General features: G+C 66.8%; 111 protein-coding genes (1 of these 111 cut by a window edge). 50 read left to right on the top strand and 61 right to left on the bottom strand.

The window, feature by feature from the left end:
• Positions 1-107: the beginning of a DUF4287 domain-containing protein gene (locus ABUA28_RS10230; protein ID WP_349904064.1), read on the bottom strand. It extends 454 nt beyond the left edge of the window; 107 of the gene's 561 nt are visible here — the first part of the coding sequence; the start codon lies at positions 105-107; its stop codon lies off the left edge, out of view.
• A gap of 143 nt (positions 108-250) precedes the next feature.
• Positions 251-2,362: an acyl-CoA dehydrogenase family protein gene (locus ABUA28_RS10225; protein ID WP_349904062.1), complete on the bottom strand. Its 2,112-nt coding sequence runs from the start codon at positions 2,360-2,362 to the stop codon at positions 251-253.
• A 164-nt stretch (positions 2,363-2,526) separates the two neighbouring features.
• Between ABUA28_RS10225 and ABUA28_RS10220 the strand changes: the two genes are divergently transcribed.
• Complete coding sequence (locus ABUA28_RS10220; protein ID WP_349904061.1) at positions 2,527-3,456, top strand: EamA family transporter; 930 nt, start codon at positions 2,527-2,529, stop codon at positions 3,454-3,456.
• A gap of 207 nt (positions 3,457-3,663) precedes the next feature.
• Here ABUA28_RS10220 and ABUA28_RS10215 read toward each other — a convergent pair whose 3' ends face one another.
• Positions 3,664-4,404 carry an SDR family oxidoreductase gene (locus ABUA28_RS10215; protein WP_349904059.1) on the bottom strand — a complete coding sequence of 247 codons (741 nt, stop codon included), beginning with the start codon at positions 4,402-4,404 and terminating at the stop codon, positions 3,664-3,666.
• Positions 4,405-4,504: 100 nt separating this feature from the next.
• On the opposite strand from ABUA28_RS10215, the gene ABUA28_RS10210 reads away from it, so the two are divergent.
• Positions 4,505-4,960 (top strand): MarR family winged helix-turn-helix transcriptional regulator, encoded by a 456-nt coding sequence (locus ABUA28_RS10210; protein WP_349904057.1) that lies wholly within the window; start codon positions 4,505-4,507, stop codon positions 4,958-4,960.
• A gap of 18 nt (positions 4,961-4,978) precedes the next feature.
• On the opposite strand, the gene ABUA28_RS10205 is transcribed toward ABUA28_RS10210, so the two are convergent.
• The 10 genes from ABUA28_RS10205 to ABUA28_RS10160 form a co-directional block, all read right to left on the bottom strand.
• Positions 4,979-5,839 carry an aldo/keto reductase gene (locus ABUA28_RS10205; RefSeq protein ID WP_349904055.1) on the bottom strand — a complete coding sequence of 287 codons (861 nt, stop codon included), beginning with the start codon at positions 5,837-5,839 and terminating at the stop codon, positions 4,979-4,981.
• A gap of 209 nt (positions 5,840-6,048) precedes the next feature.
• The gene (locus ABUA28_RS10200) at positions 6,049-6,930 is read right to left on the bottom strand and encodes a PaaX family transcriptional regulator (RefSeq protein WP_349904053.1); all 882 of its coding nucleotides are present in this window, start codon (positions 6,928-6,930) and stop codon (positions 6,049-6,051) included.
• A 4-nt stretch (positions 6,931-6,934) separates the two neighbouring features.
• Positions 6,935-8,167: a kynureninase gene (gene kynU, locus ABUA28_RS10195; protein ID WP_349904051.1), complete on the bottom strand. Its 1,233-nt coding sequence runs from the start codon at positions 8,165-8,167 to the stop codon at positions 6,935-6,937.
• Complete coding sequence (locus ABUA28_RS10190) at positions 8,164-9,171, bottom strand: amidohydrolase family protein (protein ID WP_349904049.1); 1,008 nt, start codon at positions 9,169-9,171, stop codon at positions 8,164-8,166. Before ABUA28_RS10190 ends, kynU begins: the two co-directional genes overlap by 4 nt.
• Positions 9,172-9,238: 67 nt before the next feature.
• The gene (gene kynA / locus ABUA28_RS10185) at positions 9,239-10,093 is read right to left on the bottom strand and encodes a tryptophan 2,3-dioxygenase (protein ID WP_349904047.1); all 855 of its coding nucleotides are present in this window, start codon (positions 10,091-10,093) and stop codon (positions 9,239-9,241) included.
• Between the two features lie 67 nt (positions 10,094-10,160).
• A complete protein-coding gene (locus ABUA28_RS10180) occupies positions 10,161-10,592 on the bottom strand; it encodes an SRPBCC family protein (RefSeq protein WP_349904045.1) in 432 nt (143 codons plus the stop codon).
• Positions 10,589-10,936, bottom strand: a complete 348-nt coding sequence (locus ABUA28_RS10175; RefSeq protein WP_349904043.1) for an ArsR/SmtB family transcription factor — start codon at positions 10,934-10,936, stop codon at positions 10,589-10,591. The genes ABUA28_RS10180 and ABUA28_RS10175 overlap by 4 nt, the downstream gene beginning before the upstream one ends.
• A complete protein-coding gene (locus ABUA28_RS10170; RefSeq protein WP_349904041.1) occupies positions 10,929-11,336 on the bottom strand; it encodes a VOC family protein in 408 nt (135 codons plus the stop codon). Before ABUA28_RS10170 ends, ABUA28_RS10175 begins: the two co-directional genes overlap by 8 nt.
• 48 nt (positions 11,337-11,384) lie before the next feature.
• Positions 11,385-12,623: an acyl-CoA dehydrogenase family protein gene (locus ABUA28_RS10165; protein ID WP_349904039.1), complete on the bottom strand. Its 1,239-nt coding sequence runs from the start codon at positions 12,621-12,623 to the stop codon at positions 11,385-11,387.
• Between the two features lie 65 nt (positions 12,624-12,688).
• Entirely contained in the window at positions 12,689-13,312 is a 624-nt protein-coding gene (locus tag ABUA28_RS10160; RefSeq protein ID WP_349904037.1) for an AmiS/UreI family transporter, read from the bottom strand.
• 332 nt (positions 13,313-13,644) lie between these two features.
• On the opposite strand from ABUA28_RS10160, the gene ABUA28_RS10155 reads away from it, so the two are divergent.
• Positions 13,645-14,562 carry an endonuclease domain-containing protein gene (locus tag ABUA28_RS10155; RefSeq protein WP_349904035.1) on the top strand — a complete coding sequence of 306 codons (918 nt, stop codon included), beginning with the start codon at positions 13,645-13,647 and terminating at the stop codon, positions 14,560-14,562.
• 184 nt (positions 14,563-14,746) lie between these two features.
• Here the strand turns inward: ABUA28_RS10155 and ABUA28_RS10150 are convergent, their stop codons facing one another.
• A complete protein-coding gene (locus ABUA28_RS10150) occupies positions 14,747-16,828 on the bottom strand; it encodes a DEAD/DEAH box helicase (protein ID WP_349904034.1) in 2,082 nt (693 codons plus the stop codon).
• A gap of 393 nt (positions 16,829-17,221) precedes the next feature.
• Between ABUA28_RS10150 and ABUA28_RS10145 the strand changes: the two genes are divergently transcribed.
• Positions 17,222-18,058 carry an alpha/beta hydrolase gene (locus ABUA28_RS10145; protein ID WP_349904032.1) on the top strand — a complete coding sequence of 279 codons (837 nt, stop codon included), beginning with the start codon at positions 17,222-17,224 and terminating at the stop codon, positions 18,056-18,058.
• A 4-nt stretch (positions 18,059-18,062) separates the two neighbouring features.
• Here ABUA28_RS10145 and ABUA28_RS10140 read toward each other — a convergent pair whose 3' ends face one another.
• The 5 genes from ABUA28_RS10140 to yczR form a co-directional block, all read right to left on the bottom strand.
• Positions 18,063-19,616, bottom strand: a complete 1,554-nt coding sequence (locus ABUA28_RS10140; protein WP_349904031.1) for an ABC transporter permease — start codon at positions 19,614-19,616, stop codon at positions 18,063-18,065.
• A 2-nt stretch (positions 19,617-19,618) separates the two neighbouring features.
• Entirely contained in the window at positions 19,619-20,683 is a 1,065-nt protein-coding gene (locus ABUA28_RS10135; RefSeq protein WP_349904029.1) for an extracellular solute-binding protein, read from the bottom strand.
• A gap of 60 nt (positions 20,684-20,743) precedes the next feature.
• Entirely contained in the window at positions 20,744-21,868 is a 1,125-nt protein-coding gene (locus ABUA28_RS10130; protein ID WP_349904028.1) for an ABC transporter ATP-binding protein, read from the bottom strand.
• A gap of 59 nt (positions 21,869-21,927) precedes the next feature.
• Positions 21,928-25,134 (bottom strand): efflux RND transporter permease subunit, encoded by a 3,207-nt coding sequence (locus tag ABUA28_RS10125; RefSeq protein WP_349904027.1) that lies wholly within the window; start codon positions 25,132-25,134, stop codon positions 21,928-21,930.
• A gap of 140 nt (positions 25,135-25,274) precedes the next feature.
• The gene (yczR, locus tag ABUA28_RS10120) at positions 25,275-26,696 is read right to left on the bottom strand and encodes a MocR-like transcription factor YczR (RefSeq protein ID WP_349904025.1); all 1,422 of its coding nucleotides are present in this window, start codon (positions 26,694-26,696) and stop codon (positions 25,275-25,277) included.
• 73 nt (positions 26,697-26,769) lie between these two features.
• Here yczR and yczE point away from each other — a divergent pair, with 73 nt between their 5' ends.
• Complete coding sequence (gene yczE / locus ABUA28_RS10115) at positions 26,770-27,459, top strand: membrane protein YczE (protein ID WP_349904023.1); 690 nt, start codon at positions 26,770-26,772, stop codon at positions 27,457-27,459.
• Positions 27,460-27,593: 134 nt separating this feature from the next.
• On the opposite strand, the gene ABUA28_RS10110 is transcribed toward yczE, so the two are convergent.
• Positions 27,594-28,334: a MerR family transcriptional regulator gene (locus tag ABUA28_RS10110; RefSeq protein WP_349904021.1), complete on the bottom strand. Its 741-nt coding sequence runs from the start codon at positions 28,332-28,334 to the stop codon at positions 27,594-27,596.
• 345 nt (positions 28,335-28,679) lie between these two features.
• Here ABUA28_RS10110 and ABUA28_RS10105 point away from each other — a divergent pair, with 345 nt between their 5' ends.
• The 6 genes from ABUA28_RS10105 to ABUA28_RS10080 all read left to right on the top strand — a co-directional run bounded on the left by ABUA28_RS10105 (position 28,680) and on the right by ABUA28_RS10080 (position 33,914).
• Entirely contained in the window at positions 28,680-29,486 is an 807-nt protein-coding gene (locus tag ABUA28_RS10105) for a DUF4097 family beta strand repeat-containing protein (protein WP_349904020.1), read from the top strand.
• A complete protein-coding gene (locus ABUA28_RS10100) occupies positions 29,483-30,088 on the top strand; it encodes a PadR family transcriptional regulator (RefSeq protein WP_349904018.1) in 606 nt (201 codons plus the stop codon). The genes ABUA28_RS10105 and ABUA28_RS10100 overlap by 4 nt, the downstream gene beginning before the upstream one ends.
• Positions 30,089-30,196: 108 nt before the next feature.
• On the top strand, positions 30,197-32,266 hold the full coding sequence (locus ABUA28_RS10095) for an APC family permease (protein WP_349904016.1): 2,070 nt from the start codon (positions 30,197-30,199) through the stop codon (positions 32,264-32,266).
• On the top strand, positions 32,263-32,673 hold the full coding sequence (locus tag ABUA28_RS10090; protein ID WP_349904014.1) for a fluoride efflux transporter FluC: 411 nt from the start codon (positions 32,263-32,265) through the stop codon (positions 32,671-32,673). Before ABUA28_RS10095 ends, ABUA28_RS10090 begins: the two co-directional genes overlap by 4 nt.
• The gene (locus tag ABUA28_RS10085; protein WP_349904013.1) at positions 32,670-33,074 is read left to right on the top strand and encodes a FluC/FEX family fluoride channel; all 405 of its coding nucleotides are present in this window, start codon (positions 32,670-32,672) and stop codon (positions 33,072-33,074) included. Before ABUA28_RS10090 ends, ABUA28_RS10085 begins: the two co-directional genes overlap by 4 nt.
• A 132-nt stretch (positions 33,075-33,206) precedes the next feature.
• Entirely contained in the window at positions 33,207-33,914 is a 708-nt protein-coding gene (locus ABUA28_RS10080) for an alpha/beta hydrolase (RefSeq protein ID WP_349904011.1), read from the top strand.
• 31 nt (positions 33,915-33,945) lie between these two features.
• Here the strand turns inward: ABUA28_RS10080 and ABUA28_RS10075 are convergent, their stop codons facing one another.
• The gene (locus ABUA28_RS10075) at positions 33,946-35,046 is read right to left on the bottom strand and encodes an NAD(P)-binding domain-containing protein (RefSeq protein WP_349904009.1); all 1,101 of its coding nucleotides are present in this window, start codon (positions 35,044-35,046) and stop codon (positions 33,946-33,948) included.
• 152 nt (positions 35,047-35,198) lie between these two features.
• On the opposite strand from ABUA28_RS10075, the gene ABUA28_RS10070 reads away from it, so the two are divergent.
• Entirely contained in the window at positions 35,199-35,435 is a 237-nt protein-coding gene (locus ABUA28_RS10070) for a DUF3073 domain-containing protein (protein ID WP_349904007.1), read from the top strand.
• Positions 35,436-35,439: 4 nt separating this feature from the next.
• On the opposite strand, the gene purM is transcribed toward ABUA28_RS10070, so the two are convergent.
• Positions 35,440-36,531, bottom strand: coding sequence for a phosphoribosylformylglycinamidine cyclo-ligase (purM, locus tag ABUA28_RS10065; RefSeq protein ID WP_349904006.1), 1,092 nt, complete (start codon positions 36,529-36,531; stop codon positions 35,440-35,442).
• Between the two features lie 87 nt (positions 36,532-36,618).
• On the opposite strand from purM, the gene purF reads away from it, so the two are divergent.
• Positions 36,619-38,076 carry an amidophosphoribosyltransferase gene (gene purF / locus ABUA28_RS10060; RefSeq protein WP_349904004.1) on the top strand — a complete coding sequence of 486 codons (1,458 nt, stop codon included), beginning with the start codon at positions 36,619-36,621 and terminating at the stop codon, positions 38,074-38,076.
• Here purF and ABUA28_RS10055 read toward each other — a convergent pair.
• Both ABUA28_RS10055 and ABUA28_RS10050 read right to left on the bottom strand, forming a co-directional pair.
• The gene (locus tag ABUA28_RS10055; protein ID WP_349904002.1) at positions 38,069-38,542 is read right to left on the bottom strand and encodes a hypothetical protein; all 474 of its coding nucleotides are present in this window, start codon (positions 38,540-38,542) and stop codon (positions 38,069-38,071) included. The genes purF and ABUA28_RS10055 overlap by 8 nt on opposite strands.
• A 148-nt stretch (positions 38,543-38,690) precedes the next feature.
• The gene (locus ABUA28_RS10050) at positions 38,691-39,056 is read right to left on the bottom strand and encodes a sterol carrier family protein (RefSeq protein ID WP_349904001.1); all 366 of its coding nucleotides are present in this window, start codon (positions 39,054-39,056) and stop codon (positions 38,691-38,693) included.
• Positions 39,057-39,265: 209 nt separating this feature from the next.
• On the opposite strand from ABUA28_RS10050, the gene purD reads away from it, so the two are divergent.
• The 4 genes from purD (at position 39,266) to ABUA28_RS10030 (ending at position 43,419) form a co-directional block, all read left to right on the top strand.
• Positions 39,266-40,516, top strand: coding sequence for a phosphoribosylamine--glycine ligase (gene purD / locus ABUA28_RS10045; protein ID WP_349903999.1), 1,251 nt, complete (start codon positions 39,266-39,268; stop codon positions 40,514-40,516).
• A 127-nt stretch (positions 40,517-40,643) separates the two neighbouring features.
• A complete protein-coding gene (locus ABUA28_RS10040; protein WP_349903997.1) occupies positions 40,644-41,630 on the top strand; it encodes a phosphoribosylaminoimidazolesuccinocarboxamide synthase in 987 nt (328 codons plus the stop codon).
• A 173-nt stretch (positions 41,631-41,803) separates the two neighbouring features.
• Complete coding sequence (locus ABUA28_RS10035; protein ID WP_349903995.1) at positions 41,804-42,688, top strand: VOC family protein; 885 nt, start codon at positions 41,804-41,806, stop codon at positions 42,686-42,688.
• Positions 42,689-42,783: 95 nt separating this feature from the next.
• Positions 42,784-43,419, top strand: coding sequence for a nucleoside/nucleotide kinase family protein (locus ABUA28_RS10030; RefSeq protein ID WP_349903993.1), 636 nt, complete (start codon positions 42,784-42,786; stop codon positions 43,417-43,419).
• Between the two features lie 37 nt (positions 43,420-43,456).
• Here the strand turns inward: ABUA28_RS10030 and ABUA28_RS10025 are convergent, their stop codons facing one another.
• Both ABUA28_RS10025 and ABUA28_RS10020 read right to left on the bottom strand, forming a co-directional pair.
• Positions 43,457-45,001, bottom strand: coding sequence for a DHA2 family efflux MFS transporter permease subunit (locus ABUA28_RS10025; RefSeq protein ID WP_349903991.1), 1,545 nt, complete (start codon positions 44,999-45,001; stop codon positions 43,457-43,459).
• A 3-nt stretch (positions 45,002-45,004) separates the two neighbouring features.
• A complete protein-coding gene (locus ABUA28_RS10020; protein ID WP_349903989.1) occupies positions 45,005-45,601 on the bottom strand; it encodes a PadR family transcriptional regulator in 597 nt (198 codons plus the stop codon).
• Between the two features lie 198 nt (positions 45,602-45,799).
• Here ABUA28_RS10020 and purS point away from each other — a divergent pair, with 198 nt between their 5' ends.
• The 3 genes from purS (at position 45,800) to ABUA28_RS10005 (ending at position 47,451) form a co-directional block, all read left to right on the top strand.
• Positions 45,800-46,117: a phosphoribosylformylglycinamidine synthase subunit PurS gene (purS, locus tag ABUA28_RS10015; protein WP_349903987.1), complete on the top strand. Its 318-nt coding sequence runs from the start codon at positions 45,800-45,802 to the stop codon at positions 46,115-46,117.
• Positions 46,117-46,812, top strand: a complete 696-nt coding sequence (gene purQ / locus ABUA28_RS10010) for a phosphoribosylformylglycinamidine synthase subunit PurQ (protein WP_349903986.1) — start codon at positions 46,117-46,119, stop codon at positions 46,810-46,812. Before purS ends, purQ begins: the two co-directional genes overlap by 1 nt.
• Before the next feature lie 156 nt (positions 46,813-46,968).
• Complete coding sequence (locus ABUA28_RS10005; protein ID WP_349903984.1) at positions 46,969-47,451, top strand: DUF3817 domain-containing protein; 483 nt, start codon at positions 46,969-46,971, stop codon at positions 47,449-47,451.
• On the opposite strand, the gene ABUA28_RS10000 is transcribed toward ABUA28_RS10005, so the two are convergent.
• Positions 47,432-48,511: a mechanosensitive ion channel family protein gene (locus ABUA28_RS10000; RefSeq protein ID WP_349903982.1), complete on the bottom strand. Its 1,080-nt coding sequence runs from the start codon at positions 48,509-48,511 to the stop codon at positions 47,432-47,434. The two genes, ABUA28_RS10005 and ABUA28_RS10000, sit on opposite strands and share 20 nt — an antisense overlap.
• A gap of 269 nt (positions 48,512-48,780) precedes the next feature.
• Here ABUA28_RS10000 and purL point away from each other — a divergent pair, with 269 nt between their 5' ends.
• A complete protein-coding gene (purL, locus tag ABUA28_RS09995; protein WP_349904080.1) occupies positions 48,781-51,057 on the top strand; it encodes a phosphoribosylformylglycinamidine synthase subunit PurL in 2,277 nt (758 codons plus the stop codon).
• Positions 51,058-51,062: 5 nt separating this feature from the next.
• Here purL and ABUA28_RS09990 read toward each other — a convergent pair whose 3' ends face one another.
• Both ABUA28_RS09990 and ABUA28_RS09985 read right to left on the bottom strand, forming a co-directional pair.
• Positions 51,063-51,731 carry a hypothetical protein gene (locus ABUA28_RS09990; protein ID WP_349903980.1) on the bottom strand — a complete coding sequence of 223 codons (669 nt, stop codon included), beginning with the start codon at positions 51,729-51,731 and terminating at the stop codon, positions 51,063-51,065.
• A 145-nt stretch (positions 51,732-51,876) separates the two neighbouring features.
• Positions 51,877-52,635, bottom strand: coding sequence for a LysR substrate-binding domain-containing protein (locus tag ABUA28_RS09985; protein WP_349903978.1), 759 nt, complete (start codon positions 52,633-52,635; stop codon positions 51,877-51,879).
• Positions 52,636-52,670: 35 nt separating this feature from the next.
• On the opposite strand from ABUA28_RS09985, the gene ABUA28_RS09980 reads away from it, so the two are divergent.
• Positions 52,671-53,078, top strand: a complete 408-nt coding sequence (locus ABUA28_RS09980; protein WP_349903976.1) for a DUF5997 family protein — start codon at positions 52,671-52,673, stop codon at positions 53,076-53,078.
• A 122-nt stretch (positions 53,079-53,200) separates the two neighbouring features.
• Here ABUA28_RS09980 and ABUA28_RS09975 read toward each other — a convergent pair whose 3' ends face one another.
• Positions 53,201-54,115, bottom strand: a complete 915-nt coding sequence (locus ABUA28_RS09975; RefSeq protein ID WP_349903974.1) for an SDR family NAD(P)-dependent oxidoreductase — start codon at positions 54,113-54,115, stop codon at positions 53,201-53,203.
• Entirely contained in the window at positions 54,112-54,459 is a 348-nt protein-coding gene (locus ABUA28_RS09970; protein WP_349903973.1) for a chorismate mutase, read from the bottom strand. Before ABUA28_RS09970 ends, ABUA28_RS09975 begins: the two co-directional genes overlap by 4 nt.
• Before the next feature lie 160 nt (positions 54,460-54,619).
• Here ABUA28_RS09970 and ABUA28_RS09965 point away from each other — a divergent pair, with 160 nt between their 5' ends.
• Positions 54,620-57,964: an ATP-binding protein gene (locus ABUA28_RS09965; RefSeq protein ID WP_349903971.1), complete on the top strand. Its 3,345-nt coding sequence runs from the start codon at positions 54,620-54,622 to the stop codon at positions 57,962-57,964.
• An 89-nt stretch (positions 57,965-58,053) separates the two neighbouring features.
• Here ABUA28_RS09965 and ABUA28_RS09960 read toward each other — a convergent pair whose 3' ends face one another.
• From ABUA28_RS09960 to ABUA28_RS09935, 6 genes are all read right to left on the bottom strand, one after another.
• Complete coding sequence (locus tag ABUA28_RS09960; protein ID WP_349903969.1) at positions 58,054-58,866, bottom strand: ABC transporter permease; 813 nt, start codon at positions 58,864-58,866, stop codon at positions 58,054-58,056.
• Positions 58,863-59,861, bottom strand: coding sequence for an ATP-binding cassette domain-containing protein (locus ABUA28_RS09955; protein ID WP_349903967.1), 999 nt, complete (start codon positions 59,859-59,861; stop codon positions 58,863-58,865). The genes ABUA28_RS09960 and ABUA28_RS09955 overlap by 4 nt, the downstream gene beginning before the upstream one ends.
• 201 nt (positions 59,862-60,062) lie before the next feature.
• A complete protein-coding gene (locus ABUA28_RS09950; protein ID WP_349903966.1) occupies positions 60,063-60,539 on the bottom strand; it encodes a Clp protease N-terminal domain-containing protein in 477 nt (158 codons plus the stop codon).
• Entirely contained in the window at positions 60,532-60,768 is a 237-nt protein-coding gene (locus ABUA28_RS09945) for a helix-turn-helix domain-containing protein (protein WP_349903964.1), read from the bottom strand. Before ABUA28_RS09945 ends, ABUA28_RS09950 begins: the two co-directional genes overlap by 8 nt.
• A gap of 276 nt (positions 60,769-61,044) precedes the next feature.
• A complete protein-coding gene (locus ABUA28_RS09940) occupies positions 61,045-61,470 on the bottom strand; it encodes a nuclear transport factor 2 family protein (RefSeq protein WP_349903962.1) in 426 nt (141 codons plus the stop codon).
• A gap of 94 nt (positions 61,471-61,564) precedes the next feature.
• Positions 61,565-62,044, bottom strand: coding sequence for a hypothetical protein (locus ABUA28_RS09935; protein WP_349903960.1), 480 nt, complete (start codon positions 62,042-62,044; stop codon positions 61,565-61,567).
• Positions 62,045-62,159: 115 nt separating this feature from the next.
• Between ABUA28_RS09935 and ABUA28_RS09930 the strand changes: the two genes are divergently transcribed.
• Together ABUA28_RS09930 and ABUA28_RS09925 are read left to right on the top strand one after the other, a co-directional pair.
• Positions 62,160-62,738 carry a TetR/AcrR family transcriptional regulator gene (locus ABUA28_RS09930; RefSeq protein WP_349903958.1) on the top strand — a complete coding sequence of 193 codons (579 nt, stop codon included), beginning with the start codon at positions 62,160-62,162 and terminating at the stop codon, positions 62,736-62,738.
• Between the two features lie 29 nt (positions 62,739-62,767).
• Complete coding sequence (locus ABUA28_RS09925) at positions 62,768-63,454, top strand: maleylpyruvate isomerase family mycothiol-dependent enzyme (RefSeq protein ID WP_349903956.1); 687 nt, start codon at positions 62,768-62,770, stop codon at positions 63,452-63,454.
• Positions 63,455-63,521: 67 nt separating this feature from the next.
• Here the strand turns inward: ABUA28_RS09925 and ABUA28_RS09920 are convergent, their stop codons facing one another.
• Entirely contained in the window at positions 63,522-64,412 is an 891-nt protein-coding gene (locus tag ABUA28_RS09920; RefSeq protein WP_349903955.1) for a Rieske (2Fe-2S) protein, read from the bottom strand.
• A 195-nt stretch (positions 64,413-64,607) separates the two neighbouring features.
• Between ABUA28_RS09920 and ABUA28_RS09915 the strand changes: the two genes are divergently transcribed.
• Entirely contained in the window at positions 64,608-64,781 is a 174-nt protein-coding gene (locus tag ABUA28_RS09915) for a CsbD family protein (protein WP_349903953.1), read from the top strand.
• A gap of 21 nt (positions 64,782-64,802) precedes the next feature.
• Here ABUA28_RS09915 and ABUA28_RS09910 read toward each other — a convergent pair whose 3' ends face one another.
• Positions 64,803-65,234, bottom strand: a complete 432-nt coding sequence (locus ABUA28_RS09910) for a low affinity iron permease family protein (RefSeq protein ID WP_349903951.1) — start codon at positions 65,232-65,234, stop codon at positions 64,803-64,805.
• A 98-nt stretch (positions 65,235-65,332) separates the two neighbouring features.
• Positions 65,333-65,908, bottom strand: coding sequence for a TetR family transcriptional regulator (locus tag ABUA28_RS09905; protein ID WP_349903949.1), 576 nt, complete (start codon positions 65,906-65,908; stop codon positions 65,333-65,335).
• A 98-nt stretch (positions 65,909-66,006) separates the two neighbouring features.
• Between ABUA28_RS09905 and ABUA28_RS09900 the strand changes: the two genes are divergently transcribed.
• A complete protein-coding gene (locus ABUA28_RS09900; RefSeq protein ID WP_349903948.1) occupies positions 66,007-66,819 on the top strand; it encodes an alpha/beta fold hydrolase in 813 nt (270 codons plus the stop codon).
• Positions 66,820-66,922: 103 nt separating this feature from the next.
• Here the strand turns inward: ABUA28_RS09900 and ABUA28_RS09895 are convergent, their stop codons facing one another.
• Together ABUA28_RS09895 and ABUA28_RS09890 are read right to left on the bottom strand one after the other, a co-directional pair.
• Positions 66,923-68,251, bottom strand: coding sequence for an FtsX-like permease family protein (locus ABUA28_RS09895; protein ID WP_349903946.1), 1,329 nt, complete (start codon positions 68,249-68,251; stop codon positions 66,923-66,925).
• On the bottom strand, positions 68,248-68,937 hold the full coding sequence (locus tag ABUA28_RS09890) for an ABC transporter ATP-binding protein (protein ID WP_349903944.1): 690 nt from the start codon (positions 68,935-68,937) through the stop codon (positions 68,248-68,250). Before ABUA28_RS09890 ends, ABUA28_RS09895 begins: the two co-directional genes overlap by 4 nt.
• 140 nt (positions 68,938-69,077) lie before the next feature.
• On the opposite strand from ABUA28_RS09890, the gene ABUA28_RS09885 reads away from it, so the two are divergent.
• Entirely contained in the window at positions 69,078-69,806 is a 729-nt protein-coding gene (locus ABUA28_RS09885) for a FadR/GntR family transcriptional regulator (protein WP_349903943.1), read from the top strand.
• 22 nt (positions 69,807-69,828) lie between these two features.
• Positions 69,829-71,061 (top strand): alpha-hydroxy acid oxidase, encoded by a 1,233-nt coding sequence (locus ABUA28_RS09880; protein ID WP_349903941.1) that lies wholly within the window; start codon positions 69,829-69,831, stop codon positions 71,059-71,061.
• 27 nt (positions 71,062-71,088) lie between these two features.
• Here the strand turns inward: ABUA28_RS09880 and ABUA28_RS09875 are convergent, their stop codons facing one another.
• Positions 71,089-71,517, bottom strand: coding sequence for a type II toxin-antitoxin system VapC family toxin (locus ABUA28_RS09875; protein ID WP_349903940.1), 429 nt, complete (start codon positions 71,515-71,517; stop codon positions 71,089-71,091).
• Positions 71,518-71,793 (bottom strand): ribbon-helix-helix protein, CopG family, encoded by a 276-nt coding sequence (locus ABUA28_RS09870; RefSeq protein WP_349903938.1) that lies wholly within the window; start codon positions 71,791-71,793, stop codon positions 71,518-71,520.
• A gap of 158 nt (positions 71,794-71,951) precedes the next feature.
• Here ABUA28_RS09870 and ABUA28_RS09865 point away from each other — a divergent pair, with 158 nt between their 5' ends.
• Together ABUA28_RS09865 and ABUA28_RS09860 are read left to right on the top strand one after the other, a co-directional pair.
• The gene (locus tag ABUA28_RS09865; RefSeq protein ID WP_349903937.1) at positions 71,952-72,674 is read left to right on the top strand and encodes a FadR/GntR family transcriptional regulator; all 723 of its coding nucleotides are present in this window, start codon (positions 71,952-71,954) and stop codon (positions 72,672-72,674) included.
• 76 nt (positions 72,675-72,750) lie between these two features.
• Complete coding sequence (locus ABUA28_RS09860; RefSeq protein ID WP_349903936.1) at positions 72,751-73,236, top strand: GNAT family N-acetyltransferase; 486 nt, start codon at positions 72,751-72,753, stop codon at positions 73,234-73,236.
• Position 73,237: 1 nt separating this feature from the next.
• Here the strand turns inward: ABUA28_RS09860 and ddaH are convergent, their stop codons facing one another.
• Positions 73,238-74,101: a dimethylargininase gene (gene ddaH / locus ABUA28_RS09855; RefSeq protein WP_349903934.1), complete on the bottom strand. Its 864-nt coding sequence runs from the start codon at positions 74,099-74,101 to the stop codon at positions 73,238-73,240.
• Between the two features lie 194 nt (positions 74,102-74,295).
• Here ddaH and ABUA28_RS09850 point away from each other — a divergent pair, with 194 nt between their 5' ends.
• The 3 genes from ABUA28_RS09850 (at position 74,296) to ABUA28_RS09840 (ending at position 76,400) form a co-directional block, all read left to right on the top strand.
• Complete coding sequence (locus tag ABUA28_RS09850) at positions 74,296-74,733, top strand: Lrp/AsnC family transcriptional regulator (protein WP_349903933.1); 438 nt, start codon at positions 74,296-74,298, stop codon at positions 74,731-74,733.
• 234 nt (positions 74,734-74,967) lie between these two features.
• Positions 74,968-76,047, top strand: a complete 1,080-nt coding sequence (locus ABUA28_RS09845) for a hypothetical protein (RefSeq protein WP_349903931.1) — start codon at positions 74,968-74,970, stop codon at positions 76,045-76,047.
• On the top strand, positions 76,047-76,400 hold the full coding sequence (locus ABUA28_RS09840; RefSeq protein WP_349903929.1) for a GntR family transcriptional regulator: 354 nt from the start codon (positions 76,047-76,049) through the stop codon (positions 76,398-76,400). Before ABUA28_RS09845 ends, ABUA28_RS09840 begins: the two co-directional genes overlap by 1 nt.
• Positions 76,401-76,419: 19 nt before the next feature.
• On the opposite strand, the gene ABUA28_RS09835 is transcribed toward ABUA28_RS09840, so the two are convergent.
• Positions 76,420-79,920: a bifunctional proline dehydrogenase/L-glutamate gamma-semialdehyde dehydrogenase gene (locus ABUA28_RS09835; protein ID WP_349903927.1), complete on the bottom strand. Its 3,501-nt coding sequence runs from the start codon at positions 79,918-79,920 to the stop codon at positions 76,420-76,422.
• A 238-nt stretch (positions 79,921-80,158) separates the two neighbouring features.
• On the opposite strand from ABUA28_RS09835, the gene ABUA28_RS09830 reads away from it, so the two are divergent.
• Genes ABUA28_RS09830 through ABUA28_RS09815 form a run of 4 tightly spaced genes read left to right on the top strand, consistent with a single transcriptional unit; the run spans position 80,159 to position 84,159 of the window.
• Complete coding sequence (locus ABUA28_RS09830; protein WP_349903925.1) at positions 80,159-80,785, top strand: TetR family transcriptional regulator; 627 nt, start codon at positions 80,159-80,161, stop codon at positions 80,783-80,785.
• Between the two features lie 22 nt (positions 80,786-80,807).
• Positions 80,808-82,367 carry a phytoene desaturase family protein gene (locus ABUA28_RS09825; protein ID WP_349903923.1) on the top strand — a complete coding sequence of 520 codons (1,560 nt, stop codon included), beginning with the start codon at positions 80,808-80,810 and terminating at the stop codon, positions 82,365-82,367.
• A 43-nt stretch (positions 82,368-82,410) separates the two neighbouring features.
• A complete protein-coding gene (locus ABUA28_RS09820; protein WP_349903922.1) occupies positions 82,411-83,769 on the top strand; it encodes an FAD-binding oxidoreductase in 1,359 nt (452 codons plus the stop codon).
• 33 nt (positions 83,770-83,802) lie between these two features.
• Positions 83,803-84,159 (top strand): hypothetical protein, encoded by a 357-nt coding sequence (locus tag ABUA28_RS09815; protein WP_349903920.1) that lies wholly within the window; start codon positions 83,803-83,805, stop codon positions 84,157-84,159.
• Here ABUA28_RS09815 and ABUA28_RS09810 read toward each other — a convergent pair.
• Positions 84,151-84,927: an SGNH/GDSL hydrolase family protein gene (locus tag ABUA28_RS09810; protein WP_349903918.1), complete on the bottom strand. Its 777-nt coding sequence runs from the start codon at positions 84,925-84,927 to the stop codon at positions 84,151-84,153. The two genes, ABUA28_RS09815 and ABUA28_RS09810, sit on opposite strands and share 9 nt — an antisense overlap.
• Positions 84,928-85,056: 129 nt before the next feature.
• Here ABUA28_RS09810 and trhO point away from each other — a divergent pair, with 129 nt between their 5' ends.
• The 7 genes from trhO to acuI all read left to right on the top strand — a co-directional run bounded on the left by trhO (position 85,057) and on the right by acuI (position 92,863).
• Positions 85,057-85,923: an oxygen-dependent tRNA uridine(34) hydroxylase TrhO gene (trhO, locus tag ABUA28_RS09805; RefSeq protein ID WP_349903916.1), complete on the top strand. Its 867-nt coding sequence runs from the start codon at positions 85,057-85,059 to the stop codon at positions 85,921-85,923.
• A gap of 43 nt (positions 85,924-85,966) precedes the next feature.
• Positions 85,967-87,151 carry an ROK family transcriptional regulator gene (locus ABUA28_RS09800; protein ID WP_349903914.1) on the top strand — a complete coding sequence of 395 codons (1,185 nt, stop codon included), beginning with the start codon at positions 85,967-85,969 and terminating at the stop codon, positions 87,149-87,151.
• Between the two features lie 129 nt (positions 87,152-87,280).
• Positions 87,281-88,399 (top strand): ABC transporter substrate-binding protein, encoded by a 1,119-nt coding sequence (locus ABUA28_RS09795; RefSeq protein WP_349903912.1) that lies wholly within the window; start codon positions 87,281-87,283, stop codon positions 88,397-88,399.
• A 114-nt stretch (positions 88,400-88,513) separates the two neighbouring features.
• Positions 88,514-89,368: an ATP-binding cassette domain-containing protein gene (locus ABUA28_RS09790; protein ID WP_349904079.1), complete on the top strand. Its 855-nt coding sequence runs from the start codon at positions 88,514-88,516 to the stop codon at positions 89,366-89,368.
• On the top strand, positions 89,365-90,618 hold the full coding sequence (locus ABUA28_RS09785; protein ID WP_349903911.1) for a sugar ABC transporter permease: 1,254 nt from the start codon (positions 89,365-89,367) through the stop codon (positions 90,616-90,618). Before ABUA28_RS09790 ends, ABUA28_RS09785 begins: the two co-directional genes overlap by 4 nt.
• Positions 90,619-90,685: 67 nt before the next feature.
• Complete coding sequence (locus ABUA28_RS09780; protein WP_349903909.1) at positions 90,686-91,714, top strand: 6-phosphofructokinase; 1,029 nt, start codon at positions 90,686-90,688, stop codon at positions 91,712-91,714.
• Between the two features lie 162 nt (positions 91,715-91,876).
• Positions 91,877-92,863: an acrylyl-CoA reductase (NADPH) gene (gene acuI, locus ABUA28_RS09775; RefSeq protein ID WP_349903908.1), complete on the top strand. Its 987-nt coding sequence runs from the start codon at positions 91,877-91,879 to the stop codon at positions 92,861-92,863.
• 121 nt (positions 92,864-92,984) lie between these two features.
• Here acuI and ABUA28_RS09770 read toward each other — a convergent pair whose 3' ends face one another.
• A complete protein-coding gene (locus ABUA28_RS09770; RefSeq protein WP_349903907.1) occupies positions 92,985-94,244 on the bottom strand; it encodes an FAD-dependent oxidoreductase in 1,260 nt (419 codons plus the stop codon).
• Between the two features lie 49 nt (positions 94,245-94,293).
• Here ABUA28_RS09770 and ABUA28_RS09765 point away from each other — a divergent pair, with 49 nt between their 5' ends.
• Positions 94,294-94,695, top strand: coding sequence for a DUF1304 domain-containing protein (locus tag ABUA28_RS09765; protein WP_349903905.1), 402 nt, complete (start codon positions 94,294-94,296; stop codon positions 94,693-94,695).
• 152 nt (positions 94,696-94,847) lie between these two features.
• Positions 94,848-95,198, top strand: coding sequence for a YciI family protein (locus ABUA28_RS09760; RefSeq protein WP_349903903.1), 351 nt, complete (start codon positions 94,848-94,850; stop codon positions 95,196-95,198).
• 20 nt (positions 95,199-95,218) lie between these two features.
• Here the strand turns inward: ABUA28_RS09760 and hemL are convergent, their stop codons facing one another.
• The 11 genes from hemL to hemE all read right to left on the bottom strand — a co-directional run bounded on the left by hemL (position 95,219) and on the right by hemE (position 104,839).
• Positions 95,219-96,574, bottom strand: a complete 1,356-nt coding sequence (gene hemL, locus ABUA28_RS09755; RefSeq protein WP_349903902.1) for a glutamate-1-semialdehyde 2,1-aminomutase — start codon at positions 96,572-96,574, stop codon at positions 95,219-95,221.
• 28 nt (positions 96,575-96,602) lie between these two features.
• Positions 96,603-97,589, bottom strand: a complete 987-nt coding sequence (gene hemB, locus ABUA28_RS09750; RefSeq protein WP_349903900.1) for a porphobilinogen synthase — start codon at positions 97,587-97,589, stop codon at positions 96,603-96,605.
• Positions 97,582-98,373, bottom strand: coding sequence for a uroporphyrinogen-III synthase (locus ABUA28_RS09745; protein WP_349903899.1), 792 nt, complete (start codon positions 98,371-98,373; stop codon positions 97,582-97,584). The genes hemB and ABUA28_RS09745 overlap by 8 nt, the downstream gene beginning before the upstream one ends.
• Positions 98,370-99,320, bottom strand: a complete 951-nt coding sequence (gene hemC / locus ABUA28_RS09740) for a hydroxymethylbilane synthase (protein WP_349903897.1) — start codon at positions 99,318-99,320, stop codon at positions 98,370-98,372. Before hemC ends, ABUA28_RS09745 begins: the two co-directional genes overlap by 4 nt.
• Positions 99,317-100,486: a ferrochelatase gene (locus tag ABUA28_RS09735; protein WP_349904078.1), complete on the bottom strand. Its 1,170-nt coding sequence runs from the start codon at positions 100,484-100,486 to the stop codon at positions 99,317-99,319. Before ABUA28_RS09735 ends, hemC begins: the two co-directional genes overlap by 4 nt.
• Before the next feature lie 5 nt (positions 100,487-100,491).
• The gene (gene hemQ, locus ABUA28_RS09730; protein WP_349903895.1) at positions 100,492-101,199 is read right to left on the bottom strand and encodes a hydrogen peroxide-dependent heme synthase; all 708 of its coding nucleotides are present in this window, start codon (positions 101,197-101,199) and stop codon (positions 100,492-100,494) included.
• 165 nt (positions 101,200-101,364) lie between these two features.
• Positions 101,365-101,607 (bottom strand): DUF3618 domain-containing protein, encoded by a 243-nt coding sequence (locus ABUA28_RS09725; RefSeq protein ID WP_349903894.1) that lies wholly within the window; start codon positions 101,605-101,607, stop codon positions 101,365-101,367.
• Positions 101,604-102,029 carry a phage holin family protein gene (locus tag ABUA28_RS09720; protein ID WP_349903892.1) on the bottom strand — a complete coding sequence of 142 codons (426 nt, stop codon included), beginning with the start codon at positions 102,027-102,029 and terminating at the stop codon, positions 101,604-101,606. Before ABUA28_RS09720 ends, ABUA28_RS09725 begins: the two co-directional genes overlap by 4 nt.
• A gap of 9 nt (positions 102,030-102,038) precedes the next feature.
• A complete protein-coding gene (locus tag ABUA28_RS09715) occupies positions 102,039-102,395 on the bottom strand; it encodes a YtxH domain-containing protein (RefSeq protein ID WP_349903890.1) in 357 nt (118 codons plus the stop codon).
• Positions 102,396-102,465: 70 nt separating this feature from the next.
• On the bottom strand, positions 102,466-103,767 hold the full coding sequence (locus ABUA28_RS09710; protein ID WP_349903888.1) for a protoporphyrinogen/coproporphyrinogen oxidase: 1,302 nt from the start codon (positions 103,765-103,767) through the stop codon (positions 102,466-102,468).
• On the bottom strand, positions 103,757-104,839 hold the full coding sequence (gene hemE, locus ABUA28_RS09705; RefSeq protein ID WP_349904077.1) for a uroporphyrinogen decarboxylase: 1,083 nt from the start codon (positions 104,837-104,839) through the stop codon (positions 103,757-103,759). The genes ABUA28_RS09710 and hemE overlap by 11 nt, the downstream gene beginning before the upstream one ends.
• Before the next feature lie 44 nt (positions 104,840-104,883).
• Between hemE and ABUA28_RS09700 the strand changes: the two genes are divergently transcribed.
• A complete protein-coding gene (locus tag ABUA28_RS09700; RefSeq protein ID WP_349903886.1) occupies positions 104,884-106,152 on the top strand; it encodes a glutamyl-tRNA reductase in 1,269 nt (422 codons plus the stop codon).
• A 7-nt stretch (positions 106,153-106,159) separates the two neighbouring features.
• Here ABUA28_RS09700 and ABUA28_RS09695 read toward each other — a convergent pair whose 3' ends face one another.
• Positions 106,160-108,463 (bottom strand): glycoside hydrolase family 3 C-terminal domain-containing protein, encoded by a 2,304-nt coding sequence (locus ABUA28_RS09695; protein WP_349903884.1) that lies wholly within the window; start codon positions 108,461-108,463, stop codon positions 106,160-106,162.
• A 420-nt stretch (positions 108,464-108,883) separates the two neighbouring features.
• Here ABUA28_RS09695 and ABUA28_RS09690 point away from each other — a divergent pair, with 420 nt between their 5' ends.
• Entirely contained in the window at positions 108,884-110,557 is a 1,674-nt protein-coding gene (locus ABUA28_RS09690; protein ID WP_349903882.1) for a cell wall-binding repeat-containing protein, read from the top strand.
• A 285-nt stretch (positions 110,558-110,842) separates the two neighbouring features.
• The gene (locus ABUA28_RS09685) at positions 110,843-111,745 is read left to right on the top strand and encodes a glycoside hydrolase family 16 protein (protein WP_349903880.1); all 903 of its coding nucleotides are present in this window, start codon (positions 110,843-110,845) and stop codon (positions 111,743-111,745) included.
• 376 nt (positions 111,746-112,121) lie between these two features.
• Here ABUA28_RS09685 and ABUA28_RS09680 read toward each other — a convergent pair.
• The coding region (locus ABUA28_RS09680) for a cell wall-binding repeat-containing protein (RefSeq protein ID WP_349903878.1) at positions 112,122-112,563 on the bottom strand (442 nt) is incomplete at its 5' end.

The following is a 112,563-nucleotide window of genomic DNA, read 5'->3' as shown; positions in this document are numbered from 1 at the left end:
TTCATGCCCTCGACGAGGAGTCCCTTCTCCCTCGCGAGCGCGATGAAGTCCTCGGGACCCTTGCCGGTCTTCGCCTTGATCGAGTCCAGGTACGCCTGAAAGGTCATGTCGCTCCCTCTACGTTTCGACCGAGCGTAGCGAAATGACAGGGTGGATGGGGACACCGGTCGTCGGGAATCGCGCCGAAGGCGGGGGCGTGGTGGGCCTCTATGGGCGGAGCCTTCGGCGCGATTTCCGACGACGCCCCGAGCTACCGCTTCTTCTTTTTGGGCTTGAGGGACTTCTCGGCGACGGGGGCGGTGCCGGATGCGCGCTGCGCGGCATAGTACGCCCGCGCCTCGTCCTGCCGCTCGGCCTCGATGCCCGTGGCGATGGTCGCCCGCAGGTGCTCCGGCTCGAAGCCGAACGCATCCACGAGGTCCTGCGCGTGCGGACGCAGCCGCGTCACGAGACGGTCGATGTAGGCGCTCACGGCCTGCGCACGGTGCGCCGAGAGACGCCCGTGGATGAGGTACCAGGAGAGGTGCTTCTCGATGAGGCCGAGTCCGAACACGTCGTGCAGCCACGACAGCACGAGCTTCGTGCCGTCATCTTCTACCTTGTCGAGCGCGCGGGTGAACGACTCCCACTGCAGCAGTTCGGCGTGAGCGCGGGCCGCCTCGATGAGTTCGTTCTGCTGCGAGTTGAACAGGGCTGCGGCATCCGCCTTCGACAGCTTGGATGCCGGCCGCAGCCTGCCGGCGAGCTCCGAGATCATCGTCTCGACACGATCGGTGAGCAGCTCGCGCTGCGCGTTGGTCTCGCGCAGCTCGTGCACCGAGCGGGCGGTGGAGCCGAAGTCCTTCACAGTCTGGGCGAGCGTGCGCAGGCCCGTGCCGTGATAGGCGCGATCCGCCGCCTGCTCGACGACGTAGCGGGCCAGGGCCCCCGCATCCGCGTTCTTGAACTTGGAGCTGAAGTCGGTGAGCAGCCGCTTGGCCACGAGCTGCAGCAGCACGTTGTTGTCGCCCTCGAAGGTGACGTACACGTCGAGGTCGGCGCGCAGGCCCACGATGCGGTTCGACGCCATGAAGCCCGCTCCGCCGCAGGCCTCGCGAGCCTCCTGCAGGATGTCGAGGGCCACCCAGGTAGACAACGGTTTGAGCGCGGCCGCGAGGGTCTCCAGATCCTGGCGGTCGTCATCCGTCGTGTTCTTGTTACTGAAGACGGAGTCGAACTTCACCAGGAAGTCGTCGTGCGCAAAGTTCATCGCGTATGCGGTGGCCAGGCGCGGGATGAGCCTGCGCTGGTGCCGTTGGTAGTCGAGCAGCACCTCCTCGTCGTCGCTGCCCGCCGTGAACTGGCGGCGCTGGTTGCCGTAGGTGACGGCTATCGCGAGGGCCATCGCCGAGACCGTCGTGGCCGCGCCGTCGAGCGAGACGCGACCCTGCACGAGCGTGCCGAGCATGGTGAAGAAACGGCGACCGGGGCTGTCGATGCTCGAGGTGTACGTGCCGTCTTCGGCGACATCCCCGTACTTGTTGAGCAGGTTGGTGCGCGGGACGCGCACGTGATCGAAGTGCAGACGGCCGTTGTCGATGCCGTTGAGCCCGCCCTTCCAGCCGTCGTCCTCGCCGCCGATGCCGGGCAGGAAGTCGCCGTTCTCGTCGCGGATCGGCACGTAGAAGCAGTGCACCCCGTGGTTCACACCCTTGGTGATGAGCTGCGCGAACACCGTGGCGGCGATGCCGTCTCGCGCTGCGTTGCCGAGGAACTCCTTCCACGCCGCACGGAACGGGGTGTGGATGACGAACTCGTGGGTCTGCTCGTCGTAGGTGGCCGTCGTGGCGATGGAGGCGACATCCGACCCGTGCCCGATCTCGGTCATCGCGAAGGCGCCGGGAACGGTGAAGTCCATGATGCCGGGGAGGAACTTCCTGTGGTGTTCCTCGGTGCCGAGGTGGAGCACGGCCGAGCCGAACAGTCCCCACTGCACGCCGGACTTGATCTGCAGCGACGGGCTCGCCGAGACGAGTTCCTCGAACGCCGCGATGTTGCCGCCGTTGTCTTCGAGCCCGCCGAGCGACTTCGGGAAGGCACGATGCACCTGCCCCTTCTCCTGCAGGATGTGCAGCTGGGCCAGGGTGCGCTCGCGCTGCTCCTCGAGGCTGAGACCGAGAACGTCGTGCAGTGCCGGGTTCTTCGCGAACTCTCGGGAGGTGCGCCGGACATCAGCCCAGGTACCGAGAAGCTGCCTGCCGAGGCTCTCGACGTCAACGGATGCCTCGGGCGAGCTCTCGGCCAACTGGGCGTCGACCTGAGCATCGACCTCCCTCGATCGCCGGGTGTCCTTGGCTCGGGTGCGCGGTGTGACGTCGACCATGAAAGCTCCTTCGTTACCTGATGCCACGCTAGGCACGGGCGCCCGGGAGGGAAAATCCCCCGTCACGGAGCTACAAACGACGCGAAGAGGTGCGCGGGCGGGCTGTGGCTATCCGCAATCGCCGCGCTTTTCGCTGTGCGCACAAATACCTCTAGCGTTAGGGGATGCTCCCCGTCATCATCGGCCTCTCCGGCGCGCTTATTTTCGGCGCGGCCGACTTCCTCGGAGGGATGGCGGCCAAGCGCATCAGCGCGGTGCGCGTTACGGCGATCGGGGCGGCATCCGGGCTCGTGCTGCTCGTGGCGTCCATCTCAGTGGTCGGGGGAACGTGGTCGGCATCCGCGGTGCTGCTCGGTGCACTCTCGGGCGTGACCGGGGCGATCGCGATCGTGCTGCTGTATGCCTGCCTCGCGATCGGGCCCATGAGCATCCTGTCGCCGACGACGGCCGTGGTCTCGGCTCTCGTGCCGATGCTCGTCGGGCTCGTGAAAGGCGACCGGCTGAACGCGATCGGATACGTGGCCCTGGCGCTCGCGCTCGTCGCCGTGGTTCTCGTCGGCTTCGTCCCGGAGAAGGGTGCCGTGCGCCCCTCGCTCAAGGCGCTCGGCATGGCGATCGGCTCCGGCACGATGATCGGCGCGTTCATCGTCATCATCGACATGACCCCGTCCGATTCGGGAGTCGTGCCGCTCATCGCCAACCGGGCCACGAACGGGATCATCGTGTTCACGGCGATCGGTGTGATGGCGATGCTGGCTCGGCGGCGAGCGCTGCGGATCGACGCTGCCGCCATGTCGGCGTCGGGGCCGGGTGCGCTCGCGCTCAACGTTGGCGCCCGCGGTACCGACGCTCGCGGATGGCGTCCGGGGCTGATGTTCGCCACGGTCTCCGGCGTGATCGACGCGACCGCGAACATCTTCCTGCTCGTGGGACTGCGCATGGGGGAACTGACGATCCAGTCCGTGCTCACGGCGCTCTACCCGTCCGGGACGATCATCCTCGCGGCGATCGTGTTGAAGGAACGGATCGCGCCGGTTCAGGTCGTGGGCCTCGTACTCGCGATCGCCGCCGCGAGCATGCTCGCCCTGGCCTGAGTCTGCCTGGCCTCACCCAGCCCGCTCGGCCCGGGCACTCGCGCGCACCCACTGACCGCGAGTTACCCACTTCCGCCCCTTTTCGGCCCGAATTCGGACGATTTCGGGGCGAAAGTGGGCAACTCGCGAACTGCGGCTGATCCGGAATGACGGTGAGACGACAAAGTGGTGCATCCGAGGTTCGGCACGCAGCCTTGTCCCACGGGATCAGTTGGCCTCGCCCGCAGTAAGCGCGGAAAGGGCAGCCTGCACCTCGCCTGGGTTGTGCAGCCCGATGGAATCGCTCGGCGCGGTGCCAGCCGAGATCGCGACCGCGACGGAACCCACGTCCCCGGCATCCACGGTGCCCTCGGCGTGACGAGTGGTGACGGGTCCGAGCACCAGGGCGAATACCCGCCGCGACGATCCACTTTCGGCAGCGGCAACGCGCTGCATCATCAGCAGTGCGGCCTGCTCCATGCTCACGAGTCCACTACCCGGTACGGGCCACGACGCCGAGTCGCCGACGACAAGCGTGTATGCGCCCGCGTCGGTCAGGCGCGGCAGTGCCGCACGCAGTACCGCCATGTGGGTGGTCGCGAGGCCGGTGAATGCCGATTGCCAGTCCTGCTCGGTGATCTCGGCGAGAGTCCTGCCCTGCCACCATCCGCCGATCGGAGCGACCACGGAGTCCAGCCCGCCGCGGAAGTGCACGATCTGCTCGACGAGGTCCTGGGCGCCGGCGAAGCTCGTGTAATCGTGCACCACCAGGTGCAGGTGCTCGTTCGCCGCGTGCCCCAGCACCGCCCGGAACTCCGTCGAGCGCTCCTCGGACCGGGTGGGGACGATGACCTCTGCCCCCGCCTCGAGGAATGCGCGCACGACGCCCTCCCCGACCGCGCCGGTGCCGCCCGGCACCAGCACCCGGTGACCGGTCAGATCCGTAGCTGTAGCTTTCTTGTCGTTCATCAGGTCTCCCAACCATGATCGCATTTGTTGGTGTAACCAACGTTGTGTGGACCAACGATAACATCTATTCGTTGGCAAGAACAACGGTTAGGATCGGAACGTGACGGAAAATGAGTCGACAGCGCCGCCAGCTCGATTACGGGCGCTGCTCAGTTGGCAGGCGAACCGCGTGAACGTGCTCGGCTCCCGGCTCACCGGCACGCGGATGCCCGCAACCGGACGCGCGGACTTCGCCGTCCTCGCCGCGCTGGACGAGTACGGCCCCCACAGCCAGGCCGACCTCGGCAGGCAGCTCGGACTGGACCGCAACACCATCAACGGGATCGTGACCAGACTCGACGATGCCGGGCACATCATCCGCGCGACCGACGCCGCAGATCGACGCCGCAACACCGTCGCGATCACCCCGCTCGGCCTGCGATACCTCGACGAACTGCAGGTCGCGACCGACGCGGTGCAGGCAGAACTCGCGGCGCCTCTCTCGAAAGCGGAAGCGGCAGAGTTGCGAACGCTTCTGGGCAAGATACTCGACGCCCACCCGGGCCTCCCCGGCTAGCCCTCGCCACGGCGTTACTCAGGCGGCGTCTAGCGTGGCGAGCTCCTCCGGAGTCAGGGTCACGTCCACGGCCTGGACCGAGTTGCGGATGCTCTCGGGCCGCGATGCACCGGGGATCGGGATGACGTGGGGAGACTTGGCCAGGTGCCAGGCCAGCGCGACGACTTGCGGGGTCAGGCCCCGGGCATCCGCAATCTTCTGGAATGGCGCGAAGCGGCTTCCCAGTTCCGCCGCGTTCGAGATGCCACCGAGCGGGCTCCACGGCAGGAAGGCGATGCCCATCTCGTCGGCGAGCTCGAGCTCGGGCTCGCTCGATCGGAACGCGGGCGAGAACTGGTTCTGCACCGAGACGAGGCGGCCGTCGAGGATCTCCTGGGCGAGCTTCATCTGCTGCGGGTTGGCATTCGAGATGCCGGCCATGCGGATGGTGCCCGCGTCGAGCAGGTCACGGATGGCGCCAACCGAGTCCGCGTAGTCGACCTCTGGGTCTGGGCGGTGGAACTGGTACAAGCCGATCGCGTCACCGCCGAGGCGTCGCAGTGATGCCTCCGCCGCCTTCTTGAGATAGTCCGGATGTCCGTCGACGTACCAGGTTCCGTCGCCCGGACGCAGATGGCCGCCCTTGGTCGCGATCAGGACGTTCGAGGTGTCGCCACCCCACGAGGCGATCGCCTTCGCGAAGAGTGACTCATTGTGGCCGACCTCGTCCGCGTGCAGGTGGTACGCATCCGCGGTGTCGAAGAAGGTGACACCCTCGTCGAGCGCGGCGTGGATGGTGGCGATGGAGCGCGCCTCGTCTGGTCGTCCCTCGATCGACATCGGCATCCCGCCGAGTCCGATGGCGCTGACGGTGACGTCTCCGATGGTACGAGTCTTCATGCTTGCTTCTTCCATTGCGTTGGCAGTCCACCCAGCGTAATGCTGCACGCTGAAGGGCTCGCGAGCGTCTCGCGGTGACTGCGGTGTGACCGGTATGAAGGAGACAGCCGATGTAGGGCCGTAATAATTCCCTCTTCTCGCGCGAGCCGGGGAAACGTTCCTTCGTTGTGGGCGAGGAAGCTTCGGCGCGGCGGTCGTGGGGCTGCGCCTCAGTCGGCGACGAACCTCGCGAACTTGAGGCCGGCATCCGAGAAGCGGGCCATGAGTTCGGTGAAGCGGGCGACGGATGCGAAGCCCGGCCAGTCCGCGGGCAGCGCGCTCGGTGGCAGGCCGGGGTCGAGGTACGGGATGACGCGCCACTCGTCGAGCGTGCGGATCCAGGCCGCGAAGGCAGCGACGCCAGGCTCGGCAACGGCTGTCTCGGGTGCGGCGGATGTCGGCCCCAGCACGTCAGACATGGACGCGCCCACGGGCGTCGGCTCTGACCCCGCAAACCCGCCCGTCGCCTCGAGGAAGCCGCGGTGGAGCGCCTCGAGCGCGGGCAGATCCCACCACTCGGCCACGGCATCCGCCAACGAACCAGCGGGCTGCGGCGTCGCCGTCTCGAACAGGGTCGCGTAGCGGCGCAGCCCGAGCTCGTCGAGAATGCCCTCCACCTCTCCCATGAGGAAGCCGGGGCAGATCCACAGCGCGGACGACACGGTGCCACATCCGATCCAGGTCAGCTGCCGCCGCAACTGGTGCCGCTCGGCGCGCAGTGCCTCCGGAATCGAGAACGAAATGAGACACCACGGGTCGCCGTCGCCCATCTGGCGGAAGGTGAAGATGCGCCGGTCGCCGTTCTTGAGCATCGGCACGGCGCCTGGGTTGAGCACGTAGTCGGCGTTGCCGCCCGACCGCAGCAGCCCCTTGCGACTGACCCTGAGCACAGCCGTTCTGGCGTGCGACTCCGAGACGCCGACGGCGCCGAGCAGACGGATGAGTGCGGCGATCGATGCGCGCCCGCCCAGCTCTCGCAGGCACGCGCCCACAATCGTGCGCAGTAGGGACGTTGCGCTGCCCGGCCGCGAATCGAAGTCGTCGAGGATCATGCGCTCACTGCGCCAGCAGCTCTCGCACGGTGTCGAGCCCCACGAACAACTCGGTGAAACTCGTGCTGAGCGGCGAGAGTCCGATGCGCAGGCCGTTCGGCGCGCGGAAGTCTGGGATCACGCCGCGCTCCCAGAGGGCGGCGGTGACCGCGCGAAAGTCGTCGTGGCGGAGGGTGACGTGACTGCCACGACGCGCGGCGTCGCGGGGGGACGCGACGGTGACTCCGTGCTCGGCGAGCATGGCATCCGTCAGCTCGATCGCGAACTCGGTGAGAGCGATCGATTTGGCGCGGATCGCGTCGATGCCGGCCTCGGCGACGAGCGCGATCATGTCCTGCATCGCGAGCATGCCGACGATGGCCGGCGTGCCGCTGATGAAACGGCGGATGCCCATGGCCGGCACATAGTCCGGCCCCATCTGGAACGGCTCGTCGCTGCCCAGCCACCCCCAGATCGGCTGCTGCACGCTGGCCTGCAGCGCCGCGCGCACGTAGCCGAACGCGGGCGCGCCCGGGCCGCCGTTGAGGTACTTGTACGAGCATCCCGCGGCGAAGTCGACGCCCCAGGCATCGAGCTGCACCTCGACGGCACCGACCGAATGGCACAGGTCCCAGAGCACGAGCGCTCCGGCCTCGTGGGCAATGCGGGTGATCTCGGGCACGTCGGCGAGAAAGCCGGAGCGATAGGCGACGTGACTGAGCACCACGAGCGCGGTCTGCGGTCCGACGACGGCGGTCACCTGCTCGGGAGTGACGCCCGCCGTGGTGTCCGCGTGGATCCAGCGCAGGGTCATGCGGCACTCCTCCGCAATGCCCTGCAGCAGAAACCGGTCGGTCGGAAAGTTGTCGGTGTCCACGACGATCTCGCTGCGGCCGGGCCGCGCAGCGATTGCCGCGCGGATGAGCTTGTAGAGGATGACCGTGGTCGAGTCGCCGACGAACACCTGGCCGGGCGCGGCGCCGAGCGCGGCCTCACCGAGCGTGTCTCCGATGCGCAGCGGCATCGACATCCACTCCTCGTCCCAGCCGCGGATGAGCCGCCCGCCCCAGGATTTCGCGATGAAGCCGCTCACCCGGTCGACGCTCGAGCGCAGTGGGCGGCCGAGCGAGTTGCCGTCGAGGTAGGCGACGACCGACGGATCGTCGCTGCCGACGAAGAGGTCGCGGTAATGGCCGAGGGCATCGGCGGCGTCGAGCGCGGCGGCCCGCTCGCGTAGCGCACTGAGCTGATCGGTCACGAGAGAACGGCCTCCAGGGAGTCGGTGGTGATGACGGATGCGGTGGCAAGCCACGCGGCCGTGTCCGGCGTGCGGGGCTCGGCGATGTAGCTCGCGCGGCGGCCGAGGTAGCCCGCGCCGGATGCGTTGCCCGCAATGGACGCGACGAGCGCGTCTGGCGAAAGCCCGGCATCCGCCAGCGCCCGCAGCTCGCGTTCGTTGATGCCGAGCGGAAGCGGACCGTTGCCGAGGTCGGTGCCGTACAGCACCGTGCCCCCGAGTTCAACGAAGCGGCGCACGTTCTTCTGCGCGATCTCGAACTCGCGGCCGCGCTCGCCCCAGCCGTGGATGTCGAGGGTGCTCACCCAGCTCTGCCGCCGCGCCATCGCCGCGAGCAGCTCGCCTGAAAGCGATTCGCTCCACGGGGCGTGCGCGAGCCGATCGACACCGACCGCGTAGGCCCGAGCTGCCTGACCAGACCCCTGGGCGTGCGCCGCCACGATGACGCCGCGCGCATGGGCGTGGCCGACGATCGCGTGCAGGGCGGCGTCGTCGAGCACCGGGCCGGCGTCGGAATTGAGGGCGATCTTGATGAAGCTCGCGCCCGCGTCGAGCTGTCGGTCGACGGCGACGGCCGCCGCTGCGGATGACGCCACCGGCTCGATCGCACCCTCCGGCGCCCAGCCCGCCTCCGTCGGATACCCGCCCGGTGCGGTCAGCAGGCGACCGGCGTACCGCACCGACGGGAGGGTGTCGTCGTCAGCCCACCCTGCCGCGATGACGGGGTCCCAGCCGAAGTCATCGACTGACGCGATGCCCGCCCCCGCCAGCGCACTTCCGTCCACCAGCCCGAGGTGCACGTGCGCGTCGCGAAAGCCCGGGAGCAGCGTGCCCGCCAGGTGCCCGGATGGCTCTGGGTCGGCATCCGTCGCCAGCCGAAAGCCGCTCTCGTCAGCGACGACCTTGCGCCCCGCCAACCACTCCCCCATCCAGCACTCACGGGTGCTGAACACTCTCGTACTCATGTGAGGTCTGCCAATCTGCTGCTCAGACGGCGCCGGAAGAGCAGGTCGTCAGACCTCACCGCCGCTGTCATCCGATCTCCGTGCGCACGGCGAAGAGCTCGGGGAAGAAGGTGAGGTCGAGCGCCTTCTGCAGGAAGCTCACACCGCTCGAGCCGCCGGTGCCGCGCTTGGTGCCGATGATGCGCATCACGGTCTTCACGTGACGGAAGCGCCAGAGCTGGAAGTTGTCTTCGAGGTCGACGAACTCCTCGCAGGTCTCGTAGGCGAGCCAGTGCTCCTCCGGATGCTCGTAGATCTCGCGGAAGGTGTCGACCAGCTCCTCGTGGAACGCGTATCCCTGGGTGACATCCCGCTCCAGCACGGAGGTTGGGACGTCGAATCCGTGACGCGCGAGGTAGCCCAGGAACTCGTCGTACACGCTCGGCTCCGCGAGCAGGCTCGACAGCAACTCGTGCGCCTCGGGGTTGGATTCGAAGACCTTGAGCATGCCGGCGTTCTTGTTGCCGAGCAAGAACTCGACCGCACGGTATTGGTAAGACTGGAACCCGGATGCGTTGCCCAGGTAGCCGCGGAATTGGGCGTACTCGGTGGGCGTTAGCGTCGCCAGCACGGACCACTGCTCGGTGAGCTGGCGCTGGATGTGCTTGACCCTGGCGATGCGCTTGAGCGCGACCTGCAGCTCGTCGGCTGCGATCAGCGCTCGCGCCGAGAGCAGCTCGTGCCGCATGAGCTTCAGCCACAGCTCGCTGGTCTGGTGCTGGATGATGAACAGCATCTCGTCGTGGTGCACCGGGGTGCTCACTGGAACCTGCGCCGCCAGCAGCTTGTCGAGCTGCAGGTAGGAGCCGTAGCTCATCCGGTCCCTGAAATCCGTGACGATCTCGGACTCGATGGTGCGTTCGTTGCTCGCTGCGTTTGCCATGCGAGCTACCGTATTACACATCCGTGACGCTCGCTAGTAAAATGTCATGCGCGATGTTCGCCCGCGCTCATTCAGGTGTGTCGTTTCCTTGAAGCACCTCACGTAAGCGCCCGATCATATGGCCACGCCATCCTCCGCCGAGCGTCTTCAGCGTTAAAGCCTGGCGCGGGTCAGCCTCATCGAAGCCGTCGTGCCTGAGAAAGAGACGCGTTCCACGACCTTCGGCCTCAAGCCGCCATTCGACGGTGGTATCGAGGTGACCGCTGACCCACGTGATCTTCAGTCTCCGCGGTGGATCCAGCTCAAGCACTTCACAGTCGATCACCCCAGTGAATCCCTGTGCGGGCACGGGCTGGGTGGTGAAGGTGAAGTGATGACCAACGGTCGGCTCGAAGTCATTCGGCATCAGCCACTGCCCCAGCAGCACGGGGTCAGTCAGCGCATGCCACACCAGCTCTGGCGGATGCGGCAGAAAATCAGCGGTGTCGATCGCGGTCACCGTCGCGCCTCTTCTTGATTCTCGTCTACACCCGCTGCGAGTTCCGCCAGAGTGCCACCGAGCTTTCGAAGTCGGTCGCGCCAGAAGTCCTCATAGAACGCGAGCCAACCATCGACTTCGGCCAGGGGCTCCGCCGTGAGCCGATATAGGTTCTCACGACCGACCCTGCGTTCGGCGACCAAGCCCGAGTCAAGGAGAAGGCGCAGGTGTTGCGACGTCGCAGGGCGGCTCACCTGAAAGCGTGCCGCGAGTTCGCGCACGGGCTGCTCCCGCTCTCGAAGCGCGTCGAGCAATTGCCGACGGGCCGGATGTGCGATCGCCTGAAACACGTCGAGTTCAGGCATCGTCCCGCCAGCCGGCGGCATCCGACTGCGGCGCGTTCGGCGCGGACGCCTGCAACACGATTCCGTTGCCATCCGGGTCATCGAAGGTCACGAAACGGCCCCACGGCGCGCTCTGCACGTCACTCACCGTGAGCCCCTTCTCACCCAGTGTCGCCAGATCGCCCTCCAGATCGTCGGTCTCCAGAACCAATCCCTTGAGCGAGCCCGGCGGCATCGTCGGAAACCAGGTGACGAGGGTCAGTCTTGCCCCGCTCGGTGGAGCCACCATCACCCAGCGCATGTCGGGTGCGAGTTGCTGGTCGGCAAGCAGCGTGAGTCCGAGCGTATCGACGTAGAAGTCTTTCGCTCGGCCCTGGTCAGATACGGGGACGGAGACTACTTGAACATGAGAAATAGGCATGCATCCATATTGGTAAGGAATTGCTTACCAGTCAAGCCCTGGGCCGGATCAACTCTTCTTGTCTGGCCCCGCACCGATCGCCCAGACGCGGGGCGGTGTCGCCCCGTTCACAACGTAGTCGCCGATGATGCGCGCCTTGAACACCCACGGGTTGTGATTGGCTGCCGTGCGGGCATTTCGCCAGTGGCGGTCGAAGCCCTTTTTCACGCTCACTCCGGATGCCGCGAGCGCGTCGAAGACATCCGACGTCGCGTGGGTCGCCAGAGCGGTCAACACGACCTGCGCCTGCGCGGTCTCGAGCTCGGCGATGTCGTTGAGGCGCTCATCCTCGATCTCGTCGTCGAGGAATGCGCCCTCGTACGCACCCTGCAACGCGCGGGCGGCACGCTCGACCGTGGCCTCGGCAGCGTATCCGGCCGCGGAGACCTGTCCGATCACCTGAAGGATCTGCGGATCGGTGGCGAAGGAGTCTGAGTTGCCGTGCGAGAAGATGCGGGTGCGCTTGCGCACCTCCTCGGCGATGTCGCGCTCGGCTGCCTTGATCGAACCGGCCAGCACCGACAGCAGCACGCCCTGGTAGAAGGCGGTCTGGTATTTGAAGCGGGTGTCGAAGTCGATCACGTTCTCTACCGCGACCACGGCGTTCACGAAGGTGCTGGTGCCGGAGCCGGTGGTGCGCTGACCAAAACCATCCCAGTCGTCCTCGTGGGTGACGCCGGGCTGGTGAGCATCGACCACGGCGATGACCTTGACGTCGTTGTCGGTGCGCTGAGAGAAGACGTCGATCCAGTCGGCGAAGATGCTGCCGGTGGAGTAGTACTTGGTGCCGTTCACGTGGAACTGGGTGCCGTCGCCGCCCTCGATCGGGCTGACCTTGGTGATCACGTCGCCGATCTTCACGGCACCGATCTCGGTCCAGGCATTGCCCGCGATCTGCCCGGCGGCAAAGCGCTCCAGCCACACCTCGCGCTGCGCTCCCTTCGACACGAGTCGGTCTTCGACGAAAGCGAAGTGTCCGCGCAGGGCCTGCGGGATGTTGGAGTCGGCCGTGGCGAGCTCGGTCAACAGGCGGAACAGCTGAGGCAGTGACGCCCCGAAGCCGCCGTTCGCAACTGGAACGCGCAGGGCGCCGAAGCCGGCATCCGTCAGCTCCTTGATCTCTGCGTAGCCGAGTCGCTGTTCTTTCTCGCGCTCGAGCGCACCGGCTGCGATGCGCTCGAAGATGGGACGGAAGACTGCGGTGAGGCTCGAGTACTCGACCTCGGGGGCGGCGATGGCGGTTGACATGGGTGGACCTTTCGTGATGTGACGCGACAGGGCGAAAACGGATGCTACAGAGAGTAGATGCCGGATCAGGCCGACACGGATTCGGGCGCCTGACGAACCGCGCGCCGTGACGAAGGCCGGGCCAATAGGGCGGCAGCGCCGAACAGCAGCGCCACGATCACCAGCGCCACGAACGCGCTCGCCAGGCCACTCGGCCACTTGCCAGCGAGGCCGAGCAGTGCCGGAATCGTTGTCGTCACCTGGCTGGTGAGGATGAGCGCCCAGCCGGTGAAGACGGTCAGGCCCGATTTGCCGAGGGCCAGCACGACGAAGAACAGTGACCACAGAACGACCCAGCTCAGCCACAACACGCTCAGCACCGGATCGAGCGTAAGGTTCGCCACCACATATGCGAGACCGACCAGCGCAACGAGACCGCAGAACCAGCCGAGGCCAACCGAACCGAGCTGCCGCAGCGCGTCGAGGCCGACGTAGAAATAGGTGAGTCCGAACAGGAAGACCCCGCTGACGCTGAGGAGCGCGGCGGCGTTGCCGTTCGCCTGTACGGCGATCGCGACCGAGAGCAGCAGCTGGGTTCCGCCGATGAGGAGGTTGAAATATCCGCTATCCCTTCCCGGGATGCGACCGAGCAGACCAAGCCCGTTGATGAGGAGTGCAGCTCCCGACAAGATAAGGCAGATGAATGACATGGCTGCGACGGTACGCGCAGCCAATCTTCCCGAGCAATTATCGTGACGCCATGTAACCGTACGTTGCGCTTCGTGACGCCCGCCCCGCGGTTCTGCGCATATGGAACCCGGAAAGGGGGAGGAACCGCGGATTTCCAACGGGAAGCTCCTCCATTTCGTGCTGAACGGCCAAAAACTCCCTCCTCGCGGACGACTCCCTCCTGCCGACGCTGCCGCACGCGAACCATCTCGACCGCGACCATCCCTTCTCCACAGCGCCGCTCCGTCAACGTCATGCCTCACGTCGGCGCGATCGCATCCCCGATGCACGCGAGCTCGGCGACACTGTCGCAATGCACCTCTCCGCCGCAATGACCAGACTCGGATATCTCGCTGCGAGACGCCAGCTGGCCGAACTGGGACTCGCGCGATACCGGGTCGACCGCGCGCTCCGCGAAGGAACGGTGTGCGCCGTCAGACCCGGATGGGTCGCCACACCAGAAGCCAACCAGCTCGCGATCATCGCAGTGCTTCGCGGCGCGCGGCTCACCGGGGCGACAGCGCTGCGTTCATATGACATCTGGGCAGGGGATGACCGGCGGCTGCACCTTCAGGTTCCACCCAACGCGCACCGGGTGCCGCAGAATCCGTTGACGCCGCTCGCGAACTTCTCGCCGCCCAAGTTCACCCCGCGCGGCGTCGTGACCCACTGGGCGCCCGCTGTCGAGACCATCCGCCCCGGGTCATCCGCGCGCGCCATCCCGCCGCAGGAAACCCCGTCGAGCACAGCCCCGGCCTGGCGGGTATCGACGGTGGATGCGATCATCCAGTTCGCACGTACCGAATCGGACGAGCAGATCGCTGCCGCACTCGAAAGCGCGGTGCATAACCAGCGGCTGTCACGTAGCGCGGTGGCTCTGCTGCTCACTCGGTTGCCGCGTCATCAGCGTCGGCTCATGGCTCGGCTCAATTTCCTCGGCGAATCCGGCATGGAGACCATCGTGCGGATGCGGCTGGAATTGCTGGGTCTTCGCCTCCAGCAACAGGTGCGTATCGGCAGTGATCGCGTGGACATCGTGATCGACGGCTGGCTGATCATTGAGCTGGACGGCGATGAATGGCACGACCCGGTGCACGACAGGATCCGCACGAATCGGCTGATCCGCGCTGGTTATCGGATGCTGCGATTCGGCTACGAAGAGGTCTTCAATCGCTGGGACGAGACGGTCGCCACCATCCTCGAGATGCTGAACCGCGCGGCAATCGCCTGAGCCGCCTCTGAGTCAGTTGCTCCAGACAACCGAAAAGGAGGAGAGATCGCGGATCAGTCGCGAAATTCTCCTCCTTTCTGCGCTGACCAACAGAAACCTCCCTCGTTACGGTCGCGGGGTTCGTCCCAGAAACGCAGAACGACGCCCAACCGTGAGGGATGAGCGCCGTTCCGGCGAGAGCGCGTTACAGTGCCGCGAGCTCCCCGAGCACCGCGTCGCCGGGGGCAACCGGAGTCATCGTGGCCTCGATCTCGGCGCGACCGAGCAGCTCGTCCATGCGGCGGCGGCGAGCGCGCGTCACGAGCGTGACGACGGTGCCTACCTTGCCCGCGCGGCCCGTACGGCCGGAGCGGTGCAGGTAGGTCTTGTACTCGTCCGGCGGGTCGGCCTGGATCACGAGCGTGATGTCGTCGACGTGGATGCCGCGGGCCGCAACATCCGTCGCCACCAACACGTTGACCCGACCGCTCGTGAGCAGTGACAGGTTGCGCGTGCGGCGGGACTGGTTGAGGTCACCGTGCAGGCTCGTCGCCGGGATGCCGGCGTCTTCGAGCTGGTCGGCAAGCTGCTCCGCGAAGGCACGGGTGCGGGCGAAGATGAGCGTCCTGTGCTCGCCCCCGGCCAGCTCCTCGATGATGCGGAACTTGTCGCGCTGCTCGAGCAGGAGCACGCGGTGATCGATGGTCGACGACGCCTGGTCTTCACCGGCGACCTCGTGAACAGCGGGCTCCTTGAGGTACCGCTTCACGAGCGTGGCAACGCCCTTGTCGAGAGTTGCGGAGAACAACAGCTTCTGGCCGCCCTCCTTCGTCTCCTCGAGGATGCGCTGCACCGGCTCGAGGAAGCCCAGGTCGCACATGTGGTCGGCCTCGTCGAGCACGGTCACGAAGACCTCGCTCAGGTCGAGGCGGCCCTGCTCGATGAGGTCTTCGACCCGGCCCGGGGTGGCGATGACGATGTCGACTCCGCGCTGCAGGCTCATCACCTGGCGATGCTGCGGAACGCCGCCGACGATGGTCGTGGTGAACAGTCCGACGCTGCGGGCGATCGGCTGAACGGTGCGGTCGATCTGCATGGCGAGCTCGCGAGTCGGAGCCAGGATGAGCGCGCGGGGCTTGCGGCCCGGCTTGCGTCCTGCGCCACCGTGGTTCTCCATCAGGCGCTCGACCAGCGGTGCACCGAAGGCGATCGTCTTGCCGGAGCCGGTCTTGCCGCGCCCGAGGACATCCCTGCCAGAGAGCACGTCCGGAATCGTCGCCGCCTGGATCGGGAACGGCGTTGCCGCGCCCATCGCGATGAGCTGGCGAGTCATGTTGTCGCCGATGCCCAGGTCGCCCCAGGTCGTGCCGTTGACCTCTGCCGCCGTGACGACCTGCGCCTCGAGGTGCTCGAGGACGACGTCTTCGTGCTGGCCGGAGTGGCCAGCGGCGCGCGTCGGGTAGAGATCGCTGTCGCGACGCGGAGGACGCTCGGCGTAGTCGCGGCGGGGACGATCATCGAAGGACCGCTTGGGACGGTCGTCATACGAGCGCTTGGGACGGTCGCCGAAAGAGCGCTGCGGGCGATCGTAGGGGCGACCCTCGGGGCGGTCGCCGTAGGACGGGCGGTCGCCATACGAGGGACGCTCGGTGCGAGGAGCGCGGTCGTGGGTCGAGCGTTCGCCGTAGCTGGGGCGCTCGGTGCGAGCCGGGCGGTCGCCATACGACGGGCGATCCGTGTGCTGCCCGCGGTCGTAGGGGCGATCGTTGCCACGGTCCTTGTACGAGGGACGCTCGGTGCGGGCAGGACGATCGCCAGACGACGGACGCTCGGTGCGATTGGCGCGGTCACCGTAGGCCGGACGCTCCGTGCGAGCAGGGCGATCACCATAAGCGGGACGGTCGTTGTAAGACGGGCGACCAGAACGATCCCCATACGACGGGCGTTCCGTGCGCTGCGGACGATCTCCGTACGACGGACGCTCGGTGCGATTGGCGCGGTCACCGTACGACGGGCGTCCGGTGCGCTGCGGGCGGTCACCATAAGCGGGGCGCGACGGCCGCTCCTCGCCGGGAGCCCAGTTGGGGCGGCGGTCGCCAGTGTTGTCTCCCGAACGCTTCGCGCGGTCATCCGCGTTCCAACGCTGCTTCTTCACCGGCGCATCCGCGCGGAAGCCGCGATGGCCCTCGCTGCGACTGCCGGGCTTGGAGCCCGAGGAGTTGTATTTCTTGGTGGGACGGCCAGAGGTGGCCGGCTTCTTGCCTGCACCGAATTTATTCATGGGCATGGTTCTTTCCGGGTTGTTTAGTTGCATGGCAGCACGCAGCCAACAAGCTGCGCTTCTGCAGGAACCCGGGCGTTCTTTGACCAGGACCGTTCACATACGTGATTTTTCTCCGGCCAGCTCAGGAGTAGTTGAGTGACAGAGAAACCGGCCCGAAAGACTTACAAACCCATTCGCGAGACTTCGCGATGTCTAGAGCCGACTGGACTACGTTACCCGATCGCGCAGCAAAGCGCATTAGATTGTCCGGAACAGTAGATTGGCACGACCCTGAACCACGCACCCCACACAGCCCAGCCCCGCTTCGCCGCGCTCGCTGCCACGCTCGCGATCCTGGCCACGGTGCTCAGCGGATGCGCGCCCAGCGGTACGCAGGCTGTGCCCGCGAAGCCGGCCGTGCAGGCTGTTCCAGCGCAGGTGGAGACGACCCCGAACATCCGCGTCACGAGGGATGTCGTGTACGGGGCCGCGGATGGCGCGCCACTGACACTCGACGTCTGCACTCGCGTCGCGGCCACGACGGGCGAGCAGGCGCCCAAGCCCGCCGTGCTCGTGATCCACGGCGGCAGTTGGCGCTCGGGCGACAAGAGCAACGCAGCCTGGCTTCCCGCCTGCGAATGGCTCGGCGGCGCGGGCTTCGTCGCCTTCTCGATCAACTACCGGCTCGCACCACAGCACGTCTTTCCCGCGGCGATCGACGACACCCGGGCGGCCGTGCGATGGATGCGCGCACCGGAACAGGTGGACCGCTACGGCATCGACCCCGCGCGCATCGGTGTCTTCGGCGGGTCGGCCGGCGGCAATCTGGCGGCCCTTCTCGGCACCACCGGAACAGGCCCTCTCACGATGGGAGACCGTGTGGCCGCGGTCGCCGAACTGAGCGGGCCCACGGATCTCACTGCCGCGGGCCTCAGCCTCGGCACGACGTCGCCGTCGTTCCAGCAGATCGAACTCGACTACCTCGGTTGCACGAGCTTCGACCTCTGCCCGCAGGCGAGGGCGGCATCCCCGCTGTACCAGGTGGACTCGGGTGACCCGCCGTTCTTCATCGGACAGTCACTCGACGAGTTCATCCCGAAGCCACAGGCGGATGCCCTGGTCGCCGCCCTGCACAAGGCGGGCGTTGAGACCACCTACGCCACAGTGCCGGGCACACGCCACTCCCTCGCGATGCTCACCCCGCAGCTGCGCGCCAGGATTGTGGACTTCCTGCACGCCCACCTCGGCAACTGACCGCTCAGGTCACCGCCCGCAGGGTGCGGCGAACGATCAGATATACCGGTATCGAACCGAGAATCACGAGCATCAGGGTGTACGGAGCGGCAGCCGTGAAATCCAGGGACTCACCGTTCGTCGTGCCCCACAACCCCGTGGCCAGCGTTTTCGCGTTGAACGGCAGCAGCATCAGGGTCGTGGTCAGCTCTTTGCTCGCGTCCAGGCCGACGAGTAGTGCGCCCGTCGCAAGGCCCGGAAGTGCCAAGGGCAGGGAGATGCGGGTCAGCCTGCGCCAGGTTCGACTCCCGAGAGATGCTGCGGCCTCATCAAAGCTCACGAACGCCGCCTGCAGGCCCACGCGCTGGTTCGCGACCGCGAGTGGGAGATACAGGATCACGTAGGCCGCGATCAACAGCGCCGAGGTCTTGTAGGCCCCGGGAATAAGCCGCGTGGCTAGAAAAACGAGTGCGAGGGCGAGGATGGCGTTGGGCACCGAGTGGGCCAGCCACACTGAGCGTTCGGTGAGCTGCGCCGGAAGTGACGGATGCCGGCTGATCCACCAGCTCACCGGCAATGCGACGACCGTCGCCACCACCGCCGTCCACGCGGCGAAGGTCAGGGTCGTACCGGTGGCCTGCAGAACCTGCGCCCACGCGCTCGCCGCTCCGGGGCGGGCAATGGCCAAGCCTCGCACGGTCATCAGAACCGTGGGCCCAAGGGCCGCAAGCGGGATGACCAGCAGGGCCACGAACAGAGGCACACGAGCGCGCCCCAGACGCACTCGCGAGGGAGGTCGAACGGCGCCGCGACCCACGCTCAGCACGTGGGAACGACCGGTGAGCGCACGAGTGGACAGCAGCAGGATGACCGCGAGGCCCGCCAGCAGCAGCGAGAGCGAGCGGGCCGAGCCATAGTCGCCGTAGTCCAGCATCTCGCCCATGATCGTCGTCGTCAGGGTGTGCTGCCGCAGCTGCACCATCGCCCCGTATTCAGACAGAACGTGCAGACCCACAATGAGCGCACCACCTGCCAGAGCCGGACGAAGCTGCGGAACGACAACCCTCCACAGCACGGAGAGCGGTCGGGCGTTGAGGCTGCGTGCAGCCTCCTCCTGCGCGGGATCGATGTTGCGCACCGCCACGATGCAGGCGAGAAAGACATACGGATAGAGCGACAGCGCCATCACGACGGTGGCGCCGGTAAAGCTGGTCACCAGGTTGGACTGCGGCGCGTAGACCAGGCTCGCGGAGTAGATGGCGTAGGAGCTCACAAAACCCGGGATCGCCAATGGCATCGCGAACAGCACCGTCAGCACGCGCCGGAACGGCACGTCCGTGCGTACGACCAACAAAGCCGCCCCCACACCGAGCACGATGCAGACCACCGAGATGGCCGCAGTGAGGCCGACCGTGCTGACGATATCGGTGAGCGTGGTCGGGTAACTGAACTGCTTCGCGATGTCCCCAAACGAGATCCCCGCGAGGAACAGGTAGCCGATCGGCAGCAGTGATACGACGGCAACGACAACGGCGAGCGCGGCTACAATCCCGCGCCCGCCCCTGTTGCTGCCGCGCATGGTCAGCTCGAGAGGCCGAGCGTCTTGAGCAGGTTCTGCGCCTCGTTCTGATCCGCGTAAATACCCATGTCGTACTTGGGTGACTTCACCTCGCTGAGGTCGCCGGCAACCTTGCTCACCAGACCGGGCGCGGCAGGGTACTGGGCTTCGGTACTGTCGACACCCCCGTCAGCGATCACCTTCTGACCACCGCTCGGGTCGGCGAGCCAGTGAAGGAAAGAAGCCGCAGCATCCTGATGCTTGCTGCTCTTGAGAACACCAGCACCCGAGGAGAGGATCAGGTTGCCCGGATCCGTCTGCGGGAAGTGGTAGATCTTCGAAACCATCTTGTCTGGCCCACCTACTTCTGCCGCCTTGACCCACCAGTAGTAGTGGTTGGACAGGCCCATCGCGTGTTTGCCCGCCTCCACGGTGTCTCGCACGTTGCCGTTTTTCTGTTCGTTGGTCCCATTGGTCTTGATCGCCTCGAGGAACGTTCGCGTCTTATCCATCCCGATCGTGGAGATCAGATACTGCGTCGTTGCGACGAACGCTCCAGACGGAGCCCAGGCAAACTTTCCCGTGTACTCGGGTTTCACGATGTCGAGCAAGGACTTCGGAAGATCCGCCTCCGCGATAAGGGTCGGGTTGTAGTACAACACCCGGGCGCGAGCAGCATAGGCAACCCACGTTCCGTCGTCGGGGTTCAACGCCGGACGCACCTGGTCAAGAGTGTTCTTGGCGACGGGGACCAGAAGCTTGCTCGCACTCAGTTGAGCGACGGGGCCGGGGTCCTCGGAGAGGAAGACATCGGCGGGCGATGCCGCGCCCTCCGCCTGAATCTGACCAACGGTGGCGCCTTCTTGAATCCGGAACTTCACGCCCGTCTTCTCGGTGTATGCCTTGGTGAGCGCCTCGATCATCTGAGGATGCTGGTCCGTGTAGACCGTGAGCGTGACACTCGAAGTTTCGGGCGCCCTGGGCACGCTGTTCTGCTCGTTCGCTGTGGACGTGCACGCCGCGAGCGGCACCGCCAGTGCCAGAGCCATCGCTCCCGCGATGCCATACCTGAAGGGTCTGATGATCATAGCTGTGCCTTTTCTGCCCGAGGGCGTTCTGCTGCCGGGGTACGGAGTGGTTCGGCGCGGTCAGTGTGCGTAGGTCGACTGCGCATGGGTCGACTGTGCGTACGTCGACACAGGGCGGTTGACGCTCAACCGCACCTGTTCACCGAGGTCGAAGGAGTGATCGCCCATGACGCGCACGCGCACCTGCTCCTCGAGCCCCGGCACCTTCACTTTGAGCACGCCGTCGTGCCCGTAGAACTCTCGGCTGAGCACAACTCCCACGAGGCTGCGGTCGCGATCAGCCTGGCTTGTCGGTGCATCCGCCGCGCAGATGTGGATGTTTTCTGGCCGCACGAGAACGTCACACCTGCCCGAGCCGCCATGCCACGACGACACCGGCAGGGTGCCGAATGCGCAGGACACCGATACTGTGCCCGCCCCTTCATCGACGACGTCGCCATCGAGAACGATCGCGTCGCCGAGGAACCGTGCCAATTCGATGTCGAAGGGCTGAAAGTACGTCTCGTACGGGGCACCGGACTGCACGATGCGGCCATCGCGCATCACGACTACTCGGTCCCCGAGCGCCAACGCTTCTTCCTGGTCGTGGGTGACGAGCAGAACGGTGGCACCGATTGACTTCAAAAGGTCGCGCACTTCGGTGCGCAGCGAGTCGCGCAGGTACGCATCAAGCGACGAGAACGGCTCGTCGAGTAGAACAATTCGCGGGTTCGGTGCAATTGCCCGGGCGAGAGCGACTCGTTGCTGCTGACCGCCCGAGAGTTCGTGCGGCCACCGTTTCTCGAAGCCGCCAAGCCCAACGAGGTCGAGAACCTCCGCGACAGCCGTGCGTCGCGCCCGAGCGCCGTGACCGCTGAGACCAAACGCGACGTTTTGAGCGGTGGTGAGGTGGGGGAACAGTGCACCCTCTTGTGCGACGAGCCCAATGCCACGATCGTGCGCGGGAACAGTGCGCACTCCCGGCGCGAGAACCGCGCGTCCACCAACGTGGATGCTGCCTCTCTCAGGAAATTCGAAGCCGGCGATCGATCTCAGAAGGGTGGTCTTGCCCGATCCGGAGGGGCCGAGCACGGTGACGAATTCACCCTCCGCGACATCGAGATCCACCTGGCTCAGCGCGTAAACGGGCTGCGACTGCCGACGTCCGAGCGCGAAGCTCTTCGAAAGGTCACGTATCCGCAGCACACTCCCACTATAGGGCTAGGTAAGCCTTACCTAAAAGTATTAACAGGATATTGTTGCTGTTATTCAGGAAGCAGCTCAACGCGCGGCCCCGTCCCCGCGGCCCTCGCCGCACGCCGGTCGTGCCTTCGCTCCTTGGCTCCCTCGACGAGGTAGTAGAGCACCGGCAGCACCACGAGCGTCAGCAGCGTGGACGACACGAGTCCGCCGATCACGATGATCGCAAGCGGCTGCGAGATGAATCCGCCGTGGCCGGTGAGCCCGATGCCGAGTGGCAGCAGCGCGAAGATCGTCGCCATCGCGGTCATCAGGATCGGGCGGAGCCTTCGCGACGCACCGTGCACAATCGCCTCACCCACCTTCATTCCGCGCGTTCGATACTGGTTGATCAGGTCGACCAGAACGATCGCGTTGGTGACCACGATCCCGATCAGCATGAGCACACCGATGAGCGATGGAACGCCGAGCGGGATGCCCGAGATGAGCTGCAGGATGATCGCGCCGGTCGCCGCGAACGGCACAGAGATCAGCAGCAGGAGCGGCTGGCGCAGGCTCTTGAAGGTCGCGACCATCACCACGTAGACGATGAGGATGGCGACCAGCAGCGCGAGTCCGAGCTGACCGAACGCGTCGCTCTGCTGAGAGGTGACGCCGCCGAGTGTGGCTGTGGCACCGGCCGGAAGATCGGCCTTGGCTACGGCCTCGGAGACCGCGATGGATGCCGTGCCCACGTCATCCGTCTTCGGCGTCACGCTGACCGTGGCGCTGCGCACACCCTTGATGGTGGTGATGCTCGACGGACCGTTGACCTGTTCGACAGAGGCGAGGTCGCTGAGCGGCACGGGGCCACTGCGGGTGGGGATGGTGAAGTCTCGCAGCCCGGCGACGGTCGTCGGCGCGCTGGAGTTGTCGATATAGATCGATAGGGCCTTCTCGTCGATGGTGACGGACCCCGTGGCGCTGGGATTCATGGCCGTCGTCACCATGCTGCCGACGGCGATCTCGCTGAGTCCGGCCTCCGCGGCCTTCTGCCTGTCCACGACGACCGCGATGTACGGCAACGAGGCGGAGAGGTTGCTCGTGGTCTGGGCCACGACATCGAGCCCCGAGACCGCGGCGGTCACGGCATCCGCTGCATCGCTCAGCTCCGCCTGGCTGTTCGCCTTGATGTCGATCGCGATGTCGGATGATGCGAATCCGCCGGTCGCTGCGGCAAGACTGACGTCTCCCGCGTCTGTGATCTTGGCGACCTCCTTGCGCACGGTCTCCTGCAGCGCGGACTGGTCGACATCCGGGTCCGTCGTGATCGAGTAGCTGATGCCGCCGCCACCGCCGAACGCCGCACGCAGCGAACTGCCGCCGGAGCCGATCGAGGTCTGCACGGTCTCGATGCCCTTGATGCCGCGCAGCACGGACTCGACCTTCTTCGACGCCGCGTCTTCCGCCGCGAGGCTCGTGCCCGCGGGCAGCGTCTGGCTCACCGAGAGCGTGTTCTGGCCGCTGTCCCCGATGAAGTTCGTCTTGAGCCCCGCCGCCATGAACCCGCTGAGAAACAGTACGAGCACCGCGGCGATGATCGTGATGAGCGGGCGTTTGAGGGTCCAGTGGATGACCGGCAGGTACGCGCGCTGCAGCCGGGTCGGGTGGTTCAGCTCGTCCCGCGCGATCGCCACGGCATCCCCCGCAGCCGCGGGCGAGGTGTGCTTGCGCGCCGACTTCGCGCCGAGGAACCAGTACGCGAGCACCGGAACGATTGTGAGCGCGACGAACAGCGACGCGGCGAGCGCGATGGTCACGGTGAGCGCGAACGGGCGGAACAGCTCGCCCGTGATGTCACCGACAAGGGCCAGCGGCAGGAACACCGCAACGGTCGTGATGGTGGATGCAGTGACGGCCCCGGCGACCTCGCGCACGGCCGCGGTGATGGCCTTGACCTTCTCCTCGCCGAGACTGACGTGTCGCTTGATGTTCTCGATCACCACGATGGAGTCGTCGACCACCCGGCCGATCGCGATGGTGAGCGCACCGAGCGTGATGATGTTGAGCGTGTAGCCGGAGGCCTGCATCCCGATGAAGGTGATGAGCACAGACACCGGAATCGAGATCGCAGTGACGAGCGTCGAGCGAATCGAGAGCAGGAACACCAGGATCACGATCACCGCGAAGACGAGGCCGAGCAGGCCCTCTGTTGCGAGACTGTCGATCGACTGCTGGATGAACGGCGCCTGGTCGAAGACGACCGTGAACTTGGTGTCGTGGCCGAGCGATTTCTCGAGGTTTGGAATCGCGTCCTGCACCGCCTTCGACACCGCGACCGTGTTGCCCGCCGGGGTCTTGGAGACCGCGATCGTGATCGACGGTTCGCCATTGACGCGGGAGATTCCGGTGATCGGATCGTCCTCGATCTTCACTGTTGCGACATCCGCGATGGTCTTGGGCGCCGGCGCAACGGTCGCGGCACCGGCAGCAGCTACGGACGCCTGCAAGCGCGGGTCCTTCTGCGTGGTCGAGGTCGACGCGAGAGGCGTGGCCCCGAGCAGCGGCAGCGCGCCGAGCTGCTCGACCGAGGTGATCTTCGATCCGGCCTGCACCGTGAGCGTCTTGCCGTCTTCGGTGATCGAACCGGAGGGCAGCAGAGTTCCGTTCGCGTTCAGCGCGTCACGGATTGCCTGCGTCGTGAGGCCCGCGGCCGCCAGCTTGTCAGTGTCGGGGGTGATGACGACGCGCTGCCCGGTCGTGCCGAGCAGGGTCGCCTGGCTCACACCATCCAGCTGTTGGATGTCCGAGAGGGTCGAGTTCGTCAGCTCCGCGGAGAGGTCCCTGGCGTTCAGATCGCTCGTGACCGCGATCTGCACGACCGGCAGGTCACCGAAGCTGAAGGTGAGCACCTGCGGCTGCACGTCCTGCGGGAGCCGCGACGAGATCCGGTTGATCGCACTCTGCACCTTCTGCTCTGCGGTCGCGAGGTTCGTGCCGTAGCTGAAGGATGCCGTGACGGTCGACGAGTTCGCGCTCGACGTCGCCGTGGTGGTGTCGAGCCCCTCGACGCCCTGGATCGCGTTCTCGATCGGAGTGCTGACATCGGTGTTGACCACCTCTGGCGATGCACCGGGGTAGCTCGTGACCACGAAGAGCTGCGGCAGCGAGAGGGAGGGGATCAGCTCCTGCTTGAGCGAGGTGAGCGAGATGCCGCCGAAGACGCCGATCACGATGGTGACGAGGGCGATCAGCGCGCGGTTGCGCAGGCTGAACACGGAAAGTAGATGCACTGATTCTCCTGAGAACGCTGCGAACCGCTCGTGCGGCCGCAGTCACGGGGCGCGCACGACTCCGTGCCCCATTTGACGGTAGTCCAGCGCGATCCGTGACGCATACTCCGTTCGGAGTAGCTTGTCCCGCAACGGCCGGATCAGACCACTTCCGCGAGAAAGCTGGGGTCGCCGAGCGGGACGCGGGAGAGCGAACGCCAGGCCGTCGAAAGTGCGACGACCGCGCGATCCGTCTCCTCGGCCGGGTACGAGAACGGAAGACGCAGGAAGCGCTCGAACGCGCCGTCGATGCCGAAGCGCGGTCCGGCCGCGAGTAGGAGCCCCGCGTTACGCGCGGCGAGGGTGAGCTGCGAACTGACCGGATGTCCGAGGCCGACCCACAGGGTGAGGCCGCCGTGTACGCGCGGCACGGTCCACTCGGGGAAGTTCTCCCGCAGCGCGGCGACGAGGTGATCCCGCCCCGCCCGCAGCTGCTCCCGCCGGGTCTCGAGCACGGCATCGAAGTCGTCGAGGAGGTTTTTCACGAGGAGCTGTTCGAGCACCGGGGTGCCGAGGTCCCCCGCGCTCCTGGCCCGACCGAGCTTGTGGATGATGCCGCGATCTGCCCGGATCCAGCCCACCCGAACCCCGCCCCACACGGTCTTGCCGACGGATCCGATCAACACGACACCGGATGCCCCCGCACCGAACGGCGGATGCGCGTCCGGCCTGTCGATGGAGAGTTCGGCCATGGTCTCGTCGGCCACGAGCACCGTTCCCTGCCGCTCGGCGAGGGCGACGACCCGTTCGCGCAACTCCTCCGGCATCGTGCGACCGGTCGGGTTGTGGAAGTCGGGCATGAGGTAGCCGAGCGCTGGACTCGTGCGCTGGATGGCCTGCTCGAGGGCCGACTCATCCCATCCGTCATCGGTCGTGACGCTCACGGGAACGAGCCGCGCTCCGGTCATCCGAATCGCGTCGTAGGCGTGCGGGTAGCTCGGCGACTCAACGAGTGCACTGTCGCCGCGGGCGAGCAGGGTGCGGGTGACGAGGGCGATCGCGTGCTGCGCACCGATCGTGATCATGACCTGGTCGGCATCGGTGGGAAGGCCGCGCGCGGTGTAACGCCGGGCGACCGCATCGCGCAGCTCGGGCAGGCCGAGCGGATCGAAACCGCTGCCGCCGAGGTAGGCCGGGAACTCGGATGTCGCCCGCGCCGCCACCTCGGCGAGGCCCGGCAGCGCGGGCATCGCCGCCTTGCTGAAGTCGAGGTAACCGGCATATCCGGTGTCAAGCATCGCGGGCGCACGGGCGGGCAGCCTCGCGACGCTGCCCGACCCGCGCACGCTGCTCAGGCAGCCCGCATCCTTCAGCTCGCCGTAGGCGGCGGTCACGGTCGTGCGGCTGACGCCGAGCTGCGCGGCCAGTTCCCGCTCCGCCGGAATGCGCGTGCCGAGCGGGATGCGCCCGTCGAGGATCAGCAGGCGGACGCGGTCGGCCAGCGCCTCGTAGGCCGGCGCCGTGCCGGAGTCCCGCCATCCGCTCAGCAAAGAGGCCAAAGCACGAGCCGAAAGGGAAGCCATGAGGCCACTCTACGCAAATTGGCCTCTTGCCATAAGGCCACTTTCGGAATTGGATACATATATGGTTTCTGCTGTGCCCCCATCTCGCGTTTCTCGCCGACTTCCCCTGCGTTTCACGACCCTGCTCATCGGGCTGTTCATCTACGGCATCGCGATCGCGATGATGGTGCAGGCGGCGATCGGAATCGCGCCGTGGGACGTGCTCTCGCAGGGCATCTCGATCCACACCGGAATTGCGTTCGGCTGGGTAACGAACCTCGTCGGTCTCGTCGTGCTGCTGCTGTGGTTCCCGATCCGTCAGAAGCCGGGAATCGGCACCGTGCTGAACGCGGCGCTCATCGGGCCGAGCGCGCAGCTGGGGCTCATGATCATTCCGTCGCCCACCATCCTGTGGGAGCAGATCCTGCTCTTCGCCGGCGGGCTGCTGCTGCTTGCCTTCGCCACAGGCCTCTACCTGGGCGCGCGCCTCGGCCCGGGTCCGCGCGACGGGCTGATGACCGGCATCCACAACCGCTGGGGCTGGAAGATCTGGATCGTGCGCGCCTCGATCGAGCTGACGGTGCTCGTGATCGGATGGCTGCTCGGCGGCAACGTCGGCTTCGGCACGCTCGCCTTCGCCCTGCTCGTCGGCCCACTCGTGCACATCGCGATGCCGCTGCTGGTCGTCAAGGAGCGGCCTGCGTCTGATCCCGTGGGATCGGCGGTAACGGCACCGGAGGCTTCCCCGTCGGTCGAGCCTGTCGAGTCCTCACCCACGAACTAACAATCCCCCGAAATCTCGCCCACATCAGCCGACGGGGTAGACGCACTCGGTCGCCGGGGATAAAGCGGGAAGGCGGGGGCGTGGTGGGCCTCTATGGGCGGAGCCTTCCCGCTTTATCCCCGGCGACACCACGGCTACATCCGATCGGCGTACACCGCCATGGCGTCCCGCACGTAGCTCGCCCCCTCGACACCGCCGTAGTTGGCACCGAAGCGCGGGTCGTCGACATACATCTGCCCGAGGCCGCGCATCGCTTCCGCGGAGACTTCGCGCCCCTGCCAGCCCGCCCGGATCCAGTCGTGCTGCCGCCGCGTGATCTCCTGCACAAGCTCGCCGTCCACCGGCTCGCCCGCAGTGAAGGCTGCGGCATAGTCGGCCTGGATCTGCTTCTGCTGCCGCATGAAGCCGGCCTTGTCGGCATCCGTCAGCTTCTTCCACCAGCGATCGCCGGCGGCATACGCCTCGGTGCCCCAGCGCTCTTCGACCTCCTCTTTGTACCGGGTGTGGTCGAAGCCGTCCAACATTTCTTCTGCCATGAGTTGTTCACTCCCTTTCGTCTTTCTGATCGTCGTTTCGACCGCCGCGATCTGACGGTCGAGCCTGTGTTTCTCCTGCTGAAGCCAGTGCAGGTGGGTGAGCAGGGCATCCGCGTCGCGCGCCTGTCCGGAGAGCACCTCTCCGATGGCGGGCAGGCCGAGGCCGAGTTCTCGCAGCAGCAGGATGCGCTGCAGCCTGGCCAGGGCATCCGCGTCGTAGTAGCGGTAGCCGTTGTTGCCGATGCGAGTAGGCGTGAGCAGCCCGAGGTCACCGTAGTGACGCAGGGTTCTGGATGTCGTGCCGGCCAGCCGCGCAATGTCCTGAATCGACCAGTCCACGCTCGCTCCTCGCCTCCCTGTTGCTCCTCGGCTCGCGTCCCTCGCGGCCATGTCACCACGCTAAACCTTGACGCAACGTCAATGTCAAACCTCGCCTTCCCACCCGTCCCGTCCCCCGCCTTATCCCAAATGAAGGCATTCGGACCCAGCACTACCGAAACATGGGCTGCACGCCGCAGACCGCAATGAAATGCCTTCATTTGGGATAGGGCAGATGGCACATCAGGGTTGCGCGCGGAGCATACGCGATATATCGTGAATTGTGCAAGACGCGATATATCGCGATCACCAGCGGATGCCGGCGGCATCCCCCGCAAACGGCAACACCAACACGAAGGCAGAACAATGGCACAGGAAAAGTGGATCGTCGAGGACGAGAAGGTCATCGACATCGCCCTGGTACGCACCCTCAAGGTCGCGCTCATCGCCGGCCAGGTCAATGTTGTCGGCCACGACGAGCCGGGCGCCCGCGTCGAGGTCCACTCGGTGCACGGCAAGCCGCTCAAGGTCTCGCTCGACGGCGACACGCTCGAGATCGACCACCCGCAGCTCAGCTGGGACAACTTCATCGACGTCTTCGCCTCGTTCACGGGCAGCGCGCGAGCGGATGTCAGCATCATGGTTCCGAGGGACGTCGCGCTGAAGTTCGGCGTGGTCTCGGCCACCGCACTCATCAGCGGTCTCACGAACGGCGGCAGGGTCAGCACTGTCAGCGGCGACGTCGTCGTGGACACCATGCGCGGCGGCCTCGAGCTGAACGCCGTCAGCGGCGAGATCGCAGTGCGCGGCCACGAGGGGACCGTGACCTCCAAGACAGTCAGTGGCGATGTCACGGTGAGTGGCGAGGTCGATCGGTTCCGCTCAGACGGCGTCTCGGGCAAGGTCTTCCTCGACCTCGCGGGCACCCCGGACGAAGCGAGAATCAACACGGTCTCCGGCAACGTCACCGTGCGTCTCGAAGCCGGCTTCCCGGCCAGGTACAAGATCAACACCGTCGCGGGAAAACTGCAGCTCGACGACTCGGAGGTCACCGGCATCCGCGGTTCGTACACGGGCAGATACGGCGAACTCGACGGCCACTGGCTCGACTTCACAGCGAGTACCGTGACCGGAAACGTCGCCGTACTGCACGGCGCGACGGTGCAGTCGTGACGCCGCCCGTCTTCGCTCACGGACACCTGCGCCTCTACCTGCTGGGCATCCTCGCCGACGCACCGATGCACGGCTACGACCTCATCCAGTCCCTGGAGGAACGCTTCGGCGGCACCTACATCCCCAGCGCCGGAACGATCTACCCCCGGCTCGCCAAGCTCGAAGACGAGGGTCTCGTCACGAAGACCACGGATGGCCGCAAGACCGTGTACACGATCACGGCCGCCGGGCGAGCCGAGCTCGATGCCCGCAGGGGCGAGCTCGACGACATCGAGAGCGACGTCACGGACTCCGTACGCAGGCTCGCGAACGAGGTGCGGTCGAGCGTCAACGAGGCCATGAAGTCGCTGCGCGCCGACCTCGCCGCTGCGGCGCGCGATGCCCGAGCGGATGCGCGCGGCTCCGGCCGCAGCGCCCAGGCCGAGCCCCAGCACCAGGCGAGCACCAACCACCTGCGTGACGCGGAACTGGCCCTGGACGAGTTCCGCCACAACCTGCGAGCGGACCTGCGCGCCTGGGCGGTGCGCCACGAGGTGTCGAGCGAAATCGTGACCTCTTTGAAATCACAGCTCGACGCGATCAGAAAGTCACTTCTCCATTGACGAGGTAGGCCGGGAATAGCGGACGTCATCCGTCGGTTGGAGTTGTCTGTGAGTTCTCTGAACACAGTGTGATTCACGGCGTACCCAACAGGTGTATTGTCGCTCCTCGTGACTAACGAAGTTCGGTCGCCCAAGCGGTGGCTGATCGGAGAACCACTGTCCTCAGAAAAGCTCGAAGGACAACTTCTTCCGAAACACTTAGCGCTGCCGATCTTTGCCAGCGACGCACTCTCTTCCGTCGCATACGCACCGGAACAGTTGCTCCTCATCCTCACCCTCGGTGGTCTCGCGTTCCTCAGCTTCGCGCCCTGGATCGCCGCCGCCGTGGTGCTGCTGCTCATCGTCGTGGTCGCCTCGTACCGACAACTGATCAAGGCGTACCCCTCCGGCGGCGGGGACTACGAGGTCGCACACGAGAACCTCGGCGAGAAGGCCGGGCTGATCGTCGCATCCGCCCTGCTGGTCGACTACATCCTCACCGTCACGGTGTCGATCGCGAGTGGCGTGGACAACATCATCTCCGCGTTCCCCCAGCTCAACGGCGTTCGCGTCGAGATGGCGGTATTCTTCATCGTCGTGCTCGCGGCCATCAACCTTCGCGGCGTCTCCGAGTCGAGCAAGACCTTCGCGCTGCCGACCTACCTGTTCATCGCCAGCATCGCCGTGATGGTTGTGACCGCGCTCGTGCGGGCGGCACTCGGCGAGACGCCCATCGCATCCTCTGCCGCGTACACGGTGAAGCCGGAAACACTCACCCAGCTCGGCTTCGTGCTCCTGTTGCTCCGCGCATTCGCGAGCGGATGTAGTGCGCTGACCGGTGTCGAGGCGATCGCGAACGGCGTGCAGGCCTTCCGTCGCCCGAAGATCAAGAACGCCCAGCGAACCCTCGTGCTCATGGGCGGCATCGCGATCGCGCTGTTCGTCGGCATCACCGTCGTCGCGCTGCTGAGCAAGGTGCACTACGCGGAGGCGCCGTGCGACCTGGTCGGCTGGGCGCAGTGCGCGAGCCAGCCGCAGCCGAGCGTGATCGCGCAGATCGCCGCAGCCACCTTCCCCGGGGCCGGCCGGTTCATGTTCTACATCATCCAGGCAGCGACGGCGCTCGTGCTGCTGCTGGCCGCGAACACCGCGTTCAATGGATTCCCACTGCTCGGCTCCGTGCTCGCTCGCGACGCCTACGCGCCCAAGTCGTTGCAGACGCGCGGTGACCGCCTGGTCTACTCGAACGGCGTGCTGCTTCTGAGCCTCGCCGCCATCATCCTCGAGCTTCTCTTCCAGGCCGATGTCACGAGGCTCATCCAGCTCTACATCATCGGCGTGTTCATCTCCTTCACCTTGGGACAGACGGGCATGGTCGTGCACTGGACCCGGATGCTGCGCAGGGGCTGCGCTCACCGCGGCCAGGTCATCCGCAGCCGCATGATCAACGCGACCGGTGCGCTGTTCACCGCGATCGTGCTCGTGGTCGTCACCATCACGAAGTTCACCCATGGCGCCTGGATCGTCTTCGTGATCATGCCCGTGCTCTTCGCGCTCATGCTCGGCGTGAACCGCTACTACAGGGGGGTCGAGCGTGACATCACGGTCGACGCCACGACGACCTTCGGTGCGACGGGCGATCACGCGATCGTGCTCGTCGGCGGCATGCGCAAGCCGACGCTGAAGGCCCTCGACTACGCCATCGCCGCTCGGCATGCCAGCATCGAAGCCGTGCACGTGAACATCGATGACGAGGCCACCGCGCTGCTGGAGAAGCAGTGGGTCGACCAGAACATCAAGGTCGCGCTGCGCATCGTGGACTCGCCGTATCGCGACATCAGCATGCCGTTGATCAAGTACATCAAGGCGAGGCGAGCCGAATACGGTGCAGAGGTCATCACCGTGTACACGCCGCTCTACATCGTCGGCCACTGGTGGGAACACCTGCTGCACAACCACAAGGCCAGGCGCATCCGCCAGAAGCTCGCGCTGTGTCACGGTGTCACCATCGCCCTCGTGCCGTGGCTGCTGGACTCGTCGAAGAAGCTCTACGCGAAACCGTCCCGGCCGTTGCCAGGACAGTCCCGTCGCGGTGAGCCTCGCCGCCCGGTCGTGCGCAAGCCGCTGCCGCCCGCCGTGCCCGCCCCGACCCCACCCAAGGCGAAAGCCGGCGCAGCGAAGGCCGGAGTGCGCAGGTGACGGTCGGCTGGCGGGAGTTCGTCGCCGTCGCCGTCGGCGGCGTGATCGGCACGAGCATCCGTCTCGCTGCCGACACCCTGATCCCGCACGAGGCCACCGGCTTCCCCGTCAGCACCCTGACCGTCAACATCGTGGGGGCCTTCGTGCTCGGCGTTCTGGTCTCAAGCATCTGGACCAGGCTGCGCACCCCGAACTGGCTGAAGGCCGCCCTCGGCACCGGGATGCTCGGCTCGTTCACGACCTTCTCCGCGTTCGCCACCTCTTTGCTCACCGAGGCGACGCACGGAATGTGGTGGCTCGCGATTGCGTACCTGCTCGCCTCGCTGATGCTCGGGTTCGCCGCGGCGACGCTCGGCATCCGCGTCGGCCACCGCCTGCCGCCCGAGCCTGACCTGGTGGACGAATGAGCGTCGGAGTGTTCATCGCGGTGGCGGTTGCTGGCGCGATCGGAGCGCTGTTGCGCTACGGAACCTCGCTCGCCTTTGCCGCCGCGGATGCGCGCCACCGGCCGCCGAGACACCTCACCTTCCCCCGCGCCGTGCTCGTCGTGAACGTCGTCGGCTCGGCCATGAGCGGCGGCCTGCTCGCGGTCGCGGAGCAGACCGGCGTCTCCTCCAACCTCCTGCTCGTGCTCGTCACCGGGCTGTGCGGCGGACTCACGACCTTCAGCACCTGGTCGGTCGAGACGATGCAGCTCGTGATCGACGGCCGGATGCGCGCCGCGTTCGCGAGCGTCTGGCTGAACCTGGTGCTGGGCCTCGCCGCCGCGACGCTCTGCTACCTCGCCGTGCTCGCCGTCATCCGCTGAGCGCGCTGCCCGCTTCGATCCCACATTCTGCTGACCGCTGAATCGGCGCTGCGGCATCCCGTGACTCCGTAGCCTTGACGAAAAGGCACGTCACACTCGCGGGCCCTTTCGCCCGGCACGAGAAGGAACACGATGGAACTGATCTTCGTCCACGGCGCCCTGGTACGCGGCGGGCAGTGGTGGTGGCAGCGCACCGCCGACCTGCTCCTGGAGCGCACGGGCATCCGGAGCCGAGCGCTCGCGCTGCCCTCGACCGGCGAGACCAGCCCGGAAGAACAGGCCGGTGGCCTGGGTGCCGATGCGGCGGCACTGCGACGCGAGCTCGACCGGGTCGACTCCGCGATCGTTGTCGGCCACTCCTACGGCGGCACCGTCATCGCCGAAGCGGGGCAGCATCCCGCGGTCAGGCACCTGCTCTACGTGTCGTCGTACCTGCCGGATGTCGGGCAGTCGCAGGCCGCGATCATGGACGGTGAGAGCGACCCGGTCTCGATCGCCGACAACGGGGACGGCACGCTGAGCGCCTCCGGCTATGACGTGGCCTCGTTCGCGGCCCGCTTCCTCCAGGACGCGGATGCCGAGGCCCAGCAGCAGGGCTGGGAGCGCGTGACCGCACAGGCAGCCGGCGCGTTCATGACCCCGACGACGGCCGCCGGGTGGCAGGGAGTCGACTCCACCTATATCGTCTGCGGGCGGGATCGCAGCACCTCGCTCGAGCTGCAGCGCTTCCACGCCGCCCGCGCGACGCGCGCCGTCGAGTTGCCGACCGGCCATCACCCGTTCATCTCGCGGCCAGACCTCGTCGCCCTGCAGATCGAGGCGCTGCTGCAGAAGGCGTGAGTGACGCCAGGTCGTCGTCCGGCCGTCTGGGCTACAGGTTCGAAAGTTGGGCGACGACCTGGCGCGCGATCTGCCGCCCCGCGCGATTCGCACCGATCGTGGACGCCTGCGGCCCGTAGCCCGCGAAGAAGATGCGCGGATCCTTCCACGACGAGCCCTGCCCGACCGTGACGCCGCCCTCCTTCTCGCGCAGCTTGAGCGGGGCGAGGTGCCGCAGCTCCGGGCGAAAGCCCGTGGCCCACAGGATGGCATCTGCGGGCTGGAAGGTTCCGTCTTCCCAGCGCACGCCATCCGGCTCGATGGAGGAGAACATCGGCTTCGCGTCGAGCAGTCCGCGATCGATCGCCGATTGGATGCGCCTGGTGCGAGGAACGCCCGTGCCGCTCACGATGCTCGGCAGTGCCCTGCCCGCCCGCGCGGCCTCATCCTGCATGGCGACGGCCGCGGCGCCCGCCTCAAGGTTGAGCTCGCCCTCGTTGAGGAATTCGATCGGTCTGCGACTGACCCAGCTGAGCTGCGACGCGACGTTCTCCAGCTCGAGGAGAAAGCCGATCGCGGATGTGCCACCGCCGACGACCACGACGCTCTGGCCCGCGAAGTCTTCCGCAGAGTGGTAATCCGTGGTGTGGACGTGCCGCCCTGCGAAATCGTTCAACCCCGGATACCAAGGGATGAACGGGGACCCCCACGTTCCCGTCGCGTTCACGACGATCTGGGTGACGATCTCCTTGGAACCCTGCACCGAGCTGTCGTGGTAGCCGACCACGAGGCCGGTGCCACGGTTGAACACCGAGGTCACGTTGGCGGGGCGCCGCACCTGCAGCCCGTAGAACTCCTCATAGCGATGGTAGAAGTCGGCCACGACATCCTTCGCGGGCAGCGATCGGTCTGCGTTCTCGAAGCTGAGCTCGAGCGCATCCATTCCCGGCAGGTCGTTGATGCGATGTGCCGATCCGATGCGCAGGGCCTCCCAGCGCAATTGCCAGGCACCGCCCGTGCCCGGCCCGCGATCCAGCACGACGAAGTCCTTTGCGGGCACGAGCCCGAGGCGCTGCAGATAGAAGGAGACGGCGAGCCCGGCCTGACCGGCACCGATGACGACGACCGAGGTTTCGGCGGCATCGAAGGTCATCCCCCAACGTTACCGTTGCGCGCTGAAGGACGGCTCAACGGGGTCGCACTGCCCTGCATGCTAAAGTGGGCCGTTAGTTTTGGAAGTTCCTTGTTGGTCAATCTTGGGCGGATCATCGCTCGCCTGAGTAGTAATCGTGAGGGGGTCAAGCCATGGGGCGCGGCCGTCAAAAAGCAAAGCACACGAAGGTGGCTCGGGAGCTGAAGTATTTCAGCCCGGACACCAACTACAACGCGCTCGAACGCGAACTGACGCACTCTGTTCCAGGCTCACCCGTGCCCAACGAGCGTCTCGAAGAAGACCTCGAAAAGTGGCCGGAATTCAACGGACCGACCGGCTACTCCGAAGACGAGTTCGAGCCGGAGGGCGGCAAGAACAAGGCCGTCTGAGCTTTCAGGCGTAACTGCCGACGAGGCGCACGGCTCCGCCGTCCACACCCTTCGCACCCTGCTCGAAACCGGTGAGATCGTGCGTCGCGGTCGAGACGGTACCGGCACGCCAGGCCGGGATGCCGCCGGTGACGAGGCGCTCTACGGTGGCGGATGCGGCATCCGCTGCCACGATCGCGATCATGCCGATGCCGAGGTTCCAGGTGCCCTCGGCGTCTTCCAGGCGCATGCCGCCCATCTCGGCGAGCACGCGGAACACGGGCTGGGGCGACCAGGTGGAGCGATCGAGTTCTGCCCAGGAGCCCCGCGGCAGCACGCGCGCGAGGTTTGCGGCGATTCCGCCACCGGTGACGTGGCTGAGCGCGTGCACGGTGCCCGGCGCCTCTTCGAGCAGACGCAGCAGCGGCGAGGTGTAGAGCCGGGTCGGCTCGAGCAGCACCTCTCCGACCACGCCGCCGAGGTCATCCGACCGATCCGTGTAGCCGATGTCGCGGCCGGCCAGAATATGGCGCACGAGCGAGTAGCCGTTCGAGTGCAGTCCGGATGACGCGAGCGCGATCACGACGTCGCCATCGTTCACGAGGTGAGCACCCAGCACCGCGTCCGCCTCCACCGCGCCGGTGGCTGCCCCGGCGACGTCGTAGTCGTCCGGGCCGAGAAGGCCGGGGTGCTCCGCGGTCTCGCCACCGACGAGCGCGGTGCCGGTCTCTGCGCAGCCGCGAGCGATTCCCGCGACGATGTCGGCGATCCGCTCGGGCACCACCCTGCCGCAGGCGATGTAGTCCGTCATGAACAGGGGCGTAGCTCCGACCACGACGATGTCATCGACGACCATGCCGACGAGGTCCTGGCCGATGGTGTCGTGCTTGTCGATGGCCTGCGCGATCGCGACCTTGGTGCCCACGCCATCCGTCGATGTCGCCAGGAGCGGACGTGTGAATGACTTCAGGTATGACACGTCGAAGAGTCCGGCGAAGCCGCCGACCCCACCGAAGACCTGCGGCCCATGGGTCCTGGTGACCGCAGCCTTCATGAGCTCGACCGCGAGGTCGCCCGCCACTGTGTCAACCCCGGCTTCGGCGTACTTATTGGCCATCCGTTTTGTTCCGTTCCCGCGTGTCGGAGAGTCGTGAAAGACTGTTCTCAAGCAACCACAATCCTACGGTCTGGAGACTGCTCGCGAATGTGCGGCATTGTCGGCATAGTTTCTTCGGAACCCGCCAACCAACTGGTGTACGACAGCCTCCTGCTGCTGCAACATCGCGGCCAGGACTCCACCGGCATAGCCACGGTGGATGGGCGTGCATTTCACGTGCACAAGGCCAAGGGGCAGGTGCGCGAGGCGTACCGCACCCGTGACATGCGCGCGCTGCCGGGCACCCTCGGGCTCGGACACGTCCGCTACGCAACGCGAGGCTCGGCCGACAACGAAGACGAAGCGCAGCCGTTCTACGTGAACGCGCCGTACGGCATCGTGCTCGTGCACAACGGCAACCTCACGAACACGCGCGAGCTCACCCAGGAGCTGTTCCACGTCGATCGCAGGCACCTCAACACGAGCTCAGACACCGAGCTGCTCGTCAACGTGCTCGCGAACGAGCTGCAGCAGCAGGTCTCGGGCCCGGACCTCGACCCCGACCAGATCTTCGCCGCGGTCGAGCGCGTGCACGAGCGCGTCGAGGGCTCCTACGCGGCCATCGCGCTCATCGCCGGCTACGGGCTGCTCGCGTTCCGTGACCCGTTCGGTATCCGGCCACTCGTGCTGGGGCGGCGCCAGCGCGGCTTCCTGAACACCGAGTGGGTCGTGGCGTCCGAGTCCCTGGTTCTCGAGAGCGGCGGCTACGAGGTGGTTCGGGATGTCGCCCCGGGTGAAGCGATCTTCATCGCCGTCGACGGCGAGATGATCTCGAAACAGTGCGCGAAGAATCCGCGCCTGATTCCCTGCTCGTTCGAGTACGTGTACCTGGCCAGGCCCGACTCGATCATGAACGGCATCTCGGTGTACGACGCGCGCCTGCGACTCGGCAACCGTCTCGCAGACACGATCGCGCAGTACGCGCCAGCCGGCGACATCGACGTGGTGATGCCGATTCCCGACTCGTCGAGGCCCGCCGCCATGCAGGTCGCCCAGAAGCTCGGCATCGAATACCGCGAGGGGTTCTACAAGAACCGCTACGTCGGACGGACATTCATCATGCCCGGGCAGGCCGAACGCAAGAAGTCGGTGAAGCAGAAGCTCAACGCGATGGGCTCCGAGTTCAAGGGCAAGAACATCCTCATCGTCGACGACTCGATCGTGCGCGGCACCACCTCGAAGGAGATCGTGCAGATGGCGCGCGAGGCCGGCGCCAACTCCGTGACCTTCACCTCCGCGGCGCCCCCTGTGCGCTTCGCCCACGTCTACGGAATCAACATGCCGTCGCGGCAGGAGCTGATCGCGCACGGGCGCAAGATCCCGGAGATCAACCTCGAGCTCGGCGCCGACCACCTCATCTATCAGGAGGTCGCCGACATGCAGGCGGCCATCCTCGAGGGATCAGACATCGAGAGCCTCGAGATGAGCTGCTTCACCGGGGACTACGTGACCGGCACGGTCACCCCGGAGTATCTCGACTGGGTGGAGCAGACCCAGCTCAGCTGAGTCCGTGCGGCTGGTCTGTCAGCTCGGGCTGCGCGGCTGCCACTTCGGGCAGCTCGGGCCGTTCGGTCGCTGCTTCGGGCTCCTCGGGCTCCTCGGTCTCCTCGGCCACGAGGCGTTCGGCGGGCACGATCTTCGCGGCGCGGTATGACGTCCACTCGAATATCACGCCGATGATCCCGCCGACAACGACGCCAGCCGGGATGCCATAGACGAGGAAGTAGCCGAACAGCGCGGCGAATCCGATGGCCGGGTCGACCGGCTGCAGCGCGGTCAGGATGAGCGTGCCGAGGAATCCGACGAGGGCGCCCAGGATCAGAAACACCGAGATCTTCGGCGCACGCCGGATGCGCACCTCGACCGCGGCTGCGCTGACTCCGGCTGCGCTGACTCCGGCTGCGCTGGCTCGGACCGCGCTGGCCGCGGTTGGGTCGGCGTGCTCGGGGCCGCTCTCACTCACGTTGGTCATGTGTCCATTGTCCCATGGCTCGCTGCGCACCAGCCGCTCAGTTTGCGGAGTCGATGCGGAGTCTTGTCAACGATGCGGCCGCCATGACAGGCGCATCGTTGGCAAGAGGCCGCATCGTTGGGCACGGACGGCTGACGCCCGCGCCTGGTTAGCCGTGCTGCCAGTTCAGCGGCAGGAGTTCGCCGAGGTCCGCACGGGAACCGGATGCCGCGATGACGCCGCGCGCGCGAGCAGCGGCCCACTGCTCGGCGCCGGTTGCAATCGCGAGCCAGGTGGCGGCATCCGTCTCGACCACGTTGGGCGGGGTGCCGCGAGTGTGCCCGGGGCCCTCGATGCACTGCACCGCTCCGAACGGCGGCACGCGCACCTCGACGGAGTTGCCGGGGGCGGCATCCGCGAGCAATTGCAGCAGGTAGCGCACGGCCGTCGCAGTGGCGTCGCGGGCGGCTCCGGTCGCGAGCGCAGCCCGCACTGCGGTGCCGCCGACGGCATCCGTGATTCGCGCCCTGGCCATACCCCCAACGGTAGCCGAGCGCGGAGGGACAGGGATGCCACGCGGCGCGCGGGCACACGACCACGACTGTGCCTTACGGAAATTCAGGACTGTGGTCACCCGTCCTCGGCGTAGGGCACAGGATGGCACGCAAGAGACGCCAAAGTCCTGAATTTCCAAAAGACAGGACGGCGACGGCAATGCTCCTCCCGCGCCGGTACTCTGTTGAGGTGAGAATCCTCGTCCTCGGATCCGGCGCGCGCGAGCACGCCATCGTCACCGCACTCCTGGCTGAGAATGCCGGTCACCAGATCACCGTCGCGCCCGGCAACGCCGGCATCGCCGCGGATGTCGACGTCATCTCCCTCGACCCCAGCAACGGCGACATCGTCGCGGATTTCGCCCTCGACAATGCGATCGAGCTGGTCGTCATCGGGCCGGAGGCGCCACTCGTCGCCGGCGTTGCCGACAAGCTGCGCAGACGCGGCATCGCGGTGTTCGGTCCGGGCAAGACCGCGGCCCAGCTCGAGGGCAGTAAGACCTTCGCCAAGCGCATCATGGAGGAGGCGGGCGTTCCGACCGGCCAGGCCGTGCGGGCATCCGACATCACCGAGGTGGCCGCCGCGCTCGACGCCTACGGCGCCCCCTACGTCGTGAAGGCCGATGGGCTCGCCGCGGGCAAGGGCGTTCTCGTCACCGAGGAGCGCGACGCCGCGCTCGCCCACGCCGAGTACTGGCTCTCCCACGGCAGCGTGCTCGTCGAGGAGTTCCTCGCCGGCCAGGAGGTGTCGCTCTTCCTGCTCTCCGACGGGGAGACTGTGCTGCCCCTCTCGCCGGCCCAGGACTACAAGCGGCTCGGCGACGCGGATGAGGGCCCCAACACGGGCGGAATGGGCGCGTACTCGCCGCTTCCGTGGCTTCCATCCGGCTTCGTGGACGAAGTGATCGACACCATCGCGCTGCCGACCGTGCGTCAGCTCGCTGCCGAGGGAACGCCGTTCGTCGGCCTGCTGTATTGCGGACTGATCGTGACCGATCGCGGCATCCGAGTCATCGAGTTCAACGCCCGCTTCGGCGACCCCGAGACCCAGGTCGTGCTGCCGAGACTCATGACCCCCCTGAGCGGTCTGCTGCTCGCCGCGGCGACCGGAGGCCTCGGCGGACTGCCCAGGCCGGAGTTCTCGGATGACGTGGCCGTCACGGTCGTGCTGGCCAGCGAGGGCTATCCAGAGTCCGCCATCACGGGCCGCACGATCACCGGACTCGACACCGCCCTCGCCATCCACGGGGTGACGATCGCGCACGCCGCGACCGCCGTGTCGGGCGACGACCTGGTCGCCACCGGCGGCCGGGTGCTGAGCGTCGTCGCCACCGGATCCGACTTTGCCGAGGCCCGCTCCCGCGCCTACCTCGCGCTCGAGGCCATCGAGCTCGACGGCGGCCAGTACCGCTCCGACATCGCGGCCCGCGTCGCGGACTAGGCCGATCGCGCATCCGTCACCCCATGGTTCTCGTTATTCAGGAGGTGAAGGGACTGTTGGGGCTGGAGTGACACGTGCTTGGCGGGCGAACGCACATCCGCCACACCACCTCCTGAATAATGAAGGTGTGACTAGCGACGACAAGACCCTGCCCGGTTGGACCCCCGTGTACTCCGGCAAGGTGCGCGAGCTCTACGTCGAGGACGGTCAGAGTCTCGACACCGCCGAGCGGGTGCTCGTGGTGGCGAGCGACCGGGTCAGCGCGTTCGACTTCGTGCTCTCTCCCGGCATCCCGGGCAAGGGCGAACTGCTCACGACGCTGAGCCTGTGGTGGTTCGATCAGCTGGATGGCATCCCGAACCACCTCGTGGCCGACCACGAGCTGGTTGGCGACACCGTTGCAGACCTGATTCCGGATGCCGTGGCCGGCCGCGCCATGCTGGTGCGCTCCCTCGACATGTTCCCGATCGAGTGTGTGGTGCGCGGATACCTCGTGGGCAGCGGCTGGGCCGAGTACCAGCAGACGCAGAGCGTGTGCAGGATCGCCCTTCCCGCGGGCCTCTCCAACGGGGACCGTCTGCCCGAGCCCATCTACACTCCGGCGTTTAAGGCCGAGCTGGGCGAGCACGACGAGAACATCTCGTTCGAGCACACGGTCGAGCTCGTGGGGGCGGAGGCCGCGACCGCTCTGCGCGAGCTCAGCCTCGAGATCTTCGGACGAGCATCCGGCATCGCCGAGAAGCGCGGCGTGATTCTTGCCGACACGAAGTTCGAGTTCGGCCGAAACCGGGATACCGGTGTCATCACGCTGGCCGACGAGGTGCTCACGAGCGACTCGAGCCGGTACTGGGATGCCGCCGTCTACGCCTCCGGAAACCGCACCGAGAGCTTTGACAAGCAGATCGTGCGCAACTGGCTCGCCGCGCACTGGGACAAGACCGGCACCCCGCCCGAACTGCCGCCGGAGATCGTCGCGCAGACCGCCGCGCGCTACCGGGAGCTGATCGAGCGGCTGACCGGGTCATCCGCTCGCCCGATCGACAGTTCGGGGGTGGATGACATCGTCGTGCCGGTCGACCCTGCCGCGACGACCATCTGCGAGGGCTGCGAGTAGGGCCACCGAAAAGGAGGAGAAAGTAGCGGATGACGCCGAAAATCTCCCTCGTTCCGTGCGGGTGGCGAGAAACCTCATGCGCAGCGGTGGCGAACGTCGGCAGATTCGTCACCCCATTGCGGAATAGTTAAAGCTTCAACTAAGTTGTCCTGTGTAGACCGAAAGGCACTCACATGCACAACGACTCCGACCTCCTCGCAGCAGACACCTCGATGGGACCGGTGACCCTGCTCGTCGGTGACCTCGACGCGATGACCAAGTACTACCGGGACGCCGTATCACTGCGGGTGCTCAGCCAGGGGGCAGCAGGCGAGGCCGGCGACACCGTGACGCTCGGGCGCGGCGCAACGCCCGTCATGATCCTCAAGCACGCACCGGAATTGACGCACGCGAGCCAGCGCGAGGCCGGGCTGTTCCACACGGCCATCCTGTTCGACACCGAAGCGGCGCTGGCCGCAGCCGTCTACTCGGTCGCGCAGAAGCATCCGAACACCTTCACCGGCAGCTCAGACCACCTCGTGAGCAAGGCCTTCTACTTTACCGACCCCGAGGGCAACGGCGTCGAACTCTACTGGGATCGTGATCGCACGACCTGGAGCTGGACGCACGGCAGCATCGAGATGTCCACGCTGTATCTCGACCCCAACGCCTTCCTTCAGGAACACCTGACCGAGAACGCAGTGGCCGAGCCGGTCATCGGCGGCGCGAAGGTCGGCCACGTGCACCTGCAGGTGGGCGATGTCGCGACCGCGCGCGAGTTCTACGTGAACCAGCTCGGCTTCGAGGCCACCGCGCAGATGGCAGGCTCTGCGCTGTTCGTGAGCGCGGGCGGCTACCACCACCACATGGCGATGAACACCTGGAACTCCAAGGGTGCAGGCCCGCGCCAGCGGGCTCTCGGACTGAGCCTCATCGACATCGAGGTGCCGGGTGCAGACGACCTCGGGGCTCTGGGCGAGCGGATGTCGCACCACGGCATCCAGACCCGCAACGACGGCAGGTCACTCACGTTCGACGACCCGTGGGCCAACACGATCTCGGTGCATGCCACCCAGTAACATTCAGCTGTGGGGGAACTCGGTGTGGTGAGCGATTTCGGCGCCGCGGCGCGGCTCGACCGAGTGATTTCCGCAACGAACGAGGAGACGCCCGAGTGAGCACCGTCACAAGTCTTGGTGCCGTCGCCAGGCTCATCAAGGAGTCGAGCAGGGAGAGCGGCAAGCAGCGCATCCTCGTCGGCATCGTCGGCCCACCCGCGGCAGGCAAGACCACGATCTCGGAGAAGCTCGTGCAGCTGCTCGGGCCGCGCAGCGCGACGCTCGGCATGGACGGCTTCCACCTGCCGCAACGCACCCTGGTGAAGCTCGGCAAGCGCGACCGGATGGGCGCGTCAGACACCTTCGACGTCGACGGTTTCGTGTCGCTCCTGATCCAGCTCTCGGGCAATCCGGGAAGGACCACGCTCGCGCCGGGTTTCGACCGCACCATCGAGGAGGCGCTCCCCGACGCGCTCAGCTTCGGTCCAGAGATCTCAACGATCGTCGTGGAGGGCAACTACCTGCTGCACGACTCCGGCGGGTGGGAGCGGATCGCGGCGCTGCTCGACCTGAGCTTCTTCGTGAAGATCGAACACGACATCCGCATGGCACGGCTCATCGAGCGTCACATCCAGTACGGAAAGACTCCGGATGCCGCGGTCGCCTGGGCGAACGGCCCCGACGCAGACAACGCCCGCATGGTCGGAGCGAGCGCGGACCGTGCCGACCACGTGATCGAACTCGCGCAATAGGCGCCAGCGCACTTCGCACTGACGCCTATCGCTCTGGCTACGTGCCCTGCGGAGCCGGTTCTCCCGACACCACGGGCACGTCAGCGGTCGCGGGAACGTGGCGATCCCATCCGGTAACCTTGCCCGGCTTCGCGAGGAACAACACTACGATCGCGCCGAGAATCGCCACACACGCGGGCAGCAGCAGTGATTCGGCCATCGCGGAGGTGAACCCGGCGTGCAGGAAGCTCGGAAGCGCACCGAGCGCCCCGAACTCACCGCCGGAGCCCGATCCCGCCGCGGGGTTCTTCGGCAGGTCAGCGGCGAGCCGTGCCTGCATCAGCACGGCGATGGATGCGCTGCCGAGCACGGCGCCGATCTGCCGGGTCACGTTGTACACACCGGACCCCGCACCCGCATCCCTCGGCGTGAGGTCGCGGGTCACCGTCGTGGAAAGGGGCGCCCAAATGCACGCGTTGGCGAGCCCGAGCACGGCGCTCGGCAACAGCAGCCAGAAGATGTCCACGCCTGGGGAGAGGATCGCCGCGTACCAGAACAGCGCGATCGCGAGGAAGACGAGCCCGAGGAACGCGGTGTTCCGCGGGTTCGTGCGGTCGATGATCTTGCCGACAACGGGCGCGAGCCCGGCGGAGAGCACCGCCATCGGCACGAGCATGAGCGCGGACTGGGTCGGGGTGAGGCCGCGCACCGTCTGGAAGAAGAACACGAGCGGCAGCGACATGCAGGTGATGGTGAATCCGACCGTGACGATCGCCGCGTTAGCCACGGAGAAGTTGCGAACCCGAAACAGCTTGAGCGGCAGAAGAGGTTCGCCCCGGTTGAACACCTGCCACACGATGAACAGGCCGAGCACGACGATGCCGCTGATGATGAGGCTCCACACGCTGATCGGGCCGACGATCGTGCCCCAGTTGTAGCTCTCGCCCTCCTGCAGGCCGAAGACGAGCAGGAACATCCCGGCGGCACTGAGCGCGACACCGAACCAGTCGAAACGGTGGCGGTGCGTTGTGAGAGCGGGCACCAGCCGCCAGGCCAGAACGAACGCGACGATGCCGACGGGCACGTTGACGAAGAAGATCCACTCCCAGCCGAAGCCGTCGACGAGCACGCCACCGAGGATCGGGCCGACCAGGGTCGCGACGCCCGCCACGGAGCCCCACACGCCCATGGCCGCACCGCGCCGATCCGGCGGGAAGATGCGCGTGATGACCGCCATCGTCTGCGGGGTCATGAGCGAAGCGCCGAGGCCCTGCACGACGCGGGCCGCGATCAGCGTGCCGATCGAGTCGGAAAGTCCACACCAGGCCGAGGCCACCGTGAACAGTACGAGCCCGATCATGTAGAGGTTCTTCGGCCCGAAGCGGTCACCGAGCCTGCCGGTGATCAGAAGCGGCACGGCGTAGGCGAGCAGGTATGCGCTCGTGACCCAGATGACCGCGTTGATGTCGGTGTTGAGGCCCGTCATGATCGAGGGGTTCGCCACAGACACGATGGTCGTGTCGATGAGAATCATGAAGAACCCGAGCACGAGGGCCCACAGGGCCGGCCACGGACTCACGGCCGTGGGGGTGTCTGACTGCATGTGTTATTCCTTGCTGACTAGTTGGGGGGCCTGGTCATTGTGCGGCCAGGGGATGACATTGGCATGGAGGTCAGCGAGCAGCTGGCGCAGCCACTGCACCTCCGCGGACTGGATGGCGTGGGAGTAGCCCACATTGAGCACGAACGCCGGGTTGACCTGCTTCGCCTCGGTCTCTCGGATGCCGTCCTCGATCTCTTCGAGGTCAGCCTCCAGCAGGGCAAGTCGCCGACCAAGCAGTTCGACGACGGTATCCTTCGGCAGGTTGTGCGCCTCCCCGATGGCCAGCGGAAACTCCGGATACTCGTTCACCGGAGTGGCGAGCATTTCGGCGACCCGCAGGGCGAGAGTCTCCCGACCCTCCGCGGTGATCTCGTAGATCGTGCGCTCCGGCCGGTTGCCCTCCCGTTCCGTCGTCGTGGAGCGAACCAGCCCACGACTCTCGAGCCAGTGCACCTTGTGATAGAGCGATCCGGGCCGCACCTTGACGACGCGGTCCTCGTGACGCTGGATGAGCAGTTGATACATCTCGTAGGGGTGCATGGGACGCTCCATGAGCAGCGCCAAGGCAGAGATGCCCAGCGCAGAACCGTTCGCCGCCATGTCTGCCTCCCATCGAAAGCTATTCCCCGCCGATTATTCCAAGTGGAATATACGCCGATCCTCCCGCCATCACAAGCTGTCCCGACGAATGCATCCAGGCCTGACCCCGAACGAGCCGGACTTCATCCGACCAGTCAGCCATCCACGCTCCGGTAGACTGGCGGCATCCACCCACAGGCGAACTCTATGGAGTCAGCGATGCCCACAATCGTCGTCGAGGTCATGCCCAAGGCCGAACTGCTCGACCCCCAGGGCAAGGCCGTTGCAGGCGCACTGGCCAGGCTCGGCAAGACCGGTTTCACCGGCGTGCGCATCGGCAAGCGCTTCGAGATCACGGTCGACGGGCCGGTGACGGATGCCGTGCTCGGCGAAGTGCGCACGCTCGCCGACGAGATGTTCTCCAACTCCGTCATCGAAGATGTCGTGGGCATCTCCGTCGACGGCACCTCGGTTGACGGCACAGCTGTGGACGGCGAGACGATCGTGGTGCACGGCGTCGCCGGAGAGACCCACTGATGCGTATCGGCGTCATCACCTTTCCGGGTTCGCTCGACGACCGTGACGCCCAGCGTGCCATCGATCTCGCCGGAGCGGAGCCCGTGGCCCTGTGGCACGGCGACCACAGTCTGAACGGCGTCGACGCGATCGTGCTTCCCGGCGGCTTCAGCTACGGCGACTATCTGCGCTGCGGCGCGATCGCCGCGCACTCGCCGATCATGAGCGAAGTCGTCGCCGCTGCGAACGCGGGGATGCCCGTGCTCGGCATCTGCAACGGCTTCCAGATGCTCACCGAGGCACATCTGCTGCCCGGCGGCCTCGTGCGCAACGACCACGGCAACTTCATCTGCCGCGACCAGGTGCTGCGCGTGGAGAATGCCTCCACGGCCTGGACCAACGAGTTCGAGACCGATGCCGAGATCATCATCCCGTTGAAGAACGGCGAGGGCGGATTCATCGCGTCCCCCGACGAGCTCGAGCGCATCGAGGGCGAGGGCCAGGTGGTGTTCCGCTACCTCGGCGTCAACCCGAACGGCTCGATGAACGACATCGCCGGTGTCTCGAACGCCCGCGGCAATGTGGTCGGCCTCATGCCGCATCCGGAGCACGCGACCGAGCCCGGGTTCGGCCCGGACACCGCCGCGGCCATGCGCAGCGGCATCGACGGGCTCGCGTTCTTCACGAGCGCCCTCCGCGCCCTCGCCGCGGTCTGACCACTTCCACCCCTTCCTCGTGGCGGGAGAAGTGTGCTCGCGGAGGGAGTCACGACCCCCGCCGCGAGAAGGTTTCTCCCGCCGCGCACCAGATTCAAACTTTCGGACCATGTGCACCGCCGCGGTCCTTGGCAGCATGAAGGAGTGACTACAACCATGACCTCCCCCAGCCGCGTGACCCCGCGCTCCTTCTACCGCGTCCTGTCCATTGCCGAAGCGGTGACCTGGACGCTGCTGATCGCCGGGATGCTGCTGAAGTACGTTGCGAACGCCGGCAGTCTGCCGGTGCTGATCGGCGGCTCCATCCACGGGTTCGTCTTCATCAGCTACGCGCTGACCGCAGCGCTCGTCGGCCTGAACCAGCGCTGGAAGATCGGTCAGGTCGTGCTCGCCGTCGCGACCGCAATCGTGCCGTACGCCACCATCCCGTTCGACCGCTGGCTCGAGCGCAAGGGCATGCTCGAGGGCGAGTGGCGGCTCGAGGCAACGGATGACCCTCGCGACAAGGGCTGGATCGACCGGCTGATGCGCTGGTTCCTCAACCACCCCGTCGTGCTCGGCGTGATCCTCATCGTCGCGATCGCCGTGGTGTTCACGGTGCTGGTCAGCCTCGGACCGCCTACCGAGTGGGGTCGTTGACCCTCTCGCCATCGCGGTCCGCTGTCGCCTCGGGCATCAGCACGCGCGTCACCGGCAGGGCGTCCGGATGCTCCTGCTGGAGCCAGCCGACGAGCCGTTCGCGAACGAGACAGCGCAGGTTCCACAGCGCGCCGGAGTCCTTCGCTGAGACCGTGCACCGCACGCTCAGGTGCCCGCCGACGGCATCCACGACCACCATGCCGCCGGAGCGCCCGTCCCAGTAGTCGGACTCCTGCACGATGTCCATGAACTTTGCCCTGGCCTCTTCCACCGGAAATCGCCAGTCGACATCGAAGTACACGGTGCCCATGATGAGGGCGCTGTTCCTGGTCCAGCTCTCGAACGGCTTGCTCGTGAAGTAGGTGCAGGGCAGCACCAGTCGCCGCTCGTCCCACACGTTCACGACGACATACGAGAGGGTGATCTCGCCGATCCTGCCCCAGTTGCCCTCGACGACAACGACATCATCCACGCGAATCGCGTTGCTGAAGACCAACTGGATGCCCGCGATCAGGTTGCCGAGTGTCGACTGCGCGGCGAGTCCCGCGATGATGCTCACGATGCCGGCAGAGGCCAGCACGCTCGTGCCCACCGCCCGCACCTCGGGAAAGGAGAAGAGCACCACCCCGACCGCGACGATGCTGATGAGCACGGTCGTCAGGCGGCGGAGCACGAGCAGCTGGGTGCGCATGCGGCGCATCTCGGGAAGCGTCGCATCCGTCAGGGTCTCACGACCGAGCATCCGTGCAAACCCGAAGGACGCGAGTCCCGCCACGAGCCACGCCCCGACCAGAACCGTCGCGATGAAGAAGGTGCGCGAGAGCGCCACCCACCACGAGTACTCCGCTGGAGCGGTCAGCGTCGCCGCTACCCAGAGCGCCACCAGCAGGAGAAGAACAAGCGTGCGCACGCGCAGCCGCACGATGAGGGCGTGCAGTGCCGGGGCTCTCTTGTCGATGCGCGAGTTGGTCACCCAGAGAACCAGCGCCGCGGCCGCGACAACAACCACGGCGATCGCCGCCGCGACAAGCGTGCCCAGCCAGTCGGTCCATTCGAACATGCGAATCTCCCTTCGACGTGCAATCAGACCAGCCTAGGCAGTCGCCTTCGACGGGCCCACTGCGGCGGGAAGGTCACGCCTGCCGCGGGCGCGGTCACACGAGAGAACGCGCGCCCGGCACCGGTAGAATTACGGTGTTCCGGCACGCCCTCGATTCAGGAGCTCTTCGCCACGTGACTTCTTCCCCAGCCTCGGCATCATCGTCCCCGGATCTCGACAAGCTCGACCAGCAGGGGCAGGGCGCGCAGGCCGACACCGTTGCGAACGCGATCGCCACGCCGGAGCGGGTACAGCCCTACGCCGCACTCGGACTCACCGAGAGCGAATATCACAGCATCCGCGAAATTCTCGGTCGCCGTCCCACGAGCGGCGAGCTCGCCATGTACTCGGTGATGTGGAGCGAGCACTGCTCTTACAAGAGCTCCAAGAAATACCTGCGCCAGTTCGGCGAGAAGACCACCGAGAAGATGCGCAAGAACCTCATGGTGGGCATGGGCGAGAACGCCGGTGTCGTGGATGTGGGCGAGGGCTGGGCGGTGACCTTCAAGGTCGAGTCGCACAACCACCCCTCCTTCATAGAGCCGTTCCAAGGGGCAGCGACCGGTGTCGGCGGTATCGTCCGCGACATCATCTCCATGGGTGCCCGCCCGGTCGCGGTGATGGACCAGCTGCGCTTCGGTGCGATCGACGACCCGGACACCGCGCGCGTCGTGCACGGCGTGGTCTCCGGCATCTCCTTCTACGGCAACTGCCTGGGACTCCCGAACATCGGCGGCGAGACCTGGTTCGACCCGGTGTACCAGGGCAACCCGCTCGTGAACGCACTCTCGGTGGGCGTGCTGCGCCACGAAGACCTGCACCTCGCGAACGCTCGAGGCGTGGGTAACAAGGTCGTGTTGTTCGGGGCCCGCACCGGTGGAGACGGCATCGGCGGAGCATCCATTCTCGCCTCCGACACCTTCAGCGAGGGCGGCCCGACCAAGCGTCCGGCCGTGCAGGTAGGCGACCCGTTCGCCGAGAAGGTACTCATCGAGTGCTGCCTCGAGCTCTTCAAGGGCGAACTGGTGGAGGGCATCCAGGACCTGGGTGCCGCCGGCATCAGCTGCGCCACCTCGGAGCTCGCCTCGAACGGCGACGGCGGCATGTTCATCGAGCTCGACCGGGTGCTGCTGCGCGACCCCTCGCTCACCGCGGAGGAGATCCTCATGTCGGAGAGCCAGGAGCGCATGATGGCGGTCGTGACTCCCGAGAAGCTCGAGGGCTTCCTCGCCGTCACCGCAAAGTGGGATGTCGAGACGAGCGTGCTGGGCGAGGTCACCGACACCGGGCGGCTCATCATCAACTGGCACGGCGAAGAGATCGTCAACGTGCTGCCGCGCACCGTCGCGGTCGATGGGCCCGTATACGACCGGCCCGTTGCCTACCCGAGCTGGATCGACGCGCTGCAGGCGGATTCGGCATCCAGGCTCTCCAAGGCGACGACGCCGGAGGAGCTCCGCGAGCAGGCCATCGCGCTGCTCGGCAGCCCCAACCTCGCCTCGAAGGAATGGGTGACCGACCAGTACGACCGCTATGTCGGCGGCAACACGGCACTGAGTTTTCCGGATGACGGCGGCATGATCCGCGTCGACGAGGGCAGCGGTCTCGGCTTCGCGATTGCCTCGGATGCCAATGGACGCTACTGCCAGCTCGACCCGCGTCAGGGTGCGAAGCTCGCCCTCGCCGAGGCGTACCGCAACGTCGCCGTCACGGGCGCGACCCCTGTCGCTGTCTCTGACTGCCTCAACTTCGGCTCACCGGAGAACCCCGAGGTGATGTGGCAGTTCAGCGAGGCCGTCGAAGGCATGTCAGACGGATGCCTCGAACTGGAGATCCCCGTCACGGGCGGCAACGTGAGCTTCTACAACCAGACCGGCAGCGAGCCCATCCACCCGACCCCGGTGGCCGCGGTGCTCGGCGTGATCGACGATGTCGCGAAGCGCATCCCGAGTGGCTGGCAGGACGAAGGCAACAACATCTACCTGCTCGGCATCACGCGCGAGGAGCTCGACGGCTCCGCGTGGGCCGGGGTGATCCACGATCACCTGGGCGGGCATCCGCCACTCGTCGACTTCAAGGCCGAAGCGGCGCTGGCGGCACTCATCCGCGCGGGTGGCAGCCAGAGCATCCTCGCCTCCGCGCACGACCTCAGCGACGGCGGCCTCATGCAGGCACTCGCGGAGGCCGTGCTGCGCTTCGGCGTCGGCGCCCGCGTGTGGATCACCGAGATCATGCAGCGCGACGGCGTGGATGCGACGGCGGCGCTGTTCAGTGAGTCGACCGGCCGCGTGATCGTGAGTGTTCCCCGCGAGGACGACGTGAAGTTCGTGGGCCTGTGCGAGGGCCGCGGCTATCCGGTGCTGCGCATCGGGGTGACGGATGCCTCGGCCGAGGCAGGCCAGGGAGCGCTCGAGGTGCAGGACTACTTCACGTTCTCCATCGACGAGTTGCGCCGCGTGCACCGCGGAACCCTCCCGACGCACTTCGGCCCCGTCGTCGGCGCCTGACGCCTTTACTTGATGAGCGAGCGCCGGTAGTCGAGGATCAGCACCGCGACAAGGATGCCGAACGTCACTGACACGTTCGGCATGAATCCCGGCTGGATCACGGCTGCCACGACGCACAATCCCATCGCGATCAACACACAGGTCCACAGGGCGAGCCGAATCGGCACCACCGCCGCGAACAGGATCGACAGCGCCGCAATGCCGAACATGGCGATGGGCAGCGTCAGATGCTGAACCCACTCGCTCCTACCGGGGTTCACGTATCCGATCACGTAGGCGACGACGATGTTCGGCAGAAGCGCGACGACGGCGAGCAGCTGGGCGCGGATCCGCCGCAGCCGTGACCGCCGCACCGGTGGCGCCAGCAGGAGTGACGCGAGCACAACGACGGCCGCGTACGCACCGAAGACAGTGAGGCCGAACGGGAGGTACGGCAGCGTCCCCGGGCACACGTATCCGATCGCAATACCCGGCGCCGGTTTGCAGCCGTAGTGCAGCTGATCCTGCACAAACCTCAGGAAGAGCGACCCGGATGCGGCGGCGGCGAACAGTCCGACGAGAACGTAGGCGAGGGCGAGGCCGCGACCGCGGTCCCTCGGTGGCAGGGACTTCAGCGGCTTCGGGAGCGGATCCATCGCGTAATGCCGACGCGTGGCCGACGGGCCAGTACTCATCAATCGCCTTCGATTCGGGTGAGTGCAACTGTAGCCGAGCCGCGGCCCGCCTGGTCAGCCCGGCAGCGGCAGGATCGTTGGCGATTTCCGCCCTAAGACTCGAATTTTGGGGCGGAAATCGCCAACGATCATCCGGCAGGTCAGGTCAGTGGGGGCGACGCTTCTTGCGGGCGGCCGCGTTCTTGCGCCGTTGGGCGAAGGATGCACCGCCGGGCTTCCCCGATTGTGGCTTCGCCGGTGAGCGCGCTGCGCCCTTTCCGCTGCGCTTGGGCTTCGCCGCGGATGCCTCGTCCACGACCGCAGAACGAGAGCTGCGAGCGGTGCGGCCGCGCACGATACCGATGAACTCCTCGATGAGGGAGGCGACAGAAGACGGATGCGGGTCTGCGAGCCAGGCCACGGCGATCTGGGTCGTCGAGGCATCCGTCACGGGTCTCGACACGAGGTCCCTGCGACTCTGCAGGCGCGCGATCGAGTGCGGCACGATCAGGATGCCGACCCCGGCGGCCACGAGGTCGAAGTCCGCGCGCCCGAACATCGAGCCGGTCTTCACGGACTCGCCCGCCAGGTCGGCGAGCACGAGCGAGTCGGCCGCCGCGATCGCGTGGTCCTTCGCGGCAACGGCGACGGCGACCTCGCGGTAGAGCGGGATGACGTTCAGACCGTTCGCATCGATCGGCAGCCGCACGAAGGCAAGCTGCGCCCGCCCGTCGCGGAGAACGGCCACTTGCTCACTCTCCGTCGCCTCGGTGGCGGTGAGCGGCACATCCGGCCGCCGCTCCTTCCAGATGTGCGTCCACTTGCTGAGCGTCACGCCCGCGACGTAGGTGATCGCGAGATGATCGACGGAGTCGCTCTCGGCCATCTTCATCAGCTCCCAGGTCGATCGCGCACCGGCATTCATTTTCCACAGGCTAACGCAGCGGATACGCTGGCCGGATGAGCGAGCAGCGATCAGACCAGTCAATGAAGCCGCAGTTCCTGAAGGCGGAGACCGCGGCCAAGAAGCTGGGGATCTACCTGCCCGCTGCCCCCGCAGAGTTTCGCGACTCCCCCGTGAGCCGGTCCGAGTTGAACGCGCTCATTGCCGAGCCTCCCGTCTGGCTCGTCGAGCTGCGCCGCACCGGACCGCATCCTCGCCCAGAGGTCGCCCGCAAGCTCGGCGTCTCGATCTCCGGCCTCGCGCGCGCCGGGGTCACCGAACCGCTCACGACGGATGACATCACCGAGCTGTTGAAGAGCCCTCCCGCCTGGCTCGTGGCCGAGCGCGCGACTCACGCCGAGGTGCAGGACGAGAACGCCCGCGTGAAGGCGGATCGCGCGGCGAAGCGCGCCCGCGAGCAGTAGAGCGGGCTACTCGCGTCTCGGCGGTAACGACGGATGAATTGCGACACGCCGCGAGAATCGGCCAGATAACGCGGCGTGTCTCCGCATCTCCGACATTGCCGTCGGCCCGCGAGTGACCCCGGTCAGACCTCGAACGTCTGCCCCACGAGTTCCTCGGAGCGCGCCCACAGCGCGCGGCCGAGCACCTCTTCCTGGCTGACCCTGGCCGGCTTCACGAGCGACGGCATCGGGGTGAGCAGGCGCGGTCCCCAGTACTGGCCGCCCCGCGCATCCGGGTCGAGGGCGGCGCGCACGATCGGCCAGGCGGCCGTGCTCTTGCCTCGGGCGATCACGTAGACGAGACCGAGCATCCGCTGCAGCAGGGTCGGCTCCACGATGCCCGCACGGAACGGGCTCTTGGCGTCCTGCGCGGCACCCGGATGCGCGACGAGCGCGGTCACCGGACTCTCGGAGGCGCGCAGGCGGCGATCCAGCTCGAAGCCGAAGGACTGCGTGGCGTGCTTGGACTGCCCGTACGCCCGCCAGCTTGAGTAGTTCTTCGTGCTCTGCAGGTTGTCGAGATCGATGCGGGTGAGGTGCGTCGATCCGCTGCCCATTGTGACGACCCGGCTGCCCGGTGTCGCACGCAGGGTCGGGTAGAGCAGCGCCGTGAGCAGGAAGTGGCCGAGGTGGTTGGTGCCGAACATGAGCTCGTTGCCGTCGACCGTCTCCTGACGCTCCCGGCTCGGCATGATCACGCCGGCGTTCTCGATGAGCGCATCGATGCGTCCGAGTGCGGCCAGCTCTGCCGCCGCTGTACGGACCGAGGCGAAGGAACCGAGGTCGAGGTGGACGAAGCCGACGTCCGCACCGGGCGCGTGCCCTGCGATCGACGCGATGGCGACATCCGCTTTGGCCTTGTTGCGGCCCGCGACGATGACCTTCGCACCGGTGCGGGCGAGCTGCTCAGAGATGAAATAGCCGATGCCGGATGCTCCACCCGTGACGACGAAGACCCTGCCCGGCTGCGGGGGCAGGTCGATCGGGTCCCAGCTCACGCGTCTTCGTCTGGCTCGTCGAAGCTGGGGTCCGCGGCGATGGTGACCGAGCCTGTGCTCGCGATCTGCTCGTGCTGGTGGATGACCTCCGCGACGATGAAGTTCAGGAACTTCTCGCCGAACGCCGGGTCGAGGCGCGACTCCACGGCGAGGTCGCGCAGGCGGGCGATCTGGTGGCTCTCACGCTCGAGGTCGGCCGGCGGCATGCCGTTCGCGGCCTTGAGATGGCCAACCTGCTGCGTGCACTTGAACCGCTCGGCGAGCAGGTGGATGAGTGCCGCATCGATGTTGTCGATGCTGTTGCGCAGGCTGCGCAGCTCCGAGGCCGCGTCTGACTCGCTCATGGTGACCTCCCGGGTCGGTCGCACGTTCGTGCGCGCTACAAATCTAGGGCCTTTCGCGCGCTGGCCGTTTCTTCGTTACCCGCCCGCCAACGAAGTGGGTGCGGCACGATACGCCCGCGGGAGGATGGAACGGATGCTCTCGGCGGCTAAAATCAGCGGAATGGCTTCAACCGCACGCACAGACTCCACGCGCGACGACGCGCCCGGAGCAGTGAGTGTGGGTGCCACGGTCGACCAGGTCTCGGGCATCCGGGCCGCCGTGCTCGGCCCCGTGCTCGTCGAGGGCCGCTCGGGCACCTTCGTGGAACCCTCCGGTACTCTCGGCAAGAGCCTCATCGTTGCGCTCGCAATCGCGCGCGGCGGTGCGCTGTCTGCCGCTGCGCTGATCGACGAACTCTGGGGCGACGAGCCACCGCGCCAGAGCAAGGCCGCGCTGCAGACCCTGGTGTCCCGCGTGCGCGCGGAGTGCGCGGACGGGCTGCTCGTTTCGGCGAACGGAGGATATGCGCTCGCCGGGCGCGCGTCGGGGAACGAAGAAACAGACCTGACCGACCTCGCGACAGCGGGTCGACTTCGGGATGCGGCACGGGCATCCGCCGCGAGCGACGATTTCACCGCGGCCGAGTCGCACTCGGCTGCGGCCCTCGCCCTCTGGCGCGCTGAGCCCGGCATCGAGCTCGCCGAGGGGCCTGCGGACGACCTTCGTGCGAGGGCGACGACGCTGCGCTCCGAGCTGCAGCGAATCCGCATCGAAAGTCGCCTCCGGCTGGGGCAGTCGGCGGAGGTGATCGCCGACCTGGAGTCGCTGTGCGCCGCAGCGCCCCTCGACGAAGAGCTTCACCTCCTGCTGATGCGGGCACTCGCCAGTGTCGGCCGCCGCAACGACGCCCTGGCGACCTTCGCGGCATTTCGCACCGCGCTGCGCGACGAGCTCGGTAGCTCCCCCTCCGCCGCGCTCGTCGACCTCAACGCCGAGCTGCTGCGGGATGACGCTCCCGCGCCCGCGCAGAAACCGGCACACCGCCTGCGCATCGGCCTTCGCGAGGCGCCCAACTCCCTGATCGGGCGTGACGGTGACCTCCGGGCGCTCGAGGGCCTCATGGGCTCCTCGCGCCTCACCACGATTCTTGGGCCGGGCGGGCTCGGAAAGACGCGCCTGGCGCAGGAGCTCGCGCACCGAGCTGGAGACGCCGCCGTCATCGTCGTCGAGCTGGCGAGCGTACGCTCCGGCGACGACGTGACGCTCGCGCTCGGCTCGACCCTCGGCATCCGGGAGGCGAGTGGGAGCAGCCTGAAACTGACCGACCCGGGCGTGCGGCTCGACGTGCGGGAGCGAATCCTCTCCGTGCTGGGCGAGCGCCAGACGTTCCTGATCATGGACAACTGCGAGCACATCGTGGATGCCGCTGCCGCCTGGATCGCAGACATCCTCGCCTCGACGACCACCGTGCGCATCCTCGCCACCAGCAGGTCGCCGCTGGCGATCAGTGGCGAGAGCGTGTATCCGCTCGACTCGCTGGCGAGCGGCGATGAGGAATCCGGCCTCGGGCCGGCGGCGAAACTGTTCACGGAGCGGGCGCTCGCCGCCCGGCCCGGCGTGACTCTTCCCCTCGGGACGATCACCCGGCTCTGCACCAGACTCGACGGCCTGCCGCTGGCGATCGAATTGGCCGCCGCCCGCGTGCGCTCGATGTCGGTCGAAGAGATCGAACGCCGCCTGAGCAATCGTTTCGCCCTGCTGACGAGTGGCGAGCGCACGGCACCGGAGCGCCATCGCACCCTCTTGGCGGTGATCGACTGGAGCTGGAACCTGCTCGGCGACGACGAGCGCAGACTGCTCCGCAGGCTCTCCCGCTTCCCGGACGGGTTCAGCGCGGAGGCCGCCCAGATCGTCGGGCACGATGCCGAGAGCAGGGATGTCACAGACGCCCTCGATGGGCTCGTCGCCCAGTCGCTCGTCTCTGCATCCGAGAGTCTGTCGACGGGACTCATGCGCTATCGGATGCTTGAGACCGTGCGCGAGTTCGGCGAGATGGCGCTCGTGGATGCCGGGGAAGACCTCGCGGTGAGGGCCGCCATGGCCGAGTGGGCGGAATCGTTCGCCGGAGCGCTCATGGAGTCGCTCGGCAGCACCGGTCAAGTTCGCACCTTCCATCTGCTCGCTCTCGAGCAGGACAATCTGGTCGCCGTACTGCGCACCGCCCTGGATGACGACAGTGCGGATGCGGTGGTCACCGTGTTCGCAACCCTCGCCTACTACTGGGCCATGCGCGGCGCGCACTCGGACATCGGCGGCTTCACGAGCGCGGTTTTGGGCGCCACCAGGGGTTACGTTCCCGATGCCGCCCATCTGACAGCCGCGATCGCCAGCTACATGGTTGTGGCGGCCGCTGCCTTCGTCCGCGACACGCGCAACGCGATGCTCGCCCGCGGCCGCCTGCGCGCGGTGAAGCGACTCGGCGCGGCAAGCGATCCGCGGATCGAGGCGCTGTCAAACCTGTTCCTCGTCTTCACGAAGCCGCAGGTGGCGTTCACGATGTTGGCCGAAGCCCGCGAGTCTGAGGACCTCGGACTGGCCGCGCTCGGCGCCCTGTTGGGTGCGCAAGTGGAGGAGAACGGGGGCGAACTCGACACGGCGATCGCCTCATCGCGTCGCGCCTACGACCTGTCGCTGCCGCTCGGCGACGTGTGGATGCAGTCCACCTCCGCGCAGGCACTCGCGAACCTGTACAGCCAGCACGGCGACACCGAGCGGGCGCTCGAGTGGGCGGAGACCTCGCGCGTCGGCATGAACGCGCTGCAGGCGAGCTCGGACCTGCAGCAGCTCAACTGGGTCATCGCGATGAACGAGATCGGCAGTGCGCCGGAGGAGGCGCGAGGCATCTTCGACAGCTTCGTCGCCCAGAGCGACGAGGATCTCGGCCCAGACTTCGCTGACCTGCGCTCGATCGGCTGGGCCGGGCTCGCAGAACTCGCGATCGGAGCCGGGCACACCGACGAGGGCCTCGAGCTCTACCGCACCTCGGTCGATTCCTTCGGCCGGGAGAAGGGGCGGATGGCGCCCTGGTATGTCATCATGGCCGCGGCCTGCCTCTGCGCCCACGCGCGCGCCGAGTCGGCCGACTCCGCGTACCTCGACACGCTCGCCCACCGGGTGCGGATACGCGTGCTCGTATCGAGCAGGACTCGCCGAGAGTTCATGGACCTACCCGTCATGGGTGCGTCGATCGTCGGGATCTCCGCCTGGCTGCGATCGAAGTCGGGCGAAAACGCCGCGCGCCTGCACGAGATAGGACTCCGTCTGCTGTTCCTCGCCGAGGCGATGGGCGGCCGGCAGGATATGCCGTCACTGAACCACGCGAGGCAGGTGGATGAGGCGGTCGCCGCCCACGGGACATCCTCGGTCGACGCGGCCAGGGCATCCGTCGCGGGGCTCTCCCCGAAGCAGGCCGTCGCCCTCGCCTGCGAACTGCTCCGCGACCCCGTCGTCATGTACATCGCCTAACGCCCCCACCGGTCGAGTAGCGAGGAACGAGCGTATCGACACCCCCACGGAGCAACTCGCAGGGGCCTCAATACGCTCGCGAGAACCAACTACGCCTTCCGCATATACGCCCGCACGGTAAGCGGCGCGAAAATCGCCACGACGACGGCGGAACCGAGCAGTGCGAGCCACAGGTCCCCCGTCACCGCCCCGGTGTTGGTGAGCTCCCGCACCGCTGTGATGAGGTGCGACACCGGGTTGCCGTTGACGAAGCCCTGCAGCCAGTCGGGCATGGTGTTGACCGGGACGAAGGCGTTCGAGAGGAATGTCAACGGGAACAGAATGAGGAACGAGATGCCCTGCACGCTCGAGGCGCTGCGCGCGATCACGCCGAAGAAGGCGAAGATCCAGCTGAGGGCCCAGGCGCAGACGATGACGAGGAGACCTGCGAGCACGACGCCGCCGAGGCCGCCATCGGGCCGCCACCCCATGATGAAGCCCATCACGAAGGTGAGCGTCGTGGCGATGAGGTACCGAACGGTGTCGGCGAGAAGGGCGCCGGCGAGCGGAGCAATGCGGGCGATGGGCATCGACTTGAAGCGGTCGAACACGCCCTTGTCCATGTCTTCGCGCAGCTGGACGCCGGTGACGACGGAGGTCGTGATGACGGTCTGCGCGAGGATGCCGGGAATGATGATCGGCAGGTAGCTGGCGATGTCTCCCGAGATCGCCCCACCGAAGATGTAGGTGAACATCAGGGTGAAGATGATGGGCTGCACCGTGACGTCGATCAACTGCTCAGGGGTTCGTTTGATCTTCAGCAGGCCGCGGTAGGCCATCGTGAAGGAGTTGCGAACGGTCTGCTCGAAATCGACGTAGTTGTGCAATTTCCGGGTCGCGCCCGGCGTGATGGTGGTGGTCATGCGCTGACCCTTTCTGATTCGGAAGCGGCATCCGCTTCTGTTGCGTCGTCGACACCGTGACCGGTGAGGGTGAGGAATACCTCGTCGAGGGTGGGCTTCTGCACCGACATCTCTGCCAGACGGATGCCCGCCTCACGCAGAGTGATGAAGAGGTCGGTGACGGCGTCGGGGTTCGTCATCGGCGCGGTGATGCGTCCTGGCTCGGAGGCGGCGGTGGCCTCCACTCCGAGAACGCTCGTGATCGCGCGCCTGGTGTCTTCGACATCCGCCGGATCGACGAGCTTGAGCTGCAGGGTCGACTCGCCGACCGAGGCCTTGAGCTCGTTGGAGGTTCCCTCCGCGACGACCTTGCCACTGTCGATCACGGCGATGCGGTCGGCCAGCTGGTCGGCCTCGTCGAGGTACTGCGTGGTGAGCAGCACGGTCGAACCGGTGGACACCAGACGACGGATGGTGTCGTACATCTGCGCGCGCGTCCGCGGGTCGAGGCCCGTGGTCGGCTCGTCCAGGAAGATGAGCGGTGGCTGGGCGAGCAGGCTGGCCGCGAGGTCGAGCCTGCGTCGCATGCCGCCGGAGAATTTGCTGATCGGCCGCTTGGCGGCCTCGGTGAGCGAGAACTCCTCGAGCAGCTCGGCGCTCTTGCGCTTGGCTTCTGCCCGGCCGAGGCCGAGCAGTCGTCCGAAGATCACGAGATTCTCGGATGCGCTCAGCCGCTCGTCGACGGACGCGAACTGTGCCGTCACGCCGATGAGTTGGCGCACGATCTGTGCCTCTTTCTGCACGTCGTGGCCGAAGATCGTCGCGGTGCCCGCGTCGGGGCGCAGGAGCGTGGCGAGCATGCTGATCGTCGTGGTCTTGCCCGCGCCGTTCGGCCCGAGCACTCCGTAGATGGAGCCGGTGCGAACGCTGAGGTCGACGCCGTCGACGGCACGGTTGGTGCCGAATACCTTGACGAGTCCGTGAGCTTCGACGGCCCATTCTGAACTGGTGGACATAGCGTGTCCTTTCTGTGGAAACTGTGTCGGTTTCCACAGTGCGGGCACGCACTTACAGGGCGCTTACGTGGCGCTTACGTGGCGCTCACACGCCGCTTGACGGCGTACTTTTCGCCGAGCGTGCCCGTTTAACTCCAAGAGCACCGTCGGCGCCAACGGGCACGCTCGGCGAAAAGAAAGGGGACTGGAGGGGTGGGCGCGCTACGCGGTCGCACGGGCGATCAGCGCCTCGCGGTCGACGCCGGCCAGCGCAAGTGCCCTGGGCACCGTGCCGAGATCGGCCTTCAGGATGCCGACCAGCAGGTCGACGGAGGTCAGTCTGCGACGGCCGTGCTCCGTCACGAAGGTGTGCGCCCCGATGATGGCGTTCTTCGCCGAGCTCGACCAGACCGGGGTTCCACGCCATTCCTTCGCTTCGGGAAGGGCGATATCGACCCCCGCGAAGGCGAGACTCTGCCTGCGTTCCTCGCGGAACGCATCCGTCAGCCTCGCGTGATCCAACCCGATCTCAGCCAGCAGTCTCGCGGGTGCAGAACCGTGTTCCGCCGCGAGCGCGAGGATGAGGTGCTCTGCCTCCAGGGTTCGCGACCCGGCCCGTCTCGCCTCGGTCCTGGCCCTCGCGAGAGAGACGCGGAACGCCTGCGCCCAATTGGTCCCATCGGTCTTCAGGTCATCCATTGCGTCTCCTCAGCTCGATCCCGGCCTCGATCATCCGGCGCGCGTGCTTCTTGTGCACGGCCTGGCGGCTGACTCCCAGAGCCTCGGCCACCTGCGGCCACGACCACCCCTCGCGCAGCGCGCGCTCGACCTCGGCGTCTTCGAGCTGGTCTGCCAACACCCTGAGCGCGACGGCGGCCGCGAGGCCATCTGCCGGGCCACCGAGTGCCGAAGGAAGCTGTGGAGTCATATAAGCAACATATATTGACTAATCTCAACCGTCAACCGAAGTTGCTAATACTTCTCGATTCTCGAACCCACCGGGCCATGCCCGGCCAACCGCCACGCTCTCCCAGCAGGAGAAAGTGCGACGCGGCGCCCAAACGAGGCAGCGGATGCGGCGTGTCACCCACATCTCCTGCATTGCGTGCCAGGGCAATGCGGGCACCTGGCTACGGTGCATTTGCAGGAATGCCTTTGCCGAGACGATCGTTTCCGGCAAGCGACTCCTCGCAGAGCGAGGCAGTCAGTCTCTCGAGCGCCCGTGACGCAGCCTGGCCAACCGCGGAATGAGCCCGGCGATTCCGTGCGGTCCATACGGCTCATAAGCCTGCCAGCGGGTGATGAGCCCGCCGCGCGCCTCGATCACGAACATCTGCTGCAGCCCGACGATACGGCCATTGCCCAGCACGTGCCGAGACGTGACCTCGATCGCTCCGCCCTCCGGGCCATTGCCGAAGTAGCGGTCCACTTCGAAGTTGAGCTCACGCATCACCCCGAACACCCAGCCGAGCCCAGCAGCGATCGCCTCCCTCCCCACCATCCGCGTCACCGGATAATGGGGGTCGATGAGAACGCCGTCGACAGCGAAGCCCGCGACGGCAACCTCCAACTGCTTCGCAGACACCGCAGCGAGGTTGTCATCGATGACCTTCTTGAGCCCCGCATCCATCACCGTTCTCCTGTCTCCACCTTGCTCGTTTCCAGGGTTGGGCGGATGCGCCAACCGAAGATCACCACCTCGCCGTTGTCGAGCGGTCGCGTCATCAGCCGAAGCCCCCAGAGCAAGCATCGGCGGCGACGGTGAAGACCGTTGCGAAGGCCTCCTTGAACCCTTCGGAGCTATTGTCGAGATCGACGGCATCGCCCGCGACGAGCACGTCGCGGAGCTCGCCGAAGTAGATGTCGGCCGCGCTTCGGGTACTGGCGGGCCACATCGCCAGCAGCCCGTCGATGATGCCGATCGCCTCCGTGCGCTCGGCGTCGTTCATCGTGTCGCTGTCCGGGACGCGGTTGAAGGCCTCGACCGCTTCGCAGAAGTCGCCGGACCCGGCGCTCGCACTCTCGTCGGTCGAAGCGTCCTGCTGCTCCAGGGTCGCCGTCTGTCCAGTCGAAGCTCGGGGAGATGCTCCTCCTGCTTTCCCTGCTGAGCCGTCCGCTGCAGGGCCCTTCGCCGCTGGTGCGCCGCAGCCGGCGAGCCCCAGCGTCAACACCAGCATCGTCGCGATCGCTGCTCCGTGCCGCATGCGGCGCATCCTCATCATCTCCCTCTCGCAGTCGCCAAGTTGCCTAACTTAGTTAGATATTATGAATCTAGTTAGATTCTGTCAATGCATGCCCGAACTTTGTTACAGTCGCCTGATGGTGTTAGGAAGGGATGCTCGGCACGCTGCCGCGCGTGACGAGATCTTGCGAGCATGCCGCGAACTCGCCGGCGAGCATGGCCTCTCCGGCTTCACGCTGCGCCAGGTCGCGGCGGCAGTCGGAATCCAGGCCCCCAGCCTCTACTCCTACTTCGCTTCGAAGAATGACATCTACGACGCACTGTTCCGCTCGGATGCTGAGGTATTCGACGCCACGATGGCCGCGATCTCCTCCCGTGGCACAGCCCGCACCCGCCTGCGCGCGGCAGCCCGCGCTTACCTCGAGTTCTGCGTCGACGATCCGGTGCGGCACCAGCTGCTGTTCCAGCGCACGCTCCCGGGCTTCGAACCATCCGCTGAGTCGTACGCACCCGCGATCGCGGCCTGGGGGCGGATGCGCGACGCATTCTCCGAGATCGGAATCGTCGAGGCGCGCCACCTCGACCTGTGGACTGCGCTCCTCGCGGGCCTGGCCGCGCAACAGCTCGCCAACGACCCAGGCGGCTCACGCTGGTCCAGTCTCGCGGACGAGGCGGCCGACATGTTCCTTGCACACGTGGACGACGACGCGAGATGACCGGTGCCGCGCTCTCCCACCGAGAGTGGATGACGCTGGCAGCGGAGGAGTATCAGCGCATCGACGAGGTTCTGAGCGAGCTTGCCCCGGGCCAGTGGGATGCCCCGACGGACTGCACTCAATGGCGCGTACGTGAGATCGTCGCCCACCTGATCGGTGCGGCGGAGGCATCAGCCTCGGTGCGCGAGCAACTGAGGCAGCAGCGTGCCGGGCACCGGGTCAGGGGTGAGCGACGACAGCTCGACGCCGTCAACGAGGTTCAGGTGAGCGAGCGGGCCGGGATGTCGACCGGTGAACTGCGGCGAGGGCTGACCGATGCCGCGGAACGCGCCCTGCTCGCCCGCACGCGCACACCCGCCGCAGTCCGAGGCCTGCACTTCCCGTTCCCGCCCCCGCTCGGCTGGGCGTCGCTCGGCTTCCTCGGCGACATCGTCTACACCCGTGACGCCTGGATGCACCGCATCGACATCTGCCGCGCCGCCGGTCTGAACCCACGGCTGACCCCCGAGCATGACGGCCACATCGTCGCCGACGCTGCGCGTGCCTGGCAGCGGGCGACCGGCGGCAGCGCACTGGACCTCACCGGCCCTGCAGGCGGCAACTTCCCATGCCCGAGCGCGGCGCCCACCGCGGTCTTTGACGCCGTCGATTTCGCGCGCGCCCTCGCGGGCCGAGGCCGACTCCCTGGCATCAGGGACGACGTCGTGCTCTTCTGAGGCCGCCAAGCGCGGGCGGAACTGAGGCGCGGCGCCGGGCCGAAGACTGGCCGTGAGCGGGTGACCCTCAACCCGCGCCCCAGAGACAGACCTCGACGATGCCGTAGTTGACGCGCGTGCTGAACTTCGGCTGCGCGCTCGTTGCCGGACCGTGCACCACCTCGCCGGTCTCGAGCGAGAACACGCTCTGGTGCCAGGAGCACTCGACGCACGGGCCGACATCCGCCGAGTCGCACGATCCATCGACGATCGCGCCCTCGTGGAGCGGCCCAGAGAGATGACTGCAGGTGTCGGCAAGCACGCTCAGTCTGTCACCGCGACGAAATACCAGGAGCGACGTGCCCTCCACCGTGCGCTGCTGAAGTCGGCCCTCGGCGATCTCGTCGAGAGGGCCCATCGGATGCCACCCCTGCGGAAAGAGGTGCGGCACGTCCTCGGTGTGGTTGACCCCGGCCGCCTGCCGGTAGGTGAGGTGCCCACCGAGAAGACCGCCGCCCGTTGCGACCGCGAGGCCCACGTAACCCAGAACCTTGCCGCTGGCGCGCTTGCCTCGACTGCGCTGGATGAACGACACAGCGTAGAGCCCGGTCGCGATCAGGTTCGCGGCCGAGTGCACCAATCCCACTCGCTGTTGCTGCTCGTGCAGCCTGGACCAGTCCGCGTAGCCGGCAACCGCGCTCGGCAGCGCGCTCACGACACCGACACCGACGAGCGTCTGCGACGCGCGATGCGTTCCTGGAACCGCATCCAGCACCGCGGCGGAGACCCAGGTGCCGAGCGGCACCTGAACGGCCAGCGGATGCACCGGATGACCCAGTGGAACCCCGTGCAGGATGTCGCGCAACCACCGTGGACGCAGTGCGGCACCCACGATTCTACGGGCCCGTTTCGCGAGCGGATCCAGCAGCGTGGCGTTCTCCAGGCGGTCAACTACCCGCACCAACGGTATTCGCTTCATGACCCCTCCCCATCGCGGTTTGTGCGAGCTTAGTGACCGAACTTGACAGTCAGCACACAGTTGAGACCCGCCTCAAGCCGGTCAGGGTCGCCGATCACGAGCCGGATGTCAACCACTTACCCGAGCTCGACTTCTGACCTAGCCTGACGGGGTCAGAAGCACGCGAAGCATCATCGAGAGACCGTAGGAGGAGCCATGAGCGGGTCAGACAAGATCGACAACGCGGCGCAGGACGTCGCGGGCAAGGCCAAAGAAGCGGTGGGCAAGCTCACCGACGACGAGAAACTGGAAGCGGAAGGCAAGAGCGACCAGGTGAAATCCGACATCAAGCAGGCCGGGGAAAAGGTCAAGGACGCCTTCAAGCACTGAGGCGCGAGGAGGGGCGGGCCGTCACTCCTGCTTGCTGTTGTGGCTGGTGCTCTCCCTCTCCTCTATCCCGACCGCATCCCGTAGTTCTTTGGCCTCCTTCGTGAGTCCGTTCTCCTCGGCGAGGTGACCAAGCATGTCAGCGATGGCATTGAGTTTGTGCTGCACCGCCTGATCGGCGCGCGTCTGGCTGTTCTGAAGAAGTGCAACCATCAGAAACGTGACGATCGTTGTCAGGGTGTTGATGATCAACTGCCAGGTATCGATGTCGCGCAACACGAGGATCGACGGCGCCCAGACCACGACGAGGAGCACGCAGAACGCAAAGAACCACGCGCGGCTCGCGATGCGCGAAGCAGCTTCGGCGAAATGATCGAAGCCGCCGACCGCTCTTGTGACTTCGCTCGGCATCCGGGGATTGCTTTCCATAGTCTTCTCCATTTCGCCCAAGAACACGGAACCATTGCCGCTCCTCTCTGACGATAACCGCGGAGTCGACACGCGCGGAGGGGTTGACAAATCGCCTCGGCAATGCCGCGCGGACGGTCTCCGATTCAGCGGGTCTCGCAGGCCAGCGCGGCGGCCATGATCCGCAACTCATCGAAGGCCGCATCGACTTCGTCGTGGAGGTTAGAGACACCAGGATTCCAGCGATGGATGGCCGTGCTGAACGACGCCATGCCCACTCGCGCGCACAGGAGCGCGGAGCGCTCGCTCACCCCGCGCCGCGCGAGACCCTGGGCGACGAGCGCGATGAGGTCGGCCGTCTTCGTGTGTTCACGCTCGAGCAGGGCCGGTGCGCCCGCGATGATGGACGCACGAAGCTCCGCCAGGGGCCTGCCCCGCTCGATCAGCGGTACGACGTCATGGAAGGCAATGCGCAGCGCAGCGAGGGGCTCGGCCGTACTGGGCACCGCGGCGAGCGCGTCGGCGGTCACCTGCCGCAGTTCGCCCTCCGAGGCGAACAGCACCTCGCGTTTATCGGGAAAGTGCCGAAAGAACGTGCGCTCGCTGACCCCGGCGCGCGCCGCGATCTGCACGGTCGTGGTGCGATCGAACCCATTGTCGGCAAACAACTCGAGTGCCGCGCGCTGCAGGCGCTCGCGCGCCATCCGTCCGTCCCTGGGCATGACGTCAGAGTAGCAGATTGTGTCAGTGACTGACATTATCAGTAGAGTCAGTCACTGACACAACACGCCGAGAGCACACGAACGAACGGATCCCACCCATGGCCGGACCAACACCAGACACCCGGGATCCCGTGCTCGAGCGCCCGGGCGCACTCCTCTCCTACGAGGTGCACGACGGCTCAACACCGACAATCGTCGGCCTGCACGGACTGAGCTCCTCACGGGCGAACGAAGCCAAGGACGGGTACTTCGACTGGTCCGCGCTCACGGCGAGCGGCCGCAGGATCGTGCGCTACGACGCCCGTGGGCACGGGCGATCGACCGGGCGCGCGGAACCCGCAGACTACACCTGGAGCAGGCTCGCGGATGACCTGCTCGCCCTGCTCGACGTCGTCTCACCCGACGAACCGGTCGATGCGTTCGGTGTGTCCATGGGCACCGGAACGCTGCTGCACGCCGTGACGAAACGTCCAGAGCGCTTCCGCAGACTCGCCCTCGTCATCCCGCCGACAGCCTGGCAGACGCGAGCGGCGCAGGCTGACACCTATCGACAGATGGCCTCGCTCATCGAGGAGCACGGCACCCAGACCCTGCTGCGCACGATGGCCGCCGCACCAACGCTGCCGATCCTCGCCGCCGGAGGCTGGACCACGCTCACGCCGCCGGACATCGACGACGGCATCGCGCCGTCCGTGATGCGCGGCAGTGCCGGGACCGACCTGCCGGGCGCCGAGGCGATCGCCGGCATCCGACAGCCCGTGCTGCTGTGCCCGTGGACGGACGACCCGGCTCATCCATTGTCCAGCTCCGAACAACTGGCGAGCCTGCTACCGAACGCCACGATGCGGGTGACGCGCACCCCGGATGACCTGCGAACGCTCGGCACGCACCTCGCGGCGTTCTTCGGCTGAGCCGATTGTCGCGCGCGTAGCTTCGGACGGAGATTTGGGCGACACGCCGCCCTCCGGCGCTATGAATGCCGCGTGTCGCCCAAATCTCCTGAGTTACCGTCGCTCAGGCCACAGCACGCTCGGGTTCAGCAAGCACACGCGTGAGCACCGGACGCGTCGCGCGGAGCCCCAGCCACACCACCACGATGCCGACGACCAGGCAGGCCGCGATGATGGCGAGGGACGCCGGATCCTGCAGCAGCGCCATCCCGGTGAGCGGCAGCATCACGACCGCGGCTGTGAGCGCGGAGCCGATGCTCACCCACCGCAGTGGCGACATGACCGCTCGGGTGCGCGCGACATCCATCGTCTTCACGGGCATGCCGAGCCGGTCGAGACTCAGGTAGAGGTCACGGCGGTCGAGGATCGCCGAGGCCTGGTTCACGCCCACCGAGCAGGCGACCATGAGGAACGACGCCACCAGGGTGATGATCACGCCCGTGCGGATGTCGAAGACGAACTCGAGGCTGTCGCTTCCGCTGCTCATCGAGTTGGTCACCGCGATGCCCACACCCGCGAACACCGCGATGAAGCTCGTCATGGCAACCCCGCTCACCTGGCGCCAGGCCGCCTTCGGTGATTCGAGGATGCCGCGAGCGGCCAGCAGGCGCTGCGGCGTCTTCGCGCGGCGTACCCCCGCCTTCGCGACCAGGCGCAGCACGAACGGACCGGCCAGGTTCAGCACCGCGATCGTCAGTCCGAACCCGAGGCCGAACACGAGGAGCACGGTGATGACACCGGCGTCTGCCCGCAACAGCGTCATCGCGGTACAGACCACGATGACGGCCACGACCCCGAGCGTCAGGCGAACCCAGTGCGGCCGCGGCGTGGTCTGCCTCGTGCGCACGCCGAGCGGCGAGACGATGACGCCGCGCAGCCCGATCGCGGCGCTCAGGGCGGCGAGCGCGGCAACGCCGAGAACGACGATGCCCACGACCCACGGTGCGAGCCAGATGGAGCCGCCGAGCGCCTCGCCGCGGAACGGGATGAGACCGACGGCGGGCACGAGCGCGACGTACACGACGATACCGACGAGCGCGCCGACCAGCGCAAGCGCCGCCGACTCGATCACCGTGAGCCTCGCGACGAGCGCGGGGGTCGCGCCGAGGAGCCGAAGCGTGGAGAGTCGGTCATCGCGTCGGCGGGCCGACAGCCGCGCCGCCGATCCGCCGAGCGTGAGCAGCGGCACAACGAGAAGGGCTAGTGCGATGCTGGCGAGGTACTTGTAGTCGTCGACGCCACTCCCGCTCCAGCCGAAGAACGCGAACGCGCCCCCAAGCACGATGAGCAGCAGCGCGGTCACCACGGCGAACGCGACGACGGGGAGCACGAAAGCGGCGATGCCGCTCGAACGCGAGCTCGACAGCATCCGGAACAGCCTGAGCGTCTTCATGCCTGCACCGCCTGGCCGACGACGAGGCCGTCGCGCAGGTGTACGACGCGAGAGCAGCGGTCGGCGACATCCTCGTTGTGGGTGACGACGATGAGCGACTTGCCGCGGCCGGTGGTGGAGTCGATGAGCGCGGTCATCACCTCGTCTGAGGTGACGGAGTCGAGGGCGCCGGTGGGCTCGTCTGCGAAGACGACGGATGCGCCGGTAACCTGCGAGCGCGCGATCGCGACCCTCTGCACCTGCCCGCCGGAGAGCTGGCCGAGACGGCGATCGTCGAAGCCGCGCAGCCCGAGTTGGGCGAGCCACAGGCGAGCGTTCTCGACGGCCTCGCGCCGACTCTGGCCGAGCAGCATGAGCGGCAGCGCAACGTTCTCGACCACCGTGAGTTCCGGCACGAGCAGTCCCTGCTGGAACACGAAGCCGAACGCCTCGCGCCGAAGCTGCGAGCGCGCCCCTTCCCCGAGCAGGTTCACGATGACCGGGTTGCTGGCGCTGCGATCGAACATGACCTCGCCGCTGTCGGGTGTGAGGATGCCCGCGAGACAGTGCAGCAGCGTCGTCTTCCCCGAGCCGGACACCCCCATGATCGCCACGGACTCGCCCGCGCCGATCGCGAAGTCCACACCGGCGAGCGCGGCGGTGTCTCCGTAGTGTTTGGTCAGGTTGTGCGCAGAGAGAACAGTCATGGTTCCATGGTTCGCGACCGCGCAGCCGCACACATCAGCCGGAGGTTCCCAGCCGGTCATCCTGCAGATGTACATCCGCGCGGGTATAAGCTGTGGTCAGACCACGTGGTCTGACCACAGCTATCGAGGAGTGTGCGCCCATGGCAGAACCAGAGAGCCGCGCCTGGAAGATCGTGCTCGACCACATCGAGGGTCGGCTGCTCTCGGGCGAACTCACGCCGGGCGATCATCTCTCGCCCGAGCGCGCACTGGCCGCGGATCTGAACGTCGGCCGCTCCTCCGTTCGCGAGGCCCTGCGGGTGCTCGAGGTCTTCGGACTCATCCGCACGCAGACCGGGTCGGGGCCGCAGTCCGGCGCGATCATCATCGCCTCGCCGTCCAGTGCGATCGGCGCGCTCATGCGGATGCAGGTGGCCGCCCGCGGATTCCAGGTCGACGAGATCGTGCGCACCAGACTGTTGCTCGAGACCGCCGTCGTCGCGGACCTCGCCGAGCGCAGCGGCTCCGTCGACCTCACCGCGGCATCCACCCTTCTCGACGCGATGAATGCGCCGCAGCTCACCCAGACCGAGTTCCTCGCACTCGACGCCCAGTTCCACCTGAGTCTCGCCGAGACATCCGAGAACCAGGTCGTCGCCACCATGATGACCGGCCTGCGCTCCTCCATCGAGGGCTACGTGCTCGAGGGGGCTGCGGGCCTGCCCGACTGGGCCGCGACCGCGGAGCGGCTGCGCACCGAACATCGCGCCATCCTGATGGCGATCATCGCGGGCGACCGCGCCACGGCCACAGAGCACGTACACAACCACATTTCCGGCTACTACGCCGAAACCCACCTCACCACCGTCGCAGCACGCGACAATCACTGACCCACGAACGAAAGACCCGATCATGGTTGACCGCCGTTTTCCCCGCCCGCGCGACCTCGCGCCGCTCATGAAGTTCAAGAAGCCGGAATTCAACGCCAAGACGCGACGTCTCAAGGAGGCCTTGACGATCTACGACCTGCGCACCATCGCGCAGCGCCGCACCCCACGGGCCGCCTTCGACTACACAGAGGGCGCGGCCGAGGCGGAGATCTCGCTGGCGCGCGCCCGCCAGGCGTTCGAAGACATCCAGTTCAACCCGGCCATCCTGCGCGACGTCTCCACCGTCGACACCAGCCGCGAGGTCCTCGGCGGCCCGTCCGCGCTCCCGTTCGGCATCGCCCCGACCGGATTCACTCGGATGATGCAGACCGAGGGTGAGATCGCCGGGGCATCCGCCGCTGCCGCGACCGGCATCCCGTTCTCCCTGTCGACGATGGGAACCGCCGCGATCGAAGACGTGCAGGCGGCCAACCCGACCGGCCGCAATTGGTTCCAGCTCTACATGTGGAAGGACCGCGATCGCTCGATGGCGCTCGTCGACCGTGCGGCGAAGGCCGGCTTCGACACGCTACTCGTGACCGTCGACGTTCCGGTATCGGGCCAGCGTCTGCGGGATGCCCGCAACGGCATGACCATTCCGCCGTCGCTCACGCCGAAGACGATCGTCAACGCGATCCCGAGGCCCGCCTGGTGGATCAACTTCCTCACCACGGAGCCCCTGGCCTTCGCCTCGCTCGACCGGTGGTCCGGCACGGTCGCGGACCTCCTCGACACCATGTTCGACCCCACCGTGACCTTCGAGGACCTCGCGTGGATCAAGGAGCAGTGGCCGGGCAAGCTCGTCGTCAAGGGCGTGCAGAACCTGGATGACGCGCGCAAGCTCGCGGCCATGGGCGTCGACGGCATTCTGCTCTCCAATCACGGAGGGCGCCAGCTCGACCGTGCTCCCGTCCCGTTCCATCTGCTGCCGCAGGTCGTTCGCGAGGTCGGCAAAGACACCGAGATCCTGCTCGACACCGGCATCATGTCCGGCGCGGACATCGTCGCTGCGATCGCACTCGGTGCGCGCTTCACCCTCGTCGGCCGGGCCTACCTCTACGGGCTGATGGCCGGCGGACGCGAGGGCGTCGACCGGGCGATCGAGATCCTGTCGTCGCAGCTCACCCGCACCATGCGGCTGCTCGGAGTGAGCTCGCTCGACGAACTCGAGCCGGGGCACGTGACCCAGTTGCGCCGCCTGATGCCGATCGACTGATTCGTACCGCGGCCGACACGGCATCGTTCAGAGTCTCGGCTCATTCGGACTGGGCGAGGCCGTGCGAAAACCGAGTTCACTGGCCGCGACGAGCAGACGCTTGTCGTAAGCGCAGATGACGTCCGCCGTGAGTAGAGTCGCCGCCGCCAGATGAATCGCATCGGGACTGCGCAACGTCGACGGTCCGAGCCGACGGGCGATGCTGATGACCTTTTCGGTGATGGGAGCCTCGAGTATCCCGGATAGTGCAACGTCGATGAGTTGCGCGACCTCGGTTGGTGGTTCCAGGTCCAGACGCGATCGCAGCACTCTGGTCACCTCGACCCAGGCGAGGCTGGACGAGAGCAACGCGTCACCCTCGTGCTGATGCCGGTCGAGGGCATCGATGAGTTCGACGGACTCTCGCTCCTGAATCGCACGCTTGACCAGGGCGCTGCTGTCGACATAGATCCGCACTCAGAATCGGTCTCCTCGATCGAGCAGGTCGAGCGAGTCAACGCCCTCGGGCACAGTGATGAGACGGCGCGCCCGCCGGTATGGCTCGCGCGCGGGCAGAACTGCCCCACTCGCCATGAGCTGTTCGATCGAGCTCGGTGCGGCGCGCGGGATGCCGAGGCCGAGGTAGCGATCCAGCGCCTCACGGATGAGATCCTGCTGCGAGCGACCCGTCCTCGCCGATTCCTTGCGCAGTGCGGATTCTGCTGCCGGCTTGAGCCTGAGGTTAGTGGCCATGAAGAATATGGTACCGCATCGGTACCACGCAAGTACCAGCCGTCAGTCATCGCTGCCTGGCCGGGTCTGGGCGCGCTCAGGCCCGAACAGGGGACTTTCCCGCTCGATGCTCCGCTTCTATGCTGTCCGTGACGCGCGGGAGATGTCAGGGGGCAGCGATGGCCAAACGCAGCGACACCAGTCGGGAATGGGTGACCGTTCTCGAGGGGCTCGAGGCAGTGCTCCTCGCGGGTGGCCTCAAAGCGGGAGACAGACTCCCGTCCGAGCGCTCACTCGCGTCCAGTCTCAGGGTGCACCGGTCATCCGTTCGTGAGGCCCTGCGCGTGCTCGAGGTGCTCAGTCTCGTCAGCATGAGCACGGGATCGCAGCTGGGGTCTGCGGGCATCCTCATGGCCTCGCCGTCCGGAGGCATGGGCGCGCTCATGCGCCTGCAGGTCGCGGCCCAGGGCTTCCGGGTGAACGACATCATTCGCACCCGGCTCCTCCTCGAAGGGGCGGTTGCCAAGAGCCTCGCGGAGTCGAGCGACACCATCGATCTCTCCCACTTGAACGACCTGCTCGCGACGATGGACGACCCTCGACTCTCACCGGTAGAGTTCATCGCCCTGAACGGAAAATTCCACCTGGCCCTCGCCGAGGCATCCGGCAACAAGATCGTCACCGCCGTCATGTCCGGGCTGCGACATTCGATCGAGGCGGCCACCTACGAGGGTGCGGATGACGTGGCCGACTGGTCAGCGACCGTCACACGCCTGCAGCGAGAGCATCGAGACCTCCTCCGCATCATCTCGGAAGGAGACGGCCCCGAGGCCGCGCGCAAGATACAGGATCACATCTCCGGCTATTACGACGAGACGCACCTTCCACACAACGCGTCCTGAGCCTCACCCTGGAGACACCGCGAGTACCGCGAACTGGGGCACGCGCCGTACCTGCGTCACACGGAAGAATGGGCATATGTCTGACAGCCCAGCCTGGAACAGAGAGTCCATAGTGCTACGCCGCGCGGTCGAGGAGGATGGCGTGGCGGCTGCCGAGGTGCTGATCAGCTCCCGCGAGGCCGCCAAAGGTGCCATCCGGGCCATCGTCCATTCCGACGAGGACGTCGCCCGCTGGATGGAGACAAGCCTCATCCCCCACTGTGACGTGTGGCTCGCGGAATCCGGCGATCAGACACTCGCACTCCTCGTGCTCGATGAGGACTGGATCGACCAGCTGTATGTTCGACCGGATGCCGCAGGCCTCGGCATCGGCTCACGACTCATCGATGTGGCCAAGGAGCTGAGACCGGCGGGACTCCAGTTGCGCACGTCCGCGACCAACCCGGGCGCCCAGCGCTTCTACGAACGCCACGGCTTCGTCCTCGCGGAGCGGAGCGTCGAGGACGCGAACAACGTGAAGCAGCCGGAGCTGCGCTACACCTGGGCCGGCGCACCCGCCTGATTCAGCGCCGAAGCTCGAGCGTGCAGCACTTCACCCCGCCACCGCCGAGCAGCAACTCAGACAGGTCGACCCCGATGGGGTTGTAGCCGCGCTCGCGGAGCTGCCGGTCGAAGTCGACCGCGCGGGAGGCGATCACGATGTTGTAGCCGTCGCTGTAGGAGTTGAGGCCGAGCACGGATGCGTCCTCTTCCGTCACGAGGATCGCGTCGGGGAAACGCTCGCGCAAGATCTCGAGGCTCGCCTCGCTGAAGGCGGATGGCAGGTAGGCGATGTTGGCGACCTCGCCCTCGGCGGGCGAGGGGTCGAGCACCGCCACCGCGGTATCCAGGTGGTAGAAGCTCGGGTTCACGAGCTCGAGCGTGACGACCTCGCGGTTGTAGATGCGGCGCAGTTCCTCGTGGCTCTCGGTCGTGGTGCGGAAGCCGGTACCGGCGAAGATGGTGCCACCCACGACGAGGAAGTCGCCCTCACCCTCGTTGACGTGCTCTGGAACGCGCACCTCGTATCCGTTGTCCCGGAACCACTGCATGTAGGCCGGACCCTCGGGCTGGCGCTCGGGGTAGGTGAAGCTCGCACCGTAGGCGATGTTGTCGAGCACGAATCCGCCGTTGGCCGCGTAGACCATGTCGGGCAGTCCGTCGATCGGGTCGACGAGCTGCACATCGAAACCGAGGTCGAGGTAGGTCTGGTAGAGCACGTTCCACTGCTTCACCGCGAGGCTCGTGTCTGTGGGCTCCTCCGGGTGCATCCAGGGGTTGATCCGGTAGTTCACGGTGAAGAAGTCCGGACGGCACATGAGAATCGTGCGGTGGCTTGGGCGACGCGAAGGGCTGGTCTTGTGCGCGCTGGTGAGGGTGTCAGTCATGGCTGCTCTTTCAACTGTGTGGTCGCCGCGCTCGGCGTGGCCGGCGATGGGGGCGGACCAAGTCACTCGAAAGCCCCGTTCGCGGGACGCCTCTTCCAGTGTCGCACGCACTCAACTCGGGTTTCTCTCCGCAATGCGCACCATATCTGCGTCAACACTGGCCTTTGCACAACGAAACGCCATAGAGTGGGCGAATGGACAGCCTCGACTACGGGATCATCGACCTTTTGCGCCAAAATGCCCGTGCCGGGTATGGGGATATCGGGGAGGTCATCGGCCTGTCCGCGTCTGCGGTGAAACGCCGAGTGGATCGCCTGGTCGCCGACAAAGTCATTCGCGGATTCACCATCCAGGTCGATCCGGCGGTCGACGGGCTCGGTACCGAGGCCTATGTCGAGCTGTTCTGCCGTGGCACGGTCGCGCCGGAGGAGCTGCGGCGCATCCTCTCCGGAGTTCCCGAGGTTGTGGATGCGGGCACCGTCTCCGGCAGTGCGGATGCCATGGTGCACATGCGCAGTCGCGACATCACGAGCCTGGAAGTGGCACTCGAACGCGTGCGGCTCGCCCCGAATGTGGATCACACCCGGAGCTCGATCGTGCTCTCAAAGCTCATCCACCGCACGCACGACTAGCGCACGGCCACGGTCTCCGCCACCAGGGATCGTGGCTAAGCGCTGATCGCCAGCAAGGCCGGAACCCCCTGCCATCCCAAATGAAGGCATTCCAACCGGTTGGGCCGGAAGACTCCCGGAACCTCGCGGCGCTCGGACGTCGGTGCCTTCATTTGGGATGCGAGCTCGGCCTCTTGCGGTTCGGTGTGGGCGCGAATCAACACGCACTATCGGCCGGGTCTTGTGGTGGGAACTTTGTATTGGTACATTGCTACAGAACTAATACAAAGTGGGAACGCGCATGCTCTGGCTCGTCTTTATCGCGGAAATCGCCGTCCGGGCGATCGCGAGCATCATTTCAGCACGCAGCCTGCGCAGCCAAGGACGCTCCTGGCCTGCATTGGTGGCACAGTCATGACGACAGGCGGAGCATTCATGGGCACCGGCGCGTGGATCATTCTTGCCCTTGGTGGAGCACTGGCACTCGTGACGTTCGGCTTGAGCTTTATCCGGAGCCTCACCGAACGGGCGGCATACAAGTTCTCGACGTCAGTCGGCATCGGGCTCACCGAGGAGTTTTTGCCGCTCGTGCGGTCCCGACTGGTTCTGCAACAGCGGGGTACCGCGATCACCGCGTTTCTCGCACTCACCCTCGCTGCGATATTCCTGACCAACAACGCCGAACTCACCGGTTCCACCTTCGGACCCCTTACATTCGTTGGCGTTCTCCTCGCCGGGATGAGCGCGGGTAATGCGGCCACGGCCCTTCGCTCACACGCCCCTCGCGACCCCGATCGACCACGGCTGGCGCGAGCCAGAGTAGTCACGGTGGCGGACTACGTTGCACCGTTGGAGCGCAGAGGTGCATACATCGCTGTCACGCTCGCGATTGCCGCAATGATCTCCTTCCTTGTCGCCTCGGGCGTGATGCGGCGAGGGCCATTGCCCTGGATTTCCACCCCGGTGATTCTTGGTACGCTGGCCGTGGCTTCGCTTCTGCTTTTCGAGATCGCCGGGTCGCGGATCGCGCGCACGGGACAACCGGCGACATCTTCGATTGAACTGGCATGGGACGATGCGTTGCGCGCCGCGCGATTGCGCAGCCTGGTCTTCGCGCCGCTGATCATCGGCGCCTACGGAACTTTCGCCAGTCTCGCCTCGGCATCCACCCTGGCGTCTGCCGCGACTGGTGGCGCTCCTGTCGCCGCCGGCTTCGCGTTCGTAAACCTTGCATTTACTCTCATAGCAATGGTGGTCGCCATCATCGTCCTGATCAAGCAACCCCAGCGGTTCTTTCTGCGCAGACTCTGGCCAGAGGCAGAGGCGGTCGCCTGATGCTCACCATCGACCCGCGCTCGGCCGTTCCGCCGTTCGAGCAATTGCGGGTGCAGCTGCTCGAGCAGGTGCAGTCCGGCGAGCTCGTGCTGGGCGCCAAGCTACCCACCGTGCGTCGTCTCGCGGAGGATCTCGGCCTCGCGCCCGGCACCATCGCGCGCACCTATCGCGAGCTCGAACAGGACGGCATCATCCAGACCCGGGGGCGCAACGGCACCTTCGTGGCGTGGGCGAAAGACGAGGCCGAGCGGCAGGTGCAGGACGCGGCGAACGCCTATGCCGCCCGCATCCGCTCGCTCGGGTTCGACCCCGCGCGCGCTGTGACTCTGGTGCGGCAAGCTCTCAATCCCTGACCTCACAGGGGAAAGGAAGTCAGAGCTGGAGGGCGATCATCCCCGGGTCGGGCGTGCCGAAGCGGTGTGCCGTGATGCTGACGGATTGCTCTCGCAGGAACGGCAGCAGTTCGATGCGGCCGGATGCGGTGACCGGCCCGGCATAGATCGCCACGTCCGGGTCGCCGTCCAGCGCCGTCGCGAGCGCCGACGCCGACCCGCCCAACAGCCGGATGCGCGACGGCCGCACCTCGCCCGACTGCACGCGCGCGTGCCAGCGGGCATCCGACTCCACGAGCACCTCCGCGATGCGCACCGGCGAGCGCCCGCTGGCGAACAGGCGGATGAGTCCGTCGCTGAGCGGAACGGCCGTGCTCACGGAGACCGGGGCATCCACTCTCGCTGCGGCCGCGAGCATCCGCACCAGCTGGGACGGTGACGCGCCCTCGGCCAGCCGAATCGTCACGGGAGTCGGCAGGTAGCGCAGCACATTGCGCTCGACCACGAGGCCCGATGCGTCCCTCGCCACGCTGAACTCGGCATCCCACGCGGCCTGGTCGCTCAGCGCCGCGCGCCTCACCTGGTCGAACTCGACGAACTCCATGCTCGACTGCGCCGCCTCGATGAGCCGGGTGACCGCCTCGCTCAGACCGCTCAGCCTCACCGAGGTCGACGGCTCGACATAGACGGGTGCCCAGTCGCCGAACGCGGCCAGATAGTTGGGCCCGCCCACCTTCGCTCCCCCGCCCACGCTCGAGCGCTTCCAGCCGCCGAACGGCTGCCTGCGCACGATCGCCCCCGTGATGCCGCGGTTGACGTAGAGATTGCCCGCCTCGACGGCCCCGAGCCACTGCGACACCTCAGCCGGATCGAGCGAGTGGATGCCCGCGGTCAGCCCGAAGCTCGGCGCGTTCTGCAGTCGGATGGCCTCGTCGAGCGTGCCGGCCCGCATGATCCCGAGCACCGGCGCGAAATATTCGGTGAGGTGGAAGGCGGACCCTGGCATGACCCCGTCGCGCACGCCCGGTGACCAGAGCCGGCCGCTCTCGTCCAGGGCGCGCGGCCGCACCAGCCAGCTCTCGGTGCCGTCCAGGGCCGTGAGCGCCCGTTCGGTCTTTCCGTGAATCGGTTCGATGAGCGGCCCCATCGTGGTGGTCGGATCCTGCGCGTAGCCGATGCGGAGTGTCTTCACCGCGTCGACGAGTTGCCTGCGGAAGCGCTCTGACCTGCCGACGGACCCGACCAGGATCACGAGGCTCGCGGCAGAGCACTTCTGACCGGCGTGACCGAATGCGCTGCGCACGATGTCGGCGACGGCCAGGTCGAAGTCGGCGCTCGGCGTGACGATGATCGCGTTCTTGCCACTCGTCTCGGCCAGGAGCGGCAGGTCGGGCCGCCAGGAGCGGAACAGCTTCGCCGTCTCCCACGCGCCCGTGAGGATGACGCGGTCGACGTCCGGATGCGCGACGAGCCGCTTCCCGAGGTCGTCCTCGTCCACGTCGACCAGGGCCAACACGTCCCGAGGCACGCCACCCGCCCACAGCGTCTCGGCCAGCACGGCAGCACTGCGGCGGGCCTGCGGCGCCGGCTTCAGAATGACCGCGCTGCCCGCGGCGAGCGCCGCAAGCACGGACCCCGCCGGGATGCCGACGGGAAAGTTCCACGGCGAGACGACGACGATGAGTCGCGAAGGAACGAAGCGCACGTTCTCCACCAGGTCGAGTTCGCGGGCGGACTCCGCATAGTAGTTCGCGAAGTCCACGGCCTCGCTCACCTCGGTGTCGCCCTCGAGCACGGTCTTGCCCGCCTCGCTCGCCATGACCTCGATGAGCTCCGCACGGTGCGCGGCGATCGACTCCGCGGCCGCCTGCAGCACCTGGGCGCGCGTGCTCCCGCGTCGCTGCCCCCACCGCTCCCCGGCTCGGGCAGAGTCGGCGATCACCCGCTCGAGCGCGGTCGAATCCTCGATCCGCGCCCGCGCGATCACATCGCTGCCGAGAGTCGACGTCGCCGAGCGCCGCAGGATCTCGCGCCCCCACTCACGGTTGCCCGGTATCGACGGGTCGGTGTCCGGCTCGGCACGAAAACCGCCTGGCGTGGGAAAGGCGAGCGGGGTGCGCCGGTCCTGCACGCGATTCGAGCGCGGTGGTGCGGCATCCGACGGCACGGCTGCAGCGAGCTCCAGCGAGGCCCGAAAACGATCCGCCTCCCGCGCGAACACGCGACGATCGCTCTCGAGCTCGAACACCCCGGAGAGAAAGTTCTCCTGGCTCGCGTTCTCTTCGAGCCTGCGGATGAGGTAGGAGATCGCCGAGTCGAACTCGCGCGGGTGCACCACGGGTGTGTAGAGCAGGAGGCCGCCCACGTCCGCGCGCACGGCATCCGCCTGCGCGGTCGCCATGCCGAGCAGCATTTCGAATTCGACCCGCCGCTCGACCCCGCGGGTCTTGGCGAGCAGCCAGGCGTAGGCGATGTCGAACAGGTTGTGGCCCGCGACGCCGATCTTCACGGCGTCCGTACGCTGTGGAGTGAACGACCAGTCGAGCACCCTCTTGTAGTTGGCGTCGGTCTGCTCCTTGCTCGCCCAGGTGGCGAGCGGCCAGCCGTGCAGGATGGCGTCCACGCGCTCCATGGCGAGATTGGCGCCCTTCACGACCCGCACCTTGATGCCCGCGCCGCCACCGGCACGGCGGGCGAGCGCCCATTCGGTGAGTCGCTGCATTGCGGCGAGGGAGTCCGGCAGGTAGGCCTGCAGCACGATCCCGGCCTCGAGACCGCTCAGCCTCGGCTGGTTCAGCAGTCGCTGGAACACGCCGATCGTGAGGTCGAGGTCGTGGAACTCCTCCATATCGAGATTGATGAACTTGGCCGTGGGCGACTCCGCGGCGAACTCATAGATCGGCGTGAGCCTCGCGACGACCCGCTCGACGGTCTCGTCGAACGCCCACAGGTTGAGCTGGCTCGAGACCGCAGACACCTTGATCGACACGTAGTCCACATCGGGTCTGGCGAGCAGCTCGTGGGTTTCGCGCAGCCGCTTGGCGGCCTCATCGTCGCCAAGCACGGCCTCGCCCAGCAGGTTGAGGTTGAGACGGATGCCGGACCTACGCAGGCGCGCAAGGGAGGCATCCAGACGCCCCGGCCTCGCGTCCAGCAGCAGGTGGCCAACGATGCGACGGAACACGACCCGGGCGATGGGCACGATCGGCCACGGCAGCAGGGGACCGAAGCCGCCGCCGAGCTGGAGGGCAACCCGCATGTACCAGGGCAGGAAGGCGGGCAGGTGCCGCGAGAGCCGTTCGAGGTTGCGGCCCGCGACCCGTAGATCCTCCGGTCGCACGACCCTATCAACGAAGCCGACGGCGAAGTCGAGGCCGTGTGGATCCTTGAGTAGGCCGGCGAGGCGTTCGCCGGAGTTGCCCCTGCGGCTTCTGTTCGCCTCGGCCTCAGCACTCTCGGCAAGCCAGCGATGTACGACGGCGATGGCGTCGTCCGCGGTCACAGTGGCATACTCTGGCCGTTCGGTGGCGTTCGAAGGCATGAAAAGAGCCTACTTCTGTCACCGGTGAGAACGAGCCGCGCACCGAGCCGTGCGCAGCGGTCGTGGCGCCTCCCAGGGGCGGCGCCACGACGGCACACAGACACCATGAGTGCCCCGGATCGAAACCGCGGGCTCACGCTACTTCGGGTATAACGCGACACAATGTAGTGTTTGGAGATTAGCAGAGCGCACGGGCCCATGCAAGTGTTAATACCATCACGCGAAAGGGGGTCAGACCATGACAGATGATGCTCCCCTGTTGAAGCGACACACGCCTCGCCAGGACCGCAGCGTCGAGCGCGTCACGCTGATTCTCGACACACTGGCAGTTCTCGTCGACGAGGTCGGTTACGGCAATCTCACCCCCGCGCTCATCGCGCGGCGTGCCCACATGTCCGGCCCCGCGATCTACCGCTATTTCTCCGATCTGGAGTCGATAGCGCTCGCCCTCGCTGCGAGAAACCTCGAACGCTACGTAGAGCGCTGTCGTGAATTCCTCGGGGAGGCCACGGAGTGGCAAGACGCGATCATCGCGGCCGTCTCCAGCTACGCAGACTTTTTCAGGAACGAACCGGGCTTCGGGCAGATTCGTCTGGGGGATGCCATCACGCACGAACGCTTCGGCGCCCGAGTGAGCAACAAGGCCGTGCTGGCGAGCGCCGTATGCGAGCTCTTCGTCGAACAGTATGAGGTCGACCCTCGCACGGAGCTGCTGGGGCACGTCGAGGTGATGGTCGAGATCGGCGACGCCCTCATCGCAAAGGCGTTCGAGTCCAACCCGAAGGGCGACCAGTTCTTCCTCGACGAGTGCGGCAGGCTGATGGTGGACTATCTCGGCGAATACCTCGACCGGCCCGTGAGCTGACGCCGCTACATACAATCGCAGTATGGAACACAGCACTGCCGATGTCGTCATTGTCGGGGGCGGCCACAACGGCCTCGTCGCCGCCACCTACCTCGCCCAGGCCGGCAAGACCGTCACCCTGCTCGAGCGTCTCGACCACGTCGGAGGCGCCGCGGTGTCTGCCGAGGCCTTCTACGGTGTCGACGCGAGGCTGTCGCGGTATTCGTACCTGGTCAGTCTGCTGCCCGAGCGCATCATCCGCGAACTGAGGCTCGACATCCGGCTCGAACGCCGTCGCTACGCGTCCTACACACCGCTGCCGGGCACCGATCGCGGCCTGCTCGTGGACACCGCGGATGCCGATGCCACGGCTGTGTCCTTCGCCTCGGTTGGTGCCGCGGACGACGTCGCGCCCTGGCGCGAGTTCTACGAGGGCACGGCCACCCTCGCCCGCGCCCTCTTCCCCACCGTCTGCGAACCGTTGCTCACCCGCTCCGAGGCGAAGCGAGCCGTGGGCGATGACTCGCTGTGGGACTCGATCGTCGAACGCCCGATCGGCGAGACGATCGAGTCCACATTCTCGAACGACCTCGTGCGCGGTGTCGTTCTCACCGACGCGCTCATCGGCAACTTCGTGTCTGCGCACGACGAGAGCCTGGCTGGCAACCGCTGCTTCCTCTATCACGTGATCGGCGGAGGCACAGGTGACTGGGATGTCCCGGTCGGCGGCATGGGCGCGGTCACCGGAGAGCTGGCCCGCGCCGCGAGCGAGGCCGGGGCCACGCTGCTCACGAACGCCGAGGTCGCCTCGCTCACCCCGGAGGGCGAGGTGCGCTACGTGATGCACGGCAAGGAACGGGTCATCACGGCCGACCGGGTGCTCGTGAACGTCGCGCCCTATGTGCTCGACTCCCTCCTGGGGAATGCCGCATCCGCGCCCCGCCCTGAGGGTGCCCAGGTGAAGGTCAACCTCATGCTCTCGCGCCTGCCGCGACTGCGCGACGAGAACATCGAGCCGGCCGCGGCCTTCGGAGGAACCTTCCACATCAACGAGGGTTATGCCCAGCTGCAGGCAGCGTTCGACGCGGCGAGTGCTGGGACGGTGCCGAGCCCGCTGCCGAGCGAGATCTACTGCCACACGCTCGCCGACCCGTCCATCCTCTCGCCCGAGCTACAGGCCAATGGCGCGCACACCCTCACCGTGTTCGCGCTGCACGCGCCAGACAGGCTGCTCACCCCGGAGAACAACGACGAGATGCGGGCGGTGCTGCAGCAGGCCGTGGTCGACTCGCTGAATTCGGTGTTGGCCGAGCCGATCGAAGACGTGCTGATGAGAGATTCCGATGGCAATCTCTGCATCGAGACGAAGACGACACTCGACATCGAAGAGGCCCTGCGAATGCCTGGGGGCAACATCTTCCACGGCCCACTGTCGTGGCCGTTCGTCGAGGACGATGCGTCGCTGTCGACCCCGGCGGAGCGCTGGGGCGTCGCGACCGCGCACGAGCGCATCCTGTTGTGCGGCTCGGGCGCGAGGCGTGGCGGTGCCGTGAGCGGACTCGGCGGGCACAACGCCGCAATGGCCGTGCTCGAATCGCAGTGATGATTGCTCGCCCCGCATGACCCCGGTGGTCTAGCCTGTGGCCATGCCCGATTTCACTGTCCTTGGCGCGCGCGTAAGCGGCCTCGTCCTTACCCCAACCGACCCAGAGTTCACCGGCAGTGTTGCCGGCTTCAATGCCGCTGTGCTCCAGACCCCGCAAGTCGCCGTGCGCGCATCCACTGCCCAGGATGTCGTCGAAGCGGTGCGCTACGCGAGGGAGCACCACCTGCCCGTGCGCGTGCAGGGCACAGGCCACGGCGCGAGCGTGCCCTTCACCGATGGCATGCTCATCCTCACCGCCGGCCTCGACGAGCTGTCGATCGACCCTGCGACGCGCATTGCGACCATCGGCGCCGGCGTGCGCTGGGCCGCCGTTGTCGAGGCCGGAGCGCAGCTCGGACTGGCGCCGATCACCGGCTCGTCCACGGATGTCGGGGTCGTCGGCCTCGTCACTGGCGGCGGACTCGGGCCGCTCAGTCGCAGCCACGGCTTCGCGTCGGACTACGTGCGTGGCTTCACCGTTGTGACCGGCCTGGGTGACCTCGTCGAGGCCACGCCCGAGACCAACTCCGATCTGTACTGGGCGCTCCGCGGCGGCAAGGGCGGCCTCGGAATCGTCACGCAGGTGCGCCTCGAGCTGCCCTCCGTCGACGAGCTCTACGCCGGAGCGATGTTCTTTGAGGAGCAGGACATCGAGGTCGCGTTCCGCGCGTGGGTTGACTGGACGAAGGATGCCGCGAGCGACGTCACGACGAGCGCCGCGATCTATCGCTTCCCCCCGCTCGAGTTCATCCCGGAACCACTGCGCGGACGCACCCTCCTCTCGATTCGCTTCGCCTACCCGGGCAGCGCGGCCGACGGTGAGCGGCTTGCCGCGCCACTGCGCGCTGCCGCGCCCGTCTACCTGGACCAGCTCGGGGTCATGCCTCTCGACAAGGTCGCCCTGATCCACGGCGACCCGGACGACCCGGTCCCCGCCTGGGATCGGGGAGCGCTGCTCAATGCCATCGACCAGGACTTTGCCACCGCGCTGCTCGCTCAGGCCGGTTCGGGCGTGCAGCTGCCGATGCTGCTGACCGAGGTGCGGCACATCGGCGGGAAGACCCACACGGATGTCCCCGGCGGCTCCGCGGTCGGCGGGCGTCACGCGAGTTTCGCCCTCAACCTCATCGGTGCGCCGGACCCGAGCCTGTTCGAGACCGTGCTTCCCGCGATGGCCGATCGGCTGTTCGCGGCCATCGCACCGTGGACCTCTCCGAACGTGAACATCAACTTCGCCGGTCGCCTCCGCTCCGCGGCACACTTCGCGAGCGCGTGGCCGACCGAGACGTTCGCTCGGCTCGCGACCGTGCGCAAGAAGCACGACCCCGACGTCGTGTTCCCCTACGGCTTCGTCGGGTAGTCGCAACGGGGCGCGGCCTCGTAAACTGCGTACATGCCGAAACCAGAATGGATCGAACACCGCAGGGGCGACGGCGAGCTGGTCGGCTGGATGGCACAGGAGGGCGATGGGTTCGTGCCCATCGACCTTCTCGGGCGTGCGCTCAGCGAGCGTCTCGACTGGTTTGAAGCGGAACGACTTCTCAACGAAACGGGCATCGGATACCTCGCTGAAGCCTATGAATTAAGGCTCGATGACGGCCACTGGCTCCGAGTTCGGATCCTCGAGGTGTCAACCGACCGCATCCTCGTGAAGAAGGAGGACTGGGGCGACATGGGAGCACCCCAGCTGCACTACACCGTGGCCTGGCCCATCCCTGACACCCTGCGCGCACTCGATCGATCACGCTGAGCGTGCATCACCCGGGTCTACATATTCCAGTGAAGGAATCTTCGGCAGTCGGCCGTCGCCGGAGGAGCGCCCGGTCAGTCGGCGGCCGATCCAGGGCAGCACGTACTCACGGTAATACGCGGCGGTGCGGCGCGACCTGGCCCCGGCCGGCGCGGCCGCAACCTCCTCGACACCCCACTCGTCCGGCACGGCGACACCCATCGCGGTGAGCACGTTGCTCGCCACCCTCGCGTGGCCGAGCGCGTTCAGGTGCAGTCGATCGGCGGACCAGTAACGGATGTCGCCGAGCGTCTCGTCGCCCCAGTTGTCGACGAAGGTCACGCCCTCCCGCGGCCCCCGCGAGAAGATCGCGTCGGCGAGCTGGTTTCCGCGGATGCGCACGAGCGAGCCGAGCGGCACGTGCGCGGAGGGGTTCGCTCCGCTGACCATGAGCACGTGGGTGCCGGAGTCGACCGCGCGGTCGCTGGCGTCCATGAGCATCCTGGCGACATCCGCGATCGCGACGCGGGGCCGCATGATGTCGTTCCCGCCGCCATTGATGCTGACGAGCTCCGGCTGCATCGCGAGAGCCGGCTCGAGCTGTTCGGCGATGAGCGGGGCCAGCTTGCGCCCCCGGATCGCGAGGTTGGCGTAGCGGAACGGCTGCGCATCCGCCCTCGCCAGACCGAGCGCGACCAGGTCGGCCCAGCCGCGCACGCCGCCGCCGGGCAGATCGTCGCCGACACCCTCGGTGAAGCTGTCGCCGATTGCGACATAACTGTGAAACATTCCCCCAACGGTACCCTCCGCGAGTTGCCCACTTATGCCCCTGAATACGCGAAGTCTGCGCGAAGCGGGGGCCAAAGTGGGCAACTCACGGGTAATGACGGGCGATGGCCGCTCGCCTAAACTCGTTCGGTGGCCGTTCCCAAGATCCTGCTGTTCTATGTCTTCACGCCGCTCGCCGACCCCGACGCGCTTCGCCTGTGGCAGCGCAACCTCTGCGAGTCGCTCGGGCTTGGAGGCCGCATCATCCTGTCGAAAGACGGTATGAACGGCACGGTCGGCGGCGAACTGAAGAGCGTCAAGCGCTATATACGGAAGACCCGCGAGTATCCGGCGTTCAGCGACATCGAGTTCACGTGGAGTGAGGGACGCGGCAACGACTTCCCTCGGCTGAGCGTGCGCGTGCGCGACGAGCTCGTGACCTTCGGCGCACCGGCAGAGCTTCGTGTTGATGAGCACGGCGTCATCGGCGGCGGAAAGCGGCTGACCCCGGAGCAGCTGCACGAGCTCGTCGAGTCGAAGAACGTGACTTTTTTCGATGGCCGCAACCAGATCGAGGCGCAGATCGGACACTTTCGGGATGCGGTGGTCCCGCCCGTGAACACCACGCGCGAGTTCGTGGCCGAGCTCGAGCGCGGCAGGTACGACCACCTCAAGAACGAGCCGATCGTCACCTACTGCACGGGTGGCATCCGCTGTGAGGTGTTGTCGAGCCTCATGATCAATCGCGGCTTTCGCGAGGTGTACCAGCTCGACGGAGGCATTGCGAGGTACGGCGAGCGCTTTGGGGACTCCGGACTGTGGGAGGGCTCGCTCTATGTCTTCGACAACCGACTGTCGATGACTTTCAGCGAGGATTCGCGAATCGTTGGGCGCTGCTACGTCTGCGATTCGCCCACCAGCACGACCGCGAACTGCTCCGACCTCTCCTGCAGGGAGCAGTTCGTCGTGTGCGAGGAACACGCGCCCCACACGGCCTGTTCGGTGCACGCCGCCTGATCAATTTTCCGCCACGAACTCGCGTGGCATGTATCGTGATCCCGTGACCACGACAAGGGCGACACCTGGATCGCAGACTTCACTTCGTGAAGCCAACAGGGCTCGCATTGTCGAGGCCGTCAAATATCACGGTGGCCTCACGCAGGTCGAACTTGCCGGAATAACCGGCCTCTCTCCCGCCACAGTCTCCAACATCGTCAAGGAACTCTCCGCATCCGGAGTGCTCCACACCTCGCCGACGTCGCGCAGTGGCAGGCGCGCCCAGAACGTCACGCTGGCGCACGCCGTCGGGCTCATCGCGGGCATCCACATCTCGGCCAGGCACATGCGGGTCGCGCTGGCCGATGTCACGAACGTCGTGGTCGCAGAGCACCACATGCCTCTCGCCAAGGATCATCGTGCGGACAACGAGCTCGATCGGGCCGCCCGCCTGCTCGGCGACATGCTCGATTCCGTCGAGGCGACGCACGAAGAGATCCTTGCCGTCGGCATCGCCCTGCCGGTGCCGATCCGCTCGGACACCGGGGAGATCACGCGCCCTGGGCTCCTCCGCGGCTGGGACGGCCTGCCCATCGGCGAGCTCATGGCACGCCGCATGTCGAGCCCGGTGTTCGTCGACAACGACGCGAATCTCGGTGCCCTGGCCGAGCTGCACAGCGGAGCCGCGCGAGGGAAGGGCAGCGCCCTCTACGTCGACGTGTCTCACGGCATCGGCTCAGGCCTCATCATCAACAACCGCCTGTACCGCGGGCACGGCAGGGGTGCGGGCGAGTTCGGGCACATGACCATCAACGAGAACGGGCCGCTGTGCCGGTGCGGCAATCGCGGGTGCCTCGAGGCAATCGCCGGTGGGCCAGCGATCATCGAGAGCCTGCGCGGAGTCTCCGGTCCGATCAAGCTTCAGGATGTCGTCACCAGGGCACTCAACGGCGACCCGTACTGCGTGCGCGCGGTCGGTGACGCAGGCCGACATATCGGGGTCGCGATCGCGGGCATCTGCAACATGCTGGACCCCGAGCACATCGTCATCGGCGGCGATCTCGGGCGCGCGGGAGAGATCCTTCTCGGCCCTCTCCGTCACAGCATGGAGCACGCGGCGCTGTGGGATCCGGACGAACTTCCCCACGTCGTCCAGGGGCAACTCGGCGAGCGCGCGTCACTCATGGGCGCGATAATCTACGCGGTGGAGAGCATCTCCTTCATTTCGGACGATCTCGCGCGCACCTGACCGCGGCGGGTTCCTCCAAATATCTCCATCCGATAAAGCTTGAGTTCAAGTCTTGACGCCAAGGGTGTTGCGCTGCCATGCTCTTTGCCAGCCGCCAAAGTGGGCGGTATCCGAATCGGAGGTTTTTCAATGAAGATCGCCACCATGAGAGCGGTGGTTGTTGCCGCTGCGATCCTGCTCACAGCGAGCACCCTCAGCGCCTGTTCCAACGGCTCTGATAACAGCTCAAACAATTCCAAGTCGAACGCCTCGACCGCGAAGATCGGGCTCCTTCTGCCCGACTCCGTTACGGCGCGCTACGAGGCGGCGGACAAGCCGTACTTCGAGGCGAAGATCAAGGAACTGTGCCCCGACTGCAAGGTGCTGTACACGAACGCCGACGGCGACGCGTCCAAGCAGCAGCAGCAGGCAGAGTCGATGCTGACCCAGGGCGTGAGCGTTCTGGTCCTCGACCCCTTCGACAGCGGTGCAGCAGCATCGATCGTCGCAGAGGCCAAGGCCAAGAAGGTTCCGGTCATCTCCTATGACCGCCTCATCAACAGCAAGGACCTCAACTACTACATCTCCTTCGACAACGAGAAGGTCGGCCAACTCCAGGCGACCGCTCTGATCGAGAAGCTCAAGGCTGATGGCGTCTCGAAGGATGACGGCGGCATCGTGATGGTCAACGGTGCAACCACCGACAACAACGCTCGCCTGTTCAAGAAGGGCGCGCACGACGTCATCGACCAGTCCGGTTACAAGGTGCTGTCGGAGTTCGACACACCCGGATGGGACCCGGCAAAGGCCCAGGACTGGATGAGCGGCCAGATCACGCAGTTCGGTAACAAGATCAAGGGCGTCTACGCGGCCAACGACGGCACCGGCGGCGGCGCGATCGCTGCAATGAAGGCTGCCAACGTCTCCCCGCTCCCGCCCGTCACCGGACAGGACGCCGAGCTCGCAGGCATCCAGCGCATTCTCGCCGGTGACCAGTACATGACCGTGTACAAGGCCATCAAGCCCCAGGCAGAGAAGGCAGCTGAGCTCGCCATCGACCTGGTGAACGGCAAGAAGCCCAAGGGCGACACCACTGTTGCCACCCAGTCCGGCGGCAACATCCAGTCGTTCCTGCTCACCCCTGTCGCCGTGACGGCAGACAAGATCGAGTCGACGGTTGTCAAGGACGAGTTCTACGGCTCTGACTCCGCAGCCAAGATCTGCACCGCTGAGTACCAGGCAGCGTGCGCCAAGCTCGGCATCAAGTAAAACCTCGCACCCGGCCGGAGGTCTTCCTCCGGCCGGGTGCACTTTTGCGCTATGAAGGCATGGGGTCCTGCCCTGTGCCCGTCATGGCATTAATCCGAAGGAGACATCGTGACGATGGAAGCGCCCGTCGCAGAGTCCACACCATCACCCACCCAACCCGTACTCTCGCTGCGAGGCATATCCAAGTCATTCGGTGCAGTCCAGGCCCTGACCGACATTGACCTCGACGTCTACGCTGGCGAAGTCGTCGCCATCGTCGGCGACAACGGTGCAGGCAAGTCAACGCTCGTCAAGATCCTCGCCGGCGTCCACCCGCAGGATTCCGGAACCATCGTCTTCGAGGGGCGGAAGGTCGGCATCCCGACACCCTCCGCCTCGCGTGCGCTCGGCATCGCCACCGTCTATCAGGACCTGGCGCTGTGCGACAACCTCGACGTCGTCTCGAACCTCTTCCTGGGGCGCGAGCTCGGCAAGGGCACCCTCAACGAAGAAGAGATGGAGATGCGGGCCTGGTCGTTGTTGCGCCAGCTCTCCGCGAAGATCCCCTCTGTTCGTATCGCCGTCGCATCGCTCTCGGGTGGTCAGAGGCAGACGGTCGCCATCGCCCGTTCCCTCATCGGCGAGCCCAGCATCGTCATTCTTGACGAGCCGACGGCGGCACTCGGTGTCGCCCAGACCGCCGAGGTGCTCAACCTGGTCGAGCGCCTGCGCGAGAACGGCCTCGGTGTCGTTTTGATCAGCCACAACATGGCGGATGTCCAGGCCGTCGCCGACCGGGTCGCCGTCTTGCGCCTCGGCCGCAACAATGGTGACTTCCGTGTTCCGGATGTCAGCTACGAAGACATCATCTCGGCAATCACCGGTGCAACCGACAATGTCGTCACCCGACGGGCTCAGGCCCACACCGAAGGCTCCGCGGCCGCCGCTTCGACGGAGACCGCCGCACCAGAGAAAGGCTCCAACGCATGACCGGCTCAGTTGACACCGCTGACGTGATCGCGGCCGACCGTGAAGATGAACGTCTGATCCACTCGGAGGGCCTGCGCGGCTCGATCAACGCGTTCCGCGTGCGGGTGCGTGGTGGCGACCTCGGATCGCTGCCCGTCATCATCGGTCTGGTTCTGATCTGGGCCATCTTCCAGATCCTCAACCCGAACTTCCTGTCCGCCAACAACCTGGTGAATCTGGCCCTGCAGTGTGCTGCGGTCGGCACGATCTCGATCGGTGTCGTCCTGGTGCTGCTGGTTGCGCAGATCGACCTCTCCATTGGATCGGTCAGCGGGGTGGCCGCGTCCATCCTCGGTGTCGGATTCGTTCTGCACCACTGGCCACCGGTGCTCGCCATCCTCGCCGCACTGGCTGCCGGCGCCCTCGTCGGACTGATCTATGGTCTCCTGTTCACACGCTTCGGAGTGCCGACCTTCGTCATCACCCTGGCCGGACTGCTCGGGTTCCTCGGACTCCAACTGTGGATCCTGGGGCCGAACAGCTCGATCAACATCCCGTTCGAGTCCTGGGTCGTCGCGTTCGCCCAGCAGGCGTTCCTTCCGCCGTGGGCGGCATACGCCCTCGCGATCATCGCGGCCGGTGGGATGTTCATGTCCGACTGGCTGCGCTCACGTCGCCGCCGTGAGGTGGGTCTGACCGGCAGCGCGCTGTCGGTGTCGCTGACGAAGTCGGGCCTGCTGCTCGTCGGGCTGCTCGTCTCGGTGTGGTACCTCGCGACCGACCGCGGTGTCGGCGCGATGTTCGTGCTGTTCGTTGTTCTCGTCGTCGTGATGAACTTCTTGCTCACGCGCACCCGCTGGGGCCGCGCCGTGTTCGCCGTCGGTGGTTCAGTCGAGGCAGCGCGCCGCGCCGGTATCAAGGTCAACCGGATCTTCATCTCCGTGATGGTGCTCGGGTCGACCTTCGCCGCGCTCGGTGGTCTTCTCGCCGCCGCCCGACTCGCGTCTGCGAACTCCGGAAGCGGTGGTGGAGACATCAACCTGAACGCGATCGCAGCCGCGGTCATCGGCGGTACGAGTCTGTTCGGTGGACGTGGAAGCGCCTACTCTGCGCTTCTCGGCATCCTCGTCATCCAGTCGATCTCGAGCGGGCTCACGCTGCTCAACTTCGACTCCTCGGTGCGCTTCATGGTCACCGGAGCGGTGCTGCTGCTCGCGGTCATCATCGACTCGCTGTCACGCCGCTCTCGAGCGAGTCACGGGCAGGCGTAGCTGAGGAGGACTGTGCAGTCGTCTTCCGCTGGCGAAAGAAGGCCACAATTTACGGAATGATGGTGCCATGACAATTGGCATTCTGACCAGTGGCGGCGACTGCCCAGGCCTCAACGCGGTCATCCGCGGCGTAGTACTCAAGGGAACCCAGATCTACGAACAGGAGTTCGTCGGGTTCCGCGACGGGTGGCGCGGCGTTGTCGAAGGCAACGCCGTGCCGCTCGTGCGCAAAGACATCCAGGGCATCAGCAAGCAGGGCGGCACGATTCTCGGAACGTCCCGCACCAACCCGTTCGAGGGTGACAAGGGCGGCGCCGAGAACATCAAGGCGACGATGAACAGCCTCGGCGTCGACTCGCTCATCGCCATCGGCGGCGAGGGAACCCTGGCTGCCGCCAAGCGCCTCACGGACGCCGGCATCAAGATCGTCGGAGTCCCGAAGACGGTCGACAACGACCTCTCGGCCACCGACTACACCTTCGGTTTCGACACCGCCGTGCAGATCGCGACGGATGCCATGGACCGACTGCGCACCACCGGCGACTCGCACGGCCGCTGCATGGTGGCGGAGGTCATGGGTCGCCACGTCGGCTGGATCGCGCTGCACTCCGGAATGGCGGCCGGGGCACACGCCATCCTCATCCCCGAGCACCGCACGAGCCTCGACCAGATCTGCGAGTGGGTGCAGTCCGTGCGGGATCGCGGCCGCGCGCCGCTGCTCGTCGTCGCGGAGGGCTTCAAGCTCGACACCATGGATGACGCCCACTCCGAGCGCGGGCTCGACGCGTTCGGGCGCCCCCGCCTCGGCGGTATCGGCGACATGCTCGCTCCCGAGATCGAAGCACGTGTGGGCGTCGAGACGCGCGCGACCACCCTGGGTCACATCCAGCGGGGCGGCACGCCGACGGCCTATGACCGCGTGCTCGCCACCCGCTACGGCCTGGCCGCTGTCGACGCCGTCATGAACGGCTTGTGGGGTCGCATGGTCTCGCTCAGCGGCACGGACATCACCCATGTCGCGTTCGAGGATGCCCTCGGCACGCTGAACACGGTTCCGCAGTCCCGCTATGACGAGGCCGCCATCCTCTTCGGCTGACCCGCACCGCACAGCCTCCGATCCCCGCCTTTCCCTTCATCATTCAGCAGGGTGTGTGGCGGATGGTGCTGCTGGAGTCTCCTGTTGCTCACAGAGGCCCGACCCGTCACTTTCGTCCCACATTCTCCTGAATAATGAAAAGCACACGGGTAGCGTGGAGGAATGTTTCGCGCACTGTGGGTGGATCGTACCGATGACGGCGTCAAGGCCGAGCTGACCGAGCTGACGGATGATGCCCTCATGCCGGGCGACGTTCTGGTCGACGTCGAGTACTCGAGCCTCAATTACAAGGATGCCCTCGCGATCGCCGGGCGGCCCGGCGTCATCCGCAACTACCCGCTCATCGCGGGCATCGACATGGTCGGAACAGTCGCGAGTTCAGAGAACCCGCGCTGGAAGCCTGGCGACCGCGTCGTCCTCAACGGCTGGGGAATGGGTGAAACCCATCACGGCGGGCTCGCGGAGAGGGCCCGCGTGAACGGTGACTGGCTGGTGTCGCTGCCCGACGGGATGGATGCCGCACACGCGGCCGCGATCGGCACCGCCGGATTCACCGCCATGCTGGCCGTGCTCGCGCTCGAGCGTGCTGGCGTTGAGGGCTCTGCGGAAACCCCCATCCTCGTCACCGGGGCCGCGGGAGGCGTCGGCTCCATCGCGATCGCGCTCCTGGCCGCTCGAAGAAACCGGGTGACCGCGTCCACCGGCCGCATCGGGGAAGCCGACTATCTGCGCGCGCTGGGCGCATCCGAGATCATCGACCGGGCGACCCTCTCCGAGGCGGGCAAGCCACTGCAGACCCAACACTGGGCGGGCGCGATCGACTCCGTCGGCGGCCATACCCTCGCCAATGTTCTTGCCCAGACCGAGTATGGCGGTACCGTCGCCAGTTGCGGGCTGGCCCACAGTGCCGAACTCCCCACGACGGTGATGCCGTTCATCCTGCGCGCGGTCACCCTCAGGGGCATCAACTCGGTGTTCGCCACGCCGGAACTGCGCGAGGAGGCGTGGGCCAGGCTCGCCAGCGATCTCGACCCCGCGCTCCTCGACCGCATGATCGAGACCATCGGACTCGCGGATGCCGTGGCCCGCGCCGAAGACGTGCTCGCCGGCCGGGTGCGCGGCCGCCTCGTCGTCGACGTGCGCAAGTAGCCGCTCGTCATCGCCGCCTCGCCGCGGGATTCACCACGGGACTCACCGCAGGAAAGGAGGAACCTTTGTCCCATCCGCAAGGAAAGGAGGAAGGTTTACGCGGCCTGGGACAGTTTCTCCCTCATTCCGGACCCCTCCCAGGACGATCGAAGAGTGCGAGCAGCTCGGGTGACACGCGCTCCGGGCGGAAGCCTCGGCCGATCACGCGGGCCGCAGCCAGCTGCATGAGCGGGAGCCCTGCCCACAGCAGCGCGCGGATGTGCCATGGCGGCGGGACGGCCAGCGAGATCCCCGAGCCGGGCTTCGCAATACGCCTGTGCAGGATGAGCTGGATCGGCTGCATCCGCCTCACCGGCCAGAGGCGACGGCGCTGCACCCGCACGAGATCCCGCTCGGAAACGGTGTCGGCGAGCAGCGGACCGGCCAGACGATTCGCGGTGGCCACGGCATCCTGGATCGCGTAGTTGACGCCGACGCCGAAGGCTGGCGACATGGCGTGAGCCGCGTCCCCGAGGCAGAGCAGCCCGGGCAGGTGCCACTTCTCGAGCCGGTCCACCTGCACGGAGAGCAGCTTCACCTGGTTCCAGTCGGTGAGGCTCGACACCACAGGTTCGAGCACCTCGGCAGTCTCGACGATCCGCCAGCGGAACGCATCGAGGCCGTCCGCCCGAATCTGCTCGAACCCGCCCTTGGGGATGATCAGTCCGGACTGGTAGTAACCATTACGCGGAATGGTCAGCACCATCGAGTGCCTGTCGATGTACCCGAGGGTGTCCGGCGGCGGATCCGATGGCTTCGGCAGGTGGAACCAGAGCACGTCGATCGCGATTCCGAATTCCCGGGCGACCAGGCCGGACTCCCGTCTCACTGTGGACTCCCGACCATCGGCGGCGACGGTGAGGTTGGCAGTGAGCTCCAGATCGCCATCGGCTCCCGTCGCAGTGACCCCGGTCACCCGGTCGTCCTCTCGCAGCAGGCCGGCGACCTCCGTGCTCATCAGCAGCCGGAAGTTCGGCAGCTTCGCCGCCTCCTCCGCGATGAAATCGAGAAAGTCCCACTGCGGCATGAGTGCCAGAAAGCGGGTTCCTTTTCTCAGCCGCGTGAAGTCCACTGGACGGATGCGGTTGCCGCTGATCACGATGTCGAGCGTCGTGATGTCGTCATGTGGCAGCTCGAGAAAGCGCTGCTTGAGTCCGAGCTGGTCGAGCAGGTCGATGGTGGAGGGGTGGATGGTGTCACCGCGGAAGTCGCGCAGGAAGTCCGCGTGCTTCTCGATCACGACCACGTCTACGCCGGCCCGCGCCAGGAGATACCCGAGCATGAGGCCCGCCGGTCCCCCACCCGCGATACAGCACTGTGTTTCGATCAGCTTCGTTGCCATCCGTTACGCCTCTCTCCGGCCCCCGCGATCTCGTGCAACACTACCGAACATGAACATTGCCCTGCTTGCTCTCGGCTTGATTCTTATTTTTCTCTCCGCCGTTTTCCACGTCTACGTCTTCGTCCTGGAGAGCCTCACCTGGCGGATGCCCAAGACGTGGAAGACCTTCGGACTGCCGAGTCAGGAACACGCGGACATCATCCGACCGATAGCCTTCAACCAGGGTTTCTACAACCTGTTCCTCGCGGTGGGAGCGCTCGTGGGAGTCGCGCTACTCGGAACGTCAGTGACGATCGCCGTCACGCTCATGATGTTCACCGCGCTCTGTATGATGGGCGCCGGGGTCGTGCTGTTCTTCAGCCTTCCGACCTCGCGCGGAGCCGCGCTGGTGCAGGGCATACCGCCGCTGTTCGCGGTGCTCTTCCTCGTGCTCGCGCTCGTGTCGCGCTGACTCCATTTGGGAGGCGCGGCGGAAGGGCCATAGGCGACCGTACGCTCGAAACTCACGCGAACAGTTCGGCAGCGGTTCTCTCCCCGTAGACTCCGTGCGCTCGAAAGCCTACGATTGGCGCCACACACCGCACGCAGAAGGTGGACGGCATCATGGACTCAGCCCCGGCACCACTCAGCGACGAGGAATTCGCCGCTTTACGAGCAACGGCCAAACCGTACACAGCCGTGCTGCTCACGGTCGGACCACACCGGCATATGGACGGCGCCGACGCAATCATCTACAGCCACGGCATGCGCAACACGGCGCTGCACCTCGATGGCCGATTGCCCGTGGTCTGCCCCTGCACAGACAGCACCGAGTTCAGCGGCCTTGGTATCTTCAATGCCACCGTGGAGGAGACCAAAGACATCATGGACGGCGACCCGGCTGTTCAGGCCGGCATTCTTCGCTATGAGGTGCATCCAGTGCGCAGTTTTCCCGGCAGCACGCTGCCCGAGTAGACCGAACACAGCAGGGGCAATCAGGACTGCGGGGCACGCACCGCCGCAGCGGCCTTTGCGGCGGCGGGTGCGGCTTCGAGGATCCGCTCGAGGGCCGCGTCGTCGTGCGCCGCCGAGGCGAACCACGCCTCGAACACCGAGGGCGGCAGGTTCACGCCCGCGTCGAGCATTGCATGGAAGAACGGCGGATACCGGAACGTCTGCTGTGCCTTCGCGTCCGCATAGTTGCGCAGCGGCTGCGCAGAGAACGCGAAGGAGAACAGATTGCCCGCGCGCTGCACGGAGTGCTCGACGCCCTCCGCGGCGAGCGCGGCGGAGACGCCAGAGGCCAGCTGGTCGGCCACCGAGTTCAGCCGCTCATACACGGCGGTGTCTGCGGCACGCAGCGTCGCGATACCCGCTGCGACGGCGACCGGGTTCCCGCTGAGCGTGCCCGCCTGATAGACGGGGCCGAGCGGTGCGAGCAGGTCCATGATCTCGGCTCTGCCACCGAGGGCGGCCAGCGGCATCCCCCCGCCGATGACCTTGCCGAAGGTGTAGAGGTCGGGCTGCCAGCCTGCGCCGTCCGGCACGACGCGCGCGGCCTCGAGGCCCCACCAGCCCGCACTGCCGACCCGGAACCCGGTGAGCACCTCGTCGAGGATCAGCAGTGCACCGTGCTCGCGGGTGATCGCCGAAAGAGCGCGGTTGAAGCCGCGGACGGGCGCGACGACGCCCATGTTGGCGGATGCCGCCTCCACGATGACGGCCGCGATCCGCTCACCCTGCTCCGCGAAGGTCGTCCGCACGGCGTCGAGGTCGTTGTAGGGAAGCACGAGCGTCTGCGCCGCGGTCGCCGCGGTCACCCCGGCGGACCCGGGCAGTGTCAGGGTCGCGACGCCCGATCCGGCCTCCGCCAGCAGCGCGTCGGAGTGCCCGTGGTAGTGCCCGGCGAACTTCACCAGGAGCTCTCGACCGGTCGCGCCACGGGCGAGACGGATGGCCGTCATCGTCGCCTCTGTGCCGGTCGAGACGAGACGCAGTTTTTCGACCCCGCGCTGAACCGACCCGTCCGTCTGGGACACCGTCACCCGCTCGCGGATGAGTTCGGCCAACTCGGTCTCGCCGGGAGTGGACGCGCCGAAGGAGAGCCCGCGTGCGGCGGTATCCTGTACGGCCGCGACGACCTGCGGATGCGCGTGGCCGAGGATAGCAGGCCCCCAGGAGTTCACGAGGTCCACATACTCGCGCCCGTCAGCATCCGTCACGTACGCGCCCGTAGCCGACACGAGGAACCGAGGAGTGCCGCCCACTGAACCGTATGCGCGCACCGGCGAGTTCACGCCGCCCGGAATGGACAGCTTGGCCCGGGTGAAGAAGTTCTCGTTCGCCCCCATCAGAAGCACCGTCCTCGTGAAGAGCCCATCAGCGCAACCACCCCGCCAGTTCGGTGGCCCAGTAGGTGAGCACCGCGTCGGCCCCGGCGCGGCGGATGCCGACCACCGATTCCTCGATCGCCCTGCGTCGGTCGATCCAGCCGTTTGCCGCGGCGGCCTCGATCATCGCGTATTCGCCCGATACCTGGTACGCCCACACGGGAACCGGGCTGGTGGCCGCGGCATCCGCGAGTACGTCGAGGTAGCTCATGGCCGGCTTCACCATGACGATGTCTGCACCCTCGACGACGTCGATGGCCACCTCGCGCACTCCCTCGCGGCGGTTACCGGGGTCGAGCTGGTAGGTGCGGCGGTCGCCGACGAGCGAGGAATCGACGGCCTCGCGGAATGGCCCGTAGAAGGCCGAGGCGTACTTCGCTGCGTAACCGAGTATGGCGGTGTCGGTGAATCCGGTGCCGTCGAGGGCGTCGCGCACGGCGCGCACCTGGCCGTCCATCATGCCGCTCAGGCCGAGCAGCTGCGATCCGGATGACGCCTGGGCGACAGCCATGTCGCGGTAGCGCAGCAATGTGGCGTCGTTGTCGACCCGGCCGGTGTCATCCAGGATGCCGCAGTGTCCGTGGTCGGTGAACTCGTCGAGGCACAGGTCGGTCTGCACGACCAGGGCGTCGCCCACCTCGGCGACGACCGCACGGGTGGCCACGTTGAGGATGCCGTTCTCGTCGGTCGCACCAGATCCGATCGCGTCTTTGGTCTCGGGCACCCCGAACAGCATGACGCCGCCGACTCCTGCCGCAGCGGCGTCGGCGACGGCCGCACGAAGGCTGTCGAGGGAGTGCTGCTGCACACCCGGCATCGACCCGATCGGTGTCGGCCCGGTCGCCCCCTCGCGCACGAACAGCGGCAGGATCAACTCGGCCGGGTGCACGCGCGTCTCGGCGACGAGCCTCCGCATCGCCGGCGTCGTGCGAAGCCGACGCGGGCGAACCCCCCCGGTCCAATCCACGTCACTCATGGGCTGCTCCGCTCGAGTCGCGCGAGGCGATGACGTGGTCCACGAGGGAGGTGACGAGGGAGGTCGCGGAGCGATCCTCCGCAATGAGGTCAACGGTGAGGCCTGCAGCGCGCGCATCGAAGGCGGTGCGCGGTCCGATGCAGGCGACGAGCGTCGTCTCCGGGAGCGGGGCGAGCTGGGCCTGCACCTGCCTCGCGACACTGCCCGAGGTCACGAGCACGGCTCCGATACGACCGGATGCGACATCCGCCGCCACCTGAGCTGTGACCGGCACGCCGACGGTGCGGTAGGCGGCAACGAACTCGACCTTGAGGCCGAGCTTGCCGAGCCCAGCCACGAGCACTGGCTCGGCGATGTCCGATTGCGGGATGAGCACGGTGCCGATGATGTCCGACTGCGGCCACTCCTTCACCAGGCCTCGCGCGGAGTTGTCCTCCGGCACGAAGTCCACCCGGTAGCCGGCGAGGATGAGCGCGGCGCTCGTCGTCTCGCCGACCGCGGCGATGCGCGTATTGGCCGGGATCGTGACCTGCTGGCTCATGAGCACGTCGACCGTCGTTGCACTCGTGATGACGAGCCAGTCGAAGCTGCCGCGCTGCAGTCGCTGCAGCGCGTGGTCGAGCACCGCATGGTCCGGGCTGCTCGCAAAGTTGATCATGGGTGCGATCACCGGGATCGCCCCGAAGCTCCGCAGAGTCGCGGCGACGCCGTCTCCCCACTTTCCCCCGCGGGGAACGAGAACACGCCAGCCTGCCAACGGCTTCGCTGAGCGGCGGGGTGTCATGCGGTACTCCCGAAGTTCGTCAGTTCTGCGGCACCGTCGTTCAGCAGTTCGTCGGCGACTCGTGCGCCGAGCTCCCCCGGCAGCAGTGCACGCTCTGCAGCGGTCCCCTCCACCACGAGCGCGTGCGAACTGGTCAGCGAGCGCTGCCCGTCGTCGGCGTAGACGGTGGCGGAGAGGAACAACATCTCCCCGTCGAGAACCGCGGATGCGCCGACCGGAGCCGAGCACCCCGCCTGCAGTTCTGCAAGCACTGCCCGCTCGGCGAGCGCCGCCATGCGACTGGGGCCGTGATCCACCGCACGCAGCACCGAGCCGAGTTCGGTGGAATGACTCGCAAGCGCCTCGATCGCGAGCGCCCCCTGGGCGGGAGCGGTGGGCCAGCGAGACAGCTCGAAGAGTTCGGATGCCGCGTCGATCCTGCCCAGCCTGCCGAGGCCTGCCGCGGCGAGCACGACAGCGTCGAGGTCGCCCTCGGCAACGCGCCCGAGCCGGGTGTCGACGTTGCCGCGGATGCCGACCACCTCGAGGTCCGGGCGGGCGAGACGCAGTTGGGCGGAGCGGCGGGGTGCGCCCGTGCCGACGCGGGAGCCGGCGGGCAGTGCCTCGAGCGTGAGCCCATCCCGCCCGCAGAAGGCGTCGCGGGCATCCGCTCGCTTCGGCACCGCGCCGACGGTGAGGCCGGGATAGGCGGCGGTGGGCAGATCCTTGAACGAGTGCACGAGCAGGTCGCACTCTCCCGCGAGGAGCGCCTCGCGAAGCGCACTCGCGAACACACCCGTGCCGCCGAGGGATGCCAGCGGCTCCGTGGAATTGTCGCCGTGAGTCGTGATGGAGACGAGTTCAACCTCGAGACCAGACGCCTTCGCCACCTTGGCTGCGATCAGCCCGGTCTGCGCCATCGCCAATGCGCTTCCGCGGGTGCCGATGCGGATGGCAGAGCCGGTCACGGCGCGATCCCCGCAAGGGCGGGCTTGAACCCGAGACGCACGTTCTCGCAGCAGCCCGGCCTGCATACGTCGTACCAGGGTCCGAACTCGGTCACTGCCGGGCGATCGGCCACGGCAACGCCATCGCGGCGTTCGAGCACGAGGTCGACGAGCCCGGAGACATAGGCCGCGTGGGTTCCGGGCGTGGGAACGCGCAGGGCCAGGATGCCGAGTTCGGCCGCGGTCTGCATCGCCTCGGTGTCGAGGTCCCACTTGACCTCCATGTGGTCGGAGACGAAGCCGAGCGGAACGATGACCACGGCCTCGATGCCCTTGGCGGCGAGGTCCCGCATGGCGTCATTGACGTCGGGAGCGAGCCACGGGCTCGTCGGTGGACCCGAGCGGCTCTGGTACACGAGGTCCCACCCGATCGTGGACGCCACCTGTGCCGCCATCACGACCTCGGCTACCGCGAGATGCTGCGCGGCATACGCTCCACCCTCGCCGAAGTCGCGGTCACGCGGGCCGGAACGCTCGGCATCCGGGGTCGGGATGCTGTGGGTCGAGAACAGCACGTGGGTCTTCTCTGGCGCGATACCGCGGCCCACGACATCCGCCAACGCCTGCTGCACGCCCTCGATGAACGGGGTGACGAAGCCGGGGTGGTCGAAGAACTGCCGCACCTTGTCGATCTGGATGACACCCTCGAGGCCGGTCTCGGCGAGCGCCTGGGCATAGTCCTCGCGGTACTGGCGGCAGCTCGAGTACGAGCTGTAGGCGCTCGTCCCGATCGCGATGAGCGTGGTGAGCCCGCGCTCCTTCGCCTCGGTGAGCGCCTCGGAGAGATACGGATGCCAGTTGCGGTTTCCCCAGAGCACCGGCAGGTCGATGCCGCGGCGGGCGAGTTCGGCCTCGAGCGCGGCCTTGAGCTCGCGGTTCTGGTCATTGATGGGACTCACTCCACCGAAAGCGCGGTAGTGGTGGGCGACCTCTTCGAGCCGTTCCTCGGGGATGCCGCGGCCCCGCGTGACATTGCGCAGGAATGGGATGACGTCGTCCTGCCCCTCGGGACCACCGAATGACGCGAGCAGGATGGCGTCGTAGGCCGTGGGCTCCGTGACATGCTCGGGGCCGGCTGCGGCAGCGGGGGTCGCGCCGGGGACGACGGGCTGGACGTCGCTCGCCAGTGAGGTCACTCGAGAACCTCGGGGATCTCGGCGGTGCTGATGCGGCGGCCCGTGTAGAACGGGACCTCCTCGCGCACGTGCCTGCGGGCATCCGCCTTGCGAAGATCGCGCATGAGGTCGACGAGGTCGACGAGCTCCGGGGCCTCGAGGGCGAGCAGCCACTCGTAATCACCGAGCGCGAAGGCGGCAACCGTGTTCGCGAGCACCTGGGGATGTGCCGCCCCCATGCGCCCGTGCCGCGCGAGCATACCGCGCCGGTCGTCGTCGGGCAGCAGGTACCACTCGTAGGAGCGCACGAAGGGGTAGACGGTGAGCCACTTACCCGGTTCCTTGCCCTTGAGGTATGACGGAGCGTGGTCTGCGCTGAACTCGGCCTCGCGGTGCACTCCGAGGACGTTCCAGGTGGGCAGGAGCGGGCGGAGCAGTGGTGAGCGGCGCAGTTCGCGCAGCGCCCACTGCAGGGTCTCGGGCGGGGCGCCGTGCAGCCAGATCATGATGTCGGAGTCGGCCTTGATGGACGAGACGTCGTAGAACCCGCGGACGATCACGCCCTTGGCCTCGATGGTCTTCACCGCGTCGTCGAGCGCGGCAACCAGTGTGTCCTGTGTGGACGTGTCGAACGTCGCCGCCGGATCGCGGCGCAGCACCGCCCAGAGGGTGAAAGCGGATGCGGACACGTCGATGAGAGGCTGAGCCTCTGCTGTGGTGCTCATGCCGTCTATCCTCCCTCGCACGGGCGCAAGATCAAAAAGCGAGCCACGTGCTCATCCGAGCAATGCGCCATGTGGCGGGAGAAACCGTCCCGCGGCGGGAGAGACGACTCCCTCCGCGAGGCGGGTTCTCCCGCCACAAAGAAGGGTCATGCGGGAAAGGTGAGGTCAGTCGTCTCCGAAAAGCGCCCAGGCCACGAGGCCGCCGACCACGATGACCGCGGCGGTTGCGCCGATGATCCACGGCACGGGGTTGTCTTCATAGGATGCTCGTGCCTTGCGCGCGAGCCGCCCGGCCTGCTTCGGCACGTTCAGCTTGTCTTCGATCGCGTCGAGGGTGTCCTCGAGCTGGGCGCGCGTGGCGGAGATGGATGCTTCTGCTGCCGGGATGACCGGCTCTGGCATGCTCATGGCTTGTCTCGCTTTCTGATGCCTCTGACGGCATCCACATCGCGTTTGACACTGCGGATGGTGCGCGTGGGGGTTGGAGGCACGCCTCGCTTCAGCTGCGCGACGCCGATTCCGACGAGGATGCCCGTGACGATCAGGAGCGCGACCGCCACGATGAGCGCCGCGAGCCAGCCCGGCAGCGCGACGGCGATCCCGAGCACCGCCGCGGCCACGAGCACGCCGAGCGCGAAGAACGCGAACACGGCGGCGCCGACCAGCAGGCCGATACCGATGCCGGCGTGCTTGATCTTGCCGACGACCTCGGCCTTGAACTGCGCGATCTCCTCGCGAATGAGGTTGCCGAACAGCATCGGCAACTCGGCGAGGAGAGAGAGCAGGGATCGCTTTGGGGTCGACGGCGGCCGTGACGGTGATTCGCTCATGGTCGCCCCTTACTTGGAGCTGGCTGGCTTTGCCGCGCCCGAACCGGATTTCGTGCCGCTCTTCGTGCCGGATGACTTCGCCTTCGAGGCGGGCTTCGCCGCGGCGGAGTCATTCTCCGCTGAACTACCCCGCGCCCCGCTCACCTGGGCAGCGACCTTCTTGGCGCCGTCCGCGAGAAACTCCACGACATCCGGTGCCTTGTCTTTCGCGAAGTCGCCGGCGTTACGCACCTGGTGCTGCACCCGGGGGTCGTTCCACAGCTTGCCTGCTGCCCTCTTGATGTCTTCGTACCGCTCACGGCCGGCGCGAGCGCCCAGCACGTAACCGGCAGCAAGTCCTACGACGAGCAAGATCTTTCCGCGCATGATTCCTCCGTTCGGTTTCCGCCCGGTACCGCGACGAACAGGTTGGTCGATCATTCAAGCGTAGTGCTGCCTACAAGCCCACGTCTGTGAGCAGACTCCCAGTTTCCCGCTGCGCGTGCCCGATCACGGCGGCAAGCCCGGTGCCCGCGACGGACTCGCCGACGGCGACGACCCCCTGCGGAACGTCCCCTCGCTGCGCCGGCCTGGCCCACTCGACGCGGTCGAAGCCGAGCACGCTGTCTGCGGGGAGGGAGACGCCGAGCAGTCTCTCAGCATCCGCTCGCGCCCACTCTCGAAGCTCCCCCTCGTGTCCCTCGCGGGCGGCCTCGACGGTGTACGACAGCCGCAGCACGTGCGTGCCCGGTTCCACCGTTGCGGCGAGCCACGGCCACTTGGCCGTGGCATGCGTGAGCGCCTTCGCGCGGATGCCCGCGACCCCGGGCGCGACGAGAAGTCCCGTTCCGCGCGGCGCGGCATTCAGCTCCGGCGCACGCACCACAAGGGTGGCGAGCACGATCCCGACCTCGGTCGGCGAAAGAGCTGTTCCCGCCTCGAGACGGCAGGCGAGAACGACGCGGTCGGCCTCGATCACATCGCCGCCCGCGAGGGTGACGCTGCCCGCCTCGACCGACTCCACCACAGCGTCCGTGCGCACCTCCACGCCCATCGCCTCGATTCGCGACGCGAGGGTCTCGGCGAGTCGGGCGATCCCCCCGTCGATCCCGGCGACGGCGGCACCGGCGGGGGCTGCGGCACGCAGCTTCTGCACGGCCTGAGCGAGGGAGACGGTGCTGAGCAGCGCGGAACGCAGTCCGGGCGCGACGGTGTCGACGTCGAGCTCGTCCGGGTGCCGCGAGTGCACGCCGAGGGTGATCGGGGCGACGAGTTTCTCGAGAACGGCGGCGCCCATCCGCTTGCGCACGAGACCACCGAGGGTGCGCTCCTTCGCGCCACGATAGCCGAGCAGGGAGTCGAGTTGGGCCCGCAGCGCGCCACGAAGACCGACGACCTCGATCACGTCGGCCGCCATCGGCGTGCTCGGGATGCCGAGAAGGCCAGCCCTGGGCAGTGGAACCGCCGCGCCATCCACCGGCTGCAGCCACGCTCCTGCGCCGTTCGGCTGCACAATGTCGTCGCCGAGTCCGAGCCCGCGCGCGAAGGCCGCGACGGTGCCGCGCCTCGTCGCGAAGCTCTCGGCCCCCGCGTCCAGCTCGATTCCCGCGACGGTATGGCGAGCGACCTTGCCGCCGAGGTGATCGGATGCCTCCAGCAGCAGCACGTGCGCGCCGCCGACCGCGAGCTCCCGCGCCGCAACCAGGCCGGCCATCCCACCGCCCACGACGACGATCAGCGGCGGAAGGCTACTCTCCACCGCTCGCTGCTCCGGAGGATGAGGGCGCGCTGGTGTCGAGCACGAACTCGTGGTGCACGAACTCGACCACCCGGGTGAGCACCCCCGGGTCCGTGTCCGGGGGCACTCCGTGACCGAGGTTGAGCACGTGAGACGGAGCCTCCGCGCCGCTCTCCAGCACCTGCCGCAGGCGCGCCTCGAGCACTGGCCACGGAGCGGCGAGGAGTGCCGGGTTGAGGTTGCCCTGCAGGGGCACGATGCCGCCGAGGCGCCGGTTCGCCTCGGCGAGGGTGATCCGGTCGTCGACACCCATCACGTCCGCGCCCACGGCGTGCATCGCGCGCAGGAGCTCGGCGGTCCCCACGCCGAAGTGCACGACGGGAACCTCGAGATCGTGCACGGCCGCGATCGCGGTGGCCGAGTGCCGCGCCACGTACCTGTCGTAGTCGGCGACGGAGAGGCTTCCCACCCAGGAGTCGAAGAGCTGCGCTGCGCTGGCACCGGCCTGCACCTGGGCGCGCAGGAATGCGCCCGTGACCCTGGCCGCCCAGTCGAGCAGCGCTGCCCACGCGACGGGGTCGGCGTGCATGAGCGTGCGCGCGGCCAGGTGATCCTTGGACGGACCGCCCTCGACGAGATACGCGGCGAGCGTGAACGGAGCACCGGCGAAACCGATGAGCGGGGTGGAGCCGAGCTGGGCGACCGTGCGGGCGACTCCTTCGGCGATCGGGGCCAGGGCATCCGGATCGAGCGGACGGAGAGCAGCGATGTCCTCGGCCGTGCGAATGGGGGCTGCGAGCACCGGACCGCGCCCGGGCACGATGTTCACGTCGACGCCCGCGAGCTTCAGCGGGACGACGATGTCACTGAAGAAGATCGCGGCATCGACGCCGTGACGGCGCACGGGTTGCAGCGTGATCTCGCTCGACATCTCCGGATCGAGGCACGCGTCGAGCATCGCGGTTCCCTCGCGCAACTCGCGATATTCCGGCAGCGAACGTCCCGCCTGGCGCATGAACCACACCGGCGTCACGGGCGGCCGGTCACCCCTGTACGCGCGAATGAGCGGGGAGTCGGCGGTGCGGCCATCCATGAGCGGATGCTTTTCTGTCAGCTTCACGTGTCTAAGGTTAAGTCGTGCTCCTCTGTCTCACCGCCAACCACCAGAACTCAGACTTCGAACTGCTCGAAAAGCTGTCGATCGACTCCTCCGCCACCGCATCCGGTTTGATGGCACACCCCGGTATCTCCGGTGCCGTCATTCTGGCCACCTGCAACCGTTTCGAGGCATATCTCGATGTCGAGGGATCGGATGAGATCGCCGCCGCCGCCATCGGACTCGTCGCAGAGGCGAGCGGCGTCGAAGTGGATGCGCTGCGCGACTCCCTCACGGTGTTCAGCGACGAACGGGTTGTCGAGCACCTCTTCGCCGTGTCGACCGGGCTCGAGTCCGTCATCGTCGGTGAGGACGAGATCGCAGGCCAGGTGCGCCGATCGCTCGAACGGGCGCGCACGGAGGGCACGACCTCCTCACGCCTCGAACTCCTGTTCCAGAACGCCTCGCACACCTCGCGCACCGTGAAGACGCACACGGCGATCGGATCCGCGGGTCGCTCGCTCGTTCGGCTCGCGCTCGATCTCGCCGCCTCCCGCATCGCCGACTGGAGTGCGCAGCGAGTGCTCGTCGTCGGAACCGGCCAGTACGCAGGAACGACCGTCACCGCGTTGCGCGATCGCGGAGTGGAGCAGATCACCGTCTTCTCGCCGTCCGGACGAGGCGAGGCCTTTGCGCTGCGTCACTCACTCGATGTCGCACAGTCGCTGAGCGCCGCGTTCCGCGCCGCGGATCTCGTGCTCACCTGCACCTCGTCGGCGACTCCCGTGCTCACGCGCGAAACGGTCACCATGGCGAGCGCCCAGGCACCGGCTCCGCGCTACCAGCTCGTCATCGACCTCGGCCTGCCCCGCAACGTCGATCCACTCATCGCCGAGGTCGACGGGATCGAACTGCTCGACCTCGAGACCGTGCGAGTGCACGCCCCGCTCGAAGAGCTCACGGCCGCTGATGACGCCCGCTCGCTCGTCGGGCAGGCCGCGGAAGAGTTCTCCTCCCTCGAGGCGGAGCAGCAGGCGGCTCCCGCCATCGTCGCCCTCCGCAGCCACGTGTTCGACCTGCTCGAGGACGAGATAGCACGAGCACGTTCCCGCGGCGACGCCGACGGCACGGCCGAAGCCGCGCTGAGGCACCTGGTCGGAGTGCTGCTGCACACGCCATCCGCGCGCGCCCACGAGCTCGCGCGCGAGGGCCGAGCCGACGAATTCGTGGCCGGCCTGGACGCTCTCTTCGGCATCCGCGCCGCCCTGCAGGCGGATGCCGCGGCGGCAGACGACGCCGCCACCGCCTGAGCAGCCTTCAGTCCGACGACCGCCCGATCGTCGAACGCAGTCGACCCACGCCGAGCGCAACACCCCGCACCACGGGGTTGTTGGCCACGCGCGCGAGCATCCGCAGCTGGCTCGCGTTAACGTCGACTCCGGGCATCCGCAGCAGGCGACGCATCGGCATCGACGCCACCATCTCCAGCACGCTCGCTCCGCCCTCGTCGAGGGCATCCCGCGCGGCAGTGCGGCGCAGCACGGGGCCGGTGACGGGGTTCGCAAGCCACTGTGCCACGGACGACTCCAGGGTGAGCGGATGCGGTGGCCGGGTGCCCGCGCGCCGCACGGTCACCTGATCCACGACATCGTGTGCCGAGGTGGCCAGCTGCACGCGGTATTCGCCGCCGTGCACCACCCAGGCCGCGGAAGCGACATCCCAGAAGCTGAAGGCACGCTCGCCGAGTGACAGGGTGACGACCCTGCTCTCTCCCGCCGCGAGCGAGACCTTGGTGAATGCCCGCAGTTCTCGCGCGGGGTTCTTCGGGCCGTCGTCCGGGGCTGCGACATAGAGCTGCACGACCTCGCTGCCCGCACGCGTTCCCGTGTTCGTGACCGTCACGGATACGGTGGCCCCGGCACCGATGCGCTTCGCACTCAGGCCCTCGTAGCCAAAACTCGTGTAACTCAGCCCGAAGCCAAAGGGGTAGCGAACCGGCAGGGCGACGGTCTCGTAATAGCGGTAGCCGACAAAGATCCCTTCGCCGTAGTGCACAACATCGCCCTCCCCGGGGAAGTTCAGGTAAGAGGGAGTGTCCTGCAGCCTGAACGGGATGCTCTCGGCCAGCCGACCGGACGGGTTCGTGTCTCCGAAGACGACATCCGCGATCGCCGACCCGCTCCCCTGTCCGAGCAGCCAGCACTCCAGGATGCCGGCGACGCTGTCGTGCCAGGGCTCGAGCGTGACGACGCCGCCGTTGCTCAGCACGACCACGACGCGCGAGTTCGCCTCTGCAACCGCGGCGACGAGGGCAAGCTGGTCATCGGGCAGGTCGAGCCGCGTGCGATCGAATCCCTCCGACTCCTCTCCCGCGGGAAGCCCCAGGAAGAGGAGCACGACATCCGACTGGGCCGCGAGCGCAACCGCCTCATCTCGCAGAGATGGCTGCGCCGAGCCGTCCAGCATGTAGCCGGGCGCGAACTCGGCGGATGCCCGCGTCGTGAGTTCCTCGAGTGGATTGTCGACCCGGGTCGGGTTCACCTGCGAGCTTCCGGCCCCCTGGATGCGTGGGGTGCGGGCGAGTTCGCCGATCACGGCCACGCGCTCGTCGCCTCGCAGCGGCAGCACCCCGCCATCGTTCCGCAGGAGCACGATGGACTCGCCGGCCGCCTGGCGGGCAAGGGTGTGATGCTCCTCCACGTCGAAACGACCGGGCACATCGAAGTCATCATCGTCTCCGTCGTCGAAATCCGCCGCCGGACGAGCGCGAGCGGCGAGCTCCCGCAGACGATCCACCGCGGTGTCGAGCACGCTCCGGTCGAGCTCGCCGTTCTCGATGGCGCTCTCGACGGCCCTCACGCTGTCCGTCTGCGGCCCGGGCATCTCGAGGTCGAGCCCGGCGGCAAGCGCCGGCACGCGCTCGTCGACGGCGCCCCAGTCGCTCACCACGACTCCACGAAAGCCCCATTCCTCGCGAAGCACTTTCGTCAGCAACCAGTGCGACTCCGCGGCAGCGACGCCGTTGAGTCGGTTGTAGCTGCACATCACGGTCCAGGGCTGTTCTCGCGTGACGATGGTCTCGAACGCGGGCAGGTAGATCTCACGCAGCGCGCGCTCGTCCACCTCGGCGTTCACGGTCATTCGGCCCGTCTCCTGGTTGTTCACCGCGAAGTGCTTGAGGGACGCGCCAACACCCCGTCGCTGCAGGCCGCGCACGAGGGCGGCACCGAGTTCGCCGCTGACCAGGGGATCCTCGCTGAAGTATTCGAAGTTGCGTCCACAGAGCGGCGAACGCTTGATGTTGACTCCCGGGCCGAGGAGCACGGACACGTTCTGGGCGTGTGCTTCGACCCCGAGTGCCTCACCGACCTGTTCGACGAGCTCGGCGTTGAACGTGGACGCGAGTGCAACGGCGGGTGGGAAGCAGGTCGCGGGCATGCTCGTGCCAAGGCCGAGCTGGTCTCCGCCGCCGCGCGGCTTGCGCACGCCGTGGGGGCCATCCGTGACCGTGAGCGACCGGATGCCCGGAGCAGCCGCAGTGTTCCAGAACGAGCTGCCCGTTAAGAGCGCCGCCTTCTCTGCCGTGCCAAGAGCATCTGCACCACCGTACGGTTCTGCCATCCAGCCAGTCTCCCTCATTCCCGTGGGAAGTGACTGAAACACTCCTTGCCACTTCCCTACAGTCCTGACGGAGGCAATCCTCAACATCTGTCCAGCGCTTTCGAGGTGGAGAACTGGCGCGATCGATGCTAAATTAGCCGACACAGAGCATGAAATAGTGCTTTATTCGGGGAATTGGGTGTATTGAGCTTCGGCTTGTACGCCCGCAGTGTTCGTGGGGGCTTTATCCCTGCGTGCGCGTTTGATCTTGGGGGAGATCACATGGGGGGTTCATCTAGAGTTGCGCCTGTTATCAGGCCAGCACTCTCCCTCGCCGTCGTCGCGGTGATGGTGATGATTTTCGGAGTGCTCGGCACCCAGTCAGGCGCACCTGCCACAGCGTTGCAGTCTGCCGCGAAAGCCAGTACGGTGACGTCCGGCATGACCGTGTCACGCATCTCCGGAGAGTCGCGGTATGACGTCGCCAACGCCGTCGCGCTGACCGCCTTCCCGTACCACGCGGACACCGTCTTCATCGCGACCGGAACGAAGTATGCGGATGGACTCAGCGCAGCACCTGCCGCGATCGCAGCGCACGCACCCCTTCTTCTGACGACAACAGACTCGCTCCTGCCATCGGTGTCCCAGACGATAGCGCGACTGAGTCCCAAGACCATTGTCATTGTGGGGGGCACCGCTTCGGTTTCCGCCGGCGTGGAACAGTCCCTCAGACAACTGGCGCCCATCGTCATCAGGGTGGCTGGAGCTGACCGTTACTCGACGTCGCAATTGATCGCGAATTACGCGTTTGGCCAGACCGGCGCCAGCACCGCATACATTGCGACGGGCACCAATTTCCCCGATGCACTCTCTGCCGGATCTGCGGCAGGGTCCGCCAGTGCTCCCGTCATTCTTGTCAACGGTCCCGCCCCGACAATCAGCACACAGACCTCCGCTCTCATCTCCACTCTCGGAACCTCCACCGTGAAGATCGCTGGTGGGCCGGTATCCGTATCCGAGGGCGTGCAGAACACTCTCAGTGCCCAGGCGAGCACGACGCGCCTGTCTGGTGCGGATCGCTTCAGCACCGGCGCGGCGATCAACAAGGACGCGTACAGCACGAGCAGCACGGCGTACCTCGCGAGCGGCCTCAACTTCCCCGACGCACTCGCAGGATCAGCACTGGCGGGCCTGACCCGCGCGCCTCTCTATGTCGTGCCTCCCACCTGCGTGCCCCAGGACGTCCTCAACCAACTCCAGGCGCTCTCCGTGACGAAGGTTGTCCTGCTCGGAGGACCTGCGGCGCTGAACTCGTCGGTCGCAAATCTCGAATCGTGTACTCCCACAGCACCGAGCACCAGCACTCCTCCGCCGAGCACCAGCACTCCAGCCCCGAGCACGGCGATGCCGGTGGGCAACCTTCCTGGCTGGAAGCAGGTTGGGGCACAGGACTTCACCACTTCGGCAGCAATCGGACAGATCGGCCAGGTCTACGGCACCGCGGTTCGTGGCTATTCCGGACTTCTCGATACCTCCAAGAACGGCACGTATAACCCCGACTCAGTGCTCTCCGTGTCGAACGGCGTGCTCGACTACTACCTGCACACCGCTGGCGGCAGGCCTCAGGTCGCAGCGGTCATTCCCTTTGGCTACTCCGGACAGACCTACGGACGCTATTCGGTGAGATTCCGCTCGGACAACCTGCCCGGATACAAGATCGCATTCCTTCTCTGGCCCACGAGCGACAACTGGAATGATGGCGAAATCGACTGGCCAGAGGGCGATCTCAACGGAAAGATGAGCCCGGCCTCCGCCATGAAGGGCACATACTCTCCTTCGACCGGGATGGCTTTCGATGCCGTCAGCCCGCGGAGTTGGTCAGCGACCGATTCGTCGGATTGGCACATCGCCACGACCGAGTGGACCCCGGGAAGCGTGAAGTGGTATTGGGATGGAGTCCTCGTGTCACAGACGAGCAACAGCGCGGGCGTTCCCAACACGAATTTCCGATGGACACTCCAGGCCGAAACCCAGATCGACGCACCCGCTCCCGCGCCCAGCGTTGCAGGGCACCTGCAGGTAGATTGGGCCGTGCAATACGCTTATGCGCCTTGATCACGGCACCGCAGCCGTCACCAAGCGTTAGCGAATAGAACAATTGGCGGTCAACGGCTGACTCCGGTGGACGCACATTTACGAAACGGGATCAGTGACGCGATGGCGAGAAGCATTTCTTGAACCACACGACGCGCCGCGTCCGTGGGCACTACTTCGGATCCCCGTCCAGCGTTAGGCCGAAGTGGCACCGGGATGCGAAGGCGGTGTCCGGAACCACGGCGACGGGCACCCGGGTGAGTTCGCCGACGTCCGCGTCGTCAGCCACACCCTGCCGGGGGTGTCATGTCGACTGACCCTGAAGATGCGCCGGCCCGCAGCTCCCGCCACCGGTTTGCCAGGGCGATGATCGTGATCTTTGCCGTGCTCGCCGTCACGAGTGCGATATTCCTCACTCCTGCTTTCTCCCCATCCACGAAGGATATTGATTCGACGCCCGCCCCGGTGCCTACGCCCTCAACCACGGAAAAGGCGCTGGGCCTGGTTCCCAGCGTTGATGACGGCACACCCGCTGCCTCCAAGACCAAACTCGCCTTCTCCGACGAATTCAACGGTCCGGCATTGGATGTCTCAAAGTGGAACACGGGCCGCTACGCTCCCACGACAAAGCGGGATGCCCCGTTCAACCCCCGTCTGGAGACCGCGTATTACGCGAGCTCACAAGTCACCCAATCTGACGGGAGCGTCGTGCTGACGGCGACCCCGTCCACCGCGACCATCGCCGGGAAGACCTACGACTATGTATCCGGCCTGATCCAGTCAGAGCATAATTTTTATATGACCCCGGGCACCTATGTCGAGGCGCGCGTCAAGGTGACAACCTGCGACGGCTGTTGGGGAGCATTCTGGGCCCAGCCCTCCAATCGGTGGCCGCCCGAAATGGACATATTCGAATTCTTCCAGCCCAAGGACAGACCGGAGTTCAACTTCCACCTTCCGTCCGGAGGAGAAACGGTTCCCATGCCTTACGGCGAGCCGAACTTCTCGTATCTGGACCAGTATCACGTCTATGGGCTGTACTGGGATGGTGAGCGAGCAACCCCGTACCTCGACGGTAAGCCCTACACAACCGTGCCGGCAAAGACAGACATCCCCATGTACCTGATCTTCAACCTGGCAGTCTTCCAGGGGCACTCCCCCGCACCCGGCTCGACCATGGCCATCGACTGGGTCAGGGCGTGGCGTTAGCCACTATTTTCGCCAGTTTGAGTCCATGTAGTTGGCGCGCGGCCGACTTATACAATATGTTTTTCCTGTGTACCCAATAAGGGGGGTACGAATTCACGCTGCGAGAAAGGTGAACAACAAACCTTAGTTGGTCTTCGGCTACTACGCCTCGTGGAATCGCGCGGCCCCTTTCCCCAAACTTGCCTCCCCGTATTCAATGACGAATATCTGAGGCACCAAGGTCTCACGCGGCGTACAGGAAGTTCGGGTCGTGGCTGAGTGAGACGGCGGCCTCCCTTCGATTGGGTATCGAGAGGGGGCCGCCACTTCAGTTTCACACGGATTATTCACCTTCACGGACGGGGTTCGGGCTTCTCCTGTCACGCAGCCTCGCCCGTCACTTGACGACGTAGCTGAGAAACTCCTGATACAGCGCATCCGTGATGGATGCCGGTCCACCGACGACGACAATACGGCTCGGCTTCAACCTGACCAGCTCAGCCCGAATCGACGCAGGAATCCCGCTCGGCGTCACCAGAAGAACCGGCCCACCTCCTGGACCCGCAACCGGCGCCGCAGACAGAGCATCAGGGAACGCCTCACCACTGGCGACATACACAACCGGCACCCCCGGAGCAAACGACGCCGCAGAAATAGCCGCAGACGTCGCATACCGATCCGCACCAGCAAGACGCGAAACATGGCCAGGCGCGAACTGCTGCAACTGCGCGAAGACCACGTCCGTGATGGATGCCGGTCCACCGACGACGACAATACGGCTCGGCTTCAACCTGACCAGCTCAGCCCGAATCGACGCAGGAATCCCGCTCGGCGTCACC

Source organism: Parafrigoribacterium humi (genome assembly GCF_040227205.1).
Classification (GTDB): Bacteria; Actinomycetota; Actinomycetes; order Actinomycetales; family Microbacteriaceae; genus Parafrigoribacterium_A; species Parafrigoribacterium_A humi.
Note: the sequence above shows the minus strand (reverse complement) of the source record. Positions and strands in the feature narration are given on the sequence as shown.

Coding starts and splice junctions, on each gene's coding strand:
- ABUA28_RS09785 (WP_349903911.1), top strand. CDS start 89,365: ATGACCGGCTCAGTTGACACCGCTGACGTGATCGCGGCCGACCGTGAA.
- ABUA28_RS09860 (WP_349903936.1), top strand. CDS start 72,751: ATGTCTGACAGCCCAGCCTGGAACAGAGAGTCCATAGTGCTACGCCGC.
- ABUA28_RS09850 (WP_349903933.1), top strand. CDS start 74,296: ATGGACAGCCTCGACTACGGGATCATCGACCTTTTGCGCCAAAATGCC.
- ABUA28_RS10175 (WP_349904043.1), bottom strand. CDS start 10,936: ATGCCTGAACTCGACGTGTTTCAGGCGATCGCACATCCGGCCCGTCGG.
- purF (WP_349904004.1), top strand. CDS start 36,619: ATGTGCGGCATTGTCGGCATAGTTTCTTCGGAACCCGCCAACCAACTG.
- ABUA28_RS10005 (WP_349903984.1), top strand. CDS start 46,969: ATGACCTCCCCCAGCCGCGTGACCCCGCGCTCCTTCTACCGCGTCCTG.
- ABUA28_RS09745 (WP_349903899.1), bottom strand. CDS start 98,373: ATGACACCCCGCCGCTCAGCGAAGCCGTTGGCAGGCTGGCGTGTTCTC.
- ABUA28_RS10205 (WP_349904055.1), bottom strand. CDS start 5,839: ATGAAGACTCGTACCATCGGAGACGTCACCGTCAGCGCCATCGGACTC.
- purQ (WP_349903986.1), top strand. CDS start 46,117: ATGCGTATCGGCGTCATCACCTTTCCGGGTTCGCTCGACGACCGTGAC.
- ABUA28_RS09930 (WP_349903958.1), top strand. CDS start 62,160: ATGGTGTTAGGAAGGGATGCTCGGCACGCTGCCGCGCGTGACGAGATC.
- ABUA28_RS10075 (WP_349904009.1), bottom strand. CDS start 35,046: ATGACCTTCGATGCCGCCGAAACCTCGGTCGTCGTCATCGGTGCCGGT.
- ABUA28_RS09935 (WP_349903960.1), bottom strand. CDS start 62,044: ATGCGGCACGGAGCAGCGATCGCGACGATGCTGGTGTTGACGCTGGGG.
- acuI (WP_349903908.1), top strand. CDS start 91,877: ATGTTTCGCGCACTGTGGGTGGATCGTACCGATGACGGCGTCAAGGCC.
- ABUA28_RS09685 (WP_349903880.1), top strand. CDS start 110,843: ATGTCGACTGACCCTGAAGATGCGCCGGCCCGCAGCTCCCGCCACCGG.
- ABUA28_RS10220 (WP_349904061.1), top strand. CDS start 2,527: ATGCTCCCCGTCATCATCGGCCTCTCCGGCGCGCTTATTTTCGGCGCG.
- ABUA28_RS09880 (WP_349903941.1), top strand. CDS start 69,829: ATGGTTGACCGCCGTTTTCCCCGCCCGCGCGACCTCGCGCCGCTCATG.
- ABUA28_RS09925 (WP_349903956.1), top strand. CDS start 62,768: ATGACGCTGGCAGCGGAGGAGTATCAGCGCATCGACGAGGTTCTGAGC.
- ABUA28_RS09955 (WP_349903967.1), bottom strand. CDS start 59,861: ATGTCCACCAGTTCAGAATGGGCCGTCGAAGCTCACGGACTCGTCAAG.
- ABUA28_RS09765 (WP_349903905.1), top strand. CDS start 94,294: ATGAACATTGCCCTGCTTGCTCTCGGCTTGATTCTTATTTTTCTCTCC.
- ABUA28_RS10215 (WP_349904059.1), bottom strand. CDS start 4,404: ATGAACGACAAGAAAGCTACAGCTACGGATCTGACCGGTCACCGGGTG.
- ABUA28_RS10000 (WP_349903982.1), bottom strand. CDS start 48,511: ATGTTCGAATGGACCGACTGGCTGGGCACGCTTGTCGCGGCGGCGATC.
- ABUA28_RS09820 (WP_349903922.1), top strand. CDS start 82,411: ATGCCCGATTTCACTGTCCTTGGCGCGCGCGTAAGCGGCCTCGTCCTT.
- ABUA28_RS09970 (WP_349903973.1), bottom strand. CDS start 54,459: ATGAGCGAGTCAGACGCGGCCTCGGAGCTGCGCAGCCTGCGCAACAGC.
- ABUA28_RS10165 (WP_349904039.1), bottom strand. CDS start 12,623: ATGTCAACCGCCATCGCCGCCCCCGAGGTCGAGTACTCGAGCCTCACC.
- ABUA28_RS10055 (WP_349904002.1), bottom strand. CDS start 38,542: ATGACCAACGTGAGTGAGAGCGGCCCCGAGCACGCCGACCCAACCGCG.
- ABUA28_RS10200 (WP_349904053.1), bottom strand. CDS start 6,930: ATGATCCTCGACGACTTCGATTCGCGGCCGGGCAGCGCAACGTCCCTA.
- hemL (WP_349903902.1), bottom strand. CDS start 96,574: ATGGGGGCGAACGAGAACTTCTTCACCCGGGCCAAGCTGTCCATTCCG.
- ABUA28_RS09990 (WP_349903980.1), bottom strand. CDS start 51,731: ATGAGTACTGGCCCGTCGGCCACGCGTCGGCATTACGCGATGGATCCG.
- ABUA28_RS09695 (WP_349903884.1), bottom strand. CDS start 108,463: ATGGCAGAACCGTACGGTGGTGCAGATGCTCTTGGCACGGCAGAGAAG.
- ddaH (WP_349903934.1), bottom strand. CDS start 74,101: ATGACTGACACCCTCACCAGCGCGCACAAGACCAGCCCTTCGCGTCGC.
- ABUA28_RS10105 (WP_349904020.1), top strand. CDS start 28,680: ATGGCACAGGAAAAGTGGATCGTCGAGGACGAGAAGGTCATCGACATC.
- ABUA28_RS09890 (WP_349903944.1), bottom strand. CDS start 68,937: ATGACTGTTCTCTCTGCGCACAACCTGACCAAACACTACGGAGACACC.
- ABUA28_RS09965 (WP_349903971.1), top strand. CDS start 54,620: ATGGCTTCAACCGCACGCACAGACTCCACGCGCGACGACGCGCCCGGA.
- ABUA28_RS09895 (WP_349903946.1), bottom strand. CDS start 68,251: ATGAAGACGCTCAGGCTGTTCCGGATGCTGTCGAGCTCGCGTTCGAGC.
- ABUA28_RS09980 (WP_349903976.1), top strand. CDS start 52,671: ATGAGCGAGCAGCGATCAGACCAGTCAATGAAGCCGCAGTTCCTGAAG.
- ABUA28_RS10150 (WP_349904034.1), bottom strand. CDS start 16,828: ATGCCCATGAATAAATTCGGTGCAGGCAAGAAGCCGGCCACCTCTGGC.
- ABUA28_RS10135 (WP_349904029.1), bottom strand. CDS start 20,683: ATGATCATCAGACCCTTCAGGTATGGCATCGCGGGAGCGATGGCTCTG.
- ABUA28_RS09960 (WP_349903969.1), bottom strand. CDS start 58,866: ATGACCACCACCATCACGCCGGGCGCGACCCGGAAATTGCACAACTAC.
- ABUA28_RS09940 (WP_349903962.1), bottom strand. CDS start 61,470: ATGGATGCGGGGCTCAAGAAGGTCATCGATGACAACCTCGCTGCGGTG.
- hemE (WP_349904077.1), bottom strand. CDS start 104,839: ATGGATGGCCGCACCGCCGACTCCCCGCTCATTCGCGCGTACAGGGGT.
- ABUA28_RS10140 (WP_349904031.1), bottom strand. CDS start 19,616: ATGCGCGGCAGCAACAGGGGCGGGCGCGGGATTGTAGCCGCGCTCGCC.
- ABUA28_RS09780 (WP_349903909.1), top strand. CDS start 90,686: ATGACAATTGGCATTCTGACCAGTGGCGGCGACTGCCCAGGCCTCAAC.
- ABUA28_RS09830 (WP_349903925.1), top strand. CDS start 80,159: ATGACAGATGATGCTCCCCTGTTGAAGCGACACACGCCTCGCCAGGAC.
- ABUA28_RS09715 (WP_349903890.1), bottom strand. CDS start 102,395: ATGCGCGGAAAGATCTTGCTCGTCGTAGGACTTGCTGCCGGTTACGTG.
- ABUA28_RS10155 (WP_349904035.1), top strand. CDS start 13,645: ATGCACCTCTCCGCCGCAATGACCAGACTCGGATATCTCGCTGCGAGA.
- ABUA28_RS09725 (WP_349903894.1), bottom strand. CDS start 101,607: ATGAGCATGCCAGAGCCGGTCATCCCGGCAGCAGAAGCATCCATCTCC.
- ABUA28_RS09945 (WP_349903964.1), bottom strand. CDS start 60,768: ATGACTCCACAGCTTCCTTCGGCACTCGGTGGCCCGGCAGATGGCCTC.
- ABUA28_RS10025 (WP_349903991.1), bottom strand. CDS start 45,001: ATGCAGTCAGACACCCCCACGGCCGTGAGTCCGTGGCCGGCCCTGTGG.
- purS (WP_349903987.1), top strand. CDS start 45,800: ATGCCCACAATCGTCGTCGAGGTCATGCCCAAGGCCGAACTGCTCGAC.
- yczR (WP_349904025.1), bottom strand. CDS start 26,696: ATGGCTTCCCTTTCGGCTCGTGCTTTGGCCTCTTTGCTGAGCGGATGG.
- ABUA28_RS09865 (WP_349903937.1), top strand. CDS start 71,952: ATGGCCAAACGCAGCGACACCAGTCGGGAATGGGTGACCGTTCTCGAG.
- ABUA28_RS10160 (WP_349904037.1), bottom strand. CDS start 13,312: ATGTCATTCATCTGCCTTATCTTGTCGGGAGCTGCACTCCTCATCAAC.
- ABUA28_RS09810 (WP_349903918.1), bottom strand. CDS start 84,927: ATGTTTCACAGTTATGTCGCAATCGGCGACAGCTTCACCGAGGGTGTC.
- ABUA28_RS10170 (WP_349904041.1), bottom strand. CDS start 11,336: ATGCCTATTTCTCATGTTCAAGTAGTCTCCGTCCCCGTATCTGACCAG.
- ABUA28_RS09900 (WP_349903948.1), top strand. CDS start 66,007: ATGGCCGGACCAACACCAGACACCCGGGATCCCGTGCTCGAGCGCCCG.
- ABUA28_RS09770 (WP_349903907.1), bottom strand. CDS start 94,244: ATGGCAACGAAGCTGATCGAAACACAGTGCTGTATCGCGGGTGGGGGA.
- hemQ (WP_349903895.1), bottom strand. CDS start 101,199: ATGAGCACCACAGCAGAGGCTCAGCCTCTCATCGACGTGTCCGCATCC.
- ABUA28_RS09870 (WP_349903938.1), bottom strand. CDS start 71,793: ATGGCCACTAACCTCAGGCTCAAGCCGGCAGCAGAATCCGCACTGCGC.
- ABUA28_RS10190 (WP_349904049.1), bottom strand. CDS start 9,171: ATGAGTACGAGAGTGTTCAGCACCCGTGAGTGCTGGATGGGGGAGTGG.
- ABUA28_RS09790 (WP_349904079.1), top strand. CDS start 88,514: ATGGAAGCGCCCGTCGCAGAGTCCACACCATCACCCACCCAACCCGTA.
- ABUA28_RS09815 (WP_349903920.1), top strand. CDS start 83,803: ATGCCGAAACCAGAATGGATCGAACACCGCAGGGGCGACGGCGAGCTG.
- kynA (WP_349904047.1), bottom strand. CDS start 10,093: ATGGCAAACGCAGCGAGCAACGAACGCACCATCGAGTCCGAGATCGTC.
- ABUA28_RS09825 (WP_349903923.1), top strand. CDS start 80,808: ATGGAACACAGCACTGCCGATGTCGTCATTGTCGGGGGCGGCCACAAC.
- ABUA28_RS09760 (WP_349903903.1), top strand. CDS start 94,848: ATGGACTCAGCCCCGGCACCACTCAGCGACGAGGAATTCGCCGCTTTA.
- ABUA28_RS09905 (WP_349903949.1), bottom strand. CDS start 65,908: ATGCCCAGGGACGGACGGATGGCGCGCGAGCGCCTGCAGCGCGCGGCA.
- ABUA28_RS10070 (WP_349904007.1), top strand. CDS start 35,199: ATGGGGCGCGGCCGTCAAAAAGCAAAGCACACGAAGGTGGCTCGGGAG.
- ABUA28_RS10085 (WP_349904013.1), top strand. CDS start 32,670: ATGAGCGTCGGAGTGTTCATCGCGGTGGCGGTTGCTGGCGCGATCGGA.
- ABUA28_RS10020 (WP_349903989.1), bottom strand. CDS start 45,601: ATGGCGGCGAACGGTTCTGCGCTGGGCATCTCTGCCTTGGCGCTGCTC.
- ABUA28_RS09795 (WP_349903912.1), top strand. CDS start 87,281: ATGAAGATCGCCACCATGAGAGCGGTGGTTGTTGCCGCTGCGATCCTG.
- ABUA28_RS09840 (WP_349903929.1), top strand. CDS start 76,047: ATGCTCACCATCGACCCGCGCTCGGCCGTTCCGCCGTTCGAGCAATTG.
- ABUA28_RS10225 (WP_349904062.1), bottom strand. CDS start 2,362: ATGGTCGACGTCACACCGCGCACCCGAGCCAAGGACACCCGGCGATCG.
- purM (WP_349904006.1), bottom strand. CDS start 36,531: ATGGCCAATAAGTACGCCGAAGCCGGGGTTGACACAGTGGCGGGCGAC.
- ABUA28_RS09885 (WP_349903943.1), top strand. CDS start 69,078: ATGGCAGAACCAGAGAGCCGCGCCTGGAAGATCGTGCTCGACCACATC.
- ABUA28_RS09950 (WP_349903966.1), bottom strand. CDS start 60,539: ATGGATGACCTGAAGACCGATGGGACCAATTGGGCGCAGGCGTTCCGC.
- ABUA28_RS09835 (WP_349903927.1), bottom strand. CDS start 79,920: ATGCCTTCGAACGCCACCGAACGGCCAGAGTATGCCACTGTGACCGCG.
- ABUA28_RS10035 (WP_349903995.1), top strand. CDS start 41,804: ATGCACAACGACTCCGACCTCCTCGCAGCAGACACCTCGATGGGACCG.
- ABUA28_RS10050 (WP_349904001.1), bottom strand. CDS start 39,056: ATGGCCAGGGCGCGAATCACGGATGCCGTCGGCGGCACCGCAGTGCGG.
- ABUA28_RS09690 (WP_349903882.1), top strand. CDS start 108,884: ATGACCGTGTCACGCATCTCCGGAGAGTCGCGGTATGACGTCGCCAAC.
- hemB (WP_349903900.1), bottom strand. CDS start 97,589: ATGAGTGACGTGGATTGGACCGGGGGGGTTCGCCCGCGTCGGCTTCGC.
- ABUA28_RS10080 (WP_349904011.1), top strand. CDS start 33,207: ATGGAACTGATCTTCGTCCACGGCGCCCTGGTACGCGGCGGGCAGTGG.
- ABUA28_RS09915 (WP_349903953.1), top strand. CDS start 64,608: ATGAGCGGGTCAGACAAGATCGACAACGCGGCGCAGGACGTCGCGGGC.
- ABUA28_RS09720 (WP_349903892.1), bottom strand. CDS start 102,029: ATGAGCGAATCACCGTCACGGCCGCCGTCGACCCCAAAGCGATCCCTG.
- ABUA28_RS09985 (WP_349903978.1), bottom strand. CDS start 52,635: ATGAATGCCGGTGCGCGATCGACCTGGGAGCTGATGAAGATGGCCGAG.
- ABUA28_RS09920 (WP_349903955.1), bottom strand. CDS start 64,412: ATGAAGCGAATACCGTTGGTGCGGGTAGTTGACCGCCTGGAGAACGCC.